The 114,513-nt window shown below is 59.7% G+C and carries 105 protein-coding genes and 1 other RNA gene (2 of these 106 running past the window's edge); 50 read left to right on the forward strand and 56 right to left on the reverse strand.

Features of this window, described 5'->3' with window-relative positions; translation table 11 throughout:
• The 10 genes from tolR to ruvC form a co-directional block, all read right to left on the reverse strand.
• Positions 1 to 133, reverse strand: partial view of a protein TolR gene (gene tolR, locus O9X91_RS15465; protein ID WP_077985277.1) — the 5' portion only. Its footprint begins 323 nt before the window's first position; the window shows 133 of its 456 coding nt (coding positions 1-133); its start codon is at positions 131 to 133; its stop codon lies off the left edge, out of view.
• Positions 134 to 185: 52 nt separating this feature from the next.
• A complete protein-coding gene (gene tolQ, locus O9X91_RS15470; protein WP_003497570.1) occupies positions 186 to 905 on the reverse strand; it encodes a protein TolQ in 720 nt (239 codons plus the stop codon).
• A 261-nt stretch (positions 906 to 1,166) separates the two neighbouring features.
• Positions 1,167 to 1,607: a tol-pal system-associated acyl-CoA thioesterase gene (ybgC, locus tag O9X91_RS15475; protein WP_269834071.1), complete on the reverse strand. Its 441-nt coding sequence runs from the start codon at positions 1,605 to 1,607 to the stop codon at positions 1,167 to 1,169.
• Positions 1,604 to 2,140, reverse strand: coding sequence for an NUDIX hydrolase (locus O9X91_RS15480; RefSeq protein ID WP_269834072.1), 537 nt, complete (start codon positions 2,138 to 2,140; stop codon positions 1,604 to 1,606). The genes ybgC and O9X91_RS15480 overlap by 4 nt, the downstream gene beginning before the upstream one ends.
• Positions 2,137 to 2,661, reverse strand: coding sequence for an NUDIX hydrolase (locus tag O9X91_RS15485; protein ID WP_077985280.1), 525 nt, complete (start codon positions 2,659 to 2,661; stop codon positions 2,137 to 2,139). Before O9X91_RS15485 ends, O9X91_RS15480 begins: the two co-directional genes overlap by 4 nt.
• A complete protein-coding gene (locus O9X91_RS15490) occupies positions 2,658 to 3,239 on the reverse strand; it encodes a DinB family protein (protein ID WP_077985281.1) in 582 nt (193 codons plus the stop codon). Before O9X91_RS15490 ends, O9X91_RS15485 begins: the two co-directional genes overlap by 4 nt.
• A 36-nt stretch (positions 3,240 to 3,275) precedes the next feature.
• A complete protein-coding gene (locus tag O9X91_RS15495; protein WP_137411402.1) occupies positions 3,276 to 3,494 on the reverse strand; it encodes a hypervirulence associated TUDOR domain-containing protein in 219 nt (72 codons plus the stop codon).
• A gap of 51 nt (positions 3,495 to 3,545) precedes the next feature.
• Entirely contained in the window at positions 3,546 to 4,586 is a 1,041-nt protein-coding gene (gene ruvB, locus O9X91_RS15500; RefSeq protein WP_077985282.1) for a Holliday junction branch migration DNA helicase RuvB, read from the reverse strand.
• Between the two features lie 126 nt (positions 4,587 to 4,712).
• Entirely contained in the window at positions 4,713 to 5,330 is a 618-nt protein-coding gene (gene ruvA, locus O9X91_RS15505) for a Holliday junction branch migration protein RuvA (protein ID WP_077985283.1), read from the reverse strand.
• A 31-nt stretch (positions 5,331 to 5,361) separates the two neighbouring features.
• The gene (gene ruvC, locus O9X91_RS15510) at positions 5,362 to 5,874 is read right to left on the reverse strand and encodes a crossover junction endodeoxyribonuclease RuvC (protein WP_077985356.1); all 513 of its coding nucleotides are present in this window, start codon (positions 5,872 to 5,874) and stop codon (positions 5,362 to 5,364) included.
• Between the two features lie 248 nt (positions 5,875 to 6,122).
• Between ruvC and O9X91_RS15515 the strand changes: the two genes are divergently transcribed.
• Complete coding sequence (locus O9X91_RS15515) at positions 6,123 to 8,432, forward strand: methyl-accepting chemotaxis protein (protein WP_269834073.1); 2,310 nt, start codon at positions 6,123 to 6,125, stop codon at positions 8,430 to 8,432.
• Positions 8,433 to 8,575: 143 nt separating this feature from the next.
• Positions 8,576 to 9,577, forward strand: a complete 1,002-nt coding sequence (locus O9X91_RS15520) for an LLM class flavin-dependent oxidoreductase (protein ID WP_173991081.1) — start codon at positions 8,576 to 8,578, stop codon at positions 9,575 to 9,577.
• A 52-nt stretch (positions 9,578 to 9,629) separates the two neighbouring features.
• On the opposite strand, the gene O9X91_RS15525 is transcribed toward O9X91_RS15520, so the two are convergent.
• Complete coding sequence (locus O9X91_RS15525) at positions 9,630 to 10,376, reverse strand: YebC/PmpR family DNA-binding transcriptional regulator (RefSeq protein WP_003523214.1); 747 nt, start codon at positions 10,374 to 10,376, stop codon at positions 9,630 to 9,632.
• Between the two features lie 196 nt (positions 10,377 to 10,572).
• Between O9X91_RS15525 and O9X91_RS15530 the strand changes: the two genes are divergently transcribed.
• A complete protein-coding gene (locus tag O9X91_RS15530; protein WP_077985286.1) occupies positions 10,573 to 11,076 on the forward strand; it encodes a pyridoxamine 5'-phosphate oxidase family protein in 504 nt (167 codons plus the stop codon).
• A gap of 37 nt (positions 11,077 to 11,113) precedes the next feature.
• On the opposite strand, the gene O9X91_RS15535 is transcribed toward O9X91_RS15530, so the two are convergent.
• The 7 genes from O9X91_RS15535 to O9X91_RS15565 all read right to left on the reverse strand — a co-directional run bounded on the left by O9X91_RS15535 (position 11,114) and on the right by O9X91_RS15565 (position 15,979).
• Positions 11,114 to 11,956, reverse strand: a complete 843-nt coding sequence (locus O9X91_RS15535) for an MBL fold metallo-hydrolase (protein ID WP_269834074.1) — start codon at positions 11,954 to 11,956, stop codon at positions 11,114 to 11,116.
• Between the two features lie 116 nt (positions 11,957 to 12,072).
• Complete coding sequence (locus tag O9X91_RS15540) at positions 12,073 to 12,897, reverse strand: TIGR00282 family metallophosphoesterase (protein WP_077985287.1); 825 nt, start codon at positions 12,895 to 12,897, stop codon at positions 12,073 to 12,075.
• Between the two features lie 73 nt (positions 12,898 to 12,970).
• Entirely contained in the window at positions 12,971 to 13,588 is a 618-nt protein-coding gene (locus O9X91_RS15545) for a 5-formyltetrahydrofolate cyclo-ligase (protein WP_269834075.1), read from the reverse strand.
• On the reverse strand, positions 13,588 to 14,850 hold the full coding sequence (locus tag O9X91_RS15550; protein WP_162520614.1) for a hemolysin family protein: 1,263 nt from the start codon (positions 14,848 to 14,850) through the stop codon (positions 13,588 to 13,590). The genes O9X91_RS15545 and O9X91_RS15550 overlap by 1 nt, the downstream gene beginning before the upstream one ends.
• Positions 14,851 to 15,080: 230 nt before the next feature.
• Positions 15,081 to 15,239: non-coding RNA, 6S RNA (gene ssrS, locus O9X91_RS15555), on the reverse strand.
• Between the two features lie 79 nt (positions 15,240 to 15,318).
• Positions 15,319 to 15,696, reverse strand: coding sequence for a cell division protein ZapA (locus tag O9X91_RS15560; RefSeq protein WP_077985290.1), 378 nt, complete (start codon positions 15,694 to 15,696; stop codon positions 15,319 to 15,321).
• A 10-nt stretch (positions 15,697 to 15,706) separates the two neighbouring features.
• Positions 15,707 to 15,979, reverse strand: a complete 273-nt coding sequence (locus tag O9X91_RS15565) for a DUF4164 domain-containing protein (protein ID WP_003506205.1) — start codon at positions 15,977 to 15,979, stop codon at positions 15,707 to 15,709.
• A gap of 324 nt (positions 15,980 to 16,303) precedes the next feature.
• Between O9X91_RS15565 and tkt the strand changes: the two genes are divergently transcribed.
• Together tkt and gap are read left to right on the forward strand one after the other, a co-directional pair.
• The gene (gene tkt, locus O9X91_RS15570) at positions 16,304 to 18,286 is read left to right on the forward strand and encodes a transketolase (RefSeq protein WP_077985291.1); all 1,983 of its coding nucleotides are present in this window, start codon (positions 16,304 to 16,306) and stop codon (positions 18,284 to 18,286) included.
• A gap of 62 nt (positions 18,287 to 18,348) precedes the next feature.
• Complete coding sequence (gene gap, locus O9X91_RS15575) at positions 18,349 to 19,359, forward strand: type I glyceraldehyde-3-phosphate dehydrogenase (RefSeq protein WP_137411395.1); 1,011 nt, start codon at positions 18,349 to 18,351, stop codon at positions 19,357 to 19,359.
• A gap of 198 nt (positions 19,360 to 19,557) precedes the next feature.
• On the opposite strand, the gene O9X91_RS15580 is transcribed toward gap, so the two are convergent.
• The gene (locus O9X91_RS15580) at positions 19,558 to 19,734 is read right to left on the reverse strand and encodes a hypothetical protein (protein WP_244614297.1); all 177 of its coding nucleotides are present in this window, start codon (positions 19,732 to 19,734) and stop codon (positions 19,558 to 19,560) included.
• A 474-nt stretch (positions 19,735 to 20,208) separates the two neighbouring features.
• Between O9X91_RS15580 and O9X91_RS15585 the strand changes: the two genes are divergently transcribed.
• From O9X91_RS15585 to O9X91_RS15635, 11 genes are all read left to right on the forward strand, one after another.
• Positions 20,209 to 22,074: a potassium/proton antiporter gene (locus tag O9X91_RS15585; RefSeq protein WP_269823809.1), complete on the forward strand. Its 1,866-nt coding sequence runs from the start codon at positions 20,209 to 20,211 to the stop codon at positions 22,072 to 22,074.
• 67 nt (positions 22,075 to 22,141) lie between these two features.
• Positions 22,142 to 23,344 (forward strand): phosphoglycerate kinase, encoded by a 1,203-nt coding sequence (locus O9X91_RS15590; RefSeq protein ID WP_269834076.1) that lies wholly within the window; start codon positions 22,142 to 22,144, stop codon positions 23,342 to 23,344.
• 191 nt (positions 23,345 to 23,535) lie between these two features.
• Complete coding sequence (locus O9X91_RS15595) at positions 23,536 to 24,561, forward strand: class I fructose-bisphosphate aldolase (protein WP_003523197.1); 1,026 nt, start codon at positions 23,536 to 23,538, stop codon at positions 24,559 to 24,561.
• Between the two features lie 682 nt (positions 24,562 to 25,243).
• Positions 25,244 to 27,121, forward strand: coding sequence for a TRAP transporter large permease (locus tag O9X91_RS15600; protein ID WP_077984891.1), 1,878 nt, complete (start codon positions 25,244 to 25,246; stop codon positions 27,119 to 27,121).
• Between the two features lie 66 nt (positions 27,122 to 27,187).
• On the forward strand, positions 27,188 to 28,198 hold the full coding sequence (locus tag O9X91_RS15605) for a TRAP transporter substrate-binding protein (protein ID WP_003520342.1): 1,011 nt from the start codon (positions 27,188 to 27,190) through the stop codon (positions 28,196 to 28,198).
• Between the two features lie 76 nt (positions 28,199 to 28,274).
• Entirely contained in the window at positions 28,275 to 29,078 is an 804-nt protein-coding gene (locus tag O9X91_RS15610; protein WP_170985604.1) for an SDR family NAD(P)-dependent oxidoreductase, read from the forward strand.
• Between the two features lies 1 nt (position 29,079).
• Positions 29,080 to 29,937, forward strand: a complete 858-nt coding sequence (locus tag O9X91_RS15615) for an IclR family transcriptional regulator (RefSeq protein ID WP_003520345.1) — start codon at positions 29,080 to 29,082, stop codon at positions 29,935 to 29,937.
• A complete protein-coding gene (locus O9X91_RS15620) occupies positions 29,934 to 31,103 on the forward strand; it encodes an acetyl-CoA acetyltransferase (RefSeq protein WP_077984871.1) in 1,170 nt (389 codons plus the stop codon). Before O9X91_RS15615 ends, O9X91_RS15620 begins: the two co-directional genes overlap by 4 nt.
• Positions 31,100 to 32,725, forward strand: a complete 1,626-nt coding sequence (locus tag O9X91_RS15625; protein WP_142914112.1) for an acyl-CoA synthetase — start codon at positions 31,100 to 31,102, stop codon at positions 32,723 to 32,725. The genes O9X91_RS15620 and O9X91_RS15625 overlap by 4 nt, the downstream gene beginning before the upstream one ends.
• A gap of 31 nt (positions 32,726 to 32,756) precedes the next feature.
• Positions 32,757 to 33,536: an SDR family NAD(P)-dependent oxidoreductase gene (locus O9X91_RS15630; RefSeq protein WP_077984873.1), complete on the forward strand. Its 780-nt coding sequence runs from the start codon at positions 32,757 to 32,759 to the stop codon at positions 33,534 to 33,536.
• Positions 33,533 to 34,426, forward strand: coding sequence for a PCC domain-containing protein (locus tag O9X91_RS15635; protein WP_142914113.1), 894 nt, complete (start codon positions 33,533 to 33,535; stop codon positions 34,424 to 34,426). Before O9X91_RS15630 ends, O9X91_RS15635 begins: the two co-directional genes overlap by 4 nt.
• 38 nt (positions 34,427 to 34,464) lie before the next feature.
• Here the strand turns inward: O9X91_RS15635 and O9X91_RS15640 are convergent, their stop codons facing one another.
• Together O9X91_RS15640 and O9X91_RS15645 are read right to left on the reverse strand one after the other, a co-directional pair.
• The gene (locus O9X91_RS15640; RefSeq protein ID WP_269834077.1) at positions 34,465 to 34,872 is read right to left on the reverse strand and encodes a PPC domain-containing DNA-binding protein; all 408 of its coding nucleotides are present in this window, start codon (positions 34,870 to 34,872) and stop codon (positions 34,465 to 34,467) included.
• Positions 34,859 to 35,425, reverse strand: coding sequence for a DNA-binding protein (locus O9X91_RS15645; protein ID WP_162520611.1), 567 nt, complete (start codon positions 35,423 to 35,425; stop codon positions 34,859 to 34,861). The genes O9X91_RS15640 and O9X91_RS15645 overlap by 14 nt, the downstream gene beginning before the upstream one ends.
• Positions 35,426 to 35,586: 161 nt before the next feature.
• Here O9X91_RS15645 and O9X91_RS15650 point away from each other — a divergent pair, with 161 nt between their 5' ends.
• On the forward strand, positions 35,587 to 36,072 hold the full coding sequence (locus tag O9X91_RS15650; RefSeq protein WP_269834078.1) for an Lrp/AsnC family transcriptional regulator: 486 nt from the start codon (positions 35,587 to 35,589) through the stop codon (positions 36,070 to 36,072).
• Between the two features lie 88 nt (positions 36,073 to 36,160).
• On the opposite strand, the gene O9X91_RS15655 is transcribed toward O9X91_RS15650, so the two are convergent.
• Complete coding sequence (locus tag O9X91_RS15655; protein ID WP_003497629.1) at positions 36,161 to 36,316, reverse strand: hypothetical protein; 156 nt, start codon at positions 36,314 to 36,316, stop codon at positions 36,161 to 36,163.
• Positions 36,317 to 36,453: 137 nt separating this feature from the next.
• Between O9X91_RS15655 and O9X91_RS15660 the strand changes: the two genes are divergently transcribed.
• The 3 genes from O9X91_RS15660 (at position 36,454) to rcdA (ending at position 38,850) form a co-directional block, all read left to right on the forward strand.
• A complete protein-coding gene (locus O9X91_RS15660; protein WP_077984876.1) occupies positions 36,454 to 37,743 on the forward strand; it encodes an MFS transporter in 1,290 nt (429 codons plus the stop codon).
• Complete coding sequence (locus O9X91_RS15665) at positions 37,740 to 37,931, forward strand: DUF1192 domain-containing protein (protein WP_077984877.1); 192 nt, start codon at positions 37,740 to 37,742, stop codon at positions 37,929 to 37,931. Before O9X91_RS15660 ends, O9X91_RS15665 begins: the two co-directional genes overlap by 4 nt.
• Before the next feature lie 403 nt (positions 37,932 to 38,334).
• Entirely contained in the window at positions 38,335 to 38,850 is a 516-nt protein-coding gene (gene rcdA, locus O9X91_RS15670) for a protease adaptor protein RcdA (RefSeq protein ID WP_077984878.1), read from the forward strand.
• Positions 38,851 to 39,000: 150 nt separating this feature from the next.
• Here the strand turns inward: rcdA and rpmE are convergent, their stop codons facing one another.
• Positions 39,001 to 39,222 (reverse strand): 50S ribosomal protein L31, encoded by a 222-nt coding sequence (rpmE, locus tag O9X91_RS15675; RefSeq protein ID WP_003497640.1) that lies wholly within the window; start codon positions 39,220 to 39,222, stop codon positions 39,001 to 39,003.
• Between the two features lie 261 nt (positions 39,223 to 39,483).
• Between rpmE and O9X91_RS15680 the strand changes: the two genes are divergently transcribed.
• Positions 39,484 to 41,283 carry an ABC transporter transmembrane domain-containing protein gene (locus tag O9X91_RS15680; protein WP_142914116.1) on the forward strand — a complete coding sequence of 600 codons (1,800 nt, stop codon included), beginning with the start codon at positions 39,484 to 39,486 and terminating at the stop codon, positions 41,281 to 41,283.
• A 1-nt stretch (position 41,284) separates the two neighbouring features.
• On the opposite strand, the gene O9X91_RS15685 is transcribed toward O9X91_RS15680, so the two are convergent.
• The 6 genes from O9X91_RS15685 to O9X91_RS15710 form a co-directional block, all read right to left on the reverse strand.
• Positions 41,285 to 42,931, reverse strand: coding sequence for an FAD-binding dehydrogenase (locus O9X91_RS15685; protein ID WP_142914117.1), 1,647 nt, complete (start codon positions 42,929 to 42,931; stop codon positions 41,285 to 41,287).
• An 89-nt stretch (positions 42,932 to 43,020) separates the two neighbouring features.
• Entirely contained in the window at positions 43,021 to 44,052 is a 1,032-nt protein-coding gene (locus O9X91_RS15690) for a peptidoglycan -binding protein (protein ID WP_003520358.1), read from the reverse strand.
• 2 nt (positions 44,053 to 44,054) lie between these two features.
• Positions 44,055 to 45,071, reverse strand: coding sequence for a flagellar motor protein MotA (locus tag O9X91_RS15695; RefSeq protein WP_080794968.1), 1,017 nt, complete (start codon positions 45,069 to 45,071; stop codon positions 44,055 to 44,057).
• Between the two features lie 200 nt (positions 45,072 to 45,271).
• Positions 45,272 to 46,072: an inositol monophosphatase family protein gene (locus O9X91_RS15700; RefSeq protein ID WP_077984894.1), complete on the reverse strand. Its 801-nt coding sequence runs from the start codon at positions 46,070 to 46,072 to the stop codon at positions 45,272 to 45,274.
• A gap of 164 nt (positions 46,073 to 46,236) precedes the next feature.
• Complete coding sequence (locus tag O9X91_RS15705; protein WP_162520612.1) at positions 46,237 to 47,337, reverse strand: tetratricopeptide repeat protein; 1,101 nt, start codon at positions 47,335 to 47,337, stop codon at positions 46,237 to 46,239.
• 8 nt (positions 47,338 to 47,345) lie between these two features.
• Positions 47,346 to 47,999: a thiamine phosphate synthase gene (locus O9X91_RS15710; protein ID WP_077984895.1), complete on the reverse strand. Its 654-nt coding sequence runs from the start codon at positions 47,997 to 47,999 to the stop codon at positions 47,346 to 47,348.
• A gap of 104 nt (positions 48,000 to 48,103) precedes the next feature.
• Between O9X91_RS15710 and O9X91_RS15715 the strand changes: the two genes are divergently transcribed.
• Complete coding sequence (locus O9X91_RS15715) at positions 48,104 to 48,868, forward strand: sulfite exporter TauE/SafE family protein (protein ID WP_077984896.1); 765 nt, start codon at positions 48,104 to 48,106, stop codon at positions 48,866 to 48,868.
• 100 nt (positions 48,869 to 48,968) lie between these two features.
• On the opposite strand, the gene O9X91_RS15720 is transcribed toward O9X91_RS15715, so the two are convergent.
• Positions 48,969 to 49,145, reverse strand: coding sequence for a YdcH family protein (locus O9X91_RS15720; protein ID WP_006314700.1), 177 nt, complete (start codon positions 49,143 to 49,145; stop codon positions 48,969 to 48,971).
• A 233-nt stretch (positions 49,146 to 49,378) separates the two neighbouring features.
• On the opposite strand from O9X91_RS15720, the gene O9X91_RS15725 reads away from it, so the two are divergent.
• The 5 genes from O9X91_RS15725 to O9X91_RS15745 all read left to right on the forward strand — a co-directional run bounded on the left by O9X91_RS15725 (position 49,379) and on the right by O9X91_RS15745 (position 52,178).
• Positions 49,379 to 49,582, forward strand: a complete 204-nt coding sequence (locus O9X91_RS15725) for a YdcH family protein (protein WP_003497661.1) — start codon at positions 49,379 to 49,381, stop codon at positions 49,580 to 49,582.
• Between the two features lie 15 nt (positions 49,583 to 49,597).
• Positions 49,598 to 50,098, forward strand: a complete 501-nt coding sequence (gene purE / locus O9X91_RS15730; protein ID WP_077984884.1) for a 5-(carboxyamino)imidazole ribonucleotide mutase — start codon at positions 49,598 to 49,600, stop codon at positions 50,096 to 50,098.
• 11 nt (positions 50,099 to 50,109) lie between these two features.
• Positions 50,110 to 51,186: a 5-(carboxyamino)imidazole ribonucleotide synthase gene (locus O9X91_RS15735; protein ID WP_269834080.1), complete on the forward strand. Its 1,077-nt coding sequence runs from the start codon at positions 50,110 to 50,112 to the stop codon at positions 51,184 to 51,186.
• A 146-nt stretch (positions 51,187 to 51,332) separates the two neighbouring features.
• Positions 51,333 to 51,458: a type B 50S ribosomal protein L36 gene (gene ykgO, locus O9X91_RS15740; protein ID WP_003497670.1), complete on the forward strand. Its 126-nt coding sequence runs from the start codon at positions 51,333 to 51,335 to the stop codon at positions 51,456 to 51,458.
• A gap of 99 nt (positions 51,459 to 51,557) precedes the next feature.
• Positions 51,558 to 52,178 (forward strand): hypothetical protein, encoded by a 621-nt coding sequence (locus tag O9X91_RS15745; RefSeq protein ID WP_142914120.1) that lies wholly within the window; start codon positions 51,558 to 51,560, stop codon positions 52,176 to 52,178.
• Positions 52,179 to 52,244: 66 nt separating this feature from the next.
• Here the strand turns inward: O9X91_RS15745 and O9X91_RS15750 are convergent, their stop codons facing one another.
• From O9X91_RS15750 to O9X91_RS15760, 3 genes are all read right to left on the reverse strand, one after another.
• Complete coding sequence (locus tag O9X91_RS15750; protein ID WP_006314683.1) at positions 52,245 to 52,502, reverse strand: DUF2312 domain-containing protein; 258 nt, start codon at positions 52,500 to 52,502, stop codon at positions 52,245 to 52,247.
• A gap of 147 nt (positions 52,503 to 52,649) precedes the next feature.
• A complete protein-coding gene (locus O9X91_RS15755; protein ID WP_142914121.1) occupies positions 52,650 to 52,955 on the reverse strand; it encodes a DUF1244 domain-containing protein in 306 nt (101 codons plus the stop codon).
• A gap of 15 nt (positions 52,956 to 52,970) precedes the next feature.
• Complete coding sequence (locus O9X91_RS15760) at positions 52,971 to 53,759, reverse strand: N-formylglutamate amidohydrolase (protein WP_142914122.1); 789 nt, start codon at positions 53,757 to 53,759, stop codon at positions 52,971 to 52,973.
• A 292-nt stretch (positions 53,760 to 54,051) separates the two neighbouring features.
• Here O9X91_RS15760 and O9X91_RS15765 point away from each other — a divergent pair, with 292 nt between their 5' ends.
• From O9X91_RS15765 to O9X91_RS15775, 3 genes are all read left to right on the forward strand, one after another.
• Positions 54,052 to 54,438: a DUF1036 domain-containing protein gene (locus tag O9X91_RS15765; protein ID WP_373692768.1), complete on the forward strand. Its 387-nt coding sequence runs from the start codon at positions 54,052 to 54,054 to the stop codon at positions 54,436 to 54,438.
• Entirely contained in the window at positions 54,438 to 55,877 is a 1,440-nt protein-coding gene (pyk, locus tag O9X91_RS15770; RefSeq protein WP_077984889.1) for a pyruvate kinase, read from the forward strand. The genes O9X91_RS15765 and pyk overlap by 1 nt, the downstream gene beginning before the upstream one ends.
• A 98-nt stretch (positions 55,878 to 55,975) precedes the next feature.
• Positions 55,976 to 57,346 carry an IS1182 family transposase gene (locus O9X91_RS15775; RefSeq protein ID WP_269834264.1) on the forward strand — a complete coding sequence of 457 codons (1,371 nt, stop codon included), beginning with the start codon at positions 55,976 to 55,978 and terminating at the stop codon, positions 57,344 to 57,346.
• A gap of 175 nt (positions 57,347 to 57,521) precedes the next feature.
• Here the strand turns inward: O9X91_RS15775 and O9X91_RS15780 are convergent, their stop codons facing one another.
• Entirely contained in the window at positions 57,522 to 59,411 is a 1,890-nt protein-coding gene (locus O9X91_RS15780; RefSeq protein WP_162520543.1) for a peptidoglycan L,D-endopeptidase MepK, read from the reverse strand.
• A 176-nt stretch (positions 59,412 to 59,587) separates the two neighbouring features.
• Positions 59,588 to 61,135 carry a sigma-54-dependent transcriptional regulator gene (locus tag O9X91_RS15785; protein ID WP_077983496.1) on the reverse strand — a complete coding sequence of 516 codons (1,548 nt, stop codon included), beginning with the start codon at positions 61,133 to 61,135 and terminating at the stop codon, positions 59,588 to 59,590.
• Between the two features lie 169 nt (positions 61,136 to 61,304).
• Between O9X91_RS15785 and O9X91_RS15790 the strand changes: the two genes are divergently transcribed.
• Together O9X91_RS15790 and O9X91_RS15795 are read left to right on the forward strand one after the other, a co-directional pair.
• Entirely contained in the window at positions 61,305 to 63,155 is a 1,851-nt protein-coding gene (locus O9X91_RS15790) for a M3 family oligoendopeptidase (protein ID WP_142913475.1), read from the forward strand.
• 99 nt (positions 63,156 to 63,254) lie between these two features.
• Entirely contained in the window at positions 63,255 to 63,890 is a 636-nt protein-coding gene (locus tag O9X91_RS15795; RefSeq protein WP_077983498.1) for an aminotransferase class IV family protein, read from the forward strand.
• Here O9X91_RS15795 and O9X91_RS15800 read toward each other — a convergent pair.
• Positions 63,887 to 64,795 carry a sensor domain-containing diguanylate cyclase gene (locus O9X91_RS15800; RefSeq protein ID WP_142913476.1) on the reverse strand — a complete coding sequence of 303 codons (909 nt, stop codon included), beginning with the start codon at positions 64,793 to 64,795 and terminating at the stop codon, positions 63,887 to 63,889. The genes O9X91_RS15795 and O9X91_RS15800 overlap by 4 nt on opposite strands.
• A gap of 258 nt (positions 64,796 to 65,053) precedes the next feature.
• Between O9X91_RS15800 and O9X91_RS15805 the strand changes: the two genes are divergently transcribed.
• From O9X91_RS15805 to O9X91_RS15830, 6 genes are all read left to right on the forward strand, one after another.
• Positions 65,054 to 66,499 carry a homospermidine synthase gene (locus O9X91_RS15805; RefSeq protein ID WP_269833603.1) on the forward strand — a complete coding sequence of 482 codons (1,446 nt, stop codon included), beginning with the start codon at positions 65,054 to 65,056 and terminating at the stop codon, positions 66,497 to 66,499.
• 149 nt (positions 66,500 to 66,648) lie between these two features.
• Entirely contained in the window at positions 66,649 to 67,023 is a 375-nt protein-coding gene (gene omp10 / locus O9X91_RS15810) for an outer membrane lipoprotein Omp10 (protein WP_077983501.1), read from the forward strand.
• Positions 67,024 to 67,239: 216 nt separating this feature from the next.
• The gene (locus O9X91_RS15815) at positions 67,240 to 69,186 is read left to right on the forward strand and encodes a 5'-nucleotidase C-terminal domain-containing protein (protein ID WP_269827092.1); all 1,947 of its coding nucleotides are present in this window, start codon (positions 67,240 to 67,242) and stop codon (positions 69,184 to 69,186) included.
• A gap of 353 nt (positions 69,187 to 69,539) precedes the next feature.
• The gene (gene hemH / locus O9X91_RS15820) at positions 69,540 to 70,574 is read left to right on the forward strand and encodes a ferrochelatase (RefSeq protein ID WP_077983503.1); all 1,035 of its coding nucleotides are present in this window, start codon (positions 69,540 to 69,542) and stop codon (positions 70,572 to 70,574) included.
• A 57-nt stretch (positions 70,575 to 70,631) separates the two neighbouring features.
• Positions 70,632 to 71,681 (forward strand): SPFH domain-containing protein, encoded by a 1,050-nt coding sequence (locus O9X91_RS15825; RefSeq protein WP_142913571.1) that lies wholly within the window; start codon positions 70,632 to 70,634, stop codon positions 71,679 to 71,681.
• Positions 71,682 to 71,683: 2 nt separating this feature from the next.
• Positions 71,684 to 72,148, forward strand: coding sequence for an NfeD family protein (locus O9X91_RS15830; RefSeq protein ID WP_077983505.1), 465 nt, complete (start codon positions 71,684 to 71,686; stop codon positions 72,146 to 72,148).
• Between the two features lie 20 nt (positions 72,149 to 72,168).
• On the opposite strand, the gene O9X91_RS15835 is transcribed toward O9X91_RS15830, so the two are convergent.
• Positions 72,169 to 73,164, reverse strand: coding sequence for a KpsF/GutQ family sugar-phosphate isomerase (locus O9X91_RS15835; RefSeq protein WP_137411378.1), 996 nt, complete (start codon positions 73,162 to 73,164; stop codon positions 72,169 to 72,171).
• Positions 73,165 to 73,275: 111 nt separating this feature from the next.
• A complete protein-coding gene (locus O9X91_RS15840; protein WP_137411377.1) occupies positions 73,276 to 73,641 on the reverse strand; it encodes a PAS domain-containing protein in 366 nt (121 codons plus the stop codon).
• 419 nt (positions 73,642 to 74,060) lie between these two features.
• Here O9X91_RS15840 and uppP point away from each other — a divergent pair, with 419 nt between their 5' ends.
• Positions 74,061 to 75,560: a polysaccharide biosynthesis protein UppP gene (uppP, locus tag O9X91_RS15845; protein ID WP_142913480.1), complete on the forward strand. Its 1,500-nt coding sequence runs from the start codon at positions 74,061 to 74,063 to the stop codon at positions 75,558 to 75,560.
• Positions 75,561 to 75,619: 59 nt separating this feature from the next.
• On the opposite strand, the gene galU is transcribed toward uppP, so the two are convergent.
• Positions 75,620 to 76,507: a UTP--glucose-1-phosphate uridylyltransferase GalU gene (galU, locus tag O9X91_RS15850; RefSeq protein WP_077983509.1), complete on the reverse strand. Its 888-nt coding sequence runs from the start codon at positions 76,505 to 76,507 to the stop codon at positions 75,620 to 75,622.
• A gap of 195 nt (positions 76,508 to 76,702) precedes the next feature.
• Here galU and O9X91_RS15855 point away from each other — a divergent pair, with 195 nt between their 5' ends.
• From O9X91_RS15855 to O9X91_RS15870, 4 genes are all read left to right on the forward strand, one after another.
• Positions 76,703 to 77,926: a lytic murein transglycosylase gene (locus O9X91_RS15855; protein ID WP_077983613.1), complete on the forward strand. Its 1,224-nt coding sequence runs from the start codon at positions 76,703 to 76,705 to the stop codon at positions 77,924 to 77,926.
• A gap of 65 nt (positions 77,927 to 77,991) precedes the next feature.
• A complete protein-coding gene (locus O9X91_RS15860; protein WP_142913481.1) occupies positions 77,992 to 79,227 on the forward strand; it encodes an SGNH/GDSL hydrolase family protein in 1,236 nt (411 codons plus the stop codon).
• Between the two features lie 249 nt (positions 79,228 to 79,476).
• A complete protein-coding gene (locus O9X91_RS15865) occupies positions 79,477 to 80,151 on the forward strand; it encodes a response regulator transcription factor (RefSeq protein WP_077983614.1) in 675 nt (224 codons plus the stop codon).
• Positions 80,148 to 81,503 (forward strand): sensor histidine kinase, encoded by a 1,356-nt coding sequence (locus tag O9X91_RS15870; protein WP_142913482.1) that lies wholly within the window; start codon positions 80,148 to 80,150, stop codon positions 81,501 to 81,503. The genes O9X91_RS15865 and O9X91_RS15870 overlap by 4 nt, the downstream gene beginning before the upstream one ends.
• Before the next feature lie 83 nt (positions 81,504 to 81,586).
• Here O9X91_RS15870 and O9X91_RS15875 read toward each other — a convergent pair whose 3' ends face one another.
• Genes O9X91_RS15875 through gltB form a run of 3 tightly spaced genes read right to left on the reverse strand, consistent with a single transcriptional unit; the run spans position 81,587 to position 87,969 of the window.
• Complete coding sequence (locus tag O9X91_RS15875; RefSeq protein WP_142913483.1) at positions 81,587 to 83,041, reverse strand: glutamate synthase subunit beta; 1,455 nt, start codon at positions 83,039 to 83,041, stop codon at positions 81,587 to 81,589.
• Between the two features lie 15 nt (positions 83,042 to 83,056).
• The gene (locus O9X91_RS15880) at positions 83,057 to 83,215 is read right to left on the reverse strand and encodes a hypothetical protein (protein ID WP_161596371.1); all 159 of its coding nucleotides are present in this window, start codon (positions 83,213 to 83,215) and stop codon (positions 83,057 to 83,059) included.
• 8 nt (positions 83,216 to 83,223) lie between these two features.
• Entirely contained in the window at positions 83,224 to 87,969 is a 4,746-nt protein-coding gene (gene gltB / locus O9X91_RS15885; RefSeq protein ID WP_142913484.1) for a glutamate synthase large subunit, read from the reverse strand.
• 370 nt (positions 87,970 to 88,339) lie between these two features.
• On the opposite strand from gltB, the gene O9X91_RS15890 reads away from it, so the two are divergent.
• A complete protein-coding gene (locus tag O9X91_RS15890) occupies positions 88,340 to 89,392 on the forward strand; it encodes a threonine aldolase family protein (protein WP_077983514.1) in 1,053 nt (350 codons plus the stop codon).
• A gap of 30 nt (positions 89,393 to 89,422) precedes the next feature.
• Here O9X91_RS15890 and O9X91_RS15895 read toward each other — a convergent pair whose 3' ends face one another.
• From O9X91_RS15895 to O9X91_RS15935, 9 genes are all read right to left on the reverse strand, one after another.
• Positions 89,423 to 90,112, reverse strand: coding sequence for a response regulator transcription factor (locus tag O9X91_RS15895; protein ID WP_077983515.1), 690 nt, complete (start codon positions 90,110 to 90,112; stop codon positions 89,423 to 89,425).
• Between the two features lie 48 nt (positions 90,113 to 90,160).
• Positions 90,161 to 92,863, reverse strand: a complete 2,703-nt coding sequence (locus O9X91_RS15900; protein WP_142913485.1) for a sensor histidine kinase — start codon at positions 92,861 to 92,863, stop codon at positions 90,161 to 90,163.
• 55 nt (positions 92,864 to 92,918) lie between these two features.
• Entirely contained in the window at positions 92,919 to 93,485 is a 567-nt protein-coding gene (kdpC, locus tag O9X91_RS15905) for a potassium-transporting ATPase subunit KdpC (protein WP_269833604.1), read from the reverse strand.
• A 12-nt stretch (positions 93,486 to 93,497) separates the two neighbouring features.
• Positions 93,498 to 95,582 carry a potassium-transporting ATPase subunit KdpB gene (gene kdpB, locus O9X91_RS15910; protein WP_077983518.1) on the reverse strand — a complete coding sequence of 695 codons (2,085 nt, stop codon included), beginning with the start codon at positions 95,580 to 95,582 and terminating at the stop codon, positions 93,498 to 93,500.
• A gap of 44 nt (positions 95,583 to 95,626) precedes the next feature.
• Complete coding sequence (locus tag O9X91_RS15915; RefSeq protein WP_162854292.1) at positions 95,627 to 95,791, reverse strand: hypothetical protein; 165 nt, start codon at positions 95,789 to 95,791, stop codon at positions 95,627 to 95,629.
• A 9-nt stretch (positions 95,792 to 95,800) separates the two neighbouring features.
• Positions 95,801 to 97,504, reverse strand: a complete 1,704-nt coding sequence (gene kdpA, locus O9X91_RS15920; protein WP_142913486.1) for a potassium-transporting ATPase subunit KdpA — start codon at positions 97,502 to 97,504, stop codon at positions 95,801 to 95,803.
• Between the two features lie 34 nt (positions 97,505 to 97,538).
• Positions 97,539 to 97,628, reverse strand: a complete 90-nt coding sequence (gene kdpF, locus O9X91_RS15925; protein WP_003506089.1) for a K(+)-transporting ATPase subunit F — start codon at positions 97,626 to 97,628, stop codon at positions 97,539 to 97,541.
• A gap of 375 nt (positions 97,629 to 98,003) precedes the next feature.
• Entirely contained in the window at positions 98,004 to 98,957 is a 954-nt protein-coding gene (locus O9X91_RS15930; RefSeq protein ID WP_142913487.1) for an asparaginase, read from the reverse strand.
• Complete coding sequence (locus O9X91_RS15935) at positions 98,954 to 100,405, reverse strand: amino acid permease (RefSeq protein WP_142913488.1); 1,452 nt, start codon at positions 100,403 to 100,405, stop codon at positions 98,954 to 98,956. Before O9X91_RS15935 ends, O9X91_RS15930 begins: the two co-directional genes overlap by 4 nt.
• 270 nt (positions 100,406 to 100,675) lie before the next feature.
• On the opposite strand from O9X91_RS15935, the gene O9X91_RS15940 reads away from it, so the two are divergent.
• Entirely contained in the window at positions 100,676 to 102,103 is a 1,428-nt protein-coding gene (locus O9X91_RS15940) for an aspartate ammonia-lyase (RefSeq protein ID WP_244614267.1), read from the forward strand.
• Here the strand turns inward: O9X91_RS15940 and O9X91_RS15945 are convergent.
• The 4 genes from O9X91_RS15945 to O9X91_RS15960 form a co-directional block, all read right to left on the reverse strand.
• Positions 102,072 to 102,788 (reverse strand): FadR/GntR family transcriptional regulator, encoded by a 717-nt coding sequence (locus O9X91_RS15945; RefSeq protein WP_137411365.1) that lies wholly within the window; start codon positions 102,786 to 102,788, stop codon positions 102,072 to 102,074. The genes O9X91_RS15940 and O9X91_RS15945 overlap by 32 nt on opposite strands.
• Before the next feature lie 208 nt (positions 102,789 to 102,996).
• Positions 102,997 to 106,068: an efflux RND transporter permease subunit gene (locus O9X91_RS15950; RefSeq protein WP_137411364.1), complete on the reverse strand. Its 3,072-nt coding sequence runs from the start codon at positions 106,066 to 106,068 to the stop codon at positions 102,997 to 102,999.
• Entirely contained in the window at positions 106,065 to 107,150 is a 1,086-nt protein-coding gene (locus O9X91_RS15955) for an efflux RND transporter periplasmic adaptor subunit (RefSeq protein ID WP_142913490.1), read from the reverse strand. Before O9X91_RS15955 ends, O9X91_RS15950 begins: the two co-directional genes overlap by 4 nt.
• Positions 107,150 to 108,226 carry an efflux RND transporter periplasmic adaptor subunit gene (locus O9X91_RS15960; RefSeq protein ID WP_173991151.1) on the reverse strand — a complete coding sequence of 359 codons (1,077 nt, stop codon included), beginning with the start codon at positions 108,224 to 108,226 and terminating at the stop codon, positions 107,150 to 107,152. The genes O9X91_RS15955 and O9X91_RS15960 overlap by 1 nt, the downstream gene beginning before the upstream one ends.
• 303 nt (positions 108,227 to 108,529) lie before the next feature.
• Here O9X91_RS15960 and O9X91_RS15965 point away from each other — a divergent pair, with 303 nt between their 5' ends.
• Complete coding sequence (locus O9X91_RS15965; RefSeq protein ID WP_077983527.1) at positions 108,530 to 109,144, forward strand: TetR/AcrR family transcriptional regulator; 615 nt, start codon at positions 108,530 to 108,532, stop codon at positions 109,142 to 109,144.
• 26 nt (positions 109,145 to 109,170) lie between these two features.
• Here the strand turns inward: O9X91_RS15965 and hutC are convergent, their stop codons facing one another.
• The gene (hutC, locus tag O9X91_RS15970) at positions 109,171 to 109,911 is read right to left on the reverse strand and encodes a histidine utilization repressor (protein ID WP_269833624.1); all 741 of its coding nucleotides are present in this window, start codon (positions 109,909 to 109,911) and stop codon (positions 109,171 to 109,173) included.
• 572 nt (positions 109,912 to 110,483) lie between these two features.
• Between hutC and O9X91_RS15975 the strand changes: the two genes are divergently transcribed.
• The 4 genes from O9X91_RS15975 to O9X91_RS15990 all read left to right on the forward strand — a co-directional run.
• Positions 110,484 to 111,521 (forward strand): ABC transporter substrate-binding protein, encoded by a 1,038-nt coding sequence (locus O9X91_RS15975; RefSeq protein WP_077983529.1) that lies wholly within the window; start codon positions 110,484 to 110,486, stop codon positions 111,519 to 111,521.
• Between the two features lie 95 nt (positions 111,522 to 111,616).
• Positions 111,617 to 112,474 carry an ABC transporter permease gene (locus tag O9X91_RS15980; protein ID WP_137411361.1) on the forward strand — a complete coding sequence of 286 codons (858 nt, stop codon included), beginning with the start codon at positions 111,617 to 111,619 and terminating at the stop codon, positions 112,472 to 112,474.
• Positions 112,467 to 113,297 carry a quaternary amine ABC transporter ATP-binding protein gene (locus O9X91_RS15985; RefSeq protein WP_142913494.1) on the forward strand — a complete coding sequence of 277 codons (831 nt, stop codon included), beginning with the start codon at positions 112,467 to 112,469 and terminating at the stop codon, positions 113,295 to 113,297. Before O9X91_RS15980 ends, O9X91_RS15985 begins: the two co-directional genes overlap by 8 nt.
• Positions 113,290 to 114,513: the 5' portion of an HAL/PAL/TAL family ammonia-lyase gene (locus O9X91_RS15990; protein ID WP_142913495.1), read on the forward strand. It continues 321 nt past the right edge of the window; only the first 1,224 of its 1,545 coding nucleotides appear in the window; it begins with the start codon at positions 113,290 to 113,292; the stop codon falls past the right edge of the window. Before O9X91_RS15985 ends, O9X91_RS15990 begins: the two co-directional genes overlap by 8 nt.

A 114,513-nucleotide genomic window follows, 5' to 3' on the forward strand; every position in this document is an offset into this window, starting at 1 on the left:
AGATGATGAGCAGCACGAGCATGACGTCGACCAACGGCGTCACGTTGATCTCGCTGATCGCACCGCCCCTGCGTCGTCCGCCGCGCCCCCTGCGTCCACCGGAACCGCCGCCGCCACCTGCTGACATACCCATATCATCTACTCCATTTTGCCTTGCGGCAAATTACTGCACAGCATGCGGCCGCTTATTGGGCGGCCTGCCGCGTCTGAAGTTTTTCATCGATCTGGCGTGACAGGATCGCGGAGAACTCGTCGGCAAAACCTTCCATGCGGGCGGAAAGCTTATGCGCGTCGGCCGTGAACTTGTTGTAGGCGATAACCGCGGGAATAGCCGCGACAAGACCGATAGCTGTCGCCAGAAGCGCTTCGGCGATACCCGGCGCCACGACCGCAAGGTTGGTGGACTTCGAACCGGCAATCGCCTGGAACGAGGTCATGATACCAACGACCGTACCGAAAAGACCGATGAAGGGACCGGCCGAACCGATGGTGGCGAGCGAACCGAGGCGCGCCTCGTATTGTTCGCCTTCACGCGCAATCGTCACGTCCATCGCCCGGTCGATACGCATCTGCAGACCGATGGGCGAGCGTGCGCCGCGCTCGAAGGACTTTTTCCATTCGCGCATGGCGGAAACGAAAATCGCCGCAAGACCGCCGTTCTGGCGTTCCGCCAGCGTGCGGTAAAGCTCTTCAAGCGACTGGCCCGACCAGAAGACCTGTTCGAACTGGTCGAACTGGCGCTTTGCCTTGCCGAAGCTTACGTATTTGTCGAAGACGATCGCCCACGTCCAGACCGAGGCGGCGATAAGTCCGATCATCACGAGCTTCACGATGAGGCCCGCCTGCATAAACAGCGCCCAGAGACTTACATCGTGCGTCGCCGCTGCCAAACCTGCCTGTTCCATAAATATCCAATCCCCGAATCCAAACGCCCGGTACGGGACCGGGCGATTCAAACGCGTGTTAACGCTCGAAGCTATGCGGCCGCAGCCGCCAACCCCTTAGCCATACCCCGATACTTGCCAGTAAGCCTTACTTGCCAATAAATTTGGTGAAAGGAAGGCGTGCGCCGCACAAATACCAGTTGCTAAAGTAAGACACCATTATGGTTAAAGGAGTGTTACAGCCCGGCCACGCAGGACGAGTTTACTGGACCGGGCCGCCGATTACTTCAGGAATTTTTCCGCTACCGTCTCCGGAAGGCGCCTCGGCCGACCATTGGCATTGATGACGGCGATGATGACCTTGGCGGCGACAAGCAGCGTTTCGCCGCGTCGGATTTCCTGATTGAGCACCATTTTCGCGCCGCCCGCCTTTTCGGTGATGGTGGTGACGGTCAACACGTCATCCATCCGCGCCGGGCTCTTGAAATCGATTTCCATGCGGTGAACAACGAAGACCAGACCCTCCTCATCGGCGGTCAGAAGCGCGCTTTGTTCGCAGCCCAGGCACCGCAGGTAATCGGTGCGGCCGCGCTCGAGAAAATGCAGATAACGGGCGTGGTAAACGAGACCGGAAAAATCCGTATCCTCATAATAGACGCGTTGTGTCAGGCGGTGGCCATGGTCGATGAGTTCGCCCGAAAGCGAAACCACAAGCTCGCTCATAGTGTCTCCTTGAGAATTTTAGCTACACGGGCCCGACCTTCCCGAACGATAAGATGCGCGTGCAACGGAGGCAGCGCCTCGATACGTTCCGCGATAAACCGGGGTCGGAGATCATTTTGCAGTAGGGCAGCACGCTGGGCGGCCAGCCAGCGGAATTCCACTTCGACTCCATCCAGCACCCGATGCACGATATCGCTTTCATGGAACGGCAAAGGCTGGTGAAGTGAAATCAGATAATAAAATCCCAGCTCGTGGGCTGCGTACTCGCCAAAGGTGAAGAAATTCTCGGCCGACCAGAGAAGGCGTTCGACCGAACAATCCCGGTCAAGTTCCTCACCGATTTCGCGGATAATGGTTTCCTCAGAGCTTTCGCCGATTTCCGCCCGACCACCCGGCAGGGCCCAATAGCTGTCGCCAACACCGCGCTGAACGAGAACATGATCATTCTGGAAAATAAGCGCCGCAACCCGCATGCTGAAAAGCTGCGGTTTCCGCTCCAGCCGGATCATGTGGCGTTCAGGCGCAGAGGTCATTTATCGTCCAGATCGCCGTCATGCCAGACGAGGTGTCGTGTGGCCTTCGGCAGGTTCTCTATTTCGTCGGCGATGAAATAGGGCGGAATATCGAGCGCCGTCAATGCCTGCCGGGTTGCCGCGACCCAGCGGAACTCGAGTTCGTTATCGCCGTCCTGAACGCGGTGAATGATGTCAGAGGGATGGAATGCGAGTGTGTCCGGCAAATCCATCAGGTAATAAAACCCGAGTTCGTGCCAGTCCTTGCCCTCGTAGTGGAAAAAATTCTCCACTGCCCAGAGGAGCCGCCCGACCTTGGCCTCGGCACCAAGTTCCTCGACCATTTCACGCGCCAGCGTTTCGTCGGAACGCTCGCCCATTTCGGCGCGGCCACCCGGAAAGGTCCAGAATTTTTCATGCGTTGCCCGGTGCACGAGCACATGGCCGTCGCGAAACGCCAATCCCGCAACACGCATCTGGAAGATGCGCTTCGGCTTGAATTTCATGCGGATGCGAGTGTCCTGCTTGGTATCGTGCGTCATGGTACTGGCCTGCGGACTGGAAACATCAAATCGGTTTCCGTCCACCCTAACGCATCCATGTCGTCTTTTCTCGCTTTTGCATCATCTCCCACAATGAATTCATCCAGTTGCGGCGGCTTGATGGTTGTTCCCGACAACATCGCATGCGCTTGCCCGCGGTGGTGAGTCTGATGCTGGAAGAGATGTGACAGGACATCGTCGCACCGATCCTGCTGAATACGCGTGCCACGATGGATATCAACAATCGCAGCAAGACCGTCTTCATCGAGGCCATCGACAAAGGCGATCAACACCTCATCGAGCGCCACCTGAGCCTCGTGCAGCGCCGCGATGGTGGCAAACGGTTCCTCATCGACAAAAGCGGCATAGCCAAGCGTGCCGCCCTTGAGGGCGTCGATATAAAACCGGTCGACAATGTAGATATGATTGAGCGTTGCCCTGAGCGTCGGGAAGAAACTGACACGGTGCGCGACGAAATCATCCTGCGGAAGCTGGAAACACGCGTGATGCAGCCTGAAATTGGCCAGGCGGTTGTTGCGAGCGAGTTTGCGGAAGACCCGCAACGGATCGTACGGCATGGGCGTCCTTTCCTGTAACGCCTGATGCGGCGCCTTTCAATCGGCGTGTTCAAGCTCGGATTTGCTCTTGAGAACCTTCGCACCATCGTTCTGTTCGATGAAATAAGCGGGTTCGTCCTTGCTTGCCTTGCGCTTTATCTTGGAACCGGAAATCGTCTTCTCCACATCTTCCGTGAAGATCTCGACGATTTTTCCTTCGCCGGTTCCATTACCCCATTTCCAGCGAACCTTCGTACCCTTGCGATATGCCGACATGATCATCTCCGTTTAAAAGACGATCAAGGCCGACAAGTCTGCTTTGTTCCCTCAATCATCTTCCAGCGTCAGCCGGAACTGCGCCGCCTCGAGATCCTTCGGCGGTTGCATGCCCAAATGTTTCCAGGCTGTCGCGGTCAGGATACGCCCGCGCGGCGTGCGCTGGATGAAACCCTGCTGGATCATATAGGGCTCGATAATGTCCTCGATGGCGTCGCGCGGTTCCGAAAGGCCCGCGGCGATGGTCTCGATGCCGACAGGACCGCCGCCGAAGTTGACGGCGATCATGGTCAGATAACGCATGTCCAGCTGGTCGAGGCCCATATTGTCGACCAGAAGCCGCGTCAAAGCCTCATCGGCGATCTCGCGGGTAACGGCTTCCGCCCGCGCCACCTCGGCGAAATCGCGCACGCGGCGCAATAGCCGCCCGGCGATACGCGGCGTGCCGCGGGCGCGCCTTGCGACCTCGCGCGCGCCTTCGTCGGTCATGTTCAATCCCATCAGCCGCGCGCCGCGCCGGACGATCAGTTCCAGCTCATCGACGGTATAGAAAGCCAACCGGACGGGAATTCCGAAACGGTCGCGCAGCGGCGTCGTCAAAAGCCCCAGACGGGTCGTCGCGGCCACAAGGGTGAATTTGGAAAGATCTATCTTCACCGAGCGCGCCGCCGGTCCTTCACCGATGATGAGGTCGAGCTGGAAATCCTCCATTGCCGGATAGAGAATTTCTTCCACCGCCGGATTGAGGCGGTGGATTTCATCGATGAAGAGCACATCGCGCTCTTCCAGATTGGTGAGAAGTGCGGCGAGATCACCCGCTTTGGCGATGACAGGCCCGGAGGTGGATTTGAAGTTGACGCCAAGTTCCTTGGCCATGATCTGCGCCAGGGTGGTCTTGCCGAGACCGGGCGGGCCGACGAACAGCACATGATCCAGCGCTTCGCCACGGTTCTTGGCCGCCTCGATAAATACCTTGAGATTGGCGCGGGCCTCCGCCTGGCCGGTAAAATCGTCCAACGATTGCGGACGCAGGGTGGTGTCGATGTCCTCACCGCGCTTTTCGGGGGTGATCAGTCTCTCCGCATCGCTCATTCAGGGCATTCCATTGTTCTAACCGAATTCATCAGGTGGTCGTCGCCCCTATATCACGACTATCGCTTCAAAGCGCTTCACGAAATTCAGGATAGACCGGGCTCCATATCCGCTTGACGGGCGTCCTTACCGCGAAAGCTCTTTCAGCCCGAGCCGGATTAGCTTGGCGCTGTCGCCGCCCTCGCCGCCGTTCTTCAGCGCGGCGGCAACCGCATTGGCGGCCTGGTCGCGCGAATAGCCGAGATTGGTAAGCGCGGAAACGGCATCCGCAACCGGCGCGGATGCGACGCCTTCGCCAAGCTCCTGCTTCAGTCCGATCGAGGCGGAAGCCTCTCCTGCGAAGGCAGGCGCCTTGTTGCGAAGCTCGGTCACAAGACGCACCGCCACCTTCGGCCCGACGCCCGGTGCGCGTGAGATCATCGTTTTGTCCTGTAGCGCAATGGCATTGGCCAATTCGGAGGGCGACAGCGTGGAAAGCACGGCCAAGGCCACTTTCGAGCCCACCCCCTGCACGCTCTGCAGCAGGTTGAACCATTCCCGCTCCAGCGCCGAAAGAAAGCCGAAAAGCTTCAGCTGGTCCTCACGCACATAGGTTTCGATAAACAGCACCACCGCCTCGCCGACGGAGCCGATTTTCGCCAGCGTGCGCGCCGAACAATAGGCCACGTAACAGACGCCGTGCACATCCACCAGCACATAGTCCGCGCCGATTTCCTCGATGCTGCCTTTCAGTTTTCCGATCATGATGCCGCCCGCTGCAATGAGACTTTAAATATTAACCGGCCGCCAGCAGTCGCCGCATCCTGTCACCGCCGCGATTATGGGCGTGGCAGATGGCGATGGCGAGCGCGTCCGCCGCATCGTTACCCTTGAATTCGGCCTTCGGCATCAGGATTTTCAGCATCATGTGAATTTGCTGCTTTTCGCCGTGCCCGACGCCGATCACGGCCTTCTTGACCGCGTTCGGCGCATATTCGAAGACCGGCAGTCCTGCGCGTGCCGGAACCAGCATGGCGATGCCGCGCGCCTGACCGAGTTTCAAGGTCGCAACCGCATCCTTGTTCACGAAAGTCTGCTCCACCGCCGCCTCGTCGGGCCGATGGCTGTGCACGATATCCGCTAGCCCGTCATGCAACTGGCAGAGCCGGGAGGCCAAATCCAAATCACCGTCCGACGTCACCGTGCCGGAGGCGACAAACCGCAGGCTGTTTCCGAGGGTGTCGATCACCCCCCAGCCGGTACGCCTTAATCCGGGGTCAATACCGATGATTCGAATCGTCTGTTGCATGAGGCACCTTATCTTTCCGGCTGCGACCCTGCCAGCCATAAGTGAACAAAACGACAACATTCGTCAAATTTGCAGTGCAGCATTTACCTCTGCTTAAACCGCGTGTCGCATTGTTCCCCCACAAAATCAAAAAAGGGGAGCTGCGGACATGACGATCCGCAGCGCAATATGTTCGCCATATCAGCCGTCCGATGGCGCCATGCATGCATGGCGCGGGAACTGATCCGGCATTGAGGGCTGCATCGGCCATGTTGAACCGTTTTCATTCCATATCCACCAAAGTGCTGGCGATTTTCCTGGCGCTTATGGCGATCTCGACCGGGGCTCTGACACTTCTCGGCTATCAGAGCAGCAGCGGCGTTCTCGAAGAACAGGCGTCGAAATCCATGGAGAGCATTCTCGTCTTTCGTGGCGACATGCTCCAGGAGCGTCTTGAGCAGCTGAAAACACAGGCGGATTCCATCGCCAAGATCGAATCGCTGCAGATGGCCGTTGTTTCCATGCGCAGCGGCTGGGCAACCGTGCAGAAGAACTCCGGCGACGCGAAGGCGGAACTGCAGCGCGTCTTCGTCAGGGAAAACCCCTTCAACGAAAAGGAAAAGCTGATCAAGCCGGAAAGCCCGAGCGGCTTTTATTATTCGACCCACGAGAAGACCCAGACGGATATTGGCGGTTATTTGCAGGAAACGCCGTTCAGCGACGTCCTCTTCATCGATCCGGCCGGCACAGTCTATTATTCCTACCTGAAAGGACCGGCCTTCGGGGAAACCGTCGCAGGCGGCGCCTGGGCGGAAAGCGGCCTCGGCGCGGCCTTCGCACGCGGCGCTGCGAATGCCGAAAAGGCCGTGAACGACATGGCACAGACCAGCTTCTCCGGCCTGCGCATCGATGCGGCCACGAAAGAGGCCGGCGTTTATTTCGGCGTTCCGGTCGTCAAATTCGGGGCGTTCAAGGGCGTCGTTCTCTTCCGGGTCAAGGAAGAGGTCTTCAGCCAGATCCTCACGAAGGGTGTGACGGCCGGCAGTTCCGAACAATCCGCAATCGTGTCCGCCGATGGCAAGGTTATCGGCGTGGAGGGCAACAGGCTGGTTGGCCTCGATCCGGCAATCTATGGCTTCCATGGGCAGGCGTTGAATGCGACAGGCATGACGATTGCCAAGATCGACCGTGCGGATGGCGAGGCCAATGCCTATGCCCGCCCTTTCTCTTTCGCCGGTGAAAAATATCTGGCGGTGGAAAGCATGCTGCGCAGTGAATTGAATGCGGGCTCGGTTTCAATTGCCGGCACGCTTGCCATGATCGGCCTTTGCGTTCTGGCCGCGATGTGCGCGGCGACGGCCTTCTTCGCGCGGCGTCTGTTCGCACCGCTGGAAAAACTTGCAGGATTGACCGGCGAAGTGGCAGCGGGCCGTCTCGATGCCGAAATCGGCAATCAGGACCGGAAGGACGAGATTGGCCGTATGGCACGAGCGCTCGGAAGTTTCCGTGAAAAACTCATCCTTCAACGGGAAATGGAAGAGACTGCTTCGCGCACGCGGGAGGAAGCCGAAACGGCGCGGCGCGCGCATCTTGCCGAGCGTGAGGCCGAGGCAGGCACCCTGCAGATGGTCGTGCAATCGCTGGATGAGGGGCTCGACCGGCTGGCGAACGGCAACCTCGCCTATCGTATCGAAACCATCTTCCCCGAAGATCTGGAAAGCCTGCGCCATAACTTCAACACGGCGCTTTCCCGGCTCAGCGAAACCATGCAGGCCATCGGCGGCAATTCCGCCGCCGTTCGTGGCGGCTCCGAGGAAATGCGGGTGGGCGCTGACCAGCTCGCCGAACGCACCGAGCGGCAGGCAGCTTCCATCACCGAAACGGCAAGCGCTATCAAGGCGATCACCGAAGCCGTCCGCGACCAGATCGAGCGCGCCGAACAGGCAACGCGGATCGCCCGCGACGCCAGTGCAGAGGCCACGGCATCCAGCCGCGTGATGGAGCAGACAATCGCCGCCATGGAAGCGATCCAGACCTCGTCGCGCCAGATCAACCAGATCATCGGCGTTATCGACGAAATTGCCTTCCAGACCAATCTTCTCGCCCTCAATGCAGGCGTGGAAGCAGCCCGCGCAGGCGAAGCCGGCAAGGGCTTTGCGGTCGTGGCGCAGGAAGTGCGCGAACTGGCGCAGCGATCCGCGGCGGCCGCAAAAGAAATCACCAGTCTGCTGAAACGCTCCACCGACGAGGTTTCCGCCGGCGTGGCGCTGGTGGAAAAAGCAGGCACGTCGCTCTCCGGCATCGGCAAGCATGTCCAGACCATCAGCGCGCGCATTGAGGAGATCATGGAATCCACCCGCGAGGAGGCGCATACGCTCTCGGAAATCAACAGCACCGTCACAAGCCTCGACACCATGACCCAACAGAATGCCGCCATGGTGGAAGAAACGACGGCCGCCATTCACAATCTCGCCTCCGAAGCGGGCGAAATGGACGGCAGGCTCGGACAGTTCGTAATGGCTCCGGAGAATGCGGCCGCTGGACATCGCGCGAACCGGCAATTCCGGCGGGCGGGCTGAGACGGTCGATAGGCAAAAGACCGGGGCCTCTTCGGAGGCCCCAATTTTTTTGAACCATCCTTCAATTCTGCGCGACTTCTCTGGTAAATCGGGACACGCGCCTTACATCCGCAGCAAAGATTTCAATTTCGCAGGAGCGTCGGATGATCCCCTTTTCCATTCTCGACCTTTCGCCCATCGGCGAGGGCGAGAGCGTCAGCGAGGCGCTCGAAAACTCTCGCCGCATGGCGATCAAGGCTGAAGAGCACGGCTATAACCGCATCTGGCTGGCGGAGCACCACGGCATGCCGGGCATTGCCAGCGCGGCAACATCGCTCGTCATCGCCCATGTGGGCGCGGCCACGAAACATATCCGCGTCGGCTCTGGCGGCATCATGTTGCCCAACCACTCCCCGCTCGTCATCGCTGAGCAGTTCGGTACGCTTGCGGCGCTGCTTCCCGGCCGTGTCGATCTCGGTCTCGGCCGCGCGCCCGGAACTGACATGCGCACGGCACGGGCGCTTCGCCGCAACCTGGATGCCGGCGCGGAAAACTTCCCGCACGATATCGTTGAACTCCAGCGTTACCTCGGCCCGCCGCAGCCGGATCAGGCGATCCTTGCCGTGCCGGGCATGAATTCCAACGTACCCCTCTGGCTGCTCGGCTCCAGCACCTACAGCGCACATCTCGCCGCAGCCCTAGGCCTGCCCTATTCCTTCGCCTCGCATTTCGCCCCCGATATGCTGATGGAAGCAATCCATATCTATCGTGAGCGCTTCCAGCCTTCCGAAGTACTGGACAAGCCCTATGTGATGGTGGGGGTGATGGGGGTCGGCGCCGATACGGACGAGGAGGCGCAACACCTCTTCACTTCGTCGCAGCAGCAATTCGTCAACCTGCGCCGCAACGTGCGCACGCAGTTTCCGAAGCCGGTGCACAGCATGGACGATTACTGGAACGAGATGGAGCGTTTCTCTGTCGAACACACGCTGCGTTTCGCAGCCGTGGGCTCGCCTGAGACGATCCAGCGCCATCTCGACGGTTTCCTGGCGGAAACGCAGGCGGATGAGCTGATTGTCTCGATGCCGATCCATGACATCGAAAAGCGGCTGCGGTCGCTCGAGATTTTCGCAGAGGTCCGAACCTCCATAAAAAAGGCCGCCTAAACAAAAAGCCCCGGAGCGGATCGCTATCGGGGCTTTTTTGAAACATGAGACGTCAGGCCGAAAGCTTGGCGAGAATTTCTTCGGACACTTCGAAGTTGGAATAGACGTTCTGCACGTCGTCATCGTCTTCGAGATTGTCGATGAGCTTCATTAGCGACTGCGCCTTTTCTTCATCCACCGGCACCGTGTTTTGCGGCTTCCAGATGGCCTTGACGCTTTCGGCTTCGCCCAGCACGCCTTCCAGTGCCTTGGAAACCTCGTTCATCGCTTCGAAACCGCAGATGATGGTGTGGCCGTCTTCGGAAGATTCGACATCGTCGGCACCGGCCTCGATGGCGGCTTCCATGACCTTGTCGGCATCGCCGACTTCAGCCTTGTAGGAAATTTCGCCGACGCGGTCGAAGGAGAAGGAGACCGAACCGGTTTCGCCAAGCGCACCGCCGGCCTTGGTGAAGATGGAGCGAACGTTGGAGGCGGTGCGGTTGCGGTTGTCGGTCAGGGCTTCGACGATGACGGCAACGCCACCCGGGCCGTAACCCTCGTAGCGGACTTCATCATAGTTTTCGCCGTCCGCACCGGACGCCTTCTTGATCGCACGCTCGATATTGTCCTTCGGCATGGACTGGGCCTTGGCGTTCTGGATCGCCAGACGCAGGCGCGGGTTCATGTTCGGGTCGGGCATGCCCGTCTTTGCCGCAACGGTGATTTCGCGCGCAAGCTTGGAAAACATTTTGGACCGTACGGAGTCCTGCTTGCCCTTGCGGTGCATGATGTTCTTGAACTGTGAATGACCAGCCATGGAAAACCTGATTGTCGTAATTTGGAGATTGCGGGCCTTATAAGTGCGATAGCCGCGCCATTCAACCCCGCAAGCGCTTTCTCTTGCCGCAACATCAGAAGGAACTGATTTATCCGCTCTTCGTTCTGATCATGAACGCGACGGAAGGGCACATGATTTCTCTCCATCGCAGCAACAGACCGGAAGGAGAAAACATATGGTCAGCCTGACTGAAGCACGAGAAGCCCCGGCCCGCCAGCTCTGGGACGAGATCAATTCCGTCCATGCCGGCATGCTCGGTCTCGAAGGACTGCACAACCACATGCAGCCCATGGCGCCTCATGCTGACCCTAAGACCAACACCATCTGGTTTTTTTCCAAGAAGGATACCGATCTCGTAAAATCCCTGAAGTCAGGCTCGCGCGCGCATTTCTGCGTCGTCGGCAAGGATCATGATTACCACGCCTGCCTCTCCGGTATTCTGGAGGCGCGAGACGACAAGGCGAAGATCGACGAATACTGGAATTCCGTTACCGCCGCCTGGTACGAGCATGGAAAGACTGATCCCCAACTGACGATGCTGGCGCTTCACGTCGATGATGCCGACATCTGGGCGTCGACCGACAGCACGCTGAAATTCGGCTGGGAAATCGCCAAGGCCAATATGTCGGATGACAAGACGCCTGATGTCGGCGTCCGCCAGCATCTCACCTTTGCCTGAGAAACGGCTCCCCCGGCCTTCCTCGCCCGCCGCCATGCTACATGCCTTTTGGCACCAGTATCTGCGGCTGGCGGGGAAGGTTTCTCATCGAAACCCGGATCACCGGATCCGTGGCGTAGGCAATCTGGAAATTCTCCCCGAACATCGTCAGAAACTGCTCCAGCGGCGGGCCGGTGCGGTGCATCGGCAAGATCAAGGCGGAGCGCAGGCGCTTGACCACCCGGCTCATGCTGTCCGCCCCCATGGTCAGGCCGCCATCCACCGGCACCATCAGAACATCCAGACGGCCGATCTCGGCATAATGCGTATCCGTCAACTCATGATGCAGATGCCCGAGGTGGCCGATGCACAGCCCGGCAACCTCGAAGATGAAAATGGAATTGCCGTTCTCCTGGAAGGACTCGTAATCTCCCCAGCGGTTGCGGATGTCGGTTGCGACATTGCGGATATAGACATCGCCCACCAGAACCCTGTGCTCGGCTTTTTCTCCCGGCGTATCACTCCAGCCATGCAGCACATATTGAATGGCCGGGTCCGGATTGAGCGTGAAATGCGTCGAATGCGCCCGGTTCATCGTCACGACAGTCGGCGTGACGGGCGGACGATAGACGCCGTTATAGTCGGTGGCGATGGTCACACCGCCGGGGCTTTCGATGAGATAGGTGGAATGGCCGATGAAGCTGATCTTCACCTCTTCCTTTGCCGTCGCCTGCGCCAGCTGAACACCCGACGGATTGAAGCTCGCGAACATGACCCCCGGAATGTTACTGGCGATCGCCTGGCACTGGCTGACTGGAGGCCTGCTTGCCGATTGCGAAAAGGCGGCTCCAGCACAGGCGATCAGCCCTGTCATTGCAAGCATTAGCACGCGCAGCATCATGCCACTCCCCTGAACTTGCGAAGGTTGGGAGGATGAGGCAGGTTTTGCGGGGCGTCCAGTTACAAGAACGGCGAAAGGCTCAGACTCTCGTCATTGTGAACGCTTACCGCAGAAGTTTAAGCCCAGAAGGAAGGCAGCGTTTCCGAAAGCCGCGGGCCGATGCGCAGCGGCGCGATCTTTTCGGCAAGCCCGGTACGGTCGGAAATTTCAACGCCAACGCCGCAGATCGTCGCCGGCCCGCTCGCAGCCTCGAAACGGCCCTTCGGCATTTTGGAAATGAAGCGGTTGATCGGCTCTTCCTTCTCCATGCCAAGCGAGCTGTCGTAATCGCCGCACATGCCGGCATCAGACATGTAGGCCGTGCCGCCATTCAATATCTGCGCATCCGCCGTCGGGACATGGGTATGCGTGCCGACAACGAAGCTCGCGCGGCCATCCACAAAATGGCCGAAACACTGTTTTTCACTCGTCGCTTCCGCATGGAAATCGAAGATGATGGCGTCGGCCTGTTCCTTCAGCGGGCAGGCGGCAAGAATGGTTTCCGCCGACTTGAAGGGATCGTCCAATTCCGGATGCATGAACACCCGGCCCATGATGTTGGCGACGAGGATACGCGCGCCGTTGCGGGCATAAAAAATGCCCGAACCCTTGCCCGGCGTCCCATCCGGATAATTGGCCGGCCGCAGGAACTGGTCGTGGCGCTCGCAGAAGGAAACGGCTTCCTTCTGGTCCCAGACATGGTTGCCGGTGGTCACGACATCGGCGCCGGCATTGATGGTTTCGAGATAGATATCCTCGGTAATGCCGAAACCGCCGGCGGCGTTTTCACCATTGACGATGACGAAATCGAGCTTCAGATCGGAAATCAGCCCAGGCAATCGCTCCCAGACAGCCGTGCGTCCGGTCTTGCCAACCATGTCTCCGAGAAAAAGAAGCCTCATTCACCCGCCCCGATCTTGCGCATGTTTTAAAAATTCCGTCCCCTCTAGCGGGTAATCCATCTTTTAAAAAGTGCTAAAGCACCTTTTGCCCACCATCGGAGATCGATGACGGAGCGGAAAACCAGTGCAGGCCGCTTTCCGTCAGAATGGCGTGAAGCGGCACATCATGCGGCTCCGCCGGGACGGACGGCACTTCCTGACAATCAAAGGCGACGCCGATGAGAACAGGCCGACGGCCCCTGGCGTGCAACCGCGCGATGGCGCGGTCATAATGACCCGCGCCATAACCGACCCGCTGCCCTTTGCAATCGAAGACAGAAAGAGGCACGAGCAAAATGTCCGGATCGAGAACCGCCGCATCCTCGCCTGGCCCGGTCGTGCCGAAGCCGGTTTTCACCAGCGGCGTATCCGTTTCAAAGGCGCGGAAGACAATGGTTTCACGATCCAGCACAACGGGCAGGACAAGACGCCCGCCCCTTGTCCGCAACGCTTCCATCAGCGGCCGGGTATCGGCCTCGGAGCGGATCGGCATGAAACCGGAAATCACGACGCCCGGCGTGAAGGGGATGCCAGCGGAGCCATGGGCCGCAATGGACTGGCTTTTCTGCTGCCGTTCCGCGAGCGTCAGCGCATCGCGCACGGCGAGCCTTTCGCCGCGCAACCTTGCTTTTTCGGCAACGTCACCGGGCATCAGGCGGCCCGGCTCACGAGAACCTTGTCAATACGGTGGCCATCGAGATCGATGACCTCGAAACGCCAGCCATTGCGGGTGACGTGTTCGCCCAGTTCCGGAAGGCGCCGGAATTCGTCCAGAACCAGACCGGCAACGGTTTCGAACTCGGCATCTTCGTCGATCTGGAAGCCCATACGATCAGCGAACTCATCGGCGGGCATCCAGCCAGCGACGAGGAACGAACCATCCTCGCGCTCGACCATGGCCGGCTCCTCGTCATCATCTTCCTGGAAGGCTCCGGTGATGGCTTCCAGCACATCGCCGGAGCTGATGATGCCTTCGAAATGACCGTATTCGTCGTAGACCAGCACCATGTGCACGGTGGAGCGACGCAGGGACTGGATGACATCAACCGCGCTCGTCAGATCCGATACGACCGGAACTTCGCGCAGAAGCTCGCGAATATTGAGTTCCTTGCCGGAAGCCAGCGCATCGAAAGCGTCCTTGGCGAAAAGCACGCCGAGAATTTCATCCGAGGCGCCGTTGCGCACCGGCAGGCGCGAACGCTGCGTCTGGCGAAGCTGCTCGCGGATTTCCTCCGCGCTGTCTTCGATATCGACCACTTCCACATCGCGACGCGGCGTCATCAGGCCGCGCGCATTGCGGTCGGCAAGGCGCATGACGCTGGTGATCATTGCCGATTCCTCGGTCTCGATCACGCCGGCACTATGGGCTTCAGCCAGAACAGTGCGGATTTCATCGTCCGTCACCGAAGCGTTGGACTCACCGCTATGGCCAAGAATTGCCAGAACCACCTTGCCGGATTTATCCAGCAGCCACACGAGCGGCGCGCCGACACGTGAAAGCATCACCATCGTGGGCGCGACACGGGCGGCGATCTTTTCAGGATCGCGCAGGGCGATCTGCTTTGGCACCAGCTCGCCGACGATCAGCGACAGATAGGTAATGGCAACGACCACGGAGCCGACACCGATGGCATCGGCGGCACGATCGGGAACACCCTGCTCCAGAAGCCATCCGGTGAACCTGGCGCCAAGCGTGGCGCCGGAAAACGCACCGGAGAGAACGCCGACCAGCGTGATGCCGATCTGCACCGTGGAAAGGAACCGCCCGGGATTTTCGGAAAGGCCGAGCGCCATGGTGGCGCCCCTGCTGCCTTGCGCGGCAAGCACCTTAAGCCTCGCCGGTCTGGAGGAGACAACGGCAAGCTCGGACATGGCAAGCACACCGTTCAATACGGTGAGCAGGACCACGATCATAATTTCAGTAAACAAGTTTAGCTCTTTGGGCTGTTGAACGGCACGTCGCGGTTTTGACCGCAGCACCCTTTTTTAAAGGGCATGACAGACATACCAATCCGGATAATAGGGAATTGTTCCGCCATTGCAATGACGGCAATGTAAAAAAGCCGCGTCCGGCAGTTATGAAAAATGACTGTCGAATATATCAAGAGTACAGGGAAGCCCGGGGGGGTGATCCGAAACTTCAAGCGCGATCCACGGCGACCGATGGAGATTTACGATCCTGGGCGCCTACAAAAGTAGGTGGGCACCGTGTGTCCAGCCCCACGGGACTGGCCAGGGACAGCTCCCTTTGGATCGAGTATGGCCCCAGGGATTGTGGTTCCTGTCGGGAAGCGCAGAACGCATCCCAGATATAGGACGGATTGGAGGAAACCGCCAGAGGGCAGCGCGCGAAATTTTGTCGCCTCAGAACCCTTCAGGCCATCAATGCGCGGCGGGCTTCGGCCGCGCCAGCAGTTTTTCGGTAATCCCGTTCAGGCGGTCGGCCAGATCGCCGATGGCGAGCGCCACCATTTCGTCCGATTTCGCTTGGTGCTCAGCCATGCCGTCGCGGTTTAGAGAAAGGGATGTAACCTCCCCTTCCAGCTTCTCGATCTTGCGATTGAGTTCGGACAACTCGTCCATCACCATGATGCCCGCCATGACGGTCAGGCGAAGATCGCCGATCTCACCGAACTGGCTCTTGAGATGCCCGACATAACGATCGAAGCGCGTGGCAAGATCGGTCAGGTGGTCTTCCTGTCCCGCCTCGCACGCCATGCGATAGGCCTTGCCGTCGATCATAACAGTGACTTGGGCCATGAAACCGCTCCTATCGATCCAGCACCGCGCGGATCGTCTCCATGGCCGTTACCAGCCGGCGGGAAACCTCGCGATTGACTTCTTCAAGACGGTTGGCGCGAAACTCGGCCTGATCAAGCTCGTGTGCGAGCCTGGCGCGGTCGACATGGACCCGCTTGACCTCATTGTCGATCTCGCCCGTCTCCCTTTGCCGCTCGATACGCATATCGATGGCATTTTCGAGATTTGTGATGGCAGCATTCAGCTCCGTCAGCGCAGATTGTACGGTCTTCTCAGCCGACATCGTTTTTTCCAACTCGCACGCCACCGGCCGAATCGTCCGGTCTCAGGCCTTTTCAACATCCAAGAGGTTATTACCCGATTTACCATCCCGTCAATCAAACCAGTGCATTGAGGCGTTTTGCTCTGTGGATGAACGAAGAAGCACTAGCCTCTGTCGCATGAATTTTATCGTGACGGCCGATTTTCTAAACGATTTTTATCTTCGGACGAACCGCAAACGCCCGTGGATTTATTGACTTGCCGGCCTCACCTGCTATGGATCAACCCGCTTTTTGGATAGTTGCGTAAAACTATCTCCTTTCACCCGGAAACAGACGGAAAAGCCATGATTTCTCGCGACAAACACAACCGGATGGCAAATGCGATCCGCTTTCTTGCCATGGATGCAGTGGAGAAGGCCAATTCAGGCCATCCCGGTCTGCCGATGGGCGCCGCCGATGTCGCCACCGTTCTCTTCACCCGTTACCTGAAATTCGATCCCAAGGCTCCGCTCTGGGCGGATCGCGACCGCTTCGTGCTATCGGCAGGGCATGGCTCGATGCTGCTTTACTCGCTGCTCTATTTGACGGGCTACGAGGACATGACGATCGACGAGATCAAACGTTTCCGTCAGTTCGGCTCCAAGACCGCCGGCCACCCCGAATATGGCCATGCGACCGGCATTGAAACGACGACCGGCCCGCTCGGCCAGGGCATCGCCAACGCCGTCGGCATGGCAATCGCCGAACGCAAGCTGGAAGAGGAATTCGGCTCCGACCTGCAGAGCCACTTCACCTATGTCCTGTGCGGCGACGGCTGCCTCATGGAAGGCATCAGCCACGAAGCCATCGCTCTTGCCGGCCATCTCAAGCTCAACAAGCTCGTTCTGTTCTGGGATGACAACAACATCACCATCGACGGCGAAGTCGGCCTGTCCGACAGCACCGACCAGATCGCCCGCTTCCAGGCCGTTCACTGGAACACCATCCGCGTCGATGGCCACGATCCGGACGCGATTGCCGCCGCCATCGAAGCCGCACAGAAATCCGACCGCCCGACCTTCATCGCCTGCAAGACCGTCATCGGTTTCGGCGCGCCCAACAAGCAGGGCACCCACAAGGTTCACGGCAACCCGCTCGGCGCAGAAGAAATCGCCGCCGCCCGCAAGAGCCTGAACTGGGAAGCCGAAGCCTTCGTCATTCCGGAAGATGTGCTCGACGCATGGCGTCTCGCCGGCCTGCGCTCCACCAAGACCCGCCAGGACTGGGAAGCTCGCCTCGAAGCAACCGAGACGGCCAAGAAGGCCGAGTTCAAGCGCCGCTTCGCCGGTGACCTGACGGGCAACTTCGACAGCTCGATCGACGCCTTCAAGAAGAAGATCATCGAGAACAACCCGACCGTTGCGACCCGCAAGGCCTCGGAAGACTCGCTCGAAGTCATCAACGGCGTGCTGCCGGAAATGATCGGCGGCTCTGCTGACCTCACGCCGTCCAACAACACCAAGACCAGCCAGATGAAGTCCATCACCCCGACGGATTTCTCCGGTCGTTACCTGCATTACGGCATCCGCGAACACGGCATGGCCGCTGCCATGAACGGTATCGCACTGCATGGCGGTCTCATTCCCTATGCCGGCGGCTTCCTGATCTTCTCGGACTACTGCCGTCCGTCGATCCGTCTGGCTGCCCTCATGGGCATCCGCGTCGTCCACGTCCTGACGCATGATTCCATCGGCGTTGGCGAAGACGGCCCGACCCACCAGCCGGTCGAGCAGATCGCAGCTCTGCGCGCGATCCCGAACCTGCTCGTCTTCCGCCCGGCGGATGAAACCGAGACGGCGGAATGCTGGCAGCTGGCTCTCGAGCAGAAGCACCGTCCCTCGGCGCTGGCGCTTACCCGCCAGAATCTGGCTCCTTCGCGCAAGGAATATGAAGAGAAGAACCTCTCGGCTTACGGCGCTTACGAAATCGTCTCCGCCAGCGACGCCAAGGTTTCAATCTTCGCATCCGGCTCGGAAGTCGAAGTGGCGCTGAAGGCCGCCGCAACGTTGAAGGACAACGGCGTTTCCGTCCGTGTCGTTTCCGTTCCCTGCTTCGAACTTTTCAAGGAACAGCCGGAAACCTATCGCAATGCCATCATCGGCAAGGCTCCGGTCAAGATCGCGGTGGAAGCCGCCATTCGCCAGGGCTGGGATTACTTCATCGGCAACGATGGTGCATTCGTCGGCATGCACTCCTTTGGAGCTTCCGCGCCAGCGAAGGATCTCTTCAAGCACTTCGGCATCACGGCGGAAGCCGTCGTCGCCGCAGTCGAGGCAAAACTTGCGTGAGGGCTTCAAAAGCCCTTACCACTCCGCAAAGACCACGCCCATTTTTGTTCGGGAGACTGTAAATGACTGTAAAAGTTGCCATTAACGGCTTCGGCCGCATCGGCCGTAACGTCCTGCGCGCCATCGTCGAATCCGGCCGCACCGATATCGAAGTCGTCGCCATCAACGACCTCGGCCCGGTGGAGACCAACGCCCACCTGCTGCGCTACGATTCGATCCACGGCAAGTTCCCGGCCGAAGTGAAGGTCGAAGGCGACACGATCACCGTCGGTGGCGGCAAGCCGATCAAGGTGACCGCCGTTCGCGATCCGGCAACGCTGCCGCACAAGGAACTCGGCGTCGATATCGCGCTGGAATGCACCGGCATCTTCACCGCCCGCGACAAGGCCGCCGCTCACCTGACGGCCGGCGCAAAGCGCGTCATCGTTTCGGCTCCGGCTGACGGCGCGGACCTGACAGTCGTCTTCGGCGTCAACGACGACCAGCTGACCAAGGATCACCTCGTCATTTCCAATGCGTCCTGCACCACCAACTGCCTCGTGCCGGTCGTGAAGGTTCTCGATGACGTCGTCGGTATCGATCATGGCTTCATGACCACGATCCACTCCTACACCGGCGACCAGCCGACGCTGGACACGATGCACAAGGATCTGTACCGCGCCCGCGCCGCAGCCCTGTCCATGATCCCGACTTCGACCGGCGCCGCCAAGGCCGTTGGCCTCGTTCTGCCGCACCTCAAGGGCAAGCTGGACGGCACGTCGATCCGCGTTCCGACTCCGAATGTTTCGGTTGTCGACTTCAAGTTCATTGCCAAGCGCGCCACCACGGTTGAAGAAATCAACGAAGCCATCAAGACTGCCGCCAATGGCAAGCTGAAGGGTATCCTCGGCTACACCGACGAGCCGCTGGTTTCCCGCGATTTCAACCACGACAGCCATTCCTCGATCTTCGCAATCGACCAGACCAAGGTCATGGAAGGCAATTTCGTGCGCATCCTGTCCTGGTACGACAACGAGTGGGGCTTCTCCAACCGTATGTCGGACACGGCTGTCGCATTCGCGAAGACCATCTAATCAGGCGTCGCGTCCATAAAAAGAACCGGCAGGAGCAATCCTGCCGGTTTTTGTTTGCCTGAAAAATGCCGACGGGAGTGAGGGATCCCGCCGGCGTCGATCCCGAAGCAAGGCGGAGCGCTTCGGATCGAAAACCGTCACCGGCCGATTGACGATGCAAGCCGTCCCTCATCCAGCCGCAAGAGGCGCGCGCATTCGTCATTTTCTATTGTTGATAACGACCGGACCCGAGTTCCCGGCGCTGCTCCAGATCGTATCGAAAGTCTGTTGCCTCAATTCGCTTTGCTGCATGGAGAGTTTCATCATGCAGTCGGCGAAATCCCGCGAGCCTTCGTAGTAGCCGAAGACGCGGCAGCGCTCTCGTTGCGCGGCCATGTTTGCCGCCGTCTGCTCCGTACTCGAGCAACCCGAAACTATCGGGCCGGCGGCCAGTAGTATTATAAAGGTAGTTATCCGTTTCATCCGATCGCTCCGGTAATGAAAAAAGCAATTCGGAGGCGAGAACTAACCCAGCTGCATTGTCTCTATGTTACGTTGAAACACGGGCATGTGAATTGTTTTTGCGGGGTATGCGCCGCCTCTCCACACCTTGCATTTTTCCCTGCACGCCGGAAAAAATCTGATTTCCTGCCTTTGTCTGGTCCATTTTGGGACTGACAAGAAACATAGGGATAATGGTCGTGCGCAATGCACTGCGGCCCTGCCGTATCATTCGATACACCCCGCCTTGCATCGTCTTTCAACGCCGCCCGAAACAGCGCTGACAGACCGCAACCCGTGGCGCATTGACTGCAAACGCGCAGAGCCATCATCGCAGCGGCCAAGGCGGTTTGAGTAAGGCGGGTGGACGTGGAATCATTTTATCTTTTGTTGCTGGTCGCAACTGTTCTCGTTCTCGTCGCCGCGTTTTCGAGCCTCATCGCCTTCCGCTTCGGCGCGCCTCTCCTCCTGCTTTTCCTGATGATCGGCCTTGCAGCCGGCGTGGACGGCCTCGGCATCCAATTCGCCAACAATCCGTTGGCCTATATGCTTGGCTCGCTGGTGCTTGCCGTCATCCTCTTCGATTCCGGTTTCGGCACGTCCATCCAGTCCTTCCGGCTTTCGGCCGCACCCGCCGTCACTCTCGCCACAGTCGGCGTCATCCTCACATCCGTTTTTTTTGCGGGCGCAGCGGCGCTTTTGCTTGGGCTTTCCTGGCTAGAAGGACTGCTGCTTGGCGCCATCGTCGCCTCCACCGATGCGGCGGCCGTATTCTTCCTGCTGCGCATCGGCGGCATCCACATACGCGATCAGGTTCGTTCGACGCTGGAAGTCGAATCCGGCACCAACGATCCAATGGCGATCTTCCTCACCATTGCCCTGGTTGAAATCATCGCCAAGGGTCAGGGATTGGCCGGCATCGACAGCGGCTTTCTGCTGCTTTTCATCGAGCAAATGGGGCTTGGCGTGATTTTCGGCCTGCTCGGCGGCGTCATGATCGCCACCGTCGTCAATCGGTTCGCCGCCGACCGCGGACTGGCTCCAATCTTCGTGCTCGCACTGGCGCTGCTGGTCTTCTCTTTCACCGGTACAATTGGCGGCAGCGGTTTTCTGGCGGTCTATGTGGCTGGCATCGTTGCCGGCAACCGCCGGATTTTCGCCAAGGAAACCATCCGCCGTTTCCATGAGGGGCTGACCTGGCTTGCACAGATCATCATGTTCCTGATGCTCGGCCTGCTCGCCACCCCGTCGCAATTTCCGGCGATCGCCATTCCGGCCGTGCTGCTCGCGCTTTTCCTCATCTTCGTCGCCCGCCCGCTTGCCGTCTGGCTGAGCCTCATGCCCTTCAATTATACCCAGCAGGAAACCTCCTTCGTGGCATGGGTGGGCCTGCGCGGCGCCGTCTCCATCCTGCTCGCCATCATGCCCATTCTCGGCGGGCTGGACGATGCGCAGATTTATTTCAACGCCGCCTTCATCATCGTGCTGGTGTCACTCCTCGTGCAAGGCTGGACCATCAAGCCCGTGGCGACACGGCTCGGACTGATCGTGCCGCCGCGCATGGGCGAGGTGGATAAGCTGGAGGTCGATCTTCCCGGCACGGCCAATCATGAACTGATCTCCTACCGGGTCGCGAAGGGCAGCGCCATCATGCAGGGCGAGCGCATTCCACGCTGGGCCATGCCTTCGCTGGTGGTGCGCGACGGCAAGTCGATCCGCTATCAATATGCCGGGCGGCTGCGGGAGAACGATCTCGTCTACCTCTTCATCGCACCGGGCTATTCTCGCCTGATCGATCGGCTGTTCGCCAGCGCCCTGCCGGTTGCCGATGACGACGCCGAGTTCTTCGGCACCTTCGCGATCTCGCCCGCCCGCCCGGCGAAGGAACTGGACGCGGCCTATGGTCCCGGTTTGCTATCGGCCGCCGAACAGACGATGAGCGTTGCAGAATTGATCGAAGCACGCCTTGCCGGCAAGGCTGCTTACGCCGACCGCGTGCGCCTCGGCTCCATCGTTCTGATCGTTCGCACACTGGACGAACACGAGGCGATAACCGGGGTGGGCATCTCCCTCGAACCGGTAGAACCGGCCACCAGCCTGCCGATCTTCATCAGCTTTTCGGAAATCCTCAACCGTGTGCGCCATTATCTCGCAGAGAAGCGCCAGCCGCGCCCCGCCGGCTTGGAAGAAAGCACCCCGGCACCTGCCAATACAGTGAGAGAAAATGAGACCTGACCCGCTTGCGTCGGCATTCAGGCATAGTATGGTCCGTGCCGAACTCGCAACAAATCAGGATCGACCTATGCCCGCTTTCAAGACCCTCGACGACCTCAACGACATTGCCGGAAAGCGCGTTCTCGTCCGCGTTGATCTCAACGTGCCGGTCGCGGATGGCAAGGTGACGGACGCAACCCGCATCGAACGTGTTGCGCCGACCATTCTGGAGCTGTCGTCCAAGGGTGCGAAAGTCATCCTGCTCGCTCATTTCGGCCGTCCGAAGGGCGAACCGGTCGCCGATATGTCGCTCTCCCAGATCGTGCCCGCCGTCGAGGAAGTGCTGGATCACGCCGTTTCCTTCGCGACCGACTGCATCGGCGTACCGGCGGCGGACGCCGTCGCGAAACTGAACGACGGCGATATCCTGCTTCTGGAAAACACCCGCTTCCACAAGGGCGAAGAAAAGAACGATCCCACCTTCGTCGAGGCGCTGGCGGCCAACGGCGATGTCTATGTGAACGACGCTTTCTCCGCCGCCCACCGCGCCCACGCCTCCACCGAAGGACTTGCGCGCCACCTGCCCGCTTATGCCGGACGCACCATGCAGGCCGAGCTAGAGGCGCTGGAAAAGGGTCTTGGCCAGCCGGTCCGTCCGGTGGTCGCCATCGTCGGCGGCGCCAAGGTTTCGAGCAAGATCGATCTCTTGATGAACCTCGTCAAGAAAGTCGACGCCCTCGTCATCGGCGGCGGCATGGCCAACACCTTCCTCGCCGCACGCGGCACAAATGTTGGCAAATCGCTCTGCGAGCATGATCTGGCCGAGACCGCAAAGCAGATCATGATCGAGGCGGCGACATCCGGCTGCGCCATCGTGCTGCCGGAAGATGGCGTGGTGGCTCGCGAATTCAAGGCTGGTGCGGCCAATGAAACCGTCGATATCAACACCATTCCCGCCGATGCCATGGTTCTCGATGTCGGCCCGAAATCGGTTGAAAGCATCAAGGCCTGGATTTCCCGTGCGGAAACGCTGGTCTGGAACGGCCCGCTCGGCGCCTTTGAAATCGAGCCCTTTGATGCAGCGACTGTGGCTGCGGCAAAACATGCCGCCGAATGCACGAAGGCCGGCAAGCTCGTCTCCGTTGCAGGCGGTGGTGATACCGTCGCGGCGCTCAACCATGCCGGTGTTTCGGACGATTTCTCCTATGTATCCACGGCCGGCGGCGCCTTCCTCGAATGGATGGAAGGCAAGGAATTGCCGGGCGTTGCCATCCTCTCCGCCGCCAAGTAAACTTATCTAACTTGCCTGACACAAGGCCGGACAAGCCATGCTTGTCCGGCCTTGTTTTTTGGTAAGTGCACGCGGGAGGAAAAGTTTCAAACGATTGAAATGATTTCAATCGTTTCAATGAGTTAGCGTGCCATTTCCCTGCCCTGGAACTTCTGTTATCGGAAATTTATTGTGCCTTGGGAGAATAGCAAATGACCGAACGTCTCGAAGACATCGCAATCAAAATGGTCGCCGACGGCAAGGGCCTGCTCGCCGCCGACGAATCCACGGGAACGATCAAAAAGCGTTTCGACAGCATCAATCTGGAGTCGACCGAGACCGCCCGCCGCGATTATCGCGAAATGCTGTTCCGTTCCGACGACGCCATGAAGAAATACATCTCCGGCGTCATCCTCTATGAAGAGACCCTGTTCCAAAAGGCCGCCGACGGCACGCCTTTCGTGGATATCATCAAGGCGGCCGGCAGCCTGCCGGGCATCAAGGTGGATATTGGCGCCAAGCCTATGGCTTTCCACCCGCATGAATTCATCACCGAAGGCCTCGACGGTCTTTACGAGCGCCTGCGTAAATATCATGAAGCCGGTGCCCGCTTCGCCAAGTGGCGCGGCGTGATCACTATCGGTGAACAGCGTCCGAGCTGGGGCTCTATCAAGGCAAACTCGCAGTCGCTCGCCCGTTACGCCGCGCTCTGCCAGCAGGCGGACATCGTGCCAATCGTCGAGCCGGAAGTGCTGATGGACGGCGAGCCCGGCACGCATGACATCGACCGCTGTGCGGAAGTTACGCAATGGGTTTTGCAGACCGTGTTTGCGGATCTGTTCGACGCCCGCGTGAACCTTGAAGGCATGATCCTCAAGCCGAACATGATCATCGACGGCAAGAAGGCCCGCAAGGCTTCCGTCGAGGAAGTGGCGGAAAAGACCGTGAAGGTTCTGAAGGCCACCGTGCCTTCCGCCGTTCCGGGCATCGCCTTCCTCTCCGGCGGTCAGTCCTCCGAAGAGGCGACGGCGCATCTCTCCGCCATGAATGCCGGCTACGACCTGCCCTGGTCGCTGACCTATTCCTACGGCCGCGCGCTTCAGGATACGGCCCTCAAGACCTGGGGCGGCAAGCAGGAAAACGTCGCCGCCGGCCAGCGCGCCTTCACGCACCGCGCCGCGATGAACAGCCTCGCCGCCAAGGGCAACTGGAAACAGGAACTCGAAAAGGCCGCCTGAGGCTGACAGAGAACACCAGATAAACAACAGCCGCCCCAACGGGCGGCTGTTGCGTTTGATAAAGCAAGATCATCCGTACTCCGTCACACGGACCCAATCGTCTTTCATTTTACCTGACTGATAATTCTCAACCGTTTTGATTGTGCATCGCTACCTGCGTGGAAGCATGTCCACCATGGGCAGCCTTATCCGCTGAAGCCGTGCGACCTGACGACTTTATGACCGTCATTGCCGCAATAGACAGCGGATGCGCTCCCCGGCTTCTCCAGCGCATAGCGCCAGACAATCCGGATCGCCCGGCACCATAAGCGCTTTCGTCTCGACGGGCTCTCGAAAAGCCCCGGAAATTGCTGCGTACTCGTTACCTCACAGATGAATTTCAATCAATTACAATACGATCCACTATGTGGACCTGTAAACATGCAATGAAAACCACGCAATACTGCATTTATACAGTTGATTTTGGCAATTTTCCTGTGTATCCCGAATGCACAGTTATTTAACGGTCCATATTGTGGAGGCAATATACCGCTAGTTTCAGGCTTTTGGAGGGGTCTCGCCGGTCTGGCAATGACAGATATATCCTGATGCGCAGGCCACGATTACGGCCTCGGCGTGGGTAAAATTCTCTTTGTCTGCCGCAGTCCGTTGCGAAGGTTGTTCTGTGGGAGAGGAGGCCCCGATAACCATGACCGCAAACGCGAATGACGACGTATTTGTACTCGATGGAGAGCTTTTGCATACCGGCCCGGTAACAGGCTCGTGGTTCATGCGACCCATTGAGGCCGTGGCGGCAGTGCTGCTGGCGGTGATGATCGGCCTGCTTCTGCTGGGCGTGGCGTCGCGTTATGCCCTGCATTTGCCAATCGTCTGGATCGATGAAACGGCGTCGTTGAGCTTCCTGTGGTTTGCCATGCTGGGTGCGGCAATTGCCATCGACCGCAGCGAACATCTGCGCCTGACGCTGTTTCTCAACATGTTTCCGCAGCGCATTCTGGGCTATGTCAATTCGCTCGCCCTCGTGCTGGTGGCGACATTTCTTGCGGCCATTATCAAGCCGGCGATAGAATATGCCATTGAGGAATGGGTCGTTACCTCGGCGGCGCTGAATATTCCAATGTCCTACCGCGCCGCGGCATTGCCGGTTGGCTGCTGTCTTATGCTGCTGCTGGTTCTCAACAACCTCTTCCGCAGGGAAAATCTGCGGGACATCGTCGCAGCCATTGTCACCGTCGCGGTCGCCTCCGGCCTGCTCTATCTGGCATCGCCGACGCTCGAAACTTTCGGCAATTTCAATCTGGCGATCTTCCTCGGCCTGTTCGTGGCGTTGTTTCTCGTGCTGGGCGTACCGATCGCCTTCTGTTTCGGCCTTGGAACCCTCGCCTACCTGACCTTTACCACCTGGGTTCCGACCATCGTGATGATCGGGCGCATCGACGAAGGCATGTCGGGCATCATCCTATTGTCGGTTCCTGTTTTTGTGCTGCTGGGCTGCGTGCTCGACGCCACCGGCATGGGCAAGGCGATTGTGGAGCTGCTATCCTCGATGTTCGGCCACATTCGCGCGGGCATGTCCTATGTGCTGCTTGGCTCGCTGTTTCTGGTCTCGGGCATTTCCGGCTCCAAGGTTTCGGATATGGCGACGGTTGCACCGGCGTTGTTTCCCGAAATGAAGCGTCGCGGTCACAAACCCAAGGAAATGATTGCGCTTCTGGCCACCGGCGCCGCCATGGCCGATACGGTTCCGCCCTCCATCGTGCTGATCGTTCTCGGTTCGGCCGCTGGCGTGTCGATTGCAGGCCTCTTCACCTCCGGCTTCATGATCGCCATGGTGCTGCTTCTGGTGCTGGCCGTTCTGGCCCGCTGGAAGGCGCGCCATGAAAACATGGAAGGCGCAAAACGCACCCCATGGCCACTGGTGGGCAAGGCGGCCCTGATTGCCGCCCCGGCGCTGGTTTTGCCCTTCCTCATCCGCAGTCTGGTCGGCGGCGGCGTGGCGACTGCAACCGAGGTTTCCACCATTGCCGTACTCTATGCCTTGATCATCGGCGCGGTGCTTTACGGCGGCATCAGCTTCAAGAAGCTCTATTCGATGCTGGTGGAGACGGCAGCCCTCTCCGGCGCGATCCTGCTGATCCTCGGCTGCGCCTCGGCGATGGCCTGGGGGCTGACGCAGAGCGGCTTTGCCTTCCAGCTGACCGCGATGATCACCGATCTGCCGGGCGGCTGGATGACCTATATGGTCGTGTCGATCCTGATTTTCATGATCCTCGGTTGCGTGCTGGAAGGCCTGCCGGCAATCGTATTGCTTGCACCGATCATGTTCCCCATCGCCCGCACACTCGGCATCAACGACATCCATTATTCGATGGTCGTGGTGGTCGCCATGAATATCGGCCTGATGGCGCCGCCCATCGGCATCGGTTTCTATATCGCCTGCAAGATTGGCAACGTCTCGCCTGATGAGGCCATGGGCGCCATCTGGCCCTATCTTGCAGCCATGGTCATCGGTCTGCTGCTGATTGCAGCAATTCCGGGCTTCTCGACAATTCTGCTCTGAGACCGTGGCGGGTCCATCCGCCACGCCGATGAATGACATATGCTTTTATTTTGGGAGGAGAAAGCAATGAATATCAACAGACGTACCGTGTTGGCCGGCGCCGGTTCCGCCGTTCTTGCCACCGCTTTTGTGTCGCGCGCCCGCGCTGCGCAATTCAATTATAAATATGCCAACAACCTGCCTGCCGCGCACCCCATGAACATCCGCGCCAAGGAGGCGGCTGACCGTATCGCCAAGGAAACCGACGGCCAGGTGAATATCAACATCTTCCCCAGCAGCCAGTTGGGCGCTGATACCGATGTGTTGAGCCAGGTACGTTCGGGCGGTGTTGAATTCTTTACGCTTTCGCCACTGATCCTCTCGACGCTGGTGCCGAATGCATCCATCAGCGGCATCGGCTTCGCCTTCCCGAACTACGATTCGGTATGGGCGGCCATGGATGGCGATCTCGGCAAATATGTGCGCGGCGAAATCGCCAAGCAGAACCTCGTTGCCATGGACACGATCTGGGATAACGGTTTCCGCCAGATCACCAGCGCTTCGAAGCCCATCGCCACGCCGGCCGATCTCGAAAGCTTCAAGATTCGCGTGCCGGTCAGCCCGCTCTGGACCTCGATGTTCAAGGCGTTCAAATCTGCCCCTGCCTCGATCAATTTCGCTGAAGTCTACACCGCCTTGCAGACCGGCGTTGTCGATGGCCAGGAAAACCCGCTGGCGATCATTTCCACCGCCAAGCTGTTCGAAGTGCAGAAATTCTGCTCGGTCACGAACCATATGTGGGACGGCTTCTGGTTCCTGGCAAACAAGCGCGCCTGGGAGCGCCTGCCGGATGACCTGCGCGCCATCGTTGCCAAAAACCTCAATCAGGCCGGCAAGGACGAGCGGGCCGATGTGGCGAAACTCAACGCCTCGGTGAAGGAAGACCTGATTGCCAAGGGCATGACCTTCAACGACACGGACGCCTCACTCTTCCGTGCAACCCTCAAGGAAGCCGGTTTCTATTCCGAATGGAAGGGCAAATATGGCGATGAAGCCTGGGCCATTCTCGAAAAGGCCGTTGGCGCCAGCCTGACCTGATCGGTCCGCTGAATAACTGGCCCCGCGTCAGGCGGGGCCGACCCGACTATTTCTGACGATTGTAATGGAGACTGTTTTGACAGGTCGCCTGACGGGAAAACGCGCCATTGTTTTTGGCGCAGGATCATCTGGTCCGGGTTTCGGCAATGGCAAGGCCGCGGCCATGCAATTTGCCCGCGAAGGCGCGCGTGTGGCCTGTGTCGACCTCTCCGTTGACGCGGCCGAGGAAACCGCACAGATCATTCGAGGCGAAGGTTTCGAGGCGATTGCGATTGCTGCCGATGTGACGAAACTCGATTCCGTATCGGCCACGGTTGCTCGGACCTGCGAGGTCTTCGGCGGCATCGATATCCTGCACAATAATGTCGGCGTGACCCATATGGGCGGCCCGGTCGAGCTGGATGAGGAACGCTTTCGAGCCTCGGTCGATCTCAATATCGGCTCCGTTTATCGCACCGCCAAGGCCGTACTGCCGGTAATGCTGGCGCAAGGCGGCGGGGCCATCGTCAACATCTCCTCGCTCGCCTCCATTCGCTGGACCGGCTATCCCTATTTTGCCTATTACGCCATGAAAGCCGCCGTAAACCAGGCGACCGTGGCGCTGGCCATGCAATATGCCCGCCAAGGCATTCGCGCCAATTGCGTTCTGCCCGGAATGATCGATACGCCGCTGATCTACAAGCAGATCAGCAATCAATATGCCTCCGTCGAAGATATGGTGGCGGCGCGCAATGCCGCGGTCCCGGTCGGACGCATGGGCGATGCCTTCGATATCGCCCGCGCGGCAGTCTTTCTGGCATCCGATGAAGCCAAGTTCATCACCGGCGTCTGCCTGCCGGTCGATGGCGGGCAAAGCTGTGCGGTGGGAGCGTTCTCCTGATATGGCCACGATGATTCCCACAGAAAGCGACCTGACAGGCGCGCGCGCGGTAGACCGGGCGCTGGGACTTCTATCGATGGTGGGGCGTCATGCCGAACGCGGTGTGGCGCTTTCGGTCATCGTTACCGAAAGCGGGCTGAACAAGCCCACGGCCCGCCGCCTGCTGCTGGCGCTGATCCGCGCAGGCCTGGTGGAGCAGGATGAGGAAACGCGGCGTTATTATCTGGGCGAGGAAGCCTATGTGCTGGGCAGCCTGTCATCGCGCCGTTTCGGCTTGCTGCAGATGGCCCAGGACAGTCTGACGCGCATTTCCCGCCGCACTGAGGATTCGAGCTTCCTTTCCGTGCGCCGCGACACGTTTGCACTGTGCCTTTATCGCGAAGAAGGCACCTGGCCGGTGCGCACCCACGCGCTTCAGGCCGGTTTCGAGCACCCCTTGGGCATAGGCGCGGGATCGCTCGCCATGCTGGCGGCGCTGCCCGACGCCGAGGTGGAAAGCGTCATTGCCGCCAATAGCGGGCTGATCGCCGCGAACTATCCCGGCATCACGCTTGACGGACTTCGCCGCGACGTCGAATTGACGAGAACCAATGGTTATTCGCTCAATCCGGGTCTGATCCTCTCGAATTCCTGGGGTATCGGCGTTGCCATCCGAACCCCGGATGGCGCGGTGGCGGGGGCGTTGAGCATTGCCGCCGTCGACAGCCGCATGCGGCCGGAGCGTCAGCCGGAACTGGCGGCAGTGCTGCGCGAGGAAGTAACCCGCATCGAGACACGCATTGCGGAAATGATGGCCAGCCGCGCCCGCACACGCGGCGAAGGCGACGCGAAACGGCAAACAAGGAGAACGAGCAAATGAGCAAAGCACAGATCGTCGGCTGGGCGCACTCGCCTTTCGGCAAATCGGCCCTTGAAAATACCGAGCAACTGATGGCTTCGGTCGTGGCGCCGGCCATAGACCATGCCGGCGTCGATGTCGGCGATATAGACGGCATTTTCGTCGGCGTGATGAATAACGGTTTCTCGAAGCAGGATTTTCAAGGCGCGCTGGTGGCCATGGGCGATGAGCGCCTCGCCTATACGCCCGCCGTGCGTTTCGAGAACGCCTGCTCGACGGGATCGGCCGCCCTTTACAGCGCCATGGATTTCATCGAGGCGGGACGCGGGCGCATCGCGCTCGTTGTCGGCGCCGAAAAAATGACGGCGCTGCCAACCGCCGAGGTGGGTGAAATCCTTCTATCCGCCTGCTACCGTGCTGAGGAAGCCGATATTTCCGGCGGCTTTGCCGGCCAGTTCGGACGTATCGCTGAGGCCTATTTCCAGCGCTATGGTAATCGTTCCGAAGAACTGGCGATGATCGCCGCCAAGAACCATGCCAATGGCGCGGTCAATCCCTATGCCCATATGCGCAAGGATTTCGGCTTCGATTTCTGCAACACGGTATCGGATAAGAACCCCTATGTCGCAGGCCCCCTGCGCCGCACCGACTGCTCGCTGATCTCCGACGGCGCTGCCGCCATCATTCTGGCCGATGAGGAAACCGCAGCGACACTCAACCGCGCCATCGGTTTCAGGGGCCGCAAGCATGTCAATGACATTCTGGCGCTGAGCCGCCGCGATCCGCTGGCCTTCGAGGGCGCACGCCGCGCCTGGGCAGGTTCGCTGGAACTCGCCGGGGCGACGCTCAACGACCTCTCCTTCGTCGAAACCCATGATTGTTTCACCATTGCCGAACTCATCGAATATGAGGCGATGGGGCTGGCGAAGCCCGGCGAAGGCCATCGGGTGGTGCGCGAAGGCACAGCCCTGAAAACCGGGCGTCTGCCGATCAACCCCTCCGGCGGGCTGAAATCCAAGGGGCATCCGGTCGGGGCGACCGGCGTTTCCATGCATGTCATGGCGGCGATGCAATTGATGGGCGAAGCGGGCGACATGCAGATCCCCGGCGCCTCGCTCGCCGGTGTTTTCAACATGGGAGGAACTGCGGTTGCCAACTATGTATCGATCATGGAGCGCGTGAAATGACGATACATCCTCCGGGCGGGGTTGCGCCTTCGACCACGCGGGTCATGAACCTCTCGCATTTCCTGACCCAGGCTGCGCGCCGCAACCCTGCCGACATCGGCTTCGTATGGGGTGACAAGAGCTGGACATGGGCTGAAATGGACGCCCGCGTCGATGCGATGGCGATGGCGCTGGTGATCGAATTCGGCGTCAGGAAAGGCGACCGCATTCTGGTGCAGTCTTCCAACAACAACCAGATGTTCGAATCCATGTTCGCCTGCTTTCGCGTGGGCGCGGTGTGGGTGCCGACCAATTATCGCCAGTCGCCCGACGAGGTCGCCTATCTGGCGAAAGCCAGCGGCGCACGCGGCATGATCTGCGCCAGCGCTTTTCCCGAGCATGCAAGGGCCAGCCGTGAGACGACCGCGATCGATTTCACCATCGCCATTGGCACGGCCGAATTCGGCGAGGACTACGATACTATCGTGGCCCGTCATCTGGGCCAGAAAGTTAAAAGCGAGGCGGTGGATCGGGACGATCCCTGCTGGTTTTTCTTCACCTCCGGCACGACGGGCCGGCCCAAGGCTGCGGTGCTGACCCATGGCCAGATGGCCTTTGTCATCACCAACCATCTCTGCGATCTGATGCCCGGCACCGGACCGGGCGACGCTTCCATCGTCGTTGCGCCGCTTTCGCACGGCGCGGGCATTCACCAGCTGGTGCAGGTGGCGCATGGGGCAAAAACGGTGCTTCCGGCCGCGGAAAAGCTCGATGTGCCCGCGGTGTGGGCGCTGATCGAGAAATGGCGCGTCACCAATGCCTTCACCGTGCCGACCATTCTGAAAATGCTGATCGAAGACCCTTCCGTGGATCGTTTCGATCATTCCTCGCTGCGCTACGTTATCTATGCCGGCGCGCCCATGTATCGTGCCGATCAGAAACGGGCGCTCGCCAAGCTCGGCCCGGTGCTGGTGCAATATTTCGGCCTCGGCGAAGTGACCGGCAACATCACCGTGCTGCCGCCTTCCTTCCACACCGCCGAGGACGGCCCTGAGGCGCGGATCGGCACCTGCGGTTTTGATCGCACCGGCATGGAAGTGCAAATCCAGAACGATGCGGGCGAGGAGCTTCAGGCCGGTGAAACCGGCGAAATCTGCGTGATCGGTCCCGCTGTTTTCGCGGGTTATTACGATAATCCCGACGCCAATGCCAAAGCGTTCCGCAACGGCTGGTTCCGCACCGGCGATCTTGGCCACCGCGATGAGAACGGTTTCGTATACATCACCGGCCGCGCCTCCGACATGTATATTTCCGGCGGCTCGAACATCTATCCGCGTGAGATCGAGGAGAAAATCCTCATGCACCCGGATATCAGCGAAACAGCGGTTCTGGGCGTGCCGGATGCGGTGTGGGGCGAGGTCGGCGTCGCCGTCTGCGTGGCGCGGGAGGGCGCGGATATCGCCGGCATCGACCTGAAAGCCTATCTCGACGGCAAGATGGCCCGTTACAAGCTGCCGAAAGCCATTGTGTTCTGGGATGCCATGCCAAAATCCGCCTATGGCAAGATCACCAAGAAGATGATCCGCGAGGAGCTGGAAAAGCGCGGCCAGATGCCGGTTTTCGAGGAAAAACTGACCGGCTGAAGGCCGCAACGCATAACCGGGAGGAGACGGTATGACACAGCAGACGAGAGAGATGAAAGGCGCTGTCGCCATCACCGGCGGCGCATCGGGTATCGGCTTTTCCACGGCGCAGCTGTTGATGGCGCGCGGCTGGCAGCCATGGCTACTGGATCTCAAGCGTGAGGCGCTGGATGCCGCTTGCGGAAAACTCGGCATCGATGCCTCGCGCGGCATCGTCTGCAACGTGGCGGATGAGACGTCTATAGAGGAAGCTTTCACCGCCTTGACGGCAGGCGGCGCGGATCATGCCGTTGATCTGGTGGCCGTCGTCAACAGCGCCGGCATCGGCATCGACAAGCTTTCGGTCGATACCAGCGTGGAAGAATTCCGTCGTATCGTTGACGTTAATCTCGTCGGCAGCTTCGCCGTGGCCCGCACCGCCGCGCGTTACTGGCTGGACCGCGCAATTTCCGGTTCGATCGTCAATATCAGCTCGGTCTCCGGCATGTGCGGCAATCGCGGCCGCAGCGCTTATGGCGCTTCAAAAGGCGGCGTCAATCTTCTGACGATGGTTATGGCGAACGAGCTGGGGCAATCAGGCATTCGCGTCAACGCGATTGCGCCCGGCCCTGTCGATACCCCCCTGACCCAGGCGGTTCATACGGAGAATGTTCGCAGCCAGTGGCACAGCCGCGTTCCCATGCACCGCTATGGCAGGACGGACGAGATTGCCTCTGCCGTGGCTTTCCTTGTGTCGGACGACGCGAGCTACATCAACGGACAGGTGCTGGCCGTGGATGGTGGCTTCATTACCGCAGGGCTTGCAGTATGACGACAATGCCCCCGGAGGGGCTTCCGCGCAGTATCGTCCATCCGGGGCCGGCAACACCCGAACGTTTCCGCGTCGTCGTCTGCCACGCCCATCCGGTCAGGCTGAATGCCAGACCCGGTGTCTGCGTCAACGAGGCGATCGCAGAAGCCTTTGTCGAACAGGGTTTCGATGGCGGTTATGTCAGACTGAAAAATGTGCCGATGAAGCGGTTGCACTATGTCATGCCCGCGGCCGCCCCCGATGAGGCCCATGCCGCTTGGTATAGCGAGACATTCTCCATGCCGGGAGGCACGATCATCGATGCCGGCCTGCATATGGGGCGACGCGACGGTCAGCCGTTCCTGCACTGCCATGGTTCGTGGAAAAGCGCCGAAGGCGTTCTATCCATGGGGCACTTGCTGCCTTTGGAGTCCGAATTTGCCGGGAAAACACCGCTTGAGGCGCTGGCGCTGGATGGCGCGATCCTGGACGTGCAGAAGGATGAGGAAACCAACTTCCCCCTCTTCACGCCCATCCCGCAACCGCGCAACCGGAAAGATGCAGGGCTCCGGGCGCTGTTGTGCACCGTGCGGCCCAATACCGATATCTGCACAGCGCTTGAAGCCGCCTGCAAACAATTCGACCTGCGGGAGGCCGAGATCAATGGTATCGGCAGCCTGATTGGTGCGGATTATGAAGACGGAACAAGTCTCACCGCCTATGCCAGCGAAATCCTCATCCGCAATGGCCGCATCCACCCCTCCGCCACGGGTGGCGAACGGGCAATGCTGGATATTGCGATGGTCGATCTTACCACGCAGATCAGCGGCGGGCGGCTGGTGCGCGGCAAGAACCCGGTCTGCGTCACTTTCGAACTGCTTCTAACCGAAACACAGGGGGCGGCCGCATGAGTTGCGCCGTGCAACTCCACCGCCCGCCTTACCGTACCTCACGCCGCCTGCGGTTTCTCCACAGGCAACCATTCTTCCAGCGTCACCTCGAAGGTCATGCATACGGGATTGGCGCCGGCGATGAAGGGACCGCCGTAAACCGCGCCATCGGTATCGGCAACAACGCCTGTCAGCGCGGCGCGCAGGGAGCCATCGGGCTGGGCGCGTACCTCACCGGCAATCGAAACGATTTCAACGGCAGGACCGTTTATCTGCAAAAACGCGCCGCTGCGGGTGGCGAGGCACGCATCCACCAAACTGCCCAGCGCGCCGCGCACGAAGGCGTTGCGGAAACCTTCGGCCAGACACAGTTTCTCCACGCCGAGCACGAGATCTTCATTGGGTGCGATGCGGGCATAGGCCACACGGCCCATGGAGCCGGATTCGACAGTGTTATGCGTGTTCATCGGCGTGCTCCGTGCGGTTCCTGGGTTGTAGAAGGGGAATATTGGTTTCGGGATCGAAGGCCTGCTGCAGCACGAAACTGTCGAGCGAAGTCACAAGTGCGGAAATGCCGCCTTCTCCGACGATACAGGATTCCGTCAGCAAATGGCCGCCTTTGACCACACCCGCCGCAGTCCGCATGGCGGCATGACAATGCACGATCGGCTCGCCCTTCATGCTCCGCCCCAGCGTGGCATTGCCGAAAACCAGCCAGGCCGCCCCCGCGTCGATGGGTTTCGTATAGGCGATGACCGCCCTGCCGGAAGGATCGGGTGGGGCCACGCAATAGGACAGGATGTCGAAATAACCGCCAAGAATGGTCAAAGAGGCATTTTCGATGCCGTTTGCGGCCAAAGACCGCACGATGCCATCGTAAAGGCTGCACCCCGGCGCGATGACCAGCCGCATATGGCGCGCAGACGGCGAGCGCAGGCTGTTGATGCGCACCGGCGAAGAAGTACCGGGATGTATCAGCGTTCTCGGCCTTGGAAAATGCTGTTGCCGTGTGGGTGCCATGCCTGCTCCTCCCTGCTGCCTGTACCTTGCAGTACGGTACTCAAAGACCAGCCAAAGGTGCTTTCGAATGGCGGCGCCAAAATGCCCTTCGGAAAACACTTCTTTCGCGAGCGACCCCACGGACGGCAGATTTTTTTGCGATATATTTCAGGGAGACCGGCATGACGAAGCCGCTGGACAGAATTGACCGCAAAATATTGCGGGCCCTGCTGGAGAACGGCAGGCTGAGCAATACGGAGCTATCGGAAAAGGTGGGGCTGTCGCCCAGCCCTTGCTGGCAGCGCGTCAAGCGGCTGGAAGACGAAGGGGTCATTCGCGGCTATACCGCCATTCTCGATCAGGCCCATCTGGGGCTGACCGAAACGGTGATCATCGAGGTCATGCTGGAACGTCACGACGATGAGGTTCTGGAACGTTTCGGTGAAGCCATGGCCGCTCTTCCCGAAGTCTTGGAAGCCTATCTGACAACCGGCGAATATGATTATCTCATCAAGATGGCGGTGGCGGGAACCGCGGGCTACGAGCAGTTTCTGCGCCGCAAGCTTTACAAGATCGAGGGTGTGCGCCACTCCCGCTCCTGTTTCGCGCTTAAATGCCTCAAGCACACATTGTCAGTCGTCCCCGATTCCGGGCCTCCGTCTGCCTGAACGGGTCTGGACAGATACGGGAATGGCGCGGTGGAGAGATTTTCGCACTTTGCCAGCCTTTGAAACCATTCCGACAGCGGCTTTTGCGTTACGGACGCAAAAGCAGTGTCGCTGACCAGATGACAAAGGCGGCAACCGCGATCTTCCAGCAATCGCCTCTTTTTTTCAGGCCGGGCAGACCGAGCGGCCGGATGATCTGGACCACCATGGCCAGCAGTAAAAAAAGGCCGATCGCCTTCGTCATTTATTGAGCCTTTTCTTTATTTCTGCATCGTCACAGGCTGGACATTTTTACCGTTCACCAGAAGAGTGCAACTCATTCGGGTAACGCCCGTCCTATGACCTGTCCGACCGTCCGTCCGAACGCATGAGAGTGTTTTCATGAGCAGAAATCTTCTACCCGTATTCGCTCTTTTATCCAGCACTCTGTTTCTTTTTCTCGGCAATGGCCTTCAGGGCCTCGTGCTGCCGGTGCGTGGTTCAGCGGAAGGTTATTCCAATGAAATTCTTGGCTTTCTAGGCACCTCCTGGGCGGCGGGGTTCGTCGTTGGCTGCTTTGTCGCGCCCGCCATCGTGCGCCGCGCTGGCCATGTACGGGCATTCGGGTCCTTCGTGGCGCTGGTGTGCCTGACGGTGCTGATGACCGGCCTTATCATCGACGACACCTCATGGATCGCGCTGCGCGCGCTGACCGGTTTCTGCACGGCCGGAACCTCGATGATCATCGAAAGCTGGCTGAACGAGCGCGCCACCAATGAAAGTCGTGGCATGATCTTCTCGCTTTATATCGCCATCACGCTGCTCGGTGTCGTGGCGGGGCAGATGATCGTGCCGATGGGCGATATCAGCAATACCTCGCTGTTCATGATCTGCGGCATCATTTATTGCATCGCCATTCTGCCGGCCACGCTTTCGAAAGCGGCGAGCCCACAGCCGTTGCAGAAGGTGAAGCTGGACCTGCCGGCCCTTTACCGCAACTCACCGGTCTCTTTCGTCGGCATCCTGATGATCGGCATTGCCAACGGCGCTTACGGTACGCTCGGCGCCGTCTTCGGTGCGCGGGCAGGGCTGGATCCGACCATGATCGCGATCATGGTGTCCGTCACGATTTTCGTGGGTGCGCTGGCGCAATTTCCCGCAGGCCGGCTTTCAGACCGGATAGACCGCCGCTACGTGCTGGCCGGGCTGGCCGGGGTTGGCGCTGTCGCGGGCCTGGCCGTCGCGGCCGTGCAGCCGCATGATGTCTATGTGCTCATCCCCATGATCGCCATTTACGGTGCCGCCGCCAACGCGCTTTATCCCATCGCCGTGGCCCATGCCAACGACTTCGCCGCATCGGAAGACTTCGTCAAGGTTTCCGGTGGCCTGCTTCTGCTTTACGGCATCGGCACCATCATCGGCCCGACGTTCGGCGGCGCGATCATGACCTATTCCGGCCCCTATGCGCTGTTCCTGGTGACGGCTGTGGCGCATCTGCTCATCACCGCCTACGCCATCATCAGAAGCCGCCGGCGCGCTGCGCTTTCAACCGAGGAAAAAGACAATTTCTCGACGATGATGCCAACAACACCCTCACCGCTCGTGACGCCGGAAAGTATTGCGCTTGACCCGCGCGCGCCGCAATATCCAGACGACGATGGCGATTATGTGGAAAAAGGAGCAGGTATATGAGCCTCTTTGACGATGACCGTCCTCAAAAACCGGCAGCGCATGAGATTGGCGGCGATCTCAGCCTTCTTTCGGTGGACGAGTTGAGCAGCCGTATCGATCTTCTGCAAGCCGAAATCATCCGACTCGAAGAGGAGAGGACACGGAAATCCGCCGGAAGACAGGCAGCGGAAAATCTCTTCCGATCCTGATGCGCGCTTCAGAATAGACACGCGACTGCACTTCCGCCACCGTAAGATAAGGCTCCGCCAGTATCCGAACATGAATATTACGGGGCAGTCTTTCGTTTACCATTAACCAAAAATTAAGCTTTCTGAGAGATTACTATACATGTCCAGTTCTTCTGGACCTCAGGCATCTTCTCCATACGGCGAATTGGTCTGATTTTTCTCCCTGTTTTACCTTGAGAGCCGCTTTCGCGGCTCTTTTTTTGCCCGTCGCCGCAATTCGTAAAACTGTGGGTATTAACCCTTCTTTAATAATTGCCTTGCGCATTTCAGGTAAAGATACCATCCTGAAAACACTAAAGGCCGGAACAAAATATCCGGATCGTCGTTGCCTGACAGTGTGGTGCGTGAGCAGGGATTTAAAGAAATGTCGGAACAGGTTTTAAATACCATAAGCTTTGCGGGTCGCGCGGCTGCTTCCAACCAGTTCAAGGCCCTCTATACCGAAGGCATGACCTTGGTTGAGGAAACGGCGAGCTATCTCGATGGCGCTGGCCGCACAGCCTCCAAGGTTCTGCCGCGCATGGCGTCCGTGCTTTACGCGGCGGAGTCGATGCGCCTCACCACCCGCCTGATGCAGATGGCATCCTGGCTGCTGCTGCAGCGGGCCGTGAACAATGGCGAAATGACCCGTGATCAGGTTCTGAGCGAAAAGAACAAGGTGCGACTCGACAGCTTCAACGTCGACCGTAACGCGCCAGGCTGGAACGACCTGCCGGAATCCTTCCGCGATCTCATCGAGCGCTCGCTGCGTCTCCAGAACCGCATCGCCCTGCTCGACCGCGAAATCTATCGCCCGTCCGAAGCTGCCAAGGTGCCGGACAATGAAAACAGCGTGCAGGCGCAGCTCAACCTCCTGCGCACGGCTTTCTCGATCAACTGAGAAAAGACGACCCTTATCCGGACAATTTGAAAAGCAGGCTCACCGGCCTGCTTTTTTCTGTTGCGTGCTACGCGAGCGCCATCGCCGAAAAATGGCAACAAAAAGCCCGGCAAAACCGGGCTTTTTTTAAACGATCCGTCCGCAAGAGGATCAGAGGCCGAGGCCGCCGAAACGCTTGTTGAACTTGGAAACGCGGCCACCGCGGTCCATAAGCTGCTGGTTGCCGCCCGTCCATGCCGGATGGGACTTGGGGTCGATTTCAAGGTTCATGACAGCGCCTTCCGAACCCCAGGTGGAGCGGGTTTCGTATTCGGTGCCATCGGTCATGACCACCTTGATCGTGTGATAATCGGGATGGATATCAGCCTTCATGACAATCTTCCTGGTTAAGTGACGTGCGGTCCATTTGCCGCAATTGCGTCAACTGAGCCATTTCAATAAATGAAGCCATAGACCAGATGGGCTATGGCTTCCCAATTCGATGCGGAGCCTATACATGAAGGTCGCCCAGATAACAAGAGCCTGCTATCCCCTTGTGAAAGGAGATAGCCAAAGGGGCGAGAATTTTGCCGTACACCGGAAATTCACCCGTAAAAGGCCCAAAAACAGCAGGGAACGAGGAGCATAGAGAACGTGGCAGACATTGACGAGCAGAAAGCGGCGAAACAGAAAAGCCTGAAGCCGCTTCTTGGCCTGTTTCCCTATCTCCGGCGTTACCGCGGCCTGATGGCGGCCGCCCTTTTCGCTCTCGTGCTTTCTTCCGCCACGACACTCGCCCTGCCGCTTGCCGTTCGCCGTATCATCGATCACGGATTCCAGACGCCAGATGGCGGCATGATCAACAGCTATTTCGCCATGCTTCTGGCGATTGCCGTTGTCCTCGCTCTCGCCAGCGCCATGCGTTATTATTACGTCATGACCATCGGCGAAAGGGTCGTCGCCGATCTGCGCCGCGATGTCTTTGCCCACCTTACCACGCTGTCACAGCAGTTTTTCGACAGCAATCGATCCGGCGAACTGACCTCGCGGCTGACCGCCGATACCGTGCAGATTCGCTCGGCTTTTGGCTCGTCCGCCTCGGTGGCGCTGCGCAACATCATCATGTGCTGCGGTGCCGTGGCGATGATGATCTATACCAGCCCCGGCCTTTCCGGCCTTGCGCTGCTTGCCATTCCCTTCATTGTTTTTCCGCTGATCGCCTTCGGGCGCTCGGTTCGCGCCCGCTCCCGAACCACGCAGGACACATTGGCCAATTCCGCCGCCTATGCCTCCGAGACGATCGCGGCGAGCCGCACCGTGCAGTCCTTTAATGCCGAGGTGCTGGCAAATGCCCGTTATGGCGCTTCCGTGGAAGCCGCCTATCAGGGCGCGCGCGCCGCCATCGGCGCACGCTCCATCCTCACCGCCGTCGCCATCGCGCTCGTCTTCGGCAGCGTTGTCGGCATTCTCTGGTATGGCGCCCAAAGCGTCCTGTCGGGCACTATGACGGCCGGTACGCTCGGCCAGTTCGTGCTTTATTCGGTCATCGCGGCAAGCGGACTCGGTCAGCTCTCGGAAGTCTGGGGTGAACTGGCGCAGGCGGGTGGTGCTGCCGAACGGCTTTCCGAACTGCTGAACGAGCGCTCACCCGTCGCGGAACCCACCTCGCCCGTCGCCATGCCGCAACCGCCGCGCGGCGAAGCCGAATTCGAAAATGTCGATTTCGTCTACCCGCTCGCGGCAGGACGACCAATCGTTTCCGGCCTCTCCTTCAAGGTCAGCGCCGGCGAAACCGTCGCCATCGTCGGGCCTTCCGGCGCCGGCAAGAGCACGGTCTTTTCGCTGCTGATGCGCTTTTACGATCCGCAGCATGGCCGCATCACCGTCGATGGCGCGGATATTCGCGACGTCAGCCTTGCCGATCTACGCGCACGCCTATCCATCGTTCCTCAGGATGTAGCGATATTCGCCTCCTCCATCCACGACAACATTGCCTTCGGCCGGCCGGATGCGACACGCGAGGAGGTGCGCGCCGCCGCCATCGCCGCGCAGGCCGACAGCTTCATCGAACGTCTCGTCAACGGGTATGATACGCAGGTGGGCGAGCGCGGCGTGACGCTATCCGGCGGCCAGCGCCAGCGCATCGCCATTGCCCGCGCCATCCTGCGCAACGCCCCGATCCTGCTTCTCGACGAAGCCACCTCAGCGCTGGATGCGGAAAGCGAAACGCTGGTGCAGAAGGCCCTCGATGAGCTGATGAAAACCCGCACCACCATCGTCATCGCTCATCGTCTCGCCACCGTGCTGAAGGCCGACCGTATTCTGGTGATGGATGAAGGCCGCATCATCGAAGAAGGCACACATCAGAGCCTCATTCGCCAGGATGGCCTCTATGCGCGGCTTGCCCGACTGCAATTCCAGACCGGGCCGGACGAATTGAGCGCAAAAGCGTGAACTAGCCCAGTACCTTGCGTCCCGCAACGCGGCCTGAAAACAGGCAGCCACCAAGGAATGTGCCCTCCAGCGCATTATAACCATGCATGCCACCGCCGCCGAAACCGGCAACCTCACCGGCGGCATAAAGGCCGGGCACCGGCTCACCCGCGGCGTCCAGTACCCGCGCTTCAAGGTCCGTATGAAGACCGCCGAGCGTCTTGCGCGTCAGCACATGCAACCTTACCGCAATCAGCGGCCCCATTGCCGGATCGAGCAGCCGGTGCGGTTTTGCCGTCCGCATCAGCCGGTCGCCGAGATAACGGCGCGCGCCGTGGATGGCCGTTACCTGCGCATCCTTGCTGAAACCGTTTTCTACTTCGCGGTCGCGTGCCTCTATCTGCCGGCGGATATGCTCTATATGCAGCCGGTCGTCGCCGTTGATGGCGTTCATCGCCGTCACGAGTTCTTCGAGCGTATCCCGAACGACGAAATCTTCGCCGCGCTCCATGAAGGCCTGCACCGGTCCCGGGGGTTCCTTGCCCAGCCGTTTGAGTAGCAACCTTATATCCTTGCCGGTCAGATCCGGATTCTGCTCCGAGCCTGAAAGCGCGAATTCTTTCTTGATAATCGCCTTGGTCAGAATGAACCAACTATGGCCGCTGCCACGTTCGCCCAGCATTTTTAGCGTGCCGAGCGTATCGAAACCCGGCATTGCGGGGGCGGTGAGACGGTTTCCATCCGCATCGCACCAGAAGGACGAGGGACCGGGCAGGATGCGGATACCGTGATCCGGCCAGATCGGATCGTGGTTCTTCACGCCCTCGGTATAATGCCACATGCGGTCACGATTGATGACGGCGCCGCCGGCCGTTTCCGTAATGGCGATCATGCGGCCATCCACATGCGCGGGAACACCGCAGACCATGCTCGCGGGAGGCTGGCCCAGCCGTTCCACCGGCCAGTTGCGCCGCACCAGTTCCTGATTGCCGCCGATGCCGCCGGAACTGACGATGACCGCAGCAGCGGAGAGGGTAAAATCGCCCTGCTGTTCCCGACTGCTCTCCTGTCCGCGTTGTACCGGGTCGGACGCTAGAATCGCACCCGAAACGCCGGTCACCCGGCGGTCTGCGATCTCCAGACGATCAACCCGGTGGCGAAAGCGGAAAGTCAGCCGGCCGGTTTCTGCCATGGCCTTCGCCTTTTCGATGAAGGGCGCAAGTACGCCCGGACCCGTGCCCCATGTGACATGGAAACGCGGAACGGAATTGCCGTGGCCGTGGGCGAGGCTCCCACCGCGCTCGGCCCAGCCGACAATGGGAAACCAGCGCATGCCCATGCGGTGCAGCCATTCGCGTTTCTCACCGGCGACAAAATCGAGATAGGCCTCCGCCCAGCGGCGCGGCCAATAGTCCTCCGGACGGTCGAAACCGGCCGAACCGAACCAGTCCTGTCTTGCAAGATCAAGACTGTCTCGCACCCGCATCCGGCGCTGCTCGGGACTGTCGACGAAAAACAGACCACCCAGCGACCAGAAGGCCTGCCCACCAAGGTTCTGCTCGCCCTCCTGATCCAAGACGCAGACGCTGAAACCCCGCTCAGCCGCCTCGGTTGCCGAAACGAGGCCGGCAAGCCCCGCGCCGACAACGATCACGTCATAGACTTCCATCAGCCCCTCCCAGATATGACGGAATTACTTTTACGCGAACGTAAATTTTCTTTCACCAGAAGGCAACCGCGATGACGCGGCCCGCGATTTCAACGCTCGGTGAGCTTGAGTTCGATACGGCGGTTCTGCTGCCGTGCTTCCGGCGTATCGCCTTCGGCAATTGGCTGATATTCGCCGAAACCGGCGGCGACCAGCCGGTTTGCCGGCACGCCCTTGGAGATCAGGAATTTCACCACCGAGGTGGCGCGGGCAGAGGAAAGCTCCCAATTGTCACGGTAACGGCCGGAACCGGAAAGCTGGACATTGTCCGTATGACCATCCACACGCAGGACCCAGTTTATCTCCGCCGGAATTTCCTTGGCGAGATCGAGCAGCGCGACCGCCAGCTTCTCCATCTCCGCCTGCCCTTCCGGATTGAGTTCATTGCCACCGGATGGGAAGAGCACTTCGGACTGGAAGACGAAACGGTCACCGACGATGCGAATATTTTCGCGGTCCGAAAGGATTTCGCGCAGTCGCCCGAAGAAATCGGAGCGATAGCGGTTCAGTTCCTGCACCCGCTGCGCCAGCGCAACATTGAGCCGCCGGCCAAGATCGGCGATCTTGACCTGAGAAGAGGCGTCCTTGGCTTCCGAGGCCTGAAGCGCGGCTTCCACCGAGGCGATCTGCGCTCTCAGCGCCGCAATCTGCTGGTTGAGCAATTCGATCTGCGCGGACGCGCGGGAATTGGCCTGCCGCTGTTCGTCCAGTTCGCCGGTCAGGCTGCCGATCCGCGCATTGGCGTTCGCATTGCTTCCCGATCCCGCATCGAGAAGCGCCTGCAGTCGGGAACGCTCATTTTCGGATGCGGCAAGGGTGGATTGCAGGCTGGCAAGCGCGTCCTCAATATCCTGCTTATTGCCTTTTTCCATGGCCAGAAGTTCGGTCAGTTCGGCAATCTGGCTGTTGAGACGCGTCAGCACCTCATCCTTGCCGGTGATTTCCCGCGATAGAACGAATTGCGCCAGCACGAAAACCGTGAGCAGAAACATGATGGCCATGAGCAAGGTCGACAGCGCATCGACAAACCCCGGCCAATAATCCACACCCCTGTCGCGGCGGCGGTTGCGCGCAAGCGCCATGGCTACTCGCTCCCGTTATCGTGCCGAATGCGTCCGGAAGACTTCGTATCGCTGTCGATCCGCTCTGACAGCCGGTCGAGCGTGCGGCGGAGCGATTTCGATTCTTCCTGCTGCGCCTCGATCCAGTCACGCAGCATCTGCTGTTCGCTGCGCATGTTCTTGACCAGGCCTTGAATGCCTTCGGCAAGGCTGGTCATGGCCGCAAGCGAGCGCTCGGTGCTGACAACGGCGCCGGGTTCGCCCTTGAACTCCCTCGGCCCTTCCGTCGTATCCGTCACCGAGGAAAGCCAGTTTTCAAGCTGTGTATAGAAACGGTTCTGGGCGCGACCGGCCTGAAGATCGAGGAAACCGAGAATAAGCGAACCCGAAAGACCGAGCAGCGACGAGGAAAACGCCGTTCCCATGCCCGAAAGAGGAGCAGTCAAGCCGGCCTTGAGGGAGCCAAGAATGTCGTTGCTGTCGCCGGCGCTCGGATCGAGCGACTGGATGACATTGCTGATCGCGCCGATGGTGCCGATGAGGCCCCAGAAGGTGCCGAGCAAGCCGAGAAACACCAGCAGGCCGACGAGATAACGCGATGTATCACGGGTCTCGTCGAGGCGCGTCGCAATGGAATCGAGGATCGTCCGCTGCGTAACGGCGGAAAGCCGGACTTCGCCGCGCTTGCCGATCAGTGTGCTCATCGGCGCGAGCAGCTTGGGCGCACGGCCAACTTTGTCGACGCTGCCGGCAGCGCGGAAGGCATTGAACCAGCTGACTTCCGAGCGCAGGCTCATCGTCTGCGTAAACACCAGAATGATGCCGATGGCCAGCACGCCTAGAATGAAGCCGTTGAGCCCCGGATTGGACATGAAGGCGGTGTGGGCCTGCCGGTAAAGAATGGCCGCCAGAAAGCCCACAAGGATCAGAAACAGAACCATCGTCCAGAGAAACGGTGTCGGACTGGACAGCTTGTGACTGTATTGCCGTGTGGTCACCGGTTTCTCGACGCCAAGATCGAGCAGCTCCGAATCCGCCATAACGTTCGCATTCCCTCTGGTCAGGTATCCAGCGGAAGCTATTTGAAAATTGCGACGATTTGAAGCGAAAAGCCGGTCTTTCGTCACAGGCGTTTTAGGAAAATGTGTGAGCACCCGGCAATGGAAAACAAAAACACCCGGCGAACATCCGCCGGGCGTCTAAAACTTGCAGAAACGGCAGGTTTTCCGTCGAAAACCCGTCAGCGGCCCGGGATCGGACGGTTGGCGACCTCAACGAGCGCCTTGTGGATATATTCGTTGCCGGCAGCGACAGAGCTGCTGCCGAAGATATCCGCGCCGCCCTTGATATCGGAAGCGAAACCGCCGGCTTCACGAATCAGCACCAGGCCTGCGGCCATGTCCCATGGCGAAAGATCAGCTTCCCAGTAACCGTCGAGACGGCCAGCAGCGACATAAGCGAGATCGAGCGAAGCCGCACCCATGCGGCGGATGCCGGCAGCCTCACCCATCACGTGACGAAGTTCGACAAGGAACTTGCCATGATTGCCACGGCCGAGATGCGGAACGCCGCAGCCGATGACGCAATCGGTCAGCGCCTTGCGCGCAGCGACGCGGATGCGGCGATCGTTGAGGAACGCGCCGCCGCCGCGCTCGGCGGTGTAGAGTTCGTCGGTGGCCGGATTGAAGATCACGCCGGCGACGACTTCACCATTACGCTCGAGCGCGATGGAAACCGCGAAATGCGGAATGCCGTGCAGGAAGTTGGTGGTGCCATCCAGCGGATCGACGATCCAGCGATGTGCGCCGTCCGTGCCCTTTTCCTCGCCGCCTTCTTCACCCAGGAAGTCGTAGGTCGGGCGGGCCTTCATCAATTCGTCGCGCACGATCTTCTCGGCTTTCAGATCCGCCTGCGAAACGAAATCGCTCGGTCCCTTGACCGAGACCTGAAGGTTCTGCACTTCACCGAAGTCACGCGACAAAGACTTACCCGCCTTGATGGCGGCCTGAACCATGACATTGAGAAGGGCTGAACGGGCCATCGATGTTGTTTCCTGGAAAGCTTGCGAACCGCCCGGAAGCTCACCGGGCAGGCACGTCATTATTTTCTTGAATTGAAAGTTTGCGGTTCAAGACCACAAAACGCGCGGAAATTCAAGGCAAAAAGCCCATGGGTCAATGCCAGCGCAGGAAGCCTGCCCTTCCATCACGTCGGGCGGAAACGATTTGCGGCCTCAATCGCTTTCTTCTGCTGCTCGTCGGTGATGCCGAGATAGAAGTCCTCGAGAGACGGATCCTTCAGGCCGGCGCGGCGGGAAAGCACATACCATTTGGCCGCCTCCACGGGATCCGGCCTCGTGCCGAGCGCCTGAATGTAAAGATGCGCCACCTTGTTCTGCGCCACGACATTGCCGCGCTGCGCCGCGCCGTAGAGCCAGCGGAAACCCTCATCCAGATTGCGCTCGCCGCCGAACCCATTGACCAGCCAGATGCCGAGATCGACCTGCGCGGTATCGTATCCAGCTTTCGCGGCCCGCGTCAGCCAGTCCCGCGCCTTTGCCTTTTTCTCGGCCGGCACATCCTTGAGCGACCAGTAAATCTGCGACACAGCATATTGCGCATCGGCAATGCCCTGTTCGGCGGATTTTTCATAGAACGGCAAAGCCATGAGCAGGCCCTTGGCTCCGGGATTTTCCGAAACCAGTATCTGGCCCCAGTTGAACTGGGCGGAGGCGTTGCCGGCTTCCGCCGCACGGCGCATGAAATCGTCGGCCTTCGCCTTGTCGCGGGTGACGAATTTGCCTTCCATCAGAATCAGCGCGAATTTGAACATGGCGACGGGATCGCCACCCTCAGCCGCCTGCTGGTACCAGAAAGCAGCGGTCTTCTCGTCACGGGCGATGCCCAGACCACGCGACATCATTTCCGCCACCAGCGTCTGGGCAGGTGCGTCACCGTTCTGCGCGCGGTTCAGCGCCTTGTCGAGCGCCTGCACATATTCGCCGCGCTGGAAATGCCCGTAAGCTTCGTCCACCCGGCCCTTGAATTCTTTTTCAGGCGGCAGCGCCGGCAATTCCGCGCCCATGCGCTGATAGACGTTCACCCCCGCAGACGGCTGCAAGTCCTTCTGCTCTTCGGATTGCACCCTGCCCTGACGGGTCGGCTGAGCCTCGTTTTCCAGCTGGCGGGACAGCGCATTGCTTTCGCTCTGCGGTCCGGACTGGGCAAACGCAACACCCGCCGGCGCGCCGAAAGCGAGCGCCAGCAGTGAAACGGAAAGGCAGAGGTGAACCGAGCGCATGATCATCGCCTGTATCAACCGCCAAACCGTGGCGCTTTTTCGTCAAGCAGGGCGTTGATTTCAGAAACGGCCTGGGCGGCGCCGCCGGCATTTTCAAAAACGCCGCTGCGCATGGCCACGAACTCCACCCCGGTTTCGGCCACGGCAACAACCGAGGACACATCGGCGCCACCCATGACGATGGCCGGGATTTCGATCATCGAGGCCCACCATTCGCCGAGCGCCAGGTTTTTGGGATGCGCTTCCGGCTTGATGTCGCCTTCGAGCTTTCCAAAAAACATGTAATCCGGATTGGCCTCGCCCTGCTCCAGCGCCTTATGACGGTCGTCCGCATTGCCGCCGCCGACGATGAGCTTCGGCGTGAATTTTTCCACGGCCTCCGCAAGCGCCTCGCCATTACCGACCACATGCAGGCCATCCGCCTTCACGCGGCCGGCAATGCGGCTGTCACCGGCGATGAGCGCCGCCGCACCTGCCTTCTGGACGACGGGCACGATCAGTTCGGCGCGTTTCTGGAAAGCGGCGTCATCCAGACCATATTGCGGAATGATAACGGAAGCGACATCACCGCCCCGCAATGCGTTTTCCACCTCTTTAGCCTGCTTTTGCGCGTCGTCCGATTGCGGAACGATCAGGACAAGGCGGCAACGGTCTTCAACTAGGGTCATCGATTCGTCCATTTCAGACAGAAGACGCTTGCTGCGCAATCTGCACTCGTTTTCATATGACAAATCCGATAAACCGGACCGGCGAAAGGATCAACCGTCCATCCATGCTCACCGATTTTCATTTTTATCTCGTCGCCATTCCCGCAGTCGTTCTCGTCGGCCTTTCCAAGGGAGGGCTGGGCGGCGCGCTGGCGCTGATGGGCGTTCCTTTGATGGCGCTTGCCGTATCGCCGGTGCAGGCGGCGGCCATCTTTCTGCCGATCCTGATCGTCATGGATATCGTGGCGCTTTTCGCCTGGCGGCACTACAACCACCGGGAAACGCTCCTCATCATGCTGCCGGGGGCTATTGCCGGCATCGCGCTGGGCTGGGCGACCTCAAGCCTCGTTTCCGCAGACGCCATGCGCCTTGTTGTCGCCTCGGTCACGATCCTGTTCGTGCTGCGTTATTTCTATGAAAGCTTCAAAAGCCGCAAGGGCCGGGAAATCCCGGCCAAGCCACAAAGACCGGCGGCTGCGACCCTCTGGTCCGGTCTGTCCGGTTATGCCAGTTTCGTGGCCCATGCGGGCGGCCCGCCCTTCCAGATCTACGTTCTGCCGCTGAAGCTCGATCCAAAGATCTATACCGGCATGAGCGTGCGGTTCTTCGCCATCATGAACGCGATCAAGCTCATTCCCTATTTCGCGCTAGGCGCACTGGACGCCACCAACCTCAAGACATCGGCAAGCCTGTTGCCGGTGGCGATGCTGGCGACGCTTGCCGGCGCCAAGGTGGTGAAATATCTGAAACCCGCGGTGTTTTACCCGCTCATGTACGCCATGGCGCTGATTGCGGCGCTTAAACTGCTGTGGGACGGACTGCCGCTCTAGATTCGGCAATAAAAAGCTCTGGCAGCAGGTTTTCGCCGCCAGAGCTTGAAACGCTCAGACCGTGGCCCTTCATTCATCGAGAGCCGCGGCCTGGCATAAATTAATGTCTCGTCGAGGCCTTGAGCCTCTGCAGTTCATCCTTCAGGCGCAGTTTTCGACGTTTAAGGTCCGCGATCTCTTTGTCGTCAGACGACGGGGAAGCAAGAATACTTTCGAGCTCCTCCTCCAGAGCACCGTGTTTCTTTTCGAGCGATGCAATATGAGCCTGAATGGTCATGCGGCACGTCCTTCCTTTTTGAACCTACCTCCAGCTCTCCATCGCTGGAGTTTCAGGTTTACGACGGCAATGTGACACGGATCGCGCCGCTTGTCGAAGGCGAAATGAAGGCAATAAGTGGGCAATTTGGTCGCAAGGGATAACTTCCCGTTACCGCGATTTGATGATAGAGCCTCGTGAACGATCACATACGCGCCGGAGCCGATCCGGCGGCATAAAATGGGGATGAACAGATGCCCGATCAGGACCAGGCGGACATCAGGCTCACGCTGGCGCGGCTGCGCCAGGAGCATGAGGATTACGACGCGGCGATCAACGCGATGATCCAGACGAGCTGCGATGCGCTGAGAATACAGCGCATGAAAAAAAAGAAGCTGGCCGTCAAGGACAAGATGACCCAGCTTGAAGATCAGGTCATTCCCGATATCATCGCCTGAGCCCGGAGACATTACGTGACAGCAGAAACGCCCCCCGTCGCCATCATCATGGGCAGCCAGTCTGACTGGGAGACCATGAAGAACGCCGCCGATACGCTGGATGCGCTCGACATCGAATATGAAGCCCGCATCATTTCCGCCCACCGCACGCCGGACCGGCTTTATGATTTTGCCAATGGTGCGAAGGACGAAGGCTTCAAGGTCATCATAGCTGGTGCAGGCGGCGCCGCCCATCTTCCAGGCATGACGGCCTCGATGACGCCGCTGCCGGTCTTCGGTGTTCCGGTACAGTCCAAGACCATGTCCGGGCAGGACAGCCTTTATTCCATCGTGCAGATGCCGGCCGGTATTCCCGTCGGAACGCTCGCAATCGGCAAGGCCGGCGCGATCAATGCCGCCCTTCTTGCCGCTGCGGTTCTGGCGCTTGGCGATGAGGACCTCGCCGACCGGCTGGACGCCTGGCGCGCACGCCAGTCTGCGGCTGTCGCGGAATACCCCATGGACAGCGCCCAGTGACGACAGGAACGATTGCAAAGACCAGTAACCTGACCATCGGCATTATCGGCGGCGGGCAGCTCGGGCGTATGCTGGCTATGGCCGCTGCGCGCCTCAACCACCGCACCATCGTGCTTGAACCGCAGGCGGATTGTCCGGCAGCGCAAGCCTGCAACGACCAGATCGTCGCGGAGTATGACGACGAAAAGGCGCTTGCGGAACTCGCAAGCCGCTGTGATGTCGTGACCTACGAATTCGAGAACGTGCCTGTCGCGGCGGCCGAAAAGCTCAGCCTCTCCGTTCCCGTCTATCCACCTCCGAAAGCACTCAGCGCCTCACAAGACCGGTTGACGGAAAAACGCTTCCTCAACGGCTGCGGCATCCCGACCGCCGATTTCCGCGCGGTGGACAGCCAGGAAGAGCTGGAGGCCGCATTGGCCACCTTCGGCGGCAAGGGCGTGCTGAAAACCCGCCGCATGGGTTATGACGGCAAGGGCCAGCGTCTCTTCCGGGGTGGCGAAGACCTCGCAGGCGCCTTTGCGGCGCTCGGCGGCGTGCCGCTGATCCTCGAGAGCTTCATTTCCTTCGAGCGGGAAATTTCGATCATTGCCGCCCGTTTCCTGGATGGGACCGTCACCTGTTACGATCCCGCCGAGAATGTCCATCTGGACGGCATTCTACACACTTCAACCGTTCCGGCAGCGCTCTCCAATGCCGCCAGGGCAGTTGCCGTACAATCGGCGGAAAAGCTTCTGGCGGCGCTCGATTATGTCGGCGTCATCGGCATCGAATTCTTCGTCCTGCCGGATGGTTCGTTGGTCGCCAATGAAATGGCGCCGCGTGTCCACAATACCGGCCACTGGACGGAGGCCGCCTGCGTGATCTCGCAGTTCGAGCAGCATATCCGGGCCGTATCGGGCCTCGCGCCCGGCAGCACGGATCGCCATTCAGATTGCGTTATGACCAATTTGATCGGCGAAGACATCGATGATGTTCCGGCATGGTTGGCGAAAAGAGACTGTCTCGTGCATCTCTACGGCAAGACGGAAGCACGGCCGGGCCGCAAGATGGGCCATGTGACGCAGCTTCTGCACACAGGAAAAGCCTAGTCTTTTAAGGCAAAGACACGGGCAAGTGTTGACAGGCAGGGCTCAAACAGGTATCTGCCTGCCAACCGAAAAGAGCGCGCCCCGTTGCGCGCTTTTGATTGTTTGAATAGCACGGCAAAATCCGTGCAAAACTGCGGACCAGTAAAATGAAGATCAAGAATTCGCTTAAAGCGCTTAAGGCCCGTCATCGCGATAACCGCCTGGTTCGCCGCAAGGGCCGCGTCTACATCATCAACAAGCAGAACCCGCGCTTCAAGGCTCGTCAGGGCTGATTGATCGCAACTGCGGTTCGCGATGTTTCGCGGATCACTTTGTTGACAGTGCAGAAGTTTGCATTTGATATTGGGCGCAGCCGGGTTAAGCTTAACCCCATGCGCCCAAATCGTTTTTGCACAGCATTCATTCTCGCTCAGGGCTTCCTGTTTTCAAGCCTCCCGTTTCCGGGAATGGCTGCGGTTGCTCATGCGACGGACGGAAAGCCGCCTGCCGTTGTGGAGTCCGCGTCCTCACCGGCCAAGACCATCGATACTCTTTTTGCATCGCTGAAAAAAGAACGGAATGCGGTCAAGGCGCGCAGCATCGCCAATCAGATCGCCTCCGAATGGAATGATTCCGGCAGCGCAACGATCAATCTGCTCATGCAATGGGCAGGCGAAGCCGCCGACGAGAAACGCAACGCCGCCGCTTACGATTTTCTCGACCAGGTCATTCTGCTCGATCCGGACTATGTGCAGGCGCCCTATCGCCGCGCCATGGTGCATTTTGCCGATGGCGACACTCGCAAGGCAATGGCGGATATCAACCTGACCCTGGAAAGGGAACCGCGCTATTTCCCGGCGCTGGCAAGCCTAGCAAACATCCTCGAAGCTTCGGGCCGAGAGGAGCTGGCGCTGAAGGCCTGGGAGCGTTATCTGGCGCTCTACCCCGCGGACAAGGATGCCCGCAAGGAGGCAATCGACCTTTCGGAGAAGCTCGCCGGCACGCGCGGCTGAATTCGCAAGGTGCGCAAAAAAATCGCCGCAAAAGCGGCGATCTTTCATTGAGGCGTTTCCAGTCGATCATTCCATGCCGAGCGCGGCCATATAGGTCTGAAGAATCGTTTCTTCCTCGATACGCTCATTGGCGTCCTTCTTGCGCAGGCGGATGATGGTGCGGATCGCCTTCGTATCGTAGCCACGACCTTTAGCCTCGCCCATAACGTCCTTGATATCACCCTGAATGGCAGCCTTTTCTTCTTCGAGGCGCTCGACGCGCTCGATGAACTGGCGCAGTTCTGCGGCGGCGACGGTTTCGGTGGTGCTCGTTTCGTCCATCATATTATCCTTCGTTGTCGGCTCGCATGCGAGCCTTATTCATTGATCCGGGCGAAGCCCTCGCCGGTCGCTGCCAGCGGACAGCAAAATTCAGGCCTGTGAACTGCCCATAGAAAGGCGTTCCGTCAAGTCGTTTCCGTTAGCGGAGACCTATTCCTTGGGTCGGTTCTGCTCGAAAGCGACTTTCTGGTCGTCACTCGCTTCGCTTTGATATTGCAATTTCCAATCCTCGTAAGGCATGCCGTAGACGATTTCCCGGGATTGATCCTTGCTGAGCGGAACACCGGCTTCTTCGGCCGCCTCCCTGTACCAGTTGGAAAGGCAGTTGCGGCAGAAGCCCGCGAGATTCATCAGGTCGATGTTCTGCACGTCGTGGCGCTCACGGAGATGATTGACAAGGCGCCGGAAGGCCGCCGCCTCGAATTCAACCTGCCGATTGTCGTTTTCATTCGTCATGGCAAAACTCCAGGCTCAATAGGGGCCGGTGCGAGAGGCGAACAGCTGATATTCATGCAAAACGGGATCGTCATTCATTGCGGCGAAAATGGGAGCGAGCCGGTCCGACCATTCGGCGATCCCCTCATCATTCGCGATCAGATCCTGCCGAACCTCGAGAAGCGCATGCGGTATGCCCTTCATCATGCAATGGCGATACATAGTGTCGCCTTTGAGCGCCCCGTCGTAGGGTTCGTTATCGCCAACGAGGATATCGCCCGTGGCGCGCAGATGCGCCAGAAGCGGATCGACAGCACGGTGATCCGTGTCCCACAGAACCGCCGCATGCCATGGTCGGGGTGTTTCCTTCCAGAACGGCGTGTAAGAATGGAGCGACAGCACGAGCGGCGCCTCTTCGGACGCTTTCGCCACGCCGGTCAGCACACGGTCCACGGCATTGTGATAGGGCCGATGAAAGACCTCGATCCGCCTTTGCCATTCCTCATCCGAAATCGGATGGTTGCCGGGAATGATCGCTCCGTCCGAAATCTTCATGATGAGAGTGGGATCGTCCTCGCCGCGATTCGGGTCGATCAGCAGGCGAGAGAACCGTCCGAGCACGGCCGGCACGCCAAGGCGGGCGGCGAGTGAGCGGGTCAGTCCCTCTATACCGATATCAAATGCGATATGGCGATGAAAAGCGGTTTGCGGAAGGCCAAGATTGCCGTAGTGTGCCGGCAGGAGGTTCATGGCATGGTCCGCCAGAAGAACCATGCCTTTGTCATAATCGCCTTCTATGATTTCATAGGGTATGAAGTCGTTCATCGATGATTTTTCTGGGGCAGGATTGAGGAGAGAAACTTGATGGCATGGCTTGAGGCCGCGCGCAAGTTACGGCGGAAGAACAGCCATCTACCTTGTCGCACTCACGATCCCACCAACAATATAATCGATTAAACTCGCGTTGACTTTCTTTGGCGGCCACGCCAAGAAGTGTGTTCATTATAACCATGGAATCCGGATGGAAGCCGTGACTCAGTCATCTCTCGCTCTTCCTCGCCACTTCAGGCATCTCGCCCGTCTTTTTTCCGTAGCGGCATTGTTTCTGACCCCGCTCATGATAGCGGCGCCCGCGCACGCGGATTTTCGCGTGTGCAACAGCACGCAGAACCTCGTCGGGGTAGCCATCGGCTACCGTGCTCAGGAAGGCTGGGTCAGCGAAGGCTGGTGGCAGGTCCCCTCCTCGACCTGCGCGACGCTGATCGAGGGTGAGCTGCAGTCACGTTATTATTATCTCTATGCCGAAGACGCCGCCCATGGCGGCCGCTGGACCGGTGACGTCAACATGTGCGTGGCGGAAAACGAGTTCAAGATCAACGGCGTGGACGATTGTTATGCCCGCAGCTTCCAGAGAATGGGTTTCAAGGAATATGACACGGGCAGACAGGGCAGCTGGATGGTCCAGCTCTCCGATACGCCAGGCACACAGGGAAATCAAAACTGATGAAGCGTAACCGCAAAGTCAAAATTCTTGCAACTCTCGGCCCGGCCTCCTCCGAAGAGGCGATGATCGAGAAACTGCATCTTGCTGGCGCGGATCTTTTCCGGATCAACATGAGCCATGCGAGCCACGACGTGATGCGGACGCTCATTCAGCGCATCCGTTCCGTCGAGAGCCGGAACGGCCGCCCTATCGGCATTCTGGCCGACCTGCAGGGACCCAAGCTGCGCGTCGGAAAATTCGCCGAAGGCAAGGTCGACCTCGTTCCCGGCCAGACTTTTACGCTGGACAACAACGAAACGCCTGGTGACAACACCCGCGTTTTCCTGCCCCATCCGGAAATTCTCGAAGCGGTCAAGCCCGGCCATCGCCTGCTGATCGACGACGGCAAGCTGCATCTGCGCGCTGAAAAGAGCGACGGCAAAAGCATCGTCACCACCGTCATTTCCGGCACCGGCATTTCCGACCGCAAGGGCATCAGCCTGCCCGACACTCTGCTCGGCGTCGGTGTTCTGACCGACAAGGACCGCGTCGATCTCGATGCCGTTCTCGCCACCGGCGAAGTCGACTGGGTGGCGCTTTCCTTCGTCCAGCGTCCGGAAGACCTTGCCGAAGTGCGCAAGATTGCACGCGGTCGCGTCGGCCTGATGTCCAAGATCGAAAAGCCGCAGGCTGTCGAGCGCATCGAGGAAATCATCGAGCTTTCCGACGCGCTGATGGTCGCCCGTGGCGATCTCGGCGTCGAAATGCCGCTGGAAGCCGTTCCGGGCATCCAGAAACAGCTGACCCGCGCCTGCCGCCGCGCCGGCAAGCCGGTCGTGGTTGCCACCCAGATGCTGGAATCGATGATAACAGCGCCTGTGCCGACCCGCGCCGAAGTGTCAGACGTCGCCACCGCCGTCTTCGAAGGCGCAGACGCCATCATGCTTTCTGCCGAGTCCGCATCGGGTGACTATCCGGTCGAAGCGGTTTCCACCATGGCCTCCATTGCCAGCACGGTGGAGCAGGACCCCTATTATTCCAATATCATCTATGCGCAGCGCGCCCAGCCGGAACCGACCGGCGCCGACGCCATTTCGCTTGCCGCCCGCCAGATCGCCGAAACGTTGAAGCTTGCGGCGATCGTCACCTATACGTCCTCGGGCACGACCGGCCTGCGCGCCGCGCGTGAACGGCCGCAGGTTCCGATCATCGCGCTGTCGCCGATCATCCAGACCGCCCGCCGCCTGTCGGTCGTCTGGGGCCTGCACTGCGTCGTCACCGGCGATGCCAGCGACCTGGACGACATGGTGAACCGCGCTTGTCGTATCGTGGTTTCCGAAGGTTTCGGCAAGCCGGGCGATCGTATCATCATCTCCGCAGGCGTACCGCTTGGCACCCCCGGCGCGACCAATATGGTACGCATCGCCTATATCGGCTCGGACGGCCAGAGCGGCGTCTAAAGCTTGAACTATCCAGCATAAAAAAACCCGCCGGTAACGGCGGGTCAGACTGCTGACAAACCCCTGGCGTGAGCTGGGGGTTTATGATTCATTGGGACATGTTGAAGAAACCTGCTCCTGAACAGACCGCTCTCGAGATGGTGACGCTCGATAGCCTGGTCCCGAAAGATCACCTGCTTCGCAAGATCGACGCGGTGATCGACTTCTCATTTATCCATGATCGTGTTGCCGGTCTTTACTGTGCCGACAACGGCCGTCCGCCGCTCGATCCCACACGCATGTTCAAGGCGCTGTTCATCGGCTACCTGTTCGGTGTTCGCTCGGAGCGGCAGTTGATGCGCGAGATCGAGGTGAACGTCGCCTATCGCTGGTTTCTGCGCCTGAAGCTGACCGATCCTGTCTTCGATGCCTCGACGCTGTCGCAGAACCGCCGCCGTCGCTTCAACGGGACGGAGGTTGCCCAGGATATCTTCGATGCCATCGTGGAGCAGGCGATCCGGCATGGTCTGGTGGATGGGACCGTGCTCTATACGGATTCGACCCATCTGAAGGCCAATGCCAACAAGGGCAAATACGATCTGGCCATGCTCCAGAAGTCGCGGGCCGATTATTGGGCCGATCTGGATCGAGCGATCGAGGCGGAGCGCATATCCCATGGGCAGAAGCCGTTGAGGGAGAAACAGCGCGAGCCGGAGGTGAAGGAGACGAAGGTCAGCCGTACCGATCCCGATAGCGGTTATATGGTGCGCGACGGCAAGCCCAAGGGCTTCTTCTATCTCGATCACCGCACTGTTGACGGCCGCCATGCGATCATCACCGATACGCATGTAACGCCGGCCAATGTGCATGACAGTATCGTCTACCTGGAGCGGCTCGACCGGCAGCGCCAACGCTTCGACTTTCATGTCGGGGCGGTCGGGCTGGACGCAGGCTATGCCACGGCAGGCATTGCCAAGGGTCTGGAGGACAGAGATATCCTCGGCGTGACCGGCTATCGCAACCCGACCCCGCCCAAAGACGGGATGATGCGCAAGTCGAAGTTCGTCTACGAACCAGAGACCGATGGCTACCACTGCCCTGAAGGACAACTGTTGACCTATGCGACGACCGACCGCAGCGGTTACAGGCACTATCGCTCAGACCCCTCCATCTGCCGTGACTGCCCGCTTCTTGCCTCCTGCACGTCCAATGCCGGCTCGATACGAACCATCACCCGGCATGTCTGGCAAGATGCACGCGAACGCACGGATGTTCATCGAAAGACGGCGTGGGGCAAGGCGATCTACAAGCGGCGCAAGGAAACGGTGGAGCGCTCCTTCGCCGATGCCAAGCAGCTCCACGGGCACCGCTATGCCCGCTTCCGCGGCTTGATCAAGGTTAGATGGCAGTGCCTGCTCGCCGCGAGCGCCCAGAACATCAAGAAAATAGCGATGGCGCTCACGAAAGCACCCAAACCCGCCTGGGGATGAGGAAACGAGGCTCATCTTATCTCCCGTTCACCCGCAAAAGACGACAACAAAACGTCATCATCCCGAAAAAGAAAAAACCCGCCGAAAATATCGACGGGTTTGTCAGCGGTCTGAACCCGCCGGTAACGGCGGGTTTTTTGTTGGCCTCTCGGCCGTCTTCCTTATGAAAGTTGGCTCAGTGCATCTTCACCGGCGTGCTGAAGCGGCTGGATTCGATGGCCGCGGCACCGGGCTTGAAGCTCGCGGAGGTCGCGGAAGCCGACATATCGTTGCTGAGCATGCGATTGGCGACAACACGCGGCGCCTTTACCGAGCGTCCGGTCGTACCCTTGTTCTGGTTGAGCGCCCAATCCGAAATAAGATCCTGCGTCAGGCGTCCACCGCCCACCATGGCCTGCTGGGAAACGGCGGCATCCTGTTTGCTCGGGCGCGAACCCTTGGTCGGAAGGCCGGCGCTGAGGCCGCCATTGATGGCAGGCTTCAGGTCGAAAGCATCACCGAAGCCAGCCTGCGGTTCGGCCTTGGCCGTTTCGACGGGCGCAACGGTAACCTTGTGGTTGACGGCGGCCGGGAATGGCGCAGCTGTTGGCATCGCGGCCGACTGGACCTGCGACCGGGCGGCCTGACCGCTCTGTTCAAGAGCGGCAACCACCGTGGGCGAAAGCGTACCCTGTTGCGCCTCGGCGAGATCGTCCTCACCTTCAGGGTCGGCATTGGCCGCCGCCAGCAGGGCTTCCGCCACGGCCGGACGATTGGCGGGAACCGGAACAGAGGCGAGTTCGCCGGTTGCAACCGGTGTCGCACCCTCGACAGAAGCCGTCAGGATCGATCCTTCCGCATCACCTCTCATGCCGCGCGGGCCGAGAAGCGTGGGCACCGGAACGGATACCTCAGCCAGATCGGCAAATTGCTGGCGCTCGGCAGGCGCGGAAGCCGGCGTCGGTGTGGTCGCCGCCTGCAGGGCATCCTGCGCGGCATTGCGAGCCGGAGAATAAAGCGCCGTCGCAAGGCCGGTATTGGCCGGCGGCTGATTGCCGAAGGCGGGTCGGGCCGTCGGCAGCGGCGCATCGTTTACACCCGGAAGCGTCTGTGCCGAAGCAACTGCAATCGTGGGTTCAGGCTCCGGAGCCGCCGGGCGAGCAACGGCGGGGCGCTCTGCGGGCGCCGGCGCTGCGATGCTATCTGGATCTTCATCCTCGTCACCGCCGCCAAAGAGGGCCTGCAACAGCGTCTTGCGCTTGCCGCCGCCAGATGAGGCAGGGCCTGCACCGGCGCTGGAAGCAACCTGAATGGAGGAGGAGCTGACGCGCTTCTTGTAATCGGCAAGCGCCTGCTCATAACCGGGAAGCGGCTTGCCGTCGGAAGGAAGATGCAGCGTATTGCCGTTCGGGAAGATGCGGACGAGTTCTTGGCGGCTCATGCGCGGCCAGGCGCGAACGCCGCCGACATCCATGTGCACGAAGGGAGAGCCTGAGGTCGGATAAAAGCCGACGCCGCCGATCTGCATCTGCATGCCGATTTCGCGAAGACGGGCAAGCTTCACACCGGGGATATAAAAGTCCATGGCCTTGCCGAGCATATGCTGGCTTTTTTCCGCAACGCCCTTCGTGCGTGAGCGCAGCAGACCATTGGTCTCGGGCGAACGGAAGGCCGAAACAACGTTGATATAGTCAGTCGCGCCACTGCGGCGATAAACTTCCCAGACGAGATCGAAAAGGCGCGGATCCATGCGTGTCGGCTGGTTGCGACGCCAGTCGCGCAGGAATCGGTTCAGCTCCTGCAGACCTTTCTGATCATATTTTCCATTGCGCTTGAAGGTGATGACCGCCTTTTCGCGTGTATGGATATAATACAGTTTGAGGCTGCGCGTTTCGGCGGCGGCTTCCGTCGCCGAAACACCTACGAAAGGTATGGCGGCGAGCATCAGGCAGGCAAAGGTGACAGCGCGCGCCGACAGCTTCGTGCATATATCCTTGATCAAGCCGCGCGCGATCTTGGTCGAAAGCGCGTTATTCCGATGCAGATATGGCAATTCGATCCCCGCCTGGAAGACAATTTCTGTCACATTGCCTCAAATGAACGTCAAATACGGTGACACGATGGCAAAATTGCCACACACATACAACCTTCCTCTATATAGTGAATCAGCCACTAACAAGAGGTTTATAGACGGTAAGCGGATATCCTTGCTCAGAAGTTAACGAATTTTGCGATCTGCCTCCAAATGCGGGGTTTGTGCCGTTAGGCTGCATCTCGAAGGGGATCGTCGGGATCGATGCCATAATCCTTCAGCTTGCGATAAAGCGTCGAGCGGCCAATGCCTAGCTTTCTGGCGACCTGGCTCATCTGGCCGCGATAGAAGCGCAGAGCGAAACGGATGAGTTCTTCCTCGATTTCAGCCAGTTTGCGGATGTTGCCCGACTCATCCATGCTGGAGATCAGGTTTCCGCCCCGGTAGATGGTGGTGGAAATATCCGACGGCTCCTCGATGACGGCATGGCTTTCAGCAACCGCCGGAGGGGGCGGTGAATAGGCCGCAAGCTTCAGCGACGCCCCTGAAGGCGAGCGAATGACATCGTCCGCGTCGTCGCCGGTCGAAAATTCCGGCAGTTGCAGGGCGATCTGCGGAAAATCGGAATCTGACAGTTCCTCGCCCTGCGACAGCACCACGGCGCGGAAGACGGCGTTTTCGAGCTGACGGATATTACCCGGCCAGTCATAGGCCGTCAGCAGCGCCAGCGCGCTGGCGTCAAGGCCCACAGGATTGGGCAATTTCTGTTCCGCCGAAAAGCGCTCGGCGAAAACGCGCGCCAGATGGGGAATATCTTCCTTGCGGCGGCGCAGCGCCGGAATGGTGATCGGAAAAACGTTGAGGCGATAATAGAGATCCTCGCGGAAGCGGCCTTCCTTCACCTCTTCAATGAGGTTCTTGTTGGTCGCCGAAATCAGCCGCACATTCACCTTCTGCACCCGTGCGGAGCCGACGGTTTCGATTTCGCCTTGCTGGACCGCGCGCAGCAGCTTCACCTGCACATCCAGCGGCAGATCGCCGATTTCATCGAGGAACAGCGTGCCGCCGTCCGCCTCCATGAATTTGCCGACATGTTTTTCCGTCGCGCCCGTGAAGGCTCCCTTTTCATGGCCGAAGAGGATACTTTCCACGAGATTATGGGGAATGGCGCCGCAATTGACGGTGATGAAGGCCTTATTCGCCCTGTCGCCGGCCGACTGGATGGCGCGGGCGACCATTTCCTTGCCCACACCGGATTCGCCTTCCAGCACCACGGGAATGCTGGACTGGGCAGCGCGCTGCGCGAGTTCGATAACCCTCAGCATTGCCGGGCTTGCGGAAACGATATCGGTAAAATTCACTGCATTGCTCCGTCCGCGCCTTCCCGTGCGGGCTTTTGCCTCTCTCCTGTCGAGCTTGAGCGCATTGGAGATGGCAGCGCCGATCCTTTCCGGCGAAACCGGCTTGACGACGAAATCGAAAGCGCCGGCGCGCATGGCCTGCACGACGGTATCGATGCCGCCCTGACCGGTCTGAACGATGACAGGAACATCGGTGCCGACTTCGCCGATAGCTTTGAGAAAGGTAAGCCCGTCCATTTCAGGCATCATGAGGTCGAGGACAATGACGTTGATCTCGCCGCTATATTGCTTGAGCAGTTCCAGCCCCGCCTTGCCGTTTTCGGCAAGCAAGGCGAGATGCCCATAACGTTCCACCGCATTTTTGAGCAGGCGGCGCTGGACGGGATCATCGTCTATCACGAGAACATGCGCGGTCATTTTTAGCTCCGGTTTCCGGTTTATGGACCTGCTTCATGCGGTCCCTTGTTCCGCACTCTGGCATGGGAGACTTGAACATCCAGTTTTGAGAATTGCTTGCATTTTATCCATTGCCGCGGGAAACAAGGTCCCCATATGCTTCGCACGCATAATCAGAAGGACACGTTCGATGACCCTCAACCGCCCGACCCCGCAACCCGTCTTCTCCCTTGCCGAAACCGCCGTTCCGGCACTTGGCGACCTTCCCGGCTGGAAGCTGACGGACCTCTATCCATCGGGGGATTCGCCGGAATACAAGGGCGATCTCGACAAGGCGGCGTCGATGGCGGCGGCTTTCGAGGAGAAATGGAAGGGCAGGCTTGAAGCTGCCGCAAAGGCGACGGGCGACAAGGGCATCGGCGCGGCGCTCAAGGAATATGAAGCGCTGGATGATCTCATCGGCCGCCTCGGCTCCTTTGCCGGGCTTACCTATTTTTCCGATACGTCGAACCCGGCAAACGGCAAGCTTTACGGCGATGCCCAAGCGAAGCTGACGGATATTTCCTCCCACCTCCTGTTCTTCACCCTTGAGCTCAACCGCATCGATGACGCCACAATGGACGCCTGCATGGCGAATGACGCAGTAGCGGGTCACTACCGCCCCTGGCTGGTGGATTTGCGCAAGGACAAGCCGCACCAGCTCGACGACCAGCTGGAACAGCTTTTCCTCGAAAAATCGATGACCAGCGCAGCGGCCTTCAACCGCCTGTTCGATGAAACGATGGCCGATCTGCGTTTCGACATAGACGGTGCGAGCCTGCCGCTGGAAGTGACGCTCAACATGCTGCAGGAGCCGGAGCCGGAAACCCGCAAGAAGGCGGCTCAGGCGCTGAGCGCCACCTTCAAGGACAATCTGCGCGTCTTCACGCTCATTACCAACACGCTCGCCAAGGACAAGGATATTTCCGACCGCTGGCGCAAATTCGAGGATATTGCCGATAGCCGTCATCTCGCCAACCGCGTCGAGCGCGAAGTGGTCGATGCTTTGGCCGCGGCGGTCAAGAAAGCCTATCCGCGCCTCTCTCATCGTTATTACGCCATGAAGGCGAAATGGCTCGGCATGGAGCAGATGAATTATTGGGACCGCAACGCGCCGCTTCCCGATACGTCGAACACGATCATCCCTTGGGATGAGGCAAAGGACACGGTGCTTTCCGCCTATGGTAGTTTCGCCCCCGAGATGGCCGATATTGCCCGTCGTTTCTTCGATGAAGAGTGGATCGACGCCCCCGCGCGCCCCGGCAAGGCGCCGGGCGCCTTCGCGCATCCGACCGTGCCTTCGGCCCATCCCTATGTGCTGGTCAACTATCTCGGTAAACCGCGTGACGTGATGACGCTTGCCCATGAGCTTGGTCACGGCGTTCATCAGGTTCTGGCCGGCGAACAGGGCGCCTTGATGTGCGCCACGCCGCTGACGCTTGCCGAGACAGCCTCCGTTTTCGGGGAAATGCTGACCTTCCGCAAGCTGCTTGACGACACCAGAGACATCAGGGAACGCAAGGCCATGCTCGCCCGCAAGGTCGAGGATATGATCAACACGGTCGTGCGCCAGATCGCTTTTTATGAATTCGAGCGCAAGCTGCATACCGCCCGCAAGCAGGGCGAGCTGACTTCCGGGCAGATCGGCGAATTGTGGCTGTCCGTTCAGGCCGAGAGCCTTGGTCCGGCGATCCGGATTTCCGAAGGCTACGAGACATGGTGGACCTACATCCCCCATTTCATTCACTCGCCCTTTTATGTTTATGCCTACGCCTTCGGCGACTGCCTGGTGAACTCGCTCTATGCGGTTTATCAGAAGGCAGAGACGGGCTTTCAGGAGAAATATTTCGAGCTTCTGAAGGCGGGCGGCACCAAACACCATTCGGAGCTTCTGAAACCCTTCGGCCTCGACGCGACCGATCCCTCGTTCTGGGACAAGGGGCTTTCGATGATCGAAGGGCTGATCGACGAGCTGGAAGCGCTGGATAACAAACAGGCTTAATCTCTTCCGCCGGCAGGGCTATCCTATTTCGGACAAGCTTTGCCGGTTGATATTGCCGGCGGAAACACCGGTAAACAATTCAGGCGACGAGCACAGGTAATGAAACGCAAACCCGCCGATCTGACCTTGAGGGAAACCTTGCGCTGGGAGCCGCAGACCGGCTTTCAGCGCATCGACCAGCATATGCGCCGATTGCTGCGCTCGGCCGACGCGCTCGGTTTTCGCGCGCCGGTCAATGCGCTTCAGGTGCTGGAAAAGAAGGTGGGCGGCGAAAAGCCGCTCTGCGTCAGGCTGGTCATGAACTACAAGGGCGAACTCGACGTCGAAACCGCCGACTTCCAGCCCTTGCGGCAGGATACCGTCTGGCGGGTTCGCATCGCCCGGCAGACCACGCTCGATTCTTCCGACACCTTCTATCGTCACAAGTCCTCACGCCGCGAGCCCTATGACGCCGCCCGGGCCGAATTTTCAGCCGGAGAGGCCGACGAGGTTCTGCTCCTCAACGAGCGCGGCGAGTTGTGCGAGGGATCGTCGACCAGCATTTTCGTCGAAATGCCGGATGGGCAATTGCTGACGCCGCCGCTCGACAGCGGCATTCTGCCGGGTGTGCTGCGCGCCGATCTGATCCGCGACCGCAGGGCGCGCGGACAGTCGCTGAAACCGGACGACATTGCTGGCCGGAAACTCTTCGTCGGCAATTCGCTGCATGGATTGATTGCGGCGGAACTCGTCTAAGCAGTCACCGCCAGAAGCCGGTCGCGGCCTTTGTCCTTGGCCGCATAAAGAGCCTGATCCGCCCGCATGAAAACATCATCCGTGCTTTCCGGTGCGCGATACACCGTCAGCCCGGCCGAGCAGCTGTAGGAAAAATCCGGGAATTCAGAGAGGGGTCTCGAAAGACGCACCTTCTGCAGCAGCCGTTCGACGATCTCCCGGCCCTCGGCCACCGTGCTGCGCGGCAGGACGAGCATGAATTCCTCGCCGCCGATCCTGCCGAAACAATCCACCCGCCGGATGACGGAATGGGCGATGCCGACGAAATCGCGAAGCACCGCATCCCCGCATTTATGGCCGAAACGATCGTTGATCTGCTTGAAGAAATCGATATCGAGCGTGCACAGGCAAAAGGGCGTTTCCAGCCCCTTGGCAACCCGTTCCACCTGCAGAGCCAGCTTGGCGAAGACGAAGCGGCGGTTTGCAGTCCCGGTCAATTCATCCGTCTGCGAGGCGCGCACCGCCAGATCCCTGTCCTGCCTTAGCGTCCTGTAACCTTGGCGCAATTCGGTAACGTCGCTTGCGACACACAGCATCCAGCCATCCTGCTGCACCGTTTCCGTCATCCAGAACCAGCGGCCGTCATACATGTCCATCTCAAAGGCGCGATAAGGCAGCTTGCCGCGTCGGGATTGCGCCGACAACAGCCACCCCTCGAAATCATTGTTGCGGACGACGACGCCGCTGCGCAGCCGATGGTTCAACCGCATGATGTCCGCCCAGGTCGGAAAATCGTTGGCGGCAAGCTGAAAGCTTTCCCGAAACGACGGATTGGCATGGCGCAACCGATCCTCGGAATCGTAAAGGGCAATAAGAACGGGGGTGGCGCTCTGAAGCGCTGCGACACGCTCGATAAGATTATTCAACGGGCAACTCCCCTGCGATGGCGAAAACTCCCCCGTCGTCATCCGGCCAAAGCCCCCAAGCCTTTGGACATAGAGAGGAAAAGAAGAACTTAATTATAAACGCACTCTCTAAAATGCGAAGAGGCAGAATGCGGTGGAAAGGATGCCCGAGCCCGTCCTGTCATAACCATCGTCATATGTCCGTCATCCACCTGCCCTTTATTGTGGCACGCTTTTGTGATCTAGCTTACTTATTGGCTGAAAAAGGAAAATTGACGAATGACGGATGCAAACCACCCGATTTACGGCGATATTGACGGCCCCATCATCATGATCGGCTTCGGCTCCATCGGGCGCGGTACTCTTCCGTTGATCGAACGTCATTTCAATTTCGACAGGACCCGGCTCGTCGTCATCGACCCGCGCGAGGACATCGCCGCCTTTCTGGCCGAAAGGAACATCCGCCATATCCAGACGCATCTGACCAAGGAAAATTACCGCGAGATTTTGAAGCCGCTCCTCAAGGGCGTTCAGGGCCAGGGCTTCTGCGTCAATCTTTCGGTCGATGCCGCCTCCGTCGATCTGATGCGGATTTGCCGCAAGCATGGCATGCTTTACATCGACACGGTCGTCGAACCCTGGCCCGGGTTTTATTTCGACGCCGATGCCGACAATGCGGCCCGTACCAACTATTCGCTACGCGAGACCATGTTGAAGGAAAGGACGCGCAAGCCGGGCGGAACGACGGCGGTTTCCACCTGCGGCGCCAATCCGGGCATGGTGTCCTGGTTCGTGAAACAGGCGCTCGTCAATCTCGCCAAGGATACCGGCCACGACATCGAGGAGCCACAGCCACATGACCGGGAGGGCTGGGCAAAGCTGATGAAGCGGCTTGGAGTCAAAGGCGTTCACGTGGCCGAACGCGACACCCAGCGGGCGAAGGAACCCAAGCCCTTCGGCGCTTTCTGGAACACATGGTCCGTTGAAGGTTTTATCGCGGAGGGTTTTCAGCCCGCCGAACTCGGCTGGGGAACACATGAAAACTGGATGCCGAAAAACGCGAAAAAACAGAAAAAGGGAAGCAAGGCGGCGATCTATCTCGACCAGCCCGGCGCCAATACGCGGGTGCGGACATGGTGTCCGGGTCTGGGTCCGCAATATGGATTTCTCGTCACGCATAACGAAGCGATTTCGATTTCCGACTATTTCACCGTCCGCAACGATGATGGCGACGTGACGTATCGGCCGACCTGCCATTATGCCTATCATCCCTGCAACGACGCCATTCTTTCCCTGCATGAACTTTTCGGCAATGGCGGCACCCCTCAGCCCATCCAGCATGTGCTTACCGAAGACGAGCTTGTCGACGGCGCCGATGAACTCGGCGTTCTTCTTTATGGCCATGACAGGAATGCCTATTGGTATGGGTCTCGGTTGAGCCTGCAGGAGGCGCGTTTGCTTGCGCCCAGCCAGAATGCCACCGGATTGCAGGTCAGTTCCGCGGTTCTGGCCGGCATGGTCTGGGCAATCGAAAATCCTGAAGCCGGCATCGTCGAGGCGGATGAAATGGATTACCGCCGTTGTCTCGAGGTGCAGCGCCCCTATCTCGGACCTGTGGAGGGCCATTATACCGACTGGAAACCGACCGATGGCCGCCCCGGCCTGTTTCCCGACAACATCGATACGTCCGACCCCTGGCAGTTTCGCAACATCCTCGTGCGCTGACGGGACGGAGTCTCATATTTGTCACGCAGAGGCTTTCCTGAATGACGTCAGGAACCGGGGAGAGCGAGCAACGTTGCCTTGAAATAAGAAACGCTTCACGGCATGGTCGAAGCATAGAAAGTTTCATCGAATCGCAGGAGAACAGGCTCATGAACTTCAAGACAAGCGCTGCTTTGCTTTCAGCCGCCATAGCGGTGTCTTCATGCGTCGCGCCGGGACCCTCGCAGCAGTCCTCGATGGCGCCTTCGCTTTCCCGCGGCCCGGCCGTCGACGGTCGCTGGATCGACCGTAACGGCATCGTATCGACCTTCCAGAACGGCGCCTTCTCCACCCGTTCGACCGACACCAACACGCTTCTGGCCTCCGGCACCTATGTCACGATTTCGCCGACGCTTTACGAAATCAACATGACCTCGCTGGTGCGCAACACGCAGTCGCGCGTAAACTGCGCCCTCGTCTCCCCGTCACAATTGAACTGCACGACGGATACGAACAGCCAGTTCTCGCTAACGCGCCAGGGCTGATAACGTTATCTTTTCAAAAAGATGATCTTCTAAAACGCACGCCTTGAGCGTGCGTTTTCGTTTATTGCGCACCCGTCATAATTTCGCTTGCGGCGATTGCCGCTAAATGGAAACATCGCGCTTTGAAAGACTGACATGATTTCAGATTAGGAAATGAGCACGGCTGGAGGATGATCGACCGGCCCGGGCTTCCGCTTTGAACAGGAGAGAGGGACCATGAAGAAAATTTTGGGACTGGGCATGCTGAGCGTTTCGGCGATAACGCTTTCTGCCGGAGCGGCTCTAGCCGATTACGAGCTCAACATTCTTCACATCAACGATTTTCACTCCCGTATCGAATCGATCAACAAGTTCGACTCGACCTGCTCGGCGGAGGAAGAAGGCAAAAACGAATGCTTCGGAGGCGCCGCCCGCCTTCTGACCGCAATCAATCAGACCCGTGACGCCCTGAAGGCCGCAGGCAAGAACGTCCTCCTGCTCAATGCCGGCGACAATTTCCAGGGATCATTGTTCTACACCACCTACAAGGGCACCGTGGAAGCGGAAGTTCTGAACGCCATGAAGTTCGACGCCATGACCGTGGGCAACCATGAGTTCGACGACAGCGAAGACGGGCTTGCCGGCTTCCTCGACAAGGTGCAGTTCCCCGTCGTGACCGCCAATGTGGTGGCCACCGCCGCCTCGAAAATCGGTGACCGCGTCAAGCCGTCCATCGTGCTCGAAGTCGGCGGACAGAAAATCGGGATTGTCGGCGCTGTCGCCAACGATACGGCAGAACTGGCAACGCCCGGTCCCAATATCACCATCGCCGAAGATGTGGCGAAAATCAGCGAGCAGGTGCAAAAGCTGAAGCAGGACGGCGTCGACAAGATCATCGCCCTCACCCATGTCGGCTATCCGCGCGATCTCGAATTCATCGCCAAAATCCCTGACGTCGACGTCGTGGTCGGCGGCCACACACATACGCTGCTTTCTAACACCGACCAGAAGGCCGAAGGCCCCTATCCGACCCTCGTCGACAATCCCGGTGGCTACAAGGTTCCGGTCGTTCAGGCCGGGCAGTACAGCAAATATCTGGGCGACCTCAAAGTGGTCTTCGACGACAGCGGCGTGGTCAAGGAAAGCAAGGGCGATCCCATCCTGATCGACTCCTCCTTCAAGCCCGATGAAGCCACGCTAAAGCGCATCGATGAGTTGAAGGCGCCGATCGAGACTCTGAAATCGAAGGTCGTCGGCTCCTCGGAAGGCCCGATCGAGGGAGACCGCAAGGTTTGCCGTGTGAAGGAATGCTCCATGGGGAATCTGGTGGCCGATGCGACGCTCGCCCGCGTCAAGGATCAGGGCGTGACCATCGCTTTCGCCAATAGCGGCGGCCTGCGCTCCTCCATCGATGCCGGCGATGTCTCCATGGGCGAAGTGCTGACGGTTCTGCCATTCCAGAACACGGTCGCGACCTTTCAGCTGAAGGGCGAGGATATTCGCGCCGCTCTCGAAAACGGCGTCAGCCAGATCGACGACGGCGCCGGTCGTTTCATGCAGGTTTCCGGCCTGAAATATTCCTTCGACCGCTCCAAGCCGGCCGGCAGCCGGGTCGTTTCGGTCGAGGTCAAGGAAGGCGACGCCTTCGTGCCTCTCGACCCCGCCAAGACATATATCGTCGCGGCCAATAATTACGTACGCACCGGCGGCGACGGCTTCAAGGTCTTTGCGACCAAGGCAGTCAACGCCTATGACTTCGGCCCCAACCTTGAGGAAGCCGTTGCGGCCTACATCACCGCCAACAGCCCCTATAAGCCCTACACGGATGGCCGCATCAGCGAAGTGACGCCTGCCGGTTATGTCGCTCCGGCAAAGCCTGCGGCACCCGCGCCGGCCGCAACCGCACCTGCGCCGGCCACCACACCGGCCCCCGCTCCCGCGGCACCCGCCGCCACTGCACCTGCTCCCACAGTACCGGCCGCCACGGCACCGGCCACGACGACGCCCGCCGCAACCGCTGCTGCCGCCAGCAAATATGTCGTTGAAAAGGGCGACTCGCTCTGGAAGATCGCAGCGGAGAAATATGGCGACGGCGCTCTCTGGAGCAGAATTGCCAAGGCAAACACGCTGAAGCATCCGAACCACATCGAGATCGGTGAGGAACTGGAACTGCCGGCTCAATAAGCCGAACGGGAACAGACAGGGCAATTTGCCGCAGACAGGAAGCCGGCCCTCGGATATCGGGGTCGGCTTCCTATTTTCCTTTTAAAACAAACCGTTACGGATCAAATTTTTGCAAGGGACCGCGCGTGGCTTTCTCCCCCCGGGAAATAGCCTTCACCGGTAGTTTAATCCTGAAAAATTTCGTCTAGAACACGTGAACGAATTGACCGCACGAGCGTATAGCTCGGGCATCGTCGGCCCAAACCCCGCCGCGGTTGGCGTTCGGCGCGCATCAACAGAAGATGGAGCGTTTCAGCCCTTATCCGGAACGAACCGCTCCTCACGCAAACAGTCAGAGTTTCAGGGTGTCATTCATGGCGACAGAACTATCCGCACTCCCCGCAAACCATCCCCGCACGGCATTTGGCAAGGTCGGCGTCCTGCTGGTCAATCTCGGCACGCCTGACGGTACGGATTATTGGTCGATGCGCCGTTATCTGGCGGAATTCCTGAGCGACAAGCGGGTAATCGAATGGTCGCGTCTCTACTGGTATCCGATCCTTTACGGCATTGTCCTCAACAAGCGCCCGCAGAAAGTCGGCAAGGCCTATGAGGAAATCTGGAACCACGAGCGCAACGAAAGCTATCTGCGCACCTATACACGCAGCCAGGGCGAGTTGCTGGCGGAAGCGCTGAAAGACCTGCCAAATGTTGTGGTCGACTGGGGCATGCGTTACGGCCAGCCCTCCATCGCCTCGAGGATCGACGCGCTGAAGGAACTGGGCTGCGAAAAAATCCTGCTCTTCCCGCTTTATCCGCAATATGCTGCGTCGACGACGGCAACTGTGAACGACAAGGCTTTCGAACACCTGATGAAGCTGCGCTGGCAACCAGCCATCCGCACCGTCCCGCCATATCATGACGATCCGGCCTATATCGAGGCGCTTGCCGCCTCGGTGAAAAACCATCTGGCGACGCTGGACTGGGAACCGGAAATGCTGATCACGTCATTCCACGGCATTCCGCAATCCTATTTCAAAAAAGGCGATCCTTATTATTGTCACTGCCAGAAAACCGCCCGGCTGCTGCGCGAGGCGCTGGGGCGTACAGAGAAAAATTTCATGATCACCTTCCAGTCGCGTTTCGGGCCGGAGGAATGGTTGCAGCCCTATACCGACAAGACCGTGGAAAAGCTGGCGTCGGAAGGCGTCAAGCGCATCGCCGTGATGAATCCCGGCTTCGTTTCGGATTGTCTTGAGACACTGGAAGAAATCGCCGGTGAAGCGGGCGAGATTTTCCTGCATAATGGCGGAGAGAAATTTACCCATATTCCCTGCCTGAACGACAGTGCCGAGGGCATGAATGTTCTCGAAAAGGTTGTGAGACGGGAGTTGCAAGGGTGGGTGTAATCTTGCCATAACGAAGCCGGGCTAAAACCCGCATGGTTCTGATCTGGAGGAAAAGTGATGATTGCATTGGGCGGTTTCGATATCGTCGTGCTGGCGGCAGTGGTTCTGGTCATTCTGGTGCTGTTTGCCGGCATCAAGACCGTGCCGCAGGGATATCGCTACACGGTTGAACGTTTCGGGCGTTATACCCGCACGCTCGAACCGGGCCTTAACCTGATCATACCCTTCTTCGAGCGTATCGGCGCCCGCATGAATGTGATGGAACAGGTGCTGGATATCGCCACCCAGGAAGTCATTACCCGCGACAATGCCAGCGTTTCTGCCGATGCGGTGGCCTTCTACCAGGTTTTGAACGCCGCGCAGGCCGCCTATCAGATCGCCAATCTGGAAAACGCCATCCAGAACCTTACCATGACCAATATCCGCTCGGTGATGGGCTCGATGGACCTCGACGAGTTGCTGTCGAACCGTGACGCCATCAACGATCGCCTGCTGCGCGTGGTCGATGAGGCCGTCGGGCCATGGGGTATCAAGGTCACCCGCATCGAAATCAAGGACATCGCGCCGCCGAAGGATCTCGTCGATTCCATGGCCCGGCAGATGAAGGCGGAGCGCGAAAAACGCGCACAGGTGCTGGAAGCCGAAGGCGCCCGCAACGCCCAGATTCTGCGCGCGGAAGGCGCAAAGCAATCCGCCATTCTTGAGGCCGAAGGCCAACGCGAGGCGGCGTTCCGCGACGCCGAGGCGCGCGAACGTCTGGCCGAGGCCGAGGCCAACGCCACCCGCATGGTCTCGGAAGCCATTGCCGCCGGCAATGTCCACGCCATCAACTATTTTGTCGCCCAGAAATACACCGAGGCGCTCGCCGAGATCGGCACCGCGAAGAATTCCAAAATCGTGCTGATGCCGATGGAGGCTTCGGCGCTGATCGGTTCCCTCGGCGGTATCGGCACGATTGCGAAAGAGGTTTTCGGCGAAAGGGGCGACGCACCGACTGCGCCTGCCACCTCCACGGCGTCCCGCTCCGTGCCGCCGACGCGACCCTCCGGCCAGAGCATCAACGTCACGGTCCCTGGTAATCCATTCGGTTCTTCGTCGGAGAAATGACGATGTTACAACAGCTTGCCACTGAGCTGGGGCCGTGGAGCTGGTGGATCGTCGCCTTCGTGCTTCTGGCCGCCGAACTCATCGCTCCCGGCGTGTTCTTGATCTGGATCGGCCTCGCCGCGCTGGTTATCGGCGCGGTCTCGCTGCTTTTGTGGGATGCTGCATTCTGGGCCTGGCAATTGCAGTTGGTGCTGTTTGCCGCGCTCTCCATCGTTTTCGCCCTGCTCGGCCGGAAATATTTCGGAAGAAACCGGGCTGCAAGCGACGAACCCTTCCTCAACCAGCGGGAGGCAAGCCTTGTCGGACGCACCGCGACCCTTCAGGAACCGATTGTCGAAGGGCGTGGCCGGATCAGGCTGGACGACACATGGTGGCCGGTCAACGGCGAAGACCTGCCGGCCGGCACCCGGGTAAGAATAGCTTCCGCACGCGGACGCACGCTGACAATCGAGCCGCTAGACCGATAAGTTCAAGATCGGCGACGGCTTCAAGCCACGCCAATTCTCAAGAGATCGTGGAAATGCACCAGCCCAATGGGCCGGTTATCCTCATCGATGACAATCAGCGCGCCAATGTGGAATTTTTCCAGCGTCGCCAGCGCACTGGTCGCCAGCACGGATTTTTTGACGGTTTTCGGCGTGCGGGTCATGATGTCATCGACCGTCATCTCGGCGAGGTTGCGCGACAGGTTGCGCGCCATATCGCCCTCGGTGACGATGCCGCACAGGCGGCCATCCTCGTCCAGAACGCCGACACAGCCAAAATGCTTGCGCGAGAGAACACCGACTGCTTCCGGCATGGCCGTTCCCTTGTTGACCAGCGGCACGCGATCGCCCGTATGCATGATATCGCCGACCAGCGTCAGGCTCGCCCCAAGCTTGCCGCCGGGATGGAACACCTTGAAGTCACCCGCAGTGAAATTGCGCGCCTCCAGCAGCGCAACGGCCAGGGCATCGCCCAGCGCAAGCTGCATCAACGTAGAGGTCGTCGGCGCAAGGCCGAGCGGGCAGGCTTCCTGCTCATTGGGAACCAGCAGCACGATGTCGGAAGCCCGCGCCAGCGATGAATTTTCCGAACAGGTGAGCGCGATCAGCGGAATCGAGAAACGGCGGGAATAATTGATGATGCTGCGCAATTCAGCGCTTTCACCACCCTTGGAAATGGCCAGTACCACATCATCGCCGCCGATCATGCCGAGATCGCCGTGATTGGCCTCAGCCGCATGCACAAAAAAGGCGGGCGTGCCGGTGGAAGCGAAGGTGGCGGCAAGTTTTGCGCCTATATGGCCGCTTTTTCCGACCCCGGTAATGATGAGACGGCCATTCGACTGGCCGATGGTCTCGATCGCCTTGCAGAATGGGTCAGAAAGACCGTTCCTCAGAGCATCCTCGAGGGCGGCAAGGCCAGCCCGCTCCATTGAGATCGTCCGCACGGCGGATTCGATGGCGTTGTCTTCGACCAATTTGACGGCGCGTGTAATCATGGCCGACTGTTACTCTTTCAACCGAAATAAGTCCACTCTTCACCGGCGGGCGCAGGGTTTTAGTAGATACCGCCCGAAAATCTCCAACGGTTTCGGTAAAGCGGCGCCTCGTCAATGACGCCGATCCGGCGGAGAAATCTCCTCCATCGTTCCAAGCCGTTTGAAGGGGATGTTTTCCTCGTCGACCAGATACCGCCCGAGCGTCCTTACCCATGAGACCGAGCCGTCGCTGCGGCGCACGGCGTATTCCTGATTATAAAAACTTGCGGCCTTCAGGGTGATCAATGCCGATTCGATCACGCGGTTTCGATGATCGAGATCCACTTTTTCAAGCATCTGAAAAATGCTGATCCCCTGCATTGCCTGTCGCAGCGGAATCCCAAAGAGTTTGGCACATACTTCGTCTAGATAGAAACGGTCATTGGTAATATCCCAACAATAAAAACCGAGCTGCTTGGTGTTCAAAACCGGATTCATGAAACGATGCTGTCACACAAAATAAAATTCAATACCACTTGCTGGGCAATAGAAGATCAGCCCACATAAACCATAGGGCGATTCCGCACCAAATTGAAACGTTTTAATCTTCTCATATTAGGAATATTTTGCATTCTTGACCATTTTCTTCCAGTCATGGTGACGGGTGAAATCGTCCCACCGGGCCTGATGATCGGCGCCGTTGGCTTTGCGCTCCTACCATAACACCGAAATCCCGGCGATGTTTATCAACTGTTAACCATAAAAAACCTATTGTTAAAGCGATGTTAAAACTTGCGTCGCCTGTCTGGTCCCTGGTTTCTTCACGTCATTTCATCGGCCTATTACTCATCGGGCCTGAGGAGATGTCTTGGTGGCCCTTCGATCCGGCATCGGCCAAACTCGCCGGGTGAAAAGGAATGAACGTGAAAGGCGCCGCCACACGTCTGCCGACGTCGCGGAAAGCAGCAACCCTGCTGCTCGCCTGCACGATTTTTTACCCGCAGGGAAGCGTCTTCGCGCAGACTGCAACGACAGCCATACCTGTCTTGCCGGGCGCCGCTTCTGCCGTCGACGGAGCAGCTTCACCCACACCGGCAACGGACAGCGGGGTGAGCACTGGCGCTGTCACGGCCACAGCTACGACCACGCCCGCACCACAACTCTGGCGTCCCTCCACCAATCCCGGCGATCCTATTTACGAACAGCAGGACGACGCAAGCCAACCCTCTGCCGAGGCCGAAAACCCCTATGAGCCGACGGTAGACGGTGGCGAAAACCCACGGATAGCGACCGAACCCGGACAGACGCCCGGCATCCGGCTCGGCACGTTCCTGCTGCGACCGTCAATCAGCCAGACGATCAATACGGAAAAGCAGACGAATACCGGCGGCCCCTCCAGACGCAACTATCTGACGACAGGCATACGGGGCACGCTCACCAGCGACTGGTCCCGTCATGCTTTGACGGTGACGGGCGACGGGGCCTGGGAGAGGAACTTCGGCAGCGACAAGGACGGCGAAGAGCCCCGGGCAAGGATAGAGGCCGATCTACGCCTCGATCTCGGTGAAGAAACGACGGCCAATCTCAAGGCCGGTTATGAATTCAGCCGCGAGGACACGACGGACCCCAATGCTCTCACCGGCGCTGCCGTGCAGGGCGGTGAGCACCGCTTCACCACCGGCGCGTCGATAGAGCGGGATTTCGGCAAGCTGCGCGGCCTGGCGGCGCTCGATCTGTCGCGCACGGTCTATACGGATGCGAAAGGCATCGACGGCCGGCCGATCAGCCTCAGCGACCGCGATCAGAACGGCGCGAACCTGCGTGGACGCATCGGTTATGAGTTGTCGCCGGCGCTCATCCCCTTCCTGGAACTGAATGCCGGGACGACCAAATATGACAGGCGTCTCGACAATTCCGGCTATGCCCGTTCCTCCAATGCCTATGGGGCGAAGGTCGGCGCGGAAGTCGATCTTGGCGAGAAGACCCGCGGCGAGGCCGCCATCGGTTATTTGCGCAAGCAATATGACGACGATCGCCTTGCCTCGATCGGCGCATTGACGCTGGATGGCGAGCTCAACTGGTCACCCCAGCGCGGCACGAACGTCAATCTCGGTCTGCGCACGACGATAGAGGACTTCGCCGGCGGACCACAGGGCGGCTGGGTTTCCTATCGGTTGGATGCCGGCCTGACCCACGAATTGCGCAGCAACCTCGTTGCCCGCCTGACGGGACAGGTCGTGCATCGCACATTCCCCTCTTCAGACATGGAAAATGCCGTTGAATATACCGCAGGCGCCGGCCTGACCTGGGGGTTGAACCGCTATCTCGACCTGACGGCGGACGTCAGCTACCAGTGGACACCGGTTTATGACAGCAGCGAGCTACGTGTCGGCGCAGGACTTGTCCTCAAGCGATAGGCTTCGGCCAAAAAGAAATCCCGGCGCTGAGGCCGGGATCCCGTTTCTGTTCTGGTGGATTACTTCAGCCCGTCGATCAGGGCCTTGATCGGCTCTTCGATCGCAGGGCGAATATCGCCACGCTCCAGCGCGAAAGCGACGTTGGCAAGAATGAAACCATCCTTGGCGCCGCAGTCGAAGGTCTGGCCGCGGAAATGATAGCCGGAGAACTGCTGTGATTTGGCAAGCGTCAGCATGCCGTCCGTCAGCTGGATTTCGTTGCCGGCGCCACGCTCCTGATTTTCGAGAATGTCGAAAATCTCGGGCTGAAGGATGTAACGGCCGTTGATATAGAAATTCGACGGCGCCGTACCCTTGGCCGGCTTTTCGACCATTTCCGTGATCTTGAAACCTTCGCCCACGGCGTCACCCACGCCGACGATACCGTATTTATGCGTCTGATCGGGAGCGCATTCCTGCACCGCGATGACGTTGCCCTGGGTCTGGTCGTATAGTTCGACCATGCCCTTCAGGCAGCTTTTCTGCGAATGCATGATCATGTCGGGCAAAAGCACGGCGAAAGGCTCGTCGCCGACGATATCGCGGGCGCACCAGACCGCATGGCCGAGACCAAGCGGCACCTGCTGGCGGGTGAAGCTCGCGGTGCCCGCCTTGGGCAGAAGGCCGGCCAGCAATGTCAGCTCGGCATTCTTGTTGCGCTCGCGCAGCATCTGTTCGAGTTCAAATTGAATATCAAAATAATCTTCGATCACCGCCTTGCCGCGGCCGGTGACAAATACAAAATGCTCAATGCCCGCTTCCGCCGCCTCATCGACGACATATTGAATGACCGGCTTGTCGACGACGGTGAGCATTTCTTTCGGAACCGCCTTGGTTGCGGGCAGGAAACGCGTGCCGAGACCCGCGACCGGAAATACGGCCTTCCGAATTTTCTTCTGTTCTACCACATATCCCTCCTGAGAGATAAAGCTTGATCACAATCCCCGCACGCTGTTGTTATTTCAAAAATAACAACGTTTTGTAAAGGGTGACGCTACCATCTATTAATGGTAAAGAATTTGTTGACGTTCTTTTGTTATCCATGATGACGCCCGATGCGTTTTCGCAATCGAAATGACATTCGAGAGAACGAAAGACAGACGATGACAAAGATGATCCTTTCCGATGTCCGCAAATTCGGCTGCATGGTGGTTGCAGGCCTGGCAATCTCGCTGGCGCCCGTTTCGGCCCGCGCCGATCAAGGATTCCGTCAGTGGATCAACCAGTTCTACGCAACAGCCGCAAAAGAAGGCATTAGCAGAGCGACATATCAGAAGGCCTTTGCCGGTGTCAGCGAGCCGGATCCCGACGCGCTGCGCAAGGCCACCTTCCAGCCGGAATTCACCACGCAAATCTGGGACTATCTCGATTCCCGCGTCAATCCGTATACAGTGCGGATCGGCCGCGAGATGAAGATGAAGCACGCAACGACCCTCAACTGGATCGAGCGTAACTTCAATGTCGACAAGCATATCATTCTGGCCATCTGGTCGATGGAATCGAATTACGGTGCGGTTCTCGAAAAGCCTGAGCGGCTGCACAATATTCCGCAGGCGCTGGCAACACTCGGCTATTCCGACCCCAAACGCGCCAAATTCGCGCGCACGCAATTGATCGCCGCTTTGAAGATTCTCCAGGCGGGCGATGTGACGCCGAAACAGCTGACGGGCTCCTGGGCGGGCGCGATGGGTCATACCCAGTTCATCCCGACCAGCTACCTGCTTTATGCGGTGGATGCGGATGGCAACGGCAAGCGCGACATCTGGCGCTCCATTCCGGACGCGCTGGCGACCGCGGCCAATCTGCTTTCCAAGAACGGCTGGCAGCCCGGACGGACCTGGGGTTATGAAACCGCCGTTCCGCGTGGCGGCGCCCGTTATGAAGGGCAGACCAAGACCATTGCGGAATGGGCGAAGCTTGGCTTCACCCGCCCGAACGGCAAGAACTTCACCCGCGGATCCGATCGCGCCATGCTGAAGTTGCAGGGCGGGGCAAACGGCCCCGGTTTCCTGATGATGAAAAACTTCTTCACCATCAAGAAATACAACGCCTCCGACAGCTATGCGCTCGCCGTCGGCCTGCTTGCGGATGAGATCGCCGGTTATGGCGGTATGCAGCAGAAGTGGCCACGCCCCGATGGGACGCTGGATATTCGCGAAAAATTCGAGCTGCAGACCCGCATGAAGGAACTCGGCTATTATAACGGTGAGGTCGATGGGAACTTCGGCTCCGGGTCGAAAGCCGCAATCAGCGCCATCCAGTCGCGCATGGGTATGGAAACCGATGGCCAGCCGTCGCAGCGGTTGCTGAGAGCCTTGCGTAATTGATAATGTGCCGGTGAATTCGGCGGCTATCAAGAAACGCCGCCGAAATATCCGGAAGGGTTGATGTGATGAGTGGGAAGCCTCAGGTGAAAAACGGAAGAACCGGCTGGCGTTTCTCGGCCGTCCTTCTTTCAGCCGTCCTTACCGTGCCGCTCGTTCCTTCCGAAAGCTTTGCACAGGAGCAACGGCGTACACTGTTTGAAATGCTCTTTGGCAAACCGGTGGGCCGCGACGGCGGATCCGGGCGCGACTACCAGCCCCGCAACCGCCGCGACTTTCCGTCTGCTCCGCGCGAAAGATCGGTCACCCGCCCCCAACCCGCCAGAAAAGCGCCCTCGGTGGTTCAGATGCGGACCGCAAAGCCGGAGCCAGCCGCCAAGCTTGAAAATGCGCGGCGCGTTCTGGTCATAGGCGATTTTCTCGCCGGCGGCATGGGGGACGAACTGGTCAATGCCTTTGCCAATTCGCCTGCAATCGCCGTCGATGTGCGTGCCAACGGCTCCTCCGGCCTCGTGCGTACCGATTATTACGACTGGTTCAAAAACCTTCCGCAGTTTATCAGCGAAACCAATCCGGCTACCATTGTCATCATGATCGGATCGAACGATCGCCAGCAGATGCAGATCGGCGACACCAGGGAAAAGTTCGGCACGGAGGTCTGGTTCAAGGAATATGAACGGCGGATCGACGAGCTGCTGGCGCTTGCCGGACGCCAGAAGGCGCCGCTGCTGTGGGTCGGCCTGCCTGCCTTCCAGTCGCCGTCGCTTTCGGCCGATCTTGTCGGTTTCAACCGGCTTTATCGCAGCCATGTCGAAAAATATGGCGGTGAATTCGTGGACGTCTGGGACGGTTTCGTCGATGAGGCGGGAAAATTCGTCATTACCGGTTACGACATGAACGGCCAACAGGCCCGCCTGCGCGAGGCTGATGGCATAGGCATGACCCAGGCCGGCAAACGCAAGCTTGCATTTTACGTTGAGAAATTCGTGCGCAGACACCTCGATAGCGCCGGACCGGACCTTGTGAAACTGGACGGCAGCAATCTACCGGCACTTACCTCCCTGCCCGCACTCGGCATCGATGCCGGGCAGGTGCGCACCCAGCCTATCAGTCTCACCGATCCCAATCTCGACGGCGGCGACAAGCTGTTAGGCGATGCGCCTTTGGCCGCCGGGCCGACACGCGTCTCCGTGGTGGAATCGCCACGCGAAAGGTTGACCAAGCGCGGCGAGATGGCCGATGCGCCGGCAGGCCGTATCGATGACTATCGTGTGGCGCCCGATACCGCGCAGACAAAACAATAGAGGCTTTCGGAGCGGCCCGACCGCCCCGCAGCGGGCGTAATGTTTAGGCAATCCGCACATGACAGGATAGGTACAGCTTTGCAGGAATGCGGAGTTGGCCATCCGCCAGCCCCAGTCCCTTTTTTTTGCATGGCGACATCGATTTGGCGGCGACGCCTCGCTTGTCCTTAGCGCGAGCGGCGTCGACGTTTTTGCCTTTCGCCGCGCCCCTTCCCGGAAGGGATACCGGACAATACCGAGATGGAATTCATGCGCCTGCTGCTTGTTGAAGACGAACGCGAAATGGCAGCAGCCCTGTCCGCCGCGCTCCACCGGTTCGATATTATCGTGGATACGGTCGGCACGCTCGATCTTGCCCGTCACGCCATCATGGACGGCGTCCATGACCTTGTCGTGCTTGACCGGCAATTGCCCGATGGTGACGGCATCCAGCTTATCGAAGATTTGCGGCTCCTGCCCCTCACCCCGCCCGTCATCGTGCTGACGGCGCAGGGAGCGCTTGTGGATCGGGTGAACGGTCTGAACCTCGGCGCGGACGACTATCTGGCCAAACCATTCGCGGTCGAGGAACTGCTTGCGCGCATCCGCGCCCTGATGCGCCGGCCGGCCGGCGCCGTGACGATGACGGCAAAACTGGGCAGGCTGGAATTCTGCTTCGAAACCCGCGAAGTGCGCATCAAGGGTGAATTCCTTCCGCTGACCAGACGCGAACTGCTGATCCTCGAAGCCCTGTTGCGGCGACAGGGCAGGACGGTGCTTCGCTCATTGCTCGAGGAAGCCGTTTATAATTTCGACGATGAGATCCAGTCCAATGCACTCGATTCCCATATTTCCCGCTTGCGCCGCAAATTGGCGGCCGCGGATGCGGGCCTTGAGGTCCATGGCATTCGCGGCGTGGGTTACCTGCTGAGGGCGACCTCGTGAAGCTGGCCAGAAGAAAATCGCTCAAGCGCCGGCTGACCCTTCAACTGCTGTTGTTCCAGATCGGCAGCCTGTTCTTCGTCACCGCCGCCATGGTCACCTATATGTCGAGCGGCGGCGCAGGCAGCGCGCTGCTCAGCCCGGAGGCGGCCCAGACAACCGCCAACGCGATCATACGGAATGAAGATAATCGGCTGGTTCTCAAAGAAACGCCCGAATTCGTCAAGCTGCGCAGCAATACCTCCGATTTCTGGTTCGTCGCGGTCAGCGAAAACGGTGAGATCGTGCAGGGCGGGCAGGTGCCCGAGGCATTCAGCAATATGGATCAGCAATTGAGCGACATCAGGGTCTCAGACGTGCGCGACGCGGCGCTGTCCTATTCCTACCTCGCCGTGGTGCGAATCGCCGTCGTTCGCCGCGCTTCGGGGCCGGCGGGAGAATTCGTCATGATCGGCAAAGGCGGGCCGTTCAGCATGACGTTACCGGTTTTGTTGTTTTCGAACATCTTGATCATGCCTGTCCTCATTCTCATGTCCATCGTGACGGTCGTGACCATCCCCTGGATCATCCGCAGGGAATTTCGCGCCCTTTCCACCATTGCTCGCACAGCGGAAACCATCGATATCGACAGGCGCGGATACCGATTGCCGGATGGCGATATTCCGAAGGAAGTGCAGCCTCTCGTTCACGCCGTCAACGGCGCGTTGAAGCGACTGGACGACGGCTACGAACGACACAAGCGCTTCATTCTCGATGCCGCCCATGAATTGCGAACCCCCGTCGCCATTCTCCAAACCCGCGTTGAAACGCTACTGGACGGCCCGGCCCGCAGCAGAATATTGGCGGATGCCAGCCGTATCGCCGTGCTGGCCGAACAATTGCTCGATTTGCAGCGCCTTGGCGGGCAGAAGGCCCCTCTGGTCCCGCTTGATCTTGTCAACCTGTGCAGATCGGTCGTCGCTGACATGGCCCCGCTCGCCATATCACAGGGATATGCGCTGTCCTTCGAACCGGAGGAAGAGCCGATCCTCGCCCTTGCAGACCACGCTTCGTTGCAGCGCGCCCTGATGAACATCGTGCAAAACGCCATCGAACATGGCGGCAATCGCGGCACGATCACGATAAGGGTGGCAGCAAACCGGGTGATCGAGATAGCCGACGAAGGCAATGGCATTCCCGAAGAGGACCGGGAACTGGTTTTCGATGCCTTCCACCGCGTGCGACCGAAAGATCGCGGCACCGGGCTTGGGCTCAACCTCGTGCAGGAAATCGTCCGCTATCACGGTGGGGAAATTACCATCAGCGATGCTTCCACCGGTGGCGCCTGCTTCCGTATCACCCTTCCCTATTGCTGAAGAAAAGTCCTCATTTTCGCAACCAAAAGAAAAGGCCTGTTGCATCTGCAACAGGCCTTTTCGGCTCGTATTACCGTCAGTGCTTAGCGCGGAAGGACGGTCGCACCCATCAGCGCTTCATCGATTGCACGCGCCGCCTGGCGGCCTTCCCGGATCGCCCAGACCACCAGCGACTGGCCACGGCGCACGTCGCCCGCCGCCCAAAGCTTGTCGACCGAAGTCTTGTAGTCGGTTTCATTGGCGATCACATTGGTGGAACCGCGACGGTCAGTGTTGAGCTTCAGCTTGCCGTCCATTTCCTTCAGCACGCTGTCCGTGAAGGGACCTGAAAAGCCGATCGCGATGAACGCAAGATCGGCCTTGATGATGAATTCCGTGCCAGCAATCGGCTTGCGGCGGTCATCCACCTGGCAGCACTTCACTCCTGTCAGCACGCCGTCTTCGCCGACGAATTCGAGCGTCGCCACCTGGAACTCGCGGATGGCGCCTTCGGCCTGCGAGGACGAGGTACGCATTTTCGTCGCCCAGAAGGGCCAGACCGCCAACTTGTCTTCCTTTTCCGGCGGCATCGGGCGGATGTCGAGCTGGGTGACCTTCACGGCACCCTGACGGAAAGCCGTACCGACGCAGTCGGATGCGGTATCGCCGCCACCGACAACGACGACATGCTTGCCGCCGGCAAGAATAGGATCGGCCGGCCAGCCAATGCTGTCGATATTTTCGCGACCGACGCGGCGGTTTTGCTGCACGAGATAGGGCATGGCATCGTAGACGCCATGCAGATCGGCGCCGCCGATACCGGCCGGGCGCGGGGTTTCCGAACCGCCGCAATAAAGCACGGCATCGTGGTCGGCCAGAAGCGCTTCGACCGTTACATCGACGCCGACATTGACGCCGCAATGGAAGGTGACGCCTTCGCCCTTGATCTGCTCGACACGGCGGTCGATGAAGTTCTTCTCCATCTTGAAGTCCGGAATACCGTAACGCAGCAGGCCGCCGGGCTTAGATTCGCGCTCATAGACATGAACCTCGTGGCCGGCGCGGCCCAGCTGCTGCGCAGCCGCCATGCCCGAAGGACCGGAACCGATGATGGCGACCCTCTTGCCGGTGTGGATCGTCGCGGGCTTCGGCACGATGAAACCCAGCTCATAGGCCTTGTCGGCAATCGCCTGCTCGACGGTCTTGATGGCGACCGGCGCATCCTCGAGGTTCAGCGTGCAAGCCTCCTCGCAGGGTGCCGGACAGACGCGGCCGGTGAACTCCGGGAAGTTGTTGGTGGAATGGAGGTTGCGGATCGCCTCTTCCCAATTGTTGTTATAGACCAGATCGTTCCAGTCCGGGATCTGGTTATGCACGGGACAGCCCGTCGGGCCGTGACAGTAGGGAATGCCGCAGTCCATGCAGCGCGCCGCCTGCTTCTGCACTTCGGCATCCGACATCGGAATGGTGAATTCGCGGAAATGGCGGATACGATCCGATGCGGGCTGATACTTGCCCACCTGACGGTCGATCTCCAGAAAACCTGTAACCTTGCCCACGTTTAAATCCTCACATCAAAGCGGAGCGCCTGTCGGGCCCCAGTACCAGTAAGCGAAACCCATAGCCGCCCCCAATACGATGAATTCAAATCCGGTCTCGCCGCTCGTCCAGTAGATTGCCGTGGGAACGGCGACCGCGATCATCAGCGAGACCAGTTGGTGTAGTATCCTCACGCGGCGGATTACTCCGCCGCCACGCCCATGCGCATGCGCTCCATTTCCTCAAGCGCACGACGGTATTCGACCGGCATGACCTTGCGGAATTTCGGACGGAACTCGCTCCAGCGGTCGAGTATATCCTTGGCGCGTGCAGAGTTGGTGTAGTGGAAGTGATTGGAAATCAGCTGGTAGAGCCGCTCCTCGTCGTGACGCGTCATGTCCTCGGAAACGTCCACACGTCCCTTGTGCATGAGGTCGCCGCCGTGATGGTGCAGCTTTTCCAGCATGTCGTCTTCTTCCGGAACCGGCTCCAGCTCGACCATGGCCATGTTGCAGCGGGTGGCAAAGTCGCCCTTCTCGTCGAGAACATAAGCCACGCCGCCGGACATGCCGGCCGCGAAGTTACGGCCCGTCTCGCCGAGCACCACGACAATACCGCCCGTCATATATTCGCAACCGTGGTCGCCGACACCTTCGACAACCGCGACCGCGCCGGAGTTGCGCACTGCAAAGCGCTCACCCGCAACACCGCGGAAATAGCACTCGCCGGTGATGGCGCCGTAAAGAACGGTGTTGCCGACAATGATCGAGTTTTCCGCGACGATACGGGTGTTTTCCGGCGGACGCACGATGATGCGGCCACCCGAAAGACCCTTGCCGACATAGTCGTTGCCGTCACCCACCAGATCGAAGGTGATGCCGCGAGCGAGAAACGCACCGAAGGACTGGCCCGCCGTACCGCGCAGCGTCACATGGATCGTATCGTCCTTGAGACCCTTATGGCCCCAGCGCTTCGCCAACGCGCCCGAAAGCATGGCACCGGCGGAACGATCGACGTTCTTGATCGGTACTTCGAAGACCACGGGCTCGCGGTTTTCCAGCGACGGCAGAGACTTCTCGATCAGCTTGCGGTCGAGAATGTCGTCGATCGGATGCTTCTGGCGTTCGGTCCAGAAGGTCGCTTCCTTGGGAGCCTCGACCTTGTGGAAGATGCGGCTGAAATCCAGCCCCTTTGCCTTCCAGTGCGCCAGCATCTCATCCTTTTCGAGCAGTTCCGAAGCGCCGATGATCTCGTCCAGCTTGGTCACGCCCAGGGAGGCGAGGATTTCGCGCACTTCTTCGGCAACGAAGAAGAAGTAGTTGATGACGTGTTCCGGCGTGCCCTTGAAGCGCTTGCGCAGAACCGGGTCCTGCGTCGCGACGCCCACGGGGCAAGTGTTCAGGTGGCACTTGCGCATCATGATGCAGCCGGCCGCAATCAGCGGCGCGGTTGCAAAGCCGAATTCATCAGCACCCAGAAGCGCGCCGATGATGACGTCGCGGCCCGTTTTCAGACCACCATCCACCTGCAGCGCGACGCGCGAGCGAAGACCGTTCAGCACCAGCGTCTGCTGGGTTTCGGCAAGGCCGATTTCCCATGGTGAACCCGCGTGCTTCAGCGACGTCAGCGGCGAAGCACCCGTGCCGCCATCGAAACCGGAAACGGTGATATGGTCGGCGCGCGCCTTGGCGACACCGGCCGCAACCGTCCCGACACCGACTTCCGACACCAGCTTTACCGAAACATCGGCTTCCGGGTTGACGTTCTTCAGGTCGTAGATCAGCTGCGCCAGATCTTCGATGGAATAGATATCGTGATGCGGCGGCGGCGAGATGAGACCGACGCCCGGTGTGGAGTGGCGGGTCTTGGCAACCGTCGCATCCACCTTGTGGCCGGGCAGCTGGCCGCCTTCGCCGGGCTTGGCACCCTGCGCGACCTTGATCTGAAGCATATCGGCATTGACCAGATATTCCGTCGTCACACCGAAACGACCAGACGCGATCTGCTTGATGGCAGAGCGTTCCGGGTTCGGCTTGCCATTGAGCAACGGCAGATAACGGTCGGATTCTTCGCCGCCCTCACCCGTGTTGGACTTGCCACCAATGCGGTTCATGGCGATGGCGAGCGTCGTATGCGCCTCGCGGCTGATGGAGCCGAAGGACATGGCGCCCGTCGAGAACCGCTTGACGATGTCTGCCGCGGGTTCGACCTCATCGATGGAAACAGGCTTGCGACCGAGCGCTTCCGCAGACTTGATGTTGAACAGGCCGCGAATGGTGTTCATGCGCAACGCCGTCTCATTCACCATGCCGGCAAATTCGCGGTAGCGGTCCTGGCTGTTGCCGCGCACCGCATGTTGCAGCGAGGCAACCGCATCCGGCGTCCAGGCGTGGCTTTCGCCGCGCATGCGATAGGCATATTCACCGCCGATATCGAGCGTATTGGCAAGGATCGGATCCTTGCCGAAAGCCGCCGTGTGGCGCGCCACGGTTTCTTCGGCGATTTCCGTCAGGCCCACACCTTCGATGGAGGTAGCGGTGCCGAAGAAATATTTCTCGACGAATTGCGACGACAGACCGACGGCATCGAAAATCTGAGCGCCACAATAGGACTGGTAGGTGGAAATGCCCATCTTGGACATGACCTTCAGGATGCCCTTACCGACAGCCTTGATGTAACGATAAACGACTTCGTCGTCGGACACTTCCTTCGGGAAGGCGCCGTGCTTGTGCATGTCGAGAAGTGTATCGAAGGCGAGATAGGGGTTGATCGCCTCCGCGCCATAACCGGCGAGCAGGCAGAAATGGTGGACTTCGCGTGGCTCACCGGTTTCCACGACGAGGCCAACCGAGGTGCGCAGACCCTTGCGGATCAGGTGATGGTGCACGGCGGCCGTCGCCAGAAGTGCCGGGATCGCGATGCGATCAGGGCCAAGCTGGCGGTCGGAAAGTACGATGATGTTGTAACCGCCACGAACGGCCGATTCCGCCCGCTCGCAGAGGCGGTCGAGCATTTCGGGCATACCTTCCGCACCGCGCTCCACATCATAGGTGAAGTCGAGCGTCTTGGTATCGAAGCGGTCTTCCGTGTGGCCGATGGAACGGATCTTTTCCAGATCGCCATTGGTCAGGATCGGCTGGCGCACTTCCAGACGCTTGGCGCGGGCTGCCCCTTCGTGATCGAGCAGGTTCGGGCGTGGACCGATGAACGAGACGAGGCTCATGACGAGCTCTTCGCGAATCGGATCGATCGGCGGGTTGGTGACCTGCGCGAAGTTCTGCTTGAAATAGGTGTAAAGCAGCTTCGACTTGTCCGACATGGCCGAAATCGGCGTATCGGTACCCATCGAACCGATGGCTTCCTGGCCGGTCGTCGCCATCGGCGACATCAGGAGCTTGGTGTCTTCGCTAGTGTAACCGAAGGCCTGCTGACGGTCGAGCAGCGACACGTCGCGGCGCAGCGCGCGCGGCTCCACCGGCTTCAGATCCTCAAGGATGAGCTGGGTGCGGTCGAGCCAGCTACGATACGGATGCTTGGCGGCAAGCTCGTGCTTCACTTCCTCGTCGGAAACGATGGAGCCCTTTTCCATATCGATCAGCAGCATCTTTCCGGGTTGCAGACGCCACTTCTTGACGATGCGCTCTTCCGGCACGGGCAGCGTGCCTGCCTCAGACGCCATGATGATGCGGTCGTCATCGGTGACGAGGTAACGCGCCGGGCGCAGACCGTTGCGGTCGAGAGTCGCGCCGATCTGCTTGCCGTCGGTGAAGGCGACGGCAGCCGGACCGTCCCACGGTTCCATCAGCGCTGCATGATATTCGTAGAACGCCTTGCGTTCGGCGGACATGGACTGGTTGCCGGCCCAGGCTTCCGGGATCAGCATCATCACGGCATGGGCCATGGAATAACCGCCGCGCACGAGGAACTCGAGCGCGTTGTCGAAGCAGGCCGTATCCGACTGACCCTCGTAGGAAATCGGCCAGAGCTTGGAGATGTCATCGCCGAACAGCGCGGAGGAAACCGACGCCTGACGCGCCGCCATCCAGTTGACGTTGCCGCGCAGCGTGTTGATTTCGCCGTTATGGGCGACCATTCGGTAAGGGTGCGCCAGTTTCCAGGACGGGAAGGTGTTGGTCGAAAAACGCTGGTGCACGAGGGCGACAGCGGATTCGAAGCGCGGATCGGCGAGATCCTTGTAATAGGCGCCCACCTGATAGGCGAGGAACATGCCCTTGTAGACGATGGTCGAGGAGGAGAGAGAAACGGGATAGAAATCCTGCGTTTCCTTGCCGCCGCCCTCGTCATAGATGCGGTTGGAGAGAACCTTGCGGATCAGGAACAGCTTGCGCTCGAAATCGGCATTGCTCGCGGCGTCGCGGCCGGCGCCGATGAAGACCTGCACGTGGTGCGGTTCGGTCGCGGCGATATCCGGCGCCTTGGAAAGCGAGGAATTATCGACCGGCACATCGCGGAAGCCGAGGAACTGCTGCCCCTCTTCGCCGATAACGTCGACGATGACCTTCTTGTAGTGCTCGATGCGGGAAGGATCGCGCGGCATGAAGATATGGCCGACGGCGTATTCACCCGCCTTCGGCAACGTCACGCCCTGCGTCGCCATCTCCTCACGGAAGAAACGATCAGGAATCTGCACCAGAATGCCCGCACCATCACCCATAAGCGGATCAGCGCCGACAGCGCCACGATGCGTGAGGTTTTCCAGGATGAACAGGCCGTCCTTGACGATCTGGTGCGACTTTTGGCCCTTCATATGGGCAACGAAGCCGACGCCGCAGGCATCATGTTCATTAGCCGGATCGTAAAGACCCTGCCTTTCCGGCAAACCGCCCGCGAAACGCGCTTTCGCAGAAACGGGCGCAGCCGCAGCCGCGGTGGGACAGTCTGTTGTCAGGGTGGCGGCAGCGGTGTTCGCCTGCGGCTTGTTCGTCATTTGTGTCCCTCCTGCAAAATTACTTGCATGGTTTCATGCGAAGATCCGGCTCGACACGAATTTTCGCTTCCCGCAAAACTCGCATTCAACCCGGCTTTGGTCAATTTAGGACAGCAAAGCTGTCTCAATTCAGTAGGATTTTGGCAGAAACGGGCGGATTTAGCAAGGGTGCGAATCCAATTAGTGAAAGCCGCATTTCGCAGCGAAGTTTCGATACTGACCTATTGCGCGAAACTTTCTTGTCGCAAAGCAGGTCGACCCGTTGCTTTCATTACCGGATTTGCCAATCTCAATGTTCCGACCTAGAACTTTCCCCGTTATCGCTTCGAACAGCCCGACCAGAACCTCAGCTATCGGAAAGCCTTCAGAGATGTTTTTTGCTTCAGACAATTGGGCTGGCGCCCATCCGGCCGTCAACGAACGGCTTTCGCGGGAATCCACACGCTTTGCCGCGGCTTATGGCACCAGCGAACTCGATCTTTCCATCGAAAAGCGCTTCAACGAGATTTTCGAACGCGAAGTCGCGGTGTTTTTCGTCGCGACCGGCACGGCGGCCAATTCGCTCTCGCTGGCCAGCATCGCCCGCGCCGGCGGCCTGACCTTCTGTCACTCCGAAGCGCATGTGATCGAGGACGAGTGCGGCGCGCCGGATTTCTTTTCCGGCATGCGCATGGTCGCCGTCGAGGGGCCGAACGGCAAGATGCTGCCGGAGAACCTCATTGAGCGTATTGCGCGTTATCCGCAGGATGCCGTGCATCACGGCCGCGCCGCAGCCATCACCATGACGCAGGCGACCGAGGCCGGCACGGTCTACACACTCGATGAAATCGATGCCATCGCCAAAATCGCAAAAGACAATGGCCTGCCGCTGCATATGGATGGCGCGCGTTTCGCCAATGCGCTGGCCGCACTCGGCACCACACCCGCCGAAATGACCTGGAAACGCGGCGTCGACGTCCTGTCTTTCGGCGGCACGAAAAATGGCTGCTGGTGTGCGGAAGCGATCGTCTTCTTCGATCCCTCGCTCGCCAGGGATTTCTCCTTCCTGCGCAAGCGCACCGCCCAGCTTTTCTCGAAATCGCGTTTCATCGCCGCGCAATTCGAGGCCTATCTGCAGGACGACCTCTGGCTCGGTCTCGCCAGCCACGCCAACGCCATGGCCAATCGTCTGCGTGCCGGTTTCGCTTCGCTGAACAGCGCCCGCCTTGCATGGCCGACTCAGGCCAATGAAGTTTTCGCTATTCTTCCAAAGGCCGCCGCAGAAGCCGCCACGGCAAAGGGTGCAAAGTTCTATGACTGGCTGGAGCCGCGCGATATGCCGGAAAATGTCGGCAAGGACGAAGTGCTGATCCGCATGGTCACGAGCTTTGCCACGACAGAAGCCGATGTGGACGAATTCCTGTCGATCTGCGCCGCCGTTTAAACTATCGCAGGGCGTCGCCTTGCGGCGCCCTCACACCTCCTGCAGCCGGTAACCGACACCGGTTTCCGTCAGGATATAGCGCGGCTGATCCGGGGTTTTTTCGATCTTCTGCCGAAGCTGGCGCACATAGACGCGCAAATATTGCACGTCGGTCAATTCGTCCCACACATGTTCAAGCAGGAAACGGTGGGTCAAAACCTTCCCGGCATGCTGCACCAGAACCCGCAGGATGTCATACTCCTTGGGTGAGAGCTTCACCTCCCGGTCCTCCACCTTGACGATACGCCTGACCAGATCGACGGAAAGATCACCGGTCTGAAACACCGGCCTCTCCCCCTGGCTTTGCAGACGATGGCGCAGGGCGACACGGATGCGGGCGACGAGTTCGTTCATGCCGAAAGGCTTGGTGATGTAGTCATCGGCCCCCAGCTCCAGCGCCTTGACGATACCCGCCTCATCCGTGCGGCTGGAGAGGATGATGACCGGCAGCGCCAGCCCTTCGCCGCGCCATTTCGCCAGAAGATCATGCCCCGACATATCCGGCAGGCCGAGATCGAGAACGACGAGATCGGGCTTGTCCTCGCTGACCAACTCCATGGCGACCTTGGCGTTCATCGCCTCGCTCACCGCATATTCTTGGGTCGACAGCCCTACGCGCAAAAGCTTGCGGATCGGCGGTTCGTCGTCGACGATCAGAATACGAACGGCGGAATTGGTCATTCCCGATCTCCTTCAGCGGCATGATCGCTTGTCGTCGGCAATCGCGCCTTAATCATGATCGATCACCGGAGCTCCGGAGGAAATCGGCAGACTGACGGTAAATTGCGCACCGGTACGGCCTGACCTGTTTTCCGCGTGGATCGAACCGCCCATGGCCTCGATAAACCCCTTGCAGATGGATAGTCCCAGGCCGGTTCCGGCCTGCACATGATCCGCCTTGCGCACGCGGTAGAAGCTGTCAAACACCCGCTCCGTATCGTCAGGTGGAATACCCGGTCCCGCATCGGCCACGGAGAGGAAGATATTCTTGCCCTGCCGCCAGCCGCGAATCTCGATGGCGGTATGTTCGGGAGCGTATTTGGCGGCATTGTCGATGAGATTGAACAGGACCTGTTCGAAAAGCACGGGATCGACCTTCAGCATCGGCAGGTCGGAGGGAATATCCAGAACGATCTCATGCCTGGCGACGATTTTGGCGGCGCGCGACAGTGCGGTTCCAACCATATCGCCCAAGAAATGCAGACCGTAATTCGGCTCCATCGCGCCCGAGCCGATCCGCGTCATATCAAGAAGATTGGAGATGAACCGGTTCAGCCGCTCGGATTCCTCAATGATCGTCGAAAGCAGTTCGGCGCGCGCATCCGGCGGGATGTCCTCGGCGAAATCCTTCAACGTTCCGGCCGAACCCAGAATGGCCGCAAGCGGTGTTTTAAGGTCGTGGGAAATGGACGTCAGGAGCGCGGTGCGCAGCCGGTCGGTTTCCGCCGCAAGCCTTGCCCGGTCGACATCCGAGACAAGCTGGATTCGCTCGATAGCGAGCGCCGCCTGATCGGCCAGGGCATCGAACAGCCGCTGCTGTTCCGGCGTCAGAAGCGGACCGAGCCGGTCATCGTCCAGTCCCACCACGCCGACGGCGCCGCTGCCGGTGCGTAGGGGCAGGTAAAGACGTTTGGCGCCAGGAAGCGTATCCGCGCCCCTGCCAGCGGCCTTGTTATGTTCCCAGGCCCATTGCGCGGCGGCAATATCGGCATCCCCCAGCGTGTCGTCCGGCGGATATCCCGCCTTGACCATGATCGTATTGTTTTCCGGTAAAAGCAGAACGATCCGAACCTTCAGCATCGAGGCCATCTGAAAAGCAGCCGCCCACAGCACGTCGTCCAGCGTTCCCGTCACCGAAAGCTTCTTGGAGAACAGATATAAATCTTCCGTCGTTCGCGCTCTTGCCCGCGCGGCGGCGGCCTGTCTTTGCACGGCCGCCGTGAGATTGGAGGCGACAAGCGCCACGCCGAGATAAAACAGCAGCGCCACGACACTTTCCGGATCGCGAACAGTCAGGGTGTAACGCGGCTCGAGGAAGAAAAAATTGAATGCAAAAGCGCCGAGCAGGGAAGCATAAAGCGCTGGCCCCAGCCCGCCGCGTACGGCGGCGGCCAGAACCGCCATCAGGAACACCAGCGCCAGATTTCTGACATCGAGTGTCTGGTCCAGCACGATGCCGGCCACGATCGCCAAACCGACGAACAGGGTGCTGTTAAGATAGGGTCGTATAGAAGGATGAGATTGCGCCGAGGCCGGCTTTGCGGCCTGGCCCAGTTTCTCTTCTTTTTTATCGCCGGAAATGACATGAACGCTGATATCGCCCGCATGGTCGATCAGATCATGCGTCAGCGAACGCTGAAAAATCCGCTGCCACCAGGATTTTCGCGGGCGGCCGATGATGATGTGGGTGAAATTATTGGCGTTGGCGTAGGAGACGATTTCCCGTGTGAGATCAAGCGCCGGCAGGGTCACCGTCTCGCCGCCGAGCTGCTGGGCAAGCCGCATCGCGCCGGCCAGCCGGTCCTTCTCCAACTCTGACAATTGTTGCGAACGCGGCGTATCGAGATGCAGTGCCGTCCAGGGTGCGCGTAGGCGATCCGCCTGCCGGCGGGCATAACGCACCAGCCCCGGGCCGTTGCTGCCATGGTCAAGGCAGACCAGAACCCTGTCTCCTGCCGCCCAAGGGCCGGAAATGGCGTGGGACTGCATGTGGTTGAGCAATTGCTCATCCACCCGTTGCGCGGTGCGCCGGAGCGCAAGCTCCCGCAGCGCCGTCAGATTGCCGCGCGAGAAATAATTCTCGATGGCACGCCGGGCGGTGCGGGGCAGGTAAACCTTGCCATCCTGCAGCCGTTTGATCAGATCGTCTGGCGTAATATCGATTATTTCGACATCGTCGGCCCGGTCGATGATGCTATCGGGCACCGTTTCACGAACACGGATGCGGGTGATCTGCGCAACGACATCGTTCAGGCTTTCGACATGCTGGATGTTCAGCGTCGTATAGACGTCGATTCCCTGCGCCAGAATTTCCTGAACGTCCATGTAGCGCTTGGGGTGGCGGCTGCCGGCGGCATTGGTGTGGGCAAGTTCATCGACCAGAACCAAGGCGGGACGACGGGCGAGAATGGCGTCGAGATCCATCTCCTCCAGCGTCTGGCCGCGATAATCGATGCGCTTCCGCGCAACGATCTCGAAGCCCTGCACCAGCGTTTCGGTTTCCTTGCGGCCGTGCGTTTCCACAACGCCGATGACGGTGTCGACACCATCCGCTAGCTTCGCACGGCCGGACATCAGCATTTCATAGGTCTTGCCGACGCCGGGCGCCGCCCCTAAAAAAATCTTCAGCCGGCCCCGCGCCTCGCGCCGGGCGTGTTCCAGCAGCGCATCGGGCGATGGTCGGCTTGGCATATTGCTGATATCGTCAGGCATTGAACCCACCAGTGGTCGAGGCTATGGCTTGCGAACAAGCCATAGCCATTTCAGTTCATGAGCCGGCTTCGTCAAGAGCCATGTTGAGCGCCAGCACATTCACGACCGGCTCTCCCATAAATCCGAGTTCCGGTCCTTCCACATGGCGTTCTACGATAGCGCGAAGTGCGGCCTCATCCATGCCCCTTGCCCTGGCGACACGCGGAACCTGGAAATAGGCGGCCTCTGGCGAAACATGCGGATCAAGGCCGCTGCCCGAGGCCGTCACCAGATCGGCCGGCACCTCAGCTGTCGGATTTTCGGTTTTCGCCGCCTCGTAATCCTGCTTCACCCGGTCAATGAGCTTTGCGCTCGTCGGACCGAGGTTGGAGCCGGAAGACGAAGCAGCATTGTAGCCGTCGCCGGCGGCCGACGGCCTGCCATGGAAATATTTCTCGCCGGTGAAAGCCTGCCCGATCAATTGCGATCCGACGACAGTGCCATTCTTCTCGATCAGGCTGCCATTCGCCTGAACGGGAAAGATCGCCTGTGCGAGGCCCGTCATGCCCAGCGGATAGGCGAGGCCGGTGATGGCCGTGGTGGCAAGGATCAGCACCAGTGCGGGACGAAACTGTCTAAACATTGTCTTTACTCCTCAAGCAAGACCGAGCGCCGTAATAGTGAGGTCGATGGCCTTGATGCCGATGAAGGGAACGATGATGCCGCCGAAGCCATAGATGACCAGATTGCGCGACAGCAGCGCCCCCGCGCCGATCGGCCGATATTTGACGCCTTTCAGCGACAGCGGGATCAACGCGATAATGATGAGCGCGTTGAAGATGATGGCAGAGAGGATGGCGCTCTGCGGTGTCGAGAGCCCCATGACGTTCAGGACGCCAAGCTGCGGATAGAGCGCCAGGAACATTGCCGGGATGATGGCAAAATATTTTGCGATATCGTTTGCGATGGAGAACGTCGTCAGCGCACCGCGCGTCATCAGCAATTGCTTGCCGATTTCGACGATCTCGATGAGCTTGGTGGGGTCGCTGTCGAGATCGACCATATTGCCCGCCTCACGTGCCGCCACCGTGCCGGTATTCATGGCAACGCCGACATCGGCCTGCGCCAGCGCCGGCGCGTCGTTGGTGCCATCGCCGCACATGGCGACAAGCTTGCCCTTGGCCTGTTCCTCGCGGATAAGCTCCAGCTTGTTTTCCGGTGTCGCCTGGGCGAGGAAATCATCGACGCCGGCTTCCGCTGCGATGGCGGCGGCCGTCATCGGATTGTCCCCGGTGATCATCACGGTGCGGATGCCCATGCGCCGAAGCTCCGCGAAACGCTCGCGAATGCCACCCTTGACGATATCCTTCAGCTGCACGACGCCGAGCAGCTTTCCATCCCGCACGACGGCGAGCGGCGTGCCGCCTGTCTTGGCGATCTCTTCCGCAATTGTCCGGATGCCGCGTGCGGCGTCCGTTTCGGTTTTGACGGCAACCGCCGCATTGCCCTGTTGCGAAGCGCCGCCGTTGACGTAGGCGAGAACGGCGTCGACTGCGCCCTTGCGGATGGAGGAGCCCTCAAAATCGACACCGCTCATGCGGGTCTGGGCGGTGAAGGGTACGAAATTCGCATGCAGTTTCTGCATGTCACGGGCGCGGATGCCGTATTTTTCCTTGGCGAGAACCACGATGGAACGGCCTTCCGGCGTTTCGTCGGCAAGGGAGGCAAGCTGCGCTGCATCGGCCAGTTCCTGCTCGGAAACGCCGGCAACGGGGCGGAATTCGGTTGCCTGCCGGTTACCAAGCGTGATGGTGCCGGTCTTGTCCAGCAACAACGTATCCACATCGCCGGCCGCCTCGACGGCGCGGCCGGACATGGCGAGCACGTTGAAACGCACCAGCCTGTCCATACCGGCAATGCCGATGGCGGAGAGAAGAGCACCGATAGTGGTGGGGATAAGCGTCACGAACAGCGCCACCAGCACGATGATGGGGATGGAACCGCCGGCATAGGATGCAAAGCTCGGAATGGTCGCGGTGGCCAGCACGAAAATCAGCGTCATGCCGGCGAGCAGAATGTTGAGCGCGATCTCGTTCGGCGTCTTCTGGCGTTCAGCACCCTCAACCAGCGAAATCATCCGGTCAAGGAAGGTGGAGCCCGCGGCGGCCGTGATGCGAACCCTGATCCAGTCCGACAGCACCTGCGTACCGCCGGTGACGGCAGAGCGATCACCGCCGGATTCACGGATGACGGGAGCGGATTCGCCGGTGATTGCCGCCTCGTTGACGGAGGCGACACCTTCGATGACCTCTCCGTCGGAGGGAATGATATCGCCGGCCTCGACGAGAACGACATCGTTCACCTTCAGGCCGGCGCCCGCCACCATCTTATACTGGCTGCGGTCATCGCCGGTGAGCAGTTTCGCCTGGGTTTCGGTGCGGGTCCGGCGCAGTGAATCCGCCTGCGCCTTGCCGCGCCCTTCGGCGACGGCTTCCGCGAAATTGGCGAACAATACGGTGAACCAGAGCCAGAGATTGATCTGGAAGGAAAACCCGAGATTGTCGCCACCCATGATGAAATCGCGGATGAACAGCACTGTTGTCAGCACCGACACCGTCGCGACCACGAACATGACCGGGTTGCGGGCCAATGTGCGCGGATTGAGTTTTTTGAATGCGGCGGCGATGGCCGGAACGAGAATGCGAGAATCAAGGATGCTCGCTTGTTTGGACTGGCTCATGAAGAGGCTCCAGCGTTTGAAACGGGGCGACCGATAAAGATCGATCAGCCCGTGATAACTTCGAGAGCGACGACGGCGGCGACAAGAGCCGCCATCATCGCGAGAATGACATTGGAAGCGCACCAGCCGCCGGGCGTCGCGCTCCCCCTGCCGGGAGCGCCTTTCCGGATGGAAACGACGCGGTTACTTCGGGATTTGTCGTCGTTCATGGCATCACCTCAGAAGACCTGGCCTACCGCCATCGCCAGATGTTCGGCAACTGGGCCGAGTGCCAGCGCAGGCAGGAAGGTAAGGCCGCCGACAATCAGGATCGTGCCGACCAGCAGACCAACGAAAAGCGGGCCATCCGTCGGGAAGGTGCCAGCCGAGGCCGGAACGGTCTTCTTGGCGACCAAGGAACCGGCAATGGCGAGTGCTGGAATGATAACCAGAAAACGGCCCATCAACATGCCGAAACCAAGCGTGATGTTGTACCAGGTCGTATTGCCGGTAAGCCCGCCGAAGGCGGAGCCGTTATTGGCGGCCGCCGAGGTATAGGCATAGAGGATTTCGGAGAAGCCGTGCGGCCCCGCCGTTCCTATCGACGCCACGGCCGAAGGCAGAACAGTGGCCATTGCCGTGAAGAAAAGCATGGCGAGCGGCAGGCAGAGAATGGCCAGAACCGCCATCTTCATTTCCTTGGCCTCGATCTTCTTGCCGAGATATTCCGGCGTCCGCCCGACCATCAGCCCCGCCACGAAGATGGCGATGACGATGAAGAGCAGAATGCCGTAAAAACCAGCGCCGACACCGCCGACGATCACTTCGCCCAGTTGCATATTGATAAGCGGGATTAGACCACCCAGCGCCGTGAAGCTGCCATGCATGGCATTGACCGCACCGCACGAGGCCGCGGTGGTGATGACCGCGAAGAGCGACGAGAGCGCCACGCCGAAACGGGCCTCCTTGCCCTCCATATTGCCGCCGGCAAGACCGAAGCCATGCATCAGCGGATTTCCAGCCGCTTCCGCCCAATAGGTGACGGCGACGCCGGCGATGAACAGCACGCCCATGGCGGCGAGGATCGCCCAGCCCTGACGCTGGTTGCCGACCATGCGGCCGAAAACATTGGTGAAGGCTGCCCCGATAGCGAAGATCGACACCATCTGGATCATGTTGGAAATGGCGTTGGGGTTTTCGAATGGGTGCGCGGAATTGGCACTGAAGAAGCCGCCGCCATTGGTGCCCAACATCTTGATCGCCAATTGCGACGCCACGGGCCCGACGGCAATGGTCTGCTTTGCGCCTTCCAGCGTCTGCGCATTAACATAGGCGCCGAGCGTCTGTGGCACGCCGAGCCAGACGTAAACGAGGGTCAGCACGATGCAGAAGGGTAAAAGCACGTAGAGGGTCGCGCGGACCATATCCACCCAGAAATTGCCGATCGCCTTGCCGGAAGCACGCGAAAAAGCGCGGATGAGGCCGATGGCTATGGCCATGCCTGTTGCGGCGGAGACGAAGTTCTGCACGGTGAGACCGGCCATCTGGGTCAGATAGGACAGGGTGCTTTCCCCGCCATAGTTCTGCCAGTTGGTGTTGGTGACGAAGCTGACCGCCGTATTGAAGGACAATTCAGGCCCGACGGCCGGCATCGCCTGCGGATTGTAGGGCAGCACGGCCTGAAAGCGCATCAAGGCGTAAAGCAGGGCAAAGCCGAAGAGGTTGAAGAGAAGCATGGAGAAAGCATAAGTCGTCCAGTGCTGTTCCTCGCGCTCGCTTGTTCCTGCAAGGGCATAGAGGCCACGCTCTACGGGTGCGATAACCGGCGACAGCAGGGTGCGGTCGCCATTAAAGACGCGCGCCATATAGAAGCCGAGCGGCTTCACCAGCGCAAAAATGATCCCGCAAAACAGCAGAATCTGAAACCATCCATTGAGGGTCATGGTACTTTAACTTTCAATAGCCGCCGCTTCCCGATCAGAAGCGTTCGGGGCGAATGAGAGCATAGGTGAGATAGGCGGCGATAAAGACCGTGACAGCACCGCTCAAGATATAGTCGAATGTCATCGCAGCCTCCGTCTAAAGCCGGTCGCAGGCGCGCGTATAGGCAAAGCAGAGGGCGAAAAACACCGTGGCTGCACCGATCAGAACAACATCCATCATCGATGGGACTCCTTTTTAATCGAGGAGCCGTACAGGAAGAAAAGCGCCGTCATGTGGGACGTCGCTTTTCAATCTTTCTGGCTGGAAAGGGAACACCATCCCTTCCCGAACAGAAGAATGCACCCGAACCGCATAAAGGTTCGAGACGGCCACAGATGGAATAAAATAGGAATTCTATAGGAATTTTTATGCCCGCCGGTCGCGGGCATCGCTACCGCTACTTAGAGTTTTGACGCATCTCCGGACGGGAAACCGGGGTCCACTTTTCCTGGAAGTGCTCTAAGCAAGCCGGCTGTCACCGAAAGCGGAAACGATGGTTTCCGCCGGGCTTTTACTGGCAAGCAGCGCGGCCAGCAAAATGCGGGCCTGTCCGGGACGAAGGGTGGATGAATGCACGGCGCCCGCTGCGACAAGGTCATGCCCGCCGCCACCGCCGCCGTAACTTGCCACGAGCCGCCCTTCCGGCACGCGGCTGGAAACGATGACGGGAACGCCGCGTTCTGCGCAGCGCTTCACGGCTTCGGCGATACGCGGATTGGCATTGCCGGAACCAAGTGCGGCAAGAACGATGCCTTTCGCGCCCACCTGCAGGCTTGCATCGATATGGGTGGCGTCACAGCCGGGATGAATGGCGACGATATCGACGCGCTGATCGGTTACCGGGGCGGAAAGCCGCAGCGTTGCGGCAGCCACCATTGGCCGGGTCGAGCGGAAGGCATCCGCCTCGTCCGCGCTCAGCTTGTAAAGCCCCCAGGCCGGCAGACAGCGGCCGCCGAAGGAAAGGAGCACACCTTTTGCGGCATTCGCGTGATCGAGCGCTGTTTCTATGGCCTTGGCCAGATTGGCCGGTCCGTCCGCGTCCTTATGGTCTGCGGTAAACTGCGCGCCGGTGAAAACCACCGGCTTTGTGATGGCCCGCTGCAAATGTACGAGCAGCGAGGATTCCTCCATGGCGTCGGTGCCATGCAGAACCACGATGCCGGCAACGGCGGGATCATCAAGCTCCATTCCCACCGCATCACTGATGCGCTGCATGTCCGCCAATGTCAGGCTTGAGGAATCCTTCGCCATCAAATCGACAGGCTTCAGCCGGGCGTTGATCTGCGGAACCAGCGCCAGCAGGTCCTCACCCGAAAGGCTGGGCTGGCTTGCGCCATCGGCGCCACGCCGGCTGGCGATGGTGCCGCCGGTGGCGATGACCGCCACCAGAGGCGTTGCACCCTGCCCGCTCACTGTATCGCTCCCGCACGCTCGTCCGCGAGGCGGTAGATGCGATCACGCAACAGATACCAGCCGATGACGAGCGCTGGAATGATGACAATCAGCGAGGCGATGGTCCAGGAGCCGACAGGATAGTCAAACGCCATCAGCACAAGGACACCGAAAAGGAAGATGAGTGTGAGGATGCCGGTATAGGGCGCGCCGAACATGCGGAAATCCGGACGCACGATCTCACCGCGCTGCGACAGCTGCCAGAGCTTCAGCTGGCAGAGCACGATAACGGCCCAGGCGCAGATGATGCCGAGCGCCGAAAGGTTGAGCGCGATCTCGAAGGCGGAGGAGGGCACGACCGCGTTCAAAGCCACGCCGAGAACCGTGACGACAGCGGTGACCGCAATGCCGCCATAGGGCACGCCGTTCTTGTTCATCTTCGCGAGCGCTGCCGGAGCCGAACCGGAAACCGCCATGGAGTGGAGAATGCGGCCTGTGGAATACAGGCCGGCATTGAGCGAGGAGAGCACGGCTGTCAGCACGACGAGGTTCATGATCACGTCAGCGCCCTCTACACCGATGGAGCCGAAGAAGGTGACGAAGGGGCTCTCGCCGGCCTTGTAGGCGGTATAGGGCAGAAGCAGCGTGAACAGCAGCACGGAGCCGACGTAAAAGACGACGAGGCGCAGAACCACCGCGCGGATGGCGCGCGGCATGACCTTGCGGGGGTCTTCGGTCTCGCCCGCCGCCGTGCCGATCAACTCGATCGAGGCATAAGCGAAAACGACTCCTTGTATGATCACGAAGGCGGGAAGAATGCCGTTCGGGAAAAAGCCGCCATTGTCAGTGATGAGGCTGAAGCCGGTGACGTGGCCCTCGATGGGCGTACCGAAAATGACGAAATAAATGCCGACGACGAGGAAGATCGCGAGCGCCAGCACCTTGATCAGGCTGAACCAGAACTCCAGTTCGCCGAACACCTTCACCGACAGCATGTTCATCGCCAGCACGACCACCAGCGCCGTCATCGCGAAGACCCACTGGTCGATACCCGCAAGCCACGGCACGTATTGCTTGAAGAAATTCATATAAAGCGCAACGGCGGTGACATCGGCCACCGAGGTCATGGCCCAGTTGAGCCAATACATCCAGCCGGCTGCAAAGGCCATCTTCTCGCCGTAGAACTCGCGCGCATAGGACACAAAGGAGCCGGAGCTCGGGCGATGCATGATCAGCTCACCGAGCGCGCGCAGCACCAGAAACGCGAAGAAGCCGCAAAGCGCATAAACGAAAACCAGCGCCGGACCAGCCTGCGCGAGACGCCCACCGGCACCCAGAAACAGACCCGTGCCGATGGCGCCGCCGATGGCGATCATCTGGATTTGGCGCGGCTTCAGGGCTTTATGATAACCGAGATCCTCTTCGACGAAGACCTCACGTTCGGCGGGTGCCGTTTTTCCAGAATGCATGGATTTATCTTCCCGATAAAACGCTTGTAGTCGGCAATAAGCCGGAAATCAAAGTGGAACTGGCGCCGTCCCCAATGCTGGAAATATGGCCAGCGAATGCAAACATGCTGTAAAGCTGCATGACAGATTTTTGCCGTCATAATGGCAGATAATGCCGTTCGTCAAGGGTATTCGACATGATTGACCTTCTCCTCCACCAAGTTTAAGGTCGAAAAATCTGTAAGACAGCTTTACAGATATTACAACACTTAAAAGCCAGTGGAGGAAAGAGTGAGCGTGACGCGCAAGGAGCATGATTTGCTCGGGACGAAGGAAATTCCGGCGGATGTCTATTGGGGCGTGCACACGGCGCGCGCTGTGGAAAACTTCAAGATCACCGGGGTGACCATAGGCCACAACCCTTATCTCGTCCGGGGACTGGCCTATGTGAAGGAGGCGGCCGCACGCGCAAATCACGAGCTCGGCCTCATCGATGCCGAACGCATGGAAGCCATTGCAGAGGCTTGCCGCGAAATCCGCGCCGGGGCGCTGCATGAGCAGTTCGTGGTGGATGAAATCCAGGGCGGCGCCGGTACCTCCACCAACATGAACGCCAATGAGGTCATCGCCAACCGCGCGCTTGAGCTGCTTGGTCACGAGAAAGGCGATTATGCCCGGCTTCACCCGAACGACCATGTCAATCTCAGCCAATCGACCAACGACGCTTATCCGACCGCGATCAATGTCGGCCTGATCGAGGCGATCGATGATCTGGCGGCTTCCATGGGCGTTCTGAAGGACGCTTTCGACCGCAAGGCGCAGGAATTTGCCGGCTTCATCAAGATCGGCCGCACCCAATTGCAGGACGCCGTGCCGATGACGCTCGGCCAGGAATTCCGTACCTTCGTGGTGATGCTGGGAGAAGATCAGGCGCGTCTCATCGAATCCGCAGCACTCCTGCACGAAATCAATCTCGGCGCCACCGCCATCGGCACCGGGCTGAATGCACCGCGCGGTTATGCAGCGCTCGCCTGCCAGCATCTGGCGGAACTGACGGGAAGGCCGCTCGTGACGGCTGCCGACCTGATCGAAGCCACACAGGACCCCGGTGCCTTCGTGCACCTTTCCGGCGTGCTGAAACGCGTTGCCGTCAAGCTGTCGAAGACCTGCAACGACCTTCGCCTGCTCTCCTCCGGTCCGCGCGCCGGCATCGGTGAGATCACCCTGCCCTCCGTCCAGGCGGGTTCCAGCATCATGCCGGGCAAGATCAATCCGGTCATTCCCGAAGTGGTCAACCAGGTGGCCTATGCGGTGATCGGCAATGACATCACCATCACCATGGCCGCCGAAGCCGGGCAGTTGCAGCTGAACGCTTTCGAGCCGATCATCGTGCGCGCGCTTTCACAGAGCATCAGCCAACTCAGCGCCGCCTGCCGCACCTTGGCGGAACGCTGCGTCGACGGCATCGTCGCCAATCCGGCGATCATGGCGCAGCGCGTGGAAGAATCCATTGGCCTCGCCACCGCGCTCAACCCGCTGATCGGTTATTATGCGGCGACGGAAGTGGCCAAGGAAGCGCTTGCCAGCGGCCGCACGGTGCCGCAAGTGGTTCTGGAACGCGGTTATCTAACGAACGCACAATTGCAGCAGGCGCTGAGCCCGCGGCACCTTGCCAACCTGCCCGCCCTCACGGCTGGCGAAGCCGATCTTCGCCAATGATCGTCGTCACCACCTGTTTCACCTGCCCAAGGTGAAGCTCCATCGCCTGCCGCGCCTCAGGCGCTGAACCCCGCCGGATCGCCTCGACGATCCGGCGGTGCTCGAAATTCGAGGCGACGCGGCGACCGGCCATCAGGTTGACCATCTCTGACTGTTGGGACAGCGCCTCACGGGCGTCGGCCACCACCTTGGCGAACAGCCTGTTGGCCGAAGCTTCCGCAATGGCGCAATGGAATTGACCATCCAGCAGCACCCAGGGATGCGGCCTTTCTTCGGCTTCCATCCGGCCGCAAAGATCAAGCAAGACCGCCAGTTGGGCGTCGGTCCGCCTCAACGCCGCCCAACCGGCCGCGGGAACCTCGATGAAAGGGCGAGCCTCGATCAGATCGCGGGCGGAATAGGCGCCGTAATTCAATTCGGAAGGCGGCGTCGGCGTCATCACATAGGTGCCGCTTCCGGTGCGGGTCTGTGTCAGCCCCAGGGTCTGGAGAGACCGCAAAGCCTCGCGAACAATCGGTCGGCTGACGCCATATCGGGCGGCCAGATGGGCTTCGGAAGGCAGCCGGGTGCCGACCGCAAGCTGCCCCGAAGTGATGGCGGAACGGATATCATCGAACACCGCTTCTGCGGCATTCTTGCGATTGATCGGCTGCGCATCCGCAAGCCAATCCGACAACCCGCCCATCTTCAAGCCCTCCGGCACCCCAATGTGATCCGCAATATCGGCGACATACGGATTCGATATGCAAGATCATGCGGCGTCCAAAAACGAAAGGACGGCCGCCGCTCTCGCAGCTAAGCCGACCTTCCTAACATTATCCTGCCCATGGGAACAACGACGGCGGATATTTTTATGGGAATGATGAGGTAACGCCCTCACTCCTTTTCTAGTATCAGGCCGTGACGTCGTGTCCTTCCGGCTTGTCATCCTCGCGCGGAATCCGGAACCACGCGACATAGAGCGCCGGCAGGAAAAGCAGCGTCAGCGCCGTACCCACCACGATACCACCCATCATGGCATAGGCCATCGGCCCCCAGAAAATCTCCCGGGATATGGGAATGAGGGCAAGTGTGGCTGCCGCCGCCGTCAGCATGATTGGCCGCATGCGGTGCTCGGTCGCCTCGATGACCGCCCGCCAGGCCGAAACCCCTTCGCTTCTCAGATGCTCGATCTGCACGACGAGAATGACCGAGTTGCGGATCAGGATGCCGATCAACGCCAGCACACCGAGGATGGCGACGAAGCCCATCGGCGCATTGGAGAAGAGCAACGCCACCACGACACCGATCAGGGCAGTCGGCGCGACGGCGAATACAAGGAACAGCCGGCTGAAGCTTTGCAGCTGGATCATCAGGATCGTCGCCATAGCAAACAGCATCATGGGCACAACAGCGACAATCGGCGCCTGCGAATCCGCGCTGGATTCCACCGAGCCACCCGTCTCCAGCGTGTAGCCGACGGGAAGCGTTTTCTGGAACGCCTCGATCTTCGGCTTCAGCTGCTCCACAATCGTGGCCGGCTGCGTTGGGCCGATAATGGCGGCCTTGACCGTGACAGTCGGGATTCGGTCGCGACGCCAGATGGTCGGCTGCTCCAGCTCATAGCGGAAATTGGCGATCGCCGAAAGCGGGACGGCCTTGCCGTTGGTCGCCGGCAATTGCAGGTTCTGCAACGTCTCGATGGAGCCGCGCTCGGACATCTGCGCCCGCGCCACCACGTTGACGAGGTAGATATCGTCTCTCACCTGCGTGACGGTGGAGCCTTCGACAATGCTGTTCATGGCATTGGCGATGTCTTCCGAGGAGACGCCGAGCTGGCGGGCCTTGTCCTGCAGAACATCGACCTTGACCACGCGCGTCGGCTCGTTCCAGTCCATGACCATGTTGGACAGCAGCCGGTTTTCGCTGACGACGCCCGACAATTGCTGTCCAAGCTCGCGGACTTTCTGGATATCGGGTCCACTCAGGCGATATTGAACCGGTTTCCCGACGGGAGGGCCGATATCGAGCAATTTCACGAAGGCGTCGGTGCCGATAAAAGTCTTGTTCAGATAGTCCTGCAATTCGATGCGCACCTTGTCGCGCACATCCAGCCCCTTGGTGACGATGACCGTCTGACCGAAGGTGACGTCAGGCGTCTGAACGTCGAAAGACAGGATGAAGCGCGGTGCGCCCTCACCAACATAACTTGTCCAGTGATCGACATCCGGATTGTTGGCCAGCATTTCCTGTTCGAACTTGGCCATCTGCCGGTTGGTTTCGGCAATGGAGCTGTTCTGCGGCAGGTTCCAGTCGACGATCAGCTCCACGCGGTCGGAAGACGGGAAGAACTGCTGCTGCACAAGGCCCATGCCGCCAATGGACAGGGCAAACAACGCAACCGTAGCGACGATCGTCACCCAGCGCCAGCGCAGCGCCCGGCCGAGAAGCCAGGAAAAGGCGGAGGCAAAACGGCCCTTTTTCTCATGGTGCGATTTCATCGTCTTCGGCAGGATCGTCACACCGAGCAACGGCGTGAACAGAACCGCGACGATCCATGACACGATCAGCGAAACGGCGATCACCACAAAGAGCGTGAAGGTGAATTCACCTGCCGCGCTGTTGTTGAGACCGACCGGAATGAAGCCGGCGACAGTGACCAGCGTTCCGGTCAGCATCGGGAAAGCGGTCGAGGTATAAACATGGGTCGCCGCTTTCCTGAGATCGTCTCCGACCTCGAGCCGCGCGACCATCATCTCGACGGCAATCATCGCATCGTCGACAAGAAGGCCGAGCGCGATGATGAGGGCGCCCAGAGAGATACGCTGCAAAGAAATGCCGGTATATTCCATATAGACGAAGGTGATCGCCAGCACGAGCGGAATGGAAACGGCAACCACCATGCCGGCCCTGAGACCAAGGCTGATGAAGCTGATGACAAGAACGATGGCGATGGCCTCGAACAGCGCCGAGGTGAAGCCCGAGACCGCCTCATCGACCACGGCCGGCTGATCGGACACGCGATGCACATCGACACCAACCGGCAGATCCGCCACCACCCGCTTCATCTGCGCATCCAGCGCCTCGCCGAAGTGCAGCAGGTTTGCGCCGGTTTTCATGCCGATTGCAAGGCCGATGGCCGGCTGACCGTTGAAGCGGAAGAGCGAGGATGGCGGATCGACATAACCACGCCGGATCGTTGCCACTTCCGTCAGCGGGAAGAACCGGTTGTTGACCCGCAGATTGATGGACCGCAGGCTGTCTTCCGAAGTGAACTGGCCGCTGACACGCAGCGCCACGCGCTCTGGCCCGGCATTGACGAAACCGGATTGCGTGACGGCGTTCTGTGATTGCAGCGTCTTGATGATCGACTGCTGGTCGATGCCAAGCGCCGCGATCTTCCGCGTGGAGAACTCCAGATAGATCGTTTCGTCCTGCGCGCCGATGACATCGACCTTGCCGATATTGTCGACAGTCAGCACCTTCGCACGGGCATCCTCCACCAGATCGCGCAATTGTCGCTGGCTGAGACCATCGCTGGTGAAAGCGTAGATATTGCCATAGACATCGCCGAAACGGTCGTTGAAGAAGGGACCGACAACGCCCGAGGGGAAATCGCCCTTGATATCGCCGATCATGTTGCGCACCCGCAACCATGTCGGTTCGACGTTGCGCGCCTTGGTTTCCGGCACCAATTCCACGAAGATCGTCGTGCGGCCGGCCACCGTCTGGCTGCGCAGATGATCGAGATTGTCGAGTTCCTCGAGCTTCTTCTCGATCCTGTCGGTCACCTGCCGCGCCACTTCTTCGGCGGAAGCGCCGGGCCATTGCGCGCTGATCACCATCGTCTTGATGGTGAAGTTCGGATCTTCCTCGCGACCAAGGTTGATATAGGAGAAAACGCCGGCAAGAACGAAAACCAGCATGAAGTACCAGACGAGCGAACGGTGCTCGAGCGCCCAGTCGGAAAGGTTGAATTTCTTCACTGACGGACCTCCTGATCGATCCTGATGGCCTGTCCATCCTTGAGCTTGTGAACGCCGGCGCTGGCGACGCGCTCGCCGGGCTTGACACCGCCGGTGATGCGCACGTTGCCGCCTTCAGCAGGCTCGCCATCTATCTTGACCGTGCGGAGCGTTACCGTCGCCGTTTCGGCATTGACGATCCAGACACCCCAGCCATTGTCGGTTTTCAGCAGGGCCGATGACGGAAGCATGATCTGCGGTTCGGATGCAGCAAGCACCGAGGCCGTGACAACGGAGCCGAGCCGGAATGCCGACGGCGCATCCTGCAGGCTGATCTTCGTGCGGCGCGTGCGCGTCGCCGTTTCGGCTTCCGGAGCGATCTCGCGCACCACGCCGGTGGTTCGAATTTTCGGGTCGAGCTGCAGGGCGATCTCGAAGGCGGAGCCGATCTCCAGGCGCTGCGCCGCAAATTGCGGAACGTCGACCACCACATCGCGCACTTCCGGGCGAGCGATGGTCACGACTGTCTGGCCGGCCGAGACAACCTGACCGATTTCGCCCGAAGTCCCCGTAACCACACCGTCAAATTCCGCATGCAGCTGCGCATAGCCCAGCTGCTCCTCGGCTTTGTCCAGATTGGCGCGGGCCTTGGCGACGGCGGCGTTGGCGGTGCGTGTTGCCTGTTGGGCTTCTTCCAGCGCGGCCTCCGTGCCGCTGCGGGCCTCCGCCAACACGCGCTGGCGCTGCTCGGTCGTTATTGCATTGGCGAGCTGCGCTTCCGCATTGGAAAGGTCGGACTGCGCGCTCTTCACCGCAAGCTCCAGCGCCAGCGGATCGATCGACGCGACCACATCACCTTTCTTTACCAGATCGGCGACATCGACATTGCGCGCGATAATGCGCCCGAGAACGCGAAAGCCGAGGTCGGTCTGAATGCGCGATTCCACCGTGCCGGTCAGCCGCAGGGCGTCGGCCGACTTCTCTTCCACGACAACGGAAAGCACCGGACGCGGCGCCTCGGCGGCGGCTTCCTGCTTCTCCTCGCAGGAGGAAACCGCAATCGCCGCAACCGCCAAAAACAAGCTTCTGTATATACTGGACATTATTGTGCCTGCCCCTTTTCATAGGCGACCTTTTCGCCGGCGCGGAGAAATTTGGTACCAACGGTGACCACAAGTTCGCCGGGATTGAGCCCTTGTGCGACGACGAATTGACCCGTCTCGTAGTCGGCGACCTCGACACGCCGCATGGCGATTTCCGAAGATTGCGGATCGACCACCCAGACGGCAGGCAGGCCGTCCTGCGACGTCATCGCCGACCACGGAAGCTCAATCGCATCGATCTGTTCGAAACGGAAATGGCCGGAAACGGGCGCGCCGAGCGGCATGGTCATGTCGCCGTTCAGGCCCACCTTGACCCTGATCGTTCCATTGTCGGGGTCGATAGTCGGCGAAATCTCCCGTACCGGCGCCGCAATTCTGTGGGTGGGATCCGACAGGAGGCTGACATTGACGAGATTATCGATATCGCGCTCGAGGAACAGGGATTCATAAACGTCGAAGACCGCATCGCGCGGCCCGTCATGCGCCAGCGTGAAGACGAGCTGGGCGGCCTGCGCCACCTGGCCGACCTCGACATTACGCGCCGTGATGACGCCATCCGCATCCGCCCTGAGTTCGGTGTAGGACAGGGCATCGCGCGCCGTATCGAGCTGCGCCTGCGCCGATCTCACCGCACCCTGCGTCGTGAGCAGGGTTTCCTGGGCCTTGTCGACCGCCGAACGCGAGGTCACCTGCGTCTTGAAAAGGCTTTGTTGACGATCGAACGTCAATTGCGCCTGCGTCTGCTGCGCCTCCGCAGATTGCAGGTTGGCCAAGGCGACATCGAGATCGGCCTTTTGCTCTTCGGGATCCATGCGGGCAAGCAATTGCCCGGTCTTGACCCGTGCGCCCACATCCACCAGCCGCTCGGTGATCTTGCCGCTGACCCGGAAGGACAGATCCGTTTGGACCCGCGCCTTTACTTCGCCCGTGATGACGCTACCGCGATCGACGGGCTTTTTCTCAACCGCGACCACATCGACGGTGCGAAGCGGCTTTTCGGCGGGCGGCTCGTCATTGCTGCAGGACGACAGGGCGAAAATGCCGCCAAGCGCCGCCGCGATAAGAATGGTTCTCATGGTGACCTCTTGATTTTCGCCTCATCCTATAATATTTGACTGACTGAATAGTCAATGAAATTCTTATGCTGCTGATCGGGGAGCTGTCCGGAGCATCCGCACGGGTTCCCGAATGATCATTCCCTCGTCGTCCGGCACATACCTGCGGGCGCATTGGCAATGGTCCGGCATAGCGAAGCATGTGCGCGCCTTCACAAAAATCGTTCCGGTTTTTGCGCCGGTGCTATAGGCAAACCCATCTCTCACTTCCGCCAATCGCGACGGACGGAAGGGCGCGCGTCGAAAACAGAAGGATCCGGGGCCATGCCGAAAGCAAAGCTGACACGTGCTGAACAGAAGATACAACGTCCGTTGCAAATTCTCGATGCAGCATTCGAGGAATTCACCAAAAGGGGATTTACCGCGACCCGGGTGGAGGACATCGCGGAACGGGTGGGAGTGACGAAAGGCACGGTCTACGTCTATTTCGAAACCAAGGAGGCGCTTTTCGAGGCCATGGTAAAACGTGCCTCCATGCCGTTCCGGGAGACGTTCAGCGCCTATACGCATAAGTCAGACGATCCCGTCGAGCAGCTTCGCCTGCTGCTCGAATTCCTGTTCGACTCACTCGTCGACAACAGAAAAATGCGGGAACTGTTTCGTCTAATCGTCGCGGAAGGCGCAAAATTCCCGGATCTCATCGACCAGCACTATGACACGATGATGGCGCCGGTCTTTGCGCGCATCGATACGATCCTGGAGGAGGGCGTGGCGAAAAAAAGGTTCAGGGCTAATCCCCCCGAACTCGCCAAGGTCGTGATGTCGCCCATGGTTGGAACGTTGGTGTTTCGGCTGATCTTCAACGACCGGCGCATTCTGGACAGGCAGGCCGTTCTCAAGATTCATCTCGAACTGATTATGCGCGGACTGCTGGCATAGCCATCAAGGCACGCGGCCGCGGACCTCTATTCCTGACTTTCAAGCCGATATCGGGAACCGGGGTAGAGCAGCCGTACGGATGTAACGGCGCGGCTCGATGACCAGGTTCTGCGGCGCACGAGAAGGCAAGGCTCGTTTCGGCTTATGGCCATCAATTTGCACTCCCAGGGTTGGGGCGACGCGGCCTCGATGAATTGCTCTGTTCGCGAAATTGGCGCCGCCGCTGTCAAATAGGCATTCGGGGTGAGCGTATTGAAATCCTGCATCAGATAATCTGGAGCGATCTCCGCATTGACGAAGCGATCTTCAAGCTGGATCGGCACATCGTCTTCGTGGTGGACAATGATGGAGTGAAAAACCTTCGCTCCCACGGCGATCTCCAGCGCCGTTGCGAGATCGGGACCGCAAACTTCCGTCTGGGCAAGGATCAGGCTCGGTCGATGCGTCGAACCGCGCTCCTTGATCTCGTCGGCAATGTTGCGCACGCCCATCATGCCAGCGCTTCGCTTTTTCGGGGCGACAAAAGACCCGCGCCCCTGCACACGAACGATCACCCCCTCGGTTGCCAATTCCCGCAGCGCTCGGTTCGCCGTCATCCGACTGACACCCAGCATGTCCACGATCTCGTTTTCGGAGGGTATCCTGTGGTTCGTCAACCACTCTCCGCCGGCGATCTTTTCCTTGATCTGTTCTTTCACTCGCTCATACAGCGGCAGGGAGGAGCGATCGCCCGAGACAGGAAGCTCGTTTTCGATGACGGACAGCATTGAAACTCCTAAAAATCGGGCGACTGCACAAAACGCAGCCAGAATCCGCACAAGCACAAAATTATCACATCCCGCCTTGCTTGTCTTTCGCAAATGTGTGAAGTTACATATACAACTTGAGGGGAAAATAATGGCGAGCGAAGACTCGATCTCTGGCAACAGCAGGTCTCCCGCCGATGGTCGTGGTGATACTCAAATGCCTGCCCAGCGCAAGGGCAGCGGCTGCCATGCCGAAGTCGAAGCTGTATTTGATGGCGCGGCTAGGCAATATGCGCTGAAAGCTCACCCTTTTCAGAACCAACCAGCGCAGGCGCGTTCGACCCAACGTCGGCGATACGCGCGTCCCATGCGAATTTTTCAAAGTTGTATAGTGAACTTCCAGCATACCGCTTCAAGGCGAACATCCAATTCCACGTTGATTCGACGAGCGCCCGACCGCCGATTTCGCAGGGACATGAAATGCACCAATGACCGCCGGGCTCAGGGGTAGGCATCTGCCCAGGGCACGCCCGGCTGAAACCACAAAACGCATGCCAGCAACTTGCCAATCATCAAACCAAAAGGGGAATGCAATGCTGAATTCAAAGTTGAAAATCGCGCTGGCCACCACCGCGCTCATCATGGGAGCCTATGCCGGGTCAGCGAGAGCGGAAGGCTATTGCGCCGCTGGAAAGACCATCACCTTCGCCGGCATTGACTGGGAAAGCGGCGCTTTCATCACCGAAGTCATGAAGGAAATCCTCTCCAAGGGCTATGATTGCAAGGTCGATTCCATTCCCGGTAACTCCGTGACGCTGGAACAGGCAACCGCCAATAACGACGTGCAGATCTTTGCTGAAGAATGGATCGGCCGCTCCGACGTCTGGAACAAGGCTGCGGAAGCCGGGCAGGTAACATCGGTCGGCAAGACCTTCGTCGGCGCCGCCGAAGGCTGGTTCGTGCCGGAGTATCTGGTCAAGGGCGACCCGGCGAAAGGCATCGAAGCCAAAGCTCCGGACCTGAAGAACGTCGACCAGCTTTCCGACCCGAAGATCGTTGAACTGTTCAAGGATCCGGAAGAGCCCGCCAAGGGCCGCTTCCTCAATTGCCCCTCGGGCTGGACCTGCGAAGGCGTCAACACCGCAAAGCTGCAGGCCTACAAGCTGGAAGCAAACTATGTGAACTTCCGGCCCGGCACCGGCACCGCTCTCGACGCCGCAATTGCCGCCGCCTATCTCCAGGGCGAACCGATGCTGTTCTATTACTGGAGCCCGACGGCAATCATGGGCAAATACAAGCTCATCCAGCTGCAGGAGCCGGCCTATAGCGACGCCTGCTGGAAGGAACTGACGAGCGCCGATGGAAAGCGCGACGCCGGTTGCGCCTTCCCCTCCGTCGAGGTAGCCTATGGCGTGAACAGCACCTTTGCGAAGGAAGCACCGGAGATCATTGCGATCCTTGAAAAGGCGACCTTCCCGTTGACGGAGATCAACGCCAGCCTCGCCTACATGACCGACAAGCAGGTCGATGCGACAGCCGCCGCCAAAACCTTCCTTCAGACCAAGAGCGATGTCTGGGGCAGCTGGGTTTCTGCCGACGCCAAGGCGCGTATCGAAGCCGCCGTCAAGTAAACATCGCACGCGCGCCGGGCTTCCGGCGCGCCTTTTCCCGTCAGGACAGGGGCCGGCTACCGCACATGGGGTCGGCAGGCGCGAGGACGACACCAATGTTTCCTGAAGTTTTCCATATTTCCATCCGCGGCCCGATCAATGAGATCGTGCGCTCGCTGGTGGTGAATTACGGCTCCGTTTTCAAGGCGATCTCGCAGACGATCCTGCAGGCGATCCTCTTTGTGGAATGGGTGCTGCGCGGTCTGCCGTGGTGGGCCATTTTTCTGGTCTTCCTGGTGCTCGCCTGGTTCGCGGCGAAGAAGATTTCGCTCGTCATCATGGTGGCGGTGATGCTGTTCATCGTCGGCGCGCTCGGTCTCTGGGACCTGACGATGCAGACGCTGGCGCTGATGCTGATTGCCAGCCTCATTTCCATCGTCATCGGCGTACCCATGGGTATCCTGCTTGCCAAAAGCGAATGGGCTCGGCGCATCACCCTGCCGATACTCGATGTCATGCAGACCATGCCGAGCTTCGTCTATCTCATTCCCGCCATCATGCTTTTCGGCCTCGGCAAGGTCCCGGCCGTACTGGCCACCATCGTTTATGCCGTGCCGCCGCTGATCCGCCTGACCGATCTCGGCATCCGGCAGGTGGACCGGGAAGTGGTGGAGGCGGCGACCGCATTTGGCGGCAGCCCGAGACAAATCCTCTTCGGCGTCGAATTGCCGCTCGCCACGCCCACGATCATGGCCGGCCTCAACCAGACGATTATGATGGCGCTCTCCATGGTCGTCGTCGCCTCGATGATCGGCGCGCGCGGCCTTGGCGAGCAGGTGCTGAACGGCATCCAGACGCTCGATGTCGGCAAGGGCCTCGAAGCAGGTCTCGGCATCGTTATTCTCGCAATCGTGCTCGATCGCATCACCCAGGGTTTTGGTCGATCCAGCCGGAAGGAAATGGGCAATGACTGATATCCATATCCGCAACGTGTCCAAGATATTCGGCGGCAACTGGAAAGCTGCGCTGACCATGGCCCAGCAGGGCGCGGAAAAAAGCGAAATCCTGGCAAAAACGGGATGCAGCGTCGGCCTCGACAATGTCAGCCTCGACATCGAAGCCGGCCGCATTTTCGTGATCATGGGCCTCTCCGGTTCCGGCAAGTCGACGCTGGTGCGCCACATCAACCGGCTGATCGAACCGACAAGCGGCGAGATTCTCGTCGGCGGCGACAATGTTCTAGCACTGAAGCCCAAAGACCTGCGCGACTTCCGCAACCGACGCGTCAGCATGGTGTTCCAGAATTTCGGTCTGATGCCGCACCGCACCGTCTTGCAGAACGTCGTTTATGGCCAGCGCGTGCGCGGGCTGACCAAGGCCGACGCGCGGCCCATCGGCATGAAGTGGATCGAGACCGTCGGCCTTTCCGGCTATGAGGACAAGTTTCCGCACCAGCTTTCCGGCGGCATGAAGCAGCGCGTCGGTCTGGCCCGGGCACTCGCGGCCGATACCGACGTCATACTGATGGACGAGGCCTTTTCGGCGCTCGACCCCTTGATCCGCGCCGACATGCAGGACCAGTTGCTGCAGCTCGAAAAGAACCTGCACAAGACCATCGTTTTCATCACCCACGATCTCGACGAGGCGCTCCGCATCGGCGCACAGATCGCGATCCTGAAGGACGGCAAACTGGTGCAGGTTGGAACGCCGGATCAGATTCTCAACAGCCCCGCAAATGATTATGTCGCCCGTTTCGTGGAACGCCGCGCGAGTGCGGGAGAAGGCCAGCATGGTTGACACGATCACCATCGATCGTCCCCTCACCTGGCAAGAGATCGCCGCTGTTGCAAAAGGCGCCACGCTTTCCCTGTCGGATAAAGCGTGGCGGCGGATTGCCGAAGCCCGCGCCGTCGTCGATGCGCTCGTCGAAAAACGGGTGCGCGGTTACGGCATCAACACAGGTGTCGGCGCGCTCTGCGATGTGATTGTAGACATCCCACAGCAGCAGGCTCTTTCCCGCAACATCCTGCTCAGCCACTCCTGCGGCGTCGGCGAACCGCTCGGGCGCGAAGAAACACGGGCCATCATGGCCGCCCAGATCAACAACTTCGCGCATGGTTATTCCGGCGTGCAGGTCAAAACGGTCGAAGCGCTGCTCGCCCTGCTGAATGGCGATATTCTTCCCGTTATTCCGTCAAAGGGCTCGGTGGGTTACCTCACCCATGCCGCAGCCATTGGGCTGGTGCTGATCGGCGAAGGCCGGGCTCGCCACGGGGGCGAACTCATCAGCGGCCGGCAGGGGCTCGAAAAGCTTAGCCTCGAACCCATGGTTTTGCAGGCGAAGGAAGGGCTCAGCCTCGTCAACGGCACACCCTGCGCCACCGGCCTCGCCAGCCTCGCGCTTGCGCGCACGGCTTCGCTCCTTGACTGGGCCGATGCGGCAGCAGCAATGAGCTATGAAAACCTTGGCGCGCAGGCCGATCCCTTCGCCGCAGGGCCGCTGGCACTGCGCAGCTCGCCCGGCATCCAGACTGTCGGCGCAAACCTGCGCCAGCTTCTGGCGGCAAGCCCGCTGCTTGCCCGGTCAGCCGGATCCCGCACGCAGGATCCGCTTAGCCTGCGCGCCGTGCCGCAGGTGCACGGCGCCGTTCGCGACAGCGTCGCGCAGATCGCGGACGTCGTAGACCGCGAACTCGCGAGTGTCACGGACAACCCGGTCGTCGGCGGCACGCCGCAGTCGCCCGAGGTCCACTCCCAGGCCCACGCCGTCGGTGCGTCGCTCGGGCTTGCCATGGATGGGCTGGCAACGGCCGCAGCCGAACTCGCGGCGATTTCCGAGCGGCGTATCGACCGGCTCGTCAACCCGCTTGTCAGCGGGCTGCCCGCCTTTCTGGCGGAAGGTGATGGTGTCTGTTCCGGTTTCATGATCATCCAGTACACCGCCGCAGCGCTTGCCGCGGAAAACCGCCGCCTCGCCGCCCCCGCCAGCCTCGATGGCGGCATCACCTCCGCC

Origin of the sequence: Agrobacterium salinitolerans, assembly GCF_027498475.1 — a bacterium.
Classification (GTDB): Bacteria; Pseudomonadota; Alphaproteobacteria; order Rhizobiales; family Rhizobiaceae; genus Agrobacterium; species Agrobacterium salinitolerans.

Coding starts and splice junctions, on each gene's coding strand:
- ruvA (WP_077985283.1), bottom strand. CDS start 5,330: ATGATCGGAAAACTGAAAGGCAGCATCGAGGAAATCGGCGCGGACTAT.
- O9X91_RS15700 (WP_077984894.1), bottom strand. CDS start 46,072: ATGGCCCGTTCAGCCCTTCTCAATGTCATGGTTCAGGCCGCCATCAAG.
- O9X91_RS15560 (WP_077985290.1), bottom strand. CDS start 15,696: ATGGCCCAAGTCACTGTTATGATCGACGGCAAGGCCTATCGCATGGCG.
- O9X91_RS15545 (WP_269834075.1), bottom strand. CDS start 13,588: ATGCCCGGTGACGTTGCCGAAAAAGCAAGGTTGCGCGGCGAAAGGCTC.
- O9X91_RS15535 (WP_269834074.1), bottom strand. CDS start 11,956: ATGATGCTGCGCGTGCTAATGCTTGCAATGACAGGGCTGATCGCCTGT.
- hutC (WP_269833624.1), bottom strand. CDS start 109,911: ATGCTGTCCGTCATCGAAAACGAGCTTCCTGTCTCGGGCGATCGCTCC.
- O9X91_RS15825 (WP_142913571.1), top strand. CDS start 70,632: ATGATTGCATTGGGCGGTTTCGATATCGTCGTGCTGGCGGCAGTGGTT.
- O9X91_RS15965 (WP_077983527.1), top strand. CDS start 108,530: ATGCCGAAAGCAAAGCTGACACGTGCTGAACAGAAGATACAACGTCCG.
- O9X91_RS15490 (WP_077985281.1), bottom strand. CDS start 3,239: ATGCCGTACGATCCGTTGCGGGTCTTCCGCAAACTCGCTCGCAACAAC.
- O9X91_RS15640 (WP_269834077.1), bottom strand. CDS start 34,872: ATGAACACGCATAACACTGTCGAATCCGGCTCCATGGGCCGTGTGGCC.
- O9X91_RS15615 (WP_003520345.1), top strand. CDS start 29,080: ATGGCCACGATGATTCCCACAGAAAGCGACCTGACAGGCGCGCGCGCG.
- O9X91_RS15755 (WP_142914121.1), bottom strand. CDS start 52,955: ATGACGAATGAAAACGACAATCGGCAGGTTGAATTCGAGGCGGCGGCC.
- O9X91_RS15495 (WP_137411402.1), bottom strand. CDS start 3,494: ATGTCGGCATATCGCAAGGGTACGAAGGTTCGCTGGAAATGGGGTAAT.
- O9X91_RS15590 (WP_269834076.1), top strand. CDS start 22,142: ATGCCCGCTTTCAAGACCCTCGACGACCTCAACGACATTGCCGGAAAG.
- O9X91_RS15760 (WP_142914122.1), bottom strand. CDS start 53,759: ATGAACGACTTCATACCCTATGAAATCATAGAAGGCGATTATGACAAA.
- O9X91_RS15955 (WP_142913490.1), bottom strand. CDS start 107,150: ATGTCCAGTATATACAGAAGCTTGTTTTTGGCGGTTGCGGCGATTGCG.
- O9X91_RS15630 (WP_077984873.1), top strand. CDS start 32,757: ATGACACAGCAGACGAGAGAGATGAAAGGCGCTGTCGCCATCACCGGC.
- O9X91_RS15540 (WP_077985287.1), bottom strand. CDS start 12,897: ATGAGGCTTCTTTTTCTCGGAGACATGGTTGGCAAGACCGGACGCACG.
- O9X91_RS15550 (WP_162520614.1), bottom strand. CDS start 14,850: ATGATCGTGGTCCTGCTCACCGTATTGAACGGTGTGCTTGCCATGTCC.
- O9X91_RS15595 (WP_003523197.1), top strand. CDS start 23,536: ATGACCGAACGTCTCGAAGACATCGCAATCAAAATGGTCGCCGACGGC.
- O9X91_RS15745 (WP_142914120.1), top strand. CDS start 51,558: ATGCGCCCAAATCGTTTTTGCACAGCATTCATTCTCGCTCAGGGCTTC.
- omp10 (WP_077983501.1), top strand. CDS start 66,649: ATGAACTTCAAGACAAGCGCTGCTTTGCTTTCAGCCGCCATAGCGGTG.
- O9X91_RS15565 (WP_003506205.1), bottom strand. CDS start 15,979: ATGTCGGCTGAGAAGACCGTACAATCTGCGCTGACGGAGCTGAATGCT.
- O9X91_RS15580 (WP_244614297.1), bottom strand. CDS start 19,734: ATGGCCGCGCAACGAGAGCGCTGCCGCGTCTTCGGCTACTACGAAGGC.
- O9X91_RS15720 (WP_006314700.1), bottom strand. CDS start 49,145: ATGACCATTCAGGCTCATATTGCATCGCTCGAAAAGAAACACGGTGCT.
- O9X91_RS15710 (WP_077984895.1), bottom strand. CDS start 47,999: ATGACCCTAGTTGAAGACCGTTGCCGCCTTGTCCTGATCGTTCCGCAA.
- O9X91_RS15890 (WP_077983514.1), top strand. CDS start 88,340: ATGTTTTTTGCTTCAGACAATTGGGCTGGCGCCCATCCGGCCGTCAAC.
- O9X91_RS15605 (WP_003520342.1), top strand. CDS start 27,188: ATGAATATCAACAGACGTACCGTGTTGGCCGGCGCCGGTTCCGCCGTT.
- O9X91_RS15695 (WP_080794968.1), bottom strand. CDS start 45,071: ATGGCGGATTCGGAGCTGCTCGATCTTGGCGTCGAGAAACCGGTGACC.
- O9X91_RS15830 (WP_077983505.1), top strand. CDS start 71,684: ATGTTACAACAGCTTGCCACTGAGCTGGGGCCGTGGAGCTGGTGGATC.
- O9X91_RS15635 (WP_142914113.1), top strand. CDS start 33,533: ATGACGACAATGCCCCCGGAGGGGCTTCCGCGCAGTATCGTCCATCCG.
- O9X91_RS15750 (WP_006314683.1), bottom strand. CDS start 52,502: ATGATGGACGAAACGAGCACCACCGAAACCGTCGCCGCCGCAGAACTG.
- O9X91_RS15520 (WP_173991081.1), top strand. CDS start 8,576: ATGATCCCCTTTTCCATTCTCGACCTTTCGCCCATCGGCGAGGGCGAG.
- O9X91_RS15705 (WP_162520612.1), bottom strand. CDS start 47,337: ATGATCATGCGCTCGGTTCACCTCTGCCTTTCCGTTTCACTGCTGGCG.
- pyk (WP_077984889.1), top strand. CDS start 54,438: ATGAAGCGTAACCGCAAAGTCAAAATTCTTGCAACTCTCGGCCCGGCC.
- O9X91_RS15985 (WP_142913494.1), top strand. CDS start 112,467: ATGACTGATATCCATATCCGCAACGTGTCCAAGATATTCGGCGGCAAC.
- O9X91_RS15975 (WP_077983529.1), top strand. CDS start 110,484: ATGCTGAATTCAAAGTTGAAAATCGCGCTGGCCACCACCGCGCTCATC.
- O9X91_RS15960 (WP_173991151.1), bottom strand. CDS start 108,226: ATGAGAACCATTCTTATCGCGGCGGCGCTTGGCGGCATTTTCGCCCTG.
- gap (WP_137411395.1), top strand. CDS start 18,349: ATGACTGTAAAAGTTGCCATTAACGGCTTCGGCCGCATCGGCCGTAAC.
- O9X91_RS15645 (WP_162520611.1), bottom strand. CDS start 35,425: ATGGCACCCACACGGCAACAGCATTTTCCAAGGCCGAGAACGCTGATA.
- kdpB (WP_077983518.1), bottom strand. CDS start 95,582: ATGAGCCAGTCCAAACAAGCGAGCATCCTTGATTCTCGCATTCTCGTT.
- O9X91_RS15625 (WP_142914112.1), top strand. CDS start 31,100: ATGACGATACATCCTCCGGGCGGGGTTGCGCCTTCGACCACGCGGGTC.
- uppP (WP_142913480.1), top strand. CDS start 74,061: ATGAACGTGAAAGGCGCCGCCACACGTCTGCCGACGTCGCGGAAAGCA.
- rcdA (WP_077984878.1), top strand. CDS start 38,335: ATGTCGGAACAGGTTTTAAATACCATAAGCTTTGCGGGTCGCGCGGCT.
- kdpC (WP_269833604.1), bottom strand. CDS start 93,485: ATGTTTAGACAGTTTCGTCCCGCACTGGTGCTGATCCTTGCCACCACG.
- O9X91_RS15795 (WP_077983498.1), top strand. CDS start 63,255: ATGAAACGCAAACCCGCCGATCTGACCTTGAGGGAAACCTTGCGCTGG.
- O9X91_RS15935 (WP_142913488.1), bottom strand. CDS start 100,405: ATGCATTCTGGAAAAACGGCACCCGCCGAACGTGAGGTCTTCGTCGAA.
- rpmE (WP_003497640.1), bottom strand. CDS start 39,222: ATGAAGGCTGATATCCATCCCGATTATCACACGATCAAGGTGGTCATG.
- O9X91_RS15860 (WP_142913481.1), top strand. CDS start 77,992: ATGAGTGGGAAGCCTCAGGTGAAAAACGGAAGAACCGGCTGGCGTTTC.
- O9X91_RS15480 (WP_269834072.1), bottom strand. CDS start 2,140: ATGACCTCTGCGCCTGAACGCCACATGATCCGGCTGGAGCGGAAACCG.
- O9X91_RS15895 (WP_077983515.1), bottom strand. CDS start 90,112: ATGACCAATTCCGCCGTTCGTATTCTGATCGTCGACGACGAACCGCCG.
- O9X91_RS15775 (WP_269834264.1), top strand. CDS start 55,976: ATGTTGAAGAAACCTGCTCCTGAACAGACCGCTCTCGAGATGGTGACG.
- hemH (WP_077983503.1), top strand. CDS start 69,540: ATGGCGACAGAACTATCCGCACTCCCCGCAAACCATCCCCGCACGGCA.
- O9X91_RS15900 (WP_142913485.1), bottom strand. CDS start 92,863: ATGCCTGACGATATCAGCAATATGCCAAGCCGACCATCGCCCGATGCG.
- O9X91_RS15655 (WP_003497629.1), bottom strand. CDS start 36,316: ATGACGAAGGCGATCGGCCTTTTTTTACTGCTGGCCATGGTGGTCCAG.
- O9X91_RS15785 (WP_077983496.1), bottom strand. CDS start 61,135: ATGACCGCGCATGTTCTCGTGATAGACGATGATCCCGTCCAGCGCCGC.
- O9X91_RS15660 (WP_077984876.1), top strand. CDS start 36,454: ATGAGCAGAAATCTTCTACCCGTATTCGCTCTTTTATCCAGCACTCTG.
- tolQ (WP_003497570.1), bottom strand. CDS start 905: ATGGAACAGGCAGGTTTGGCAGCGGCGACGCACGATGTAAGTCTCTGG.
- tkt (WP_077985291.1), top strand. CDS start 16,304: ATGATTTCTCGCGACAAACACAACCGGATGGCAAATGCGATCCGCTTT.
- kdpF (WP_003506089.1), bottom strand. CDS start 97,628: ATGACATTCGACTATATCTTGAGCGGTGCTGTCACGGTCTTTATCGCC.
- ykgO (WP_003497670.1), top strand. CDS start 51,333: ATGAAGATCAAGAATTCGCTTAAAGCGCTTAAGGCCCGTCATCGCGAT.
- O9X91_RS15865 (WP_077983614.1), top strand. CDS start 79,477: ATGCGCCTGCTGCTTGTTGAAGACGAACGCGAAATGGCAGCAGCCCTG.
- O9X91_RS15945 (WP_137411365.1), bottom strand. CDS start 102,788: ATGGGCGGGTTGTCGGATTGGCTTGCGGATGCGCAGCCGATCAATCGC.
- O9X91_RS15685 (WP_142914117.1), bottom strand. CDS start 42,931: ATGGAAGTCTATGACGTGATCGTTGTCGGCGCGGGGCTTGCCGGCCTC.
- O9X91_RS15725 (WP_003497661.1), top strand. CDS start 49,379: ATGCCCGATCAGGACCAGGCGGACATCAGGCTCACGCTGGCGCGGCTG.
- O9X91_RS15790 (WP_142913475.1), top strand. CDS start 61,305: ATGACCCTCAACCGCCCGACCCCGCAACCCGTCTTCTCCCTTGCCGAA.
- O9X91_RS15855 (WP_077983613.1), top strand. CDS start 76,703: ATGACAAAGATGATCCTTTCCGATGTCCGCAAATTCGGCTGCATGGTG.
- O9X91_RS15980 (WP_137411361.1), top strand. CDS start 111,617: ATGTTTCCTGAAGTTTTCCATATTTCCATCCGCGGCCCGATCAATGAG.
- O9X91_RS15530 (WP_077985286.1), top strand. CDS start 10,573: ATGGTCAGCCTGACTGAAGCACGAGAAGCCCCGGCCCGCCAGCTCTGG.
- O9X91_RS15485 (WP_077985280.1), bottom strand. CDS start 2,661: ATGACGCACGATACCAAGCAGGACACTCGCATCCGCATGAAATTCAAG.
- gltB (WP_142913484.1), bottom strand. CDS start 87,969: ATGACGAACAAGCCGCAGGCGAACACCGCTGCCGCCACCCTGACAACA.
- kdpA (WP_142913486.1), bottom strand. CDS start 97,504: ATGACCCTCAATGGATGGTTTCAGATTCTGCTGTTTTGCGGGATCATT.
- O9X91_RS15835 (WP_137411378.1), bottom strand. CDS start 73,164: ATGATTACACGCGCCGTCAAATTGGTCGAAGACAACGCCATCGAATCC.
- O9X91_RS15715 (WP_077984896.1), top strand. CDS start 48,104: ATGCTCACCGATTTTCATTTTTATCTCGTCGCCATTCCCGCAGTCGTT.
- O9X91_RS15915 (WP_162854292.1), bottom strand. CDS start 95,791: ATGAACGACGACAAATCCCGAAGTAACCGCGTCGTTTCCATCCGGAAA.
- O9X91_RS15815 (WP_269827092.1), top strand. CDS start 67,240: ATGAAGAAAATTTTGGGACTGGGCATGCTGAGCGTTTCGGCGATAACG.
- ruvB (WP_077985282.1), bottom strand. CDS start 4,586: ATGAGCGATGCGGAGAGACTGATCACCCCCGAAAAGCGCGGTGAGGAC.
- ruvC (WP_077985356.1), bottom strand. CDS start 5,874: ATGCAACAGACGATTCGAATCATCGGTATTGACCCCGGATTAAGGCGT.
- O9X91_RS15525 (WP_003523214.1), bottom strand. CDS start 10,376: ATGGCTGGTCATTCACAGTTCAAGAACATCATGCACCGCAAGGGCAAG.
- O9X91_RS15650 (WP_269834078.1), top strand. CDS start 35,587: ATGACGAAGCCGCTGGACAGAATTGACCGCAAAATATTGCGGGCCCTG.
- O9X91_RS15765 (WP_373692768.1), top strand. CDS start 54,052: ATGATAGCGGCGCCCGCGCACGCGGATTTTCGCGTGTGCAACAGCACG.
- O9X91_RS15665 (WP_077984877.1), top strand. CDS start 37,740: ATGAGCCTCTTTGACGATGACCGTCCTCAAAAACCGGCAGCGCATGAG.
- O9X91_RS15690 (WP_003520358.1), bottom strand. CDS start 44,052: ATGGCGCTTGCGCGCAACCGCCGCCGCGACAGGGGTGTGGATTATTGG.
- ybgC (WP_269834071.1), bottom strand. CDS start 1,607: ATGAGCGAGCTTGTGGTTTCGCTTTCGGGCGAACTCATCGACCATGGC.
- O9X91_RS15515 (WP_269834073.1), top strand. CDS start 6,123: ATGTTGAACCGTTTTCATTCCATATCCACCAAAGTGCTGGCGATTTTC.
- O9X91_RS15620 (WP_077984871.1), top strand. CDS start 29,934: ATGAGCAAAGCACAGATCGTCGGCTGGGCGCACTCGCCTTTCGGCAAA.
- O9X91_RS15805 (WP_269833603.1), top strand. CDS start 65,054: ATGACGGATGCAAACCACCCGATTTACGGCGATATTGACGGCCCCATC.
- O9X91_RS15840 (WP_137411377.1), bottom strand. CDS start 73,641: ATGAATCCGGTTTTGAACACCAAGCAGCTCGGTTTTTATTGTTGGGAT.